The sequence below is a fragment of the Bacteroides fragilis genome (genome assembly GCF_019583405.1).
Classification (GTDB): Bacteria; Bacteroidota; Bacteroidia; order Bacteroidales; family Bacteroidaceae; genus Bacteroides; species Bacteroides fragilis_B.
Genome location: NZ_SZUU01000005.1, coordinates 230,685 through 346,027 on the forward strand (window position 1 = coordinate 230,685; position 115,343 = coordinate 346,027).

73 protein-coding genes, 1 tRNA gene and 3 pseudogenes (2 of these 77 cut by a window edge) are annotated in these 115,343 nt (G+C 44.0%); 40 read left to right on the forward strand and 37 right to left on the reverse strand.

Translation table 11 applies throughout. The features are described from left to right. Window positions 1–3,338: the 5' portion of a glycoside hydrolase family 38 N-terminal domain-containing protein gene (locus FDF36_RS13310; RefSeq protein WP_220391636.1), read on the reverse strand. The gene continues 280 nt to the left of window position 1, outside the view; only the first 3,338 of its 3,618 coding nucleotides appear in the window; it begins with the start codon at window positions 3,336–3,338; its stop codon lies beyond the left edge, outside the window. A gap of 344 nt (window positions 3,339–3,682) precedes the next feature. Between FDF36_RS13310 and FDF36_RS13315 the strand changes: the two genes are divergently transcribed. The 14 genes and pseudogenes from FDF36_RS13315 (at window position 3,683) to FDF36_RS13375 (ending at window position 26,540) form a co-directional block, all read left to right on the forward strand. Next, window positions 3,683–6,886, forward strand: coding sequence for a SusC/RagA family TonB-linked outer membrane protein (locus tag FDF36_RS13315; RefSeq protein WP_022012519.1), 3,204 nt, complete (start codon window positions 3,683–3,685; stop codon window positions 6,884–6,886). 6 nt (window positions 6,887–6,892) lie between these two features. Beyond that, window positions 6,893–8,746, forward strand: coding sequence for a RagB/SusD family nutrient uptake outer membrane protein (locus FDF36_RS13320; protein WP_220391637.1), 1,854 nt, complete (start codon window positions 6,893–6,895; stop codon window positions 8,744–8,746). Window positions 8,747–8,766: 20 nt separating this feature from the next. Further along, window positions 8,767–9,480 (forward strand): DUF3823 domain-containing protein, encoded by a 714-nt coding sequence (locus tag FDF36_RS13325; RefSeq protein ID WP_022012521.1) that lies wholly within the window; start codon window positions 8,767–8,769, stop codon window positions 9,478–9,480. Between the two features lie 97 nt (window positions 9,481–9,577). Then, window positions 9,578–10,006, forward strand: coding sequence for a hypothetical protein (locus FDF36_RS13330; RefSeq protein WP_220391638.1), 429 nt, complete (start codon window positions 9,578–9,580; stop codon window positions 10,004–10,006). A 91-nt stretch (window positions 10,007–10,097) separates the two neighbouring features. After that, window positions 10,098–11,075 carry a family 43 glycosylhydrolase gene (locus tag FDF36_RS13335; protein ID WP_220391639.1) on the forward strand — a complete coding sequence of 326 codons (978 nt, stop codon included), beginning with the start codon at window positions 10,098–10,100 and terminating at the stop codon, window positions 11,073–11,075. 681 nt (window positions 11,076–11,756) lie between these two features. Beyond that, window positions 11,757–12,875 carry a glycoside hydrolase family 76 protein gene (locus tag FDF36_RS13340; protein ID WP_220391640.1) on the forward strand — a complete coding sequence of 373 codons (1,119 nt, stop codon included), beginning with the start codon at window positions 11,757–11,759 and terminating at the stop codon, window positions 12,873–12,875. Window positions 12,876–12,903: 28 nt separating this feature from the next. Beyond that, window positions 12,904–15,066 (forward strand): hypothetical protein, encoded by a 2,163-nt coding sequence (locus FDF36_RS13345; RefSeq protein WP_220391641.1) that lies wholly within the window; start codon window positions 12,904–12,906, stop codon window positions 15,064–15,066. A 26-nt stretch (window positions 15,067–15,092) separates the two neighbouring features. Continuing rightward, window positions 15,093–17,573, forward strand: coding sequence for a glutaminase domain-containing protein (locus FDF36_RS13350; RefSeq protein WP_220391642.1), 2,481 nt, complete (start codon window positions 15,093–15,095; stop codon window positions 17,571–17,573). Window positions 17,574–17,682: 109 nt separating this feature from the next. Then, window positions 17,683–19,977 (forward strand): GH92 family glycosyl hydrolase, encoded by a 2,295-nt coding sequence (locus FDF36_RS13355; protein WP_259281446.1) that lies wholly within the window; start codon window positions 17,683–17,685, stop codon window positions 19,975–19,977. Between the two features lie 43 nt (window positions 19,978–20,020). Then, window positions 20,021–21,487 (forward strand): glycoside hydrolase family 125 protein, encoded by a 1,467-nt coding sequence (locus FDF36_RS13360; protein WP_122132410.1) that lies wholly within the window; start codon window positions 20,021–20,023, stop codon window positions 21,485–21,487. 204 nt (window positions 21,488–21,691) lie between these two features. Continuing rightward, window positions 21,692–22,828, forward strand: coding sequence for an aldose epimerase family protein (locus FDF36_RS13365; protein ID WP_220391644.1), 1,137 nt, complete (start codon window positions 21,692–21,694; stop codon window positions 22,826–22,828). Between the two features lie 192 nt (window positions 22,829–23,020). Continuing rightward, window positions 23,021–23,989 carry a glycoside hydrolase family 43 protein gene (locus tag FDF36_RS13370; RefSeq protein ID WP_220391645.1) on the forward strand — a complete coding sequence of 323 codons (969 nt, stop codon included), beginning with the start codon at window positions 23,021–23,023 and terminating at the stop codon, window positions 23,987–23,989. Between the two features lie 482 nt (window positions 23,990–24,471). Continuing rightward, window positions 24,472–24,740 (forward strand): annotated as a pseudogene (locus tag FDF36_RS21300) (family 43 glycosylhydrolase); the annotation flags it as partial. Window positions 24,741–25,508: 768 nt separating this feature from the next. Next, window positions 25,509–26,540 carry a hypothetical protein gene (locus FDF36_RS13375; RefSeq protein ID WP_220391646.1) on the forward strand — a complete coding sequence of 344 codons (1,032 nt, stop codon included), beginning with the start codon at window positions 25,509–25,511 and terminating at the stop codon, window positions 26,538–26,540. 232 nt (window positions 26,541–26,772) lie between these two features. On the opposite strand, the gene FDF36_RS13380 is transcribed toward FDF36_RS13375, so the two are convergent. Next, a complete protein-coding gene (locus FDF36_RS13380) occupies window positions 26,773–27,927 on the reverse strand; it encodes an acyltransferase family protein (protein WP_220391647.1) in 1,155 nt (384 codons plus the stop codon). Between the two features lie 96 nt (window positions 27,928–28,023). Beyond that, entirely contained in the window at window positions 28,024–28,587 is a 564-nt protein-coding gene (locus tag FDF36_RS13385; protein ID WP_220391648.1) for a Crp/Fnr family transcriptional regulator, read from the reverse strand. A gap of 302 nt (window positions 28,588–28,889) precedes the next feature. Between FDF36_RS13385 and FDF36_RS13390 the strand changes: the two genes are divergently transcribed. Continuing rightward, window positions 28,890–30,272 carry a PepSY-like domain-containing protein gene (locus FDF36_RS13390; RefSeq protein WP_220391649.1) on the forward strand — a complete coding sequence of 461 codons (1,383 nt, stop codon included), beginning with the start codon at window positions 28,890–28,892 and terminating at the stop codon, window positions 30,270–30,272. Window positions 30,273–30,614: 342 nt separating this feature from the next. On the opposite strand, the gene FDF36_RS13395 is transcribed toward FDF36_RS13390, so the two are convergent. Further along, window positions 30,615–31,691, reverse strand: a complete 1,077-nt coding sequence (locus tag FDF36_RS13395; RefSeq protein ID WP_220391650.1) for a M20 family metallo-hydrolase — start codon at window positions 31,689–31,691, stop codon at window positions 30,615–30,617. Between the two features lie 188 nt (window positions 31,692–31,879). Between FDF36_RS13395 and FDF36_RS13400 the strand changes: the two genes are divergently transcribed. The 7 genes from FDF36_RS13400 to FDF36_RS13425 all read left to right on the forward strand — a co-directional run bounded on the left by FDF36_RS13400 (window position 31,880) and on the right by FDF36_RS13425 (window position 41,157). Continuing rightward, window positions 31,880–33,685, forward strand: coding sequence for an AMP-dependent synthetase/ligase (locus FDF36_RS13400; RefSeq protein ID WP_005784128.1), 1,806 nt, complete (start codon window positions 31,880–31,882; stop codon window positions 33,683–33,685). Between the two features lie 60 nt (window positions 33,686–33,745). Continuing rightward, window positions 33,746–34,862, forward strand: a protein-coding gene (gene prfB / locus FDF36_RS13405) for a peptide chain release factor 2 (RefSeq protein ID WP_122130148.1) whose coding sequence is annotated in 2 segments (ribosomal slippage) — window positions 33,746–33,808 and window positions 33,810–34,862 — 1,116 coding nt in all. Because the reading frame shifts where the segments join, the coding sequence is not laid out codon by codon here. 152 nt (window positions 34,863–35,014) lie between these two features. After that, window positions 35,015–35,149 (forward strand): hypothetical protein, encoded by a 135-nt coding sequence (locus FDF36_RS21305; protein ID WP_005784133.1) that lies wholly within the window; start codon window positions 35,015–35,017, stop codon window positions 35,147–35,149. A gap of 116 nt (window positions 35,150–35,265) precedes the next feature. Beyond that, window positions 35,266–36,585, forward strand: a complete 1,320-nt coding sequence (locus FDF36_RS13410) for an OprO/OprP family phosphate-selective porin (RefSeq protein ID WP_220391651.1) — start codon at window positions 35,266–35,268, stop codon at window positions 36,583–36,585. Between the two features lie 2 nt (window positions 36,586–36,587). After that, window positions 36,588–37,058 (forward strand): CYTH domain-containing protein, encoded by a 471-nt coding sequence (locus tag FDF36_RS13415; protein WP_193683099.1) that lies wholly within the window; start codon window positions 36,588–36,590, stop codon window positions 37,056–37,058. A 56-nt stretch (window positions 37,059–37,114) separates the two neighbouring features. Next, a complete protein-coding gene (locus FDF36_RS13420) occupies window positions 37,115–38,410 on the forward strand; it encodes an MgtC/SapB family protein (protein ID WP_220391652.1) in 1,296 nt (431 codons plus the stop codon). A gap of 170 nt (window positions 38,411–38,580) precedes the next feature. Continuing rightward, on the forward strand, window positions 38,581–41,157 hold the full coding sequence (locus FDF36_RS13425; protein WP_220391653.1) for a TonB-dependent receptor: 2,577 nt from the start codon (window positions 38,581–38,583) through the stop codon (window positions 41,155–41,157). Window positions 41,158–41,386: 229 nt separating this feature from the next. Here FDF36_RS13425 and FDF36_RS13430 read toward each other — a convergent pair whose 3' ends face one another. The 8 genes from FDF36_RS13430 to FDF36_RS13465 all read right to left on the reverse strand — a co-directional run bounded on the left by FDF36_RS13430 (window position 41,387) and on the right by FDF36_RS13465 (window position 55,943). After that, window positions 41,387–42,610 (reverse strand): DUF2264 domain-containing protein, encoded by a 1,224-nt coding sequence (locus FDF36_RS13430; RefSeq protein ID WP_220391654.1) that lies wholly within the window; start codon window positions 42,608–42,610, stop codon window positions 41,387–41,389. Continuing rightward, window positions 42,607–44,697: a beta-glucuronidase LacZ4 gene (gene lacZ4 / locus FDF36_RS13435; RefSeq protein WP_220391655.1), complete on the reverse strand. Its 2,091-nt coding sequence runs from the start codon at window positions 44,695–44,697 to the stop codon at window positions 42,607–42,609. Before lacZ4 ends, FDF36_RS13430 begins: the two co-directional genes overlap by 4 nt. Before the next feature lie 56 nt (window positions 44,698–44,753). Further along, window positions 44,754–46,289, reverse strand: coding sequence for a beta-N-acetylhexosaminidase (locus FDF36_RS13440; RefSeq protein ID WP_220391656.1), 1,536 nt, complete (start codon window positions 46,287–46,289; stop codon window positions 44,754–44,756). Window positions 46,290–46,319: 30 nt separating this feature from the next. Beyond that, window positions 46,320–47,231, reverse strand: coding sequence for an alkaline phosphatase family protein (locus FDF36_RS13445; RefSeq protein WP_220391657.1), 912 nt, complete (start codon window positions 47,229–47,231; stop codon window positions 46,320–46,322). 20 nt (window positions 47,232–47,251) lie between these two features. Beyond that, window positions 47,252–48,463, reverse strand: coding sequence for a glycoside hydrolase family 88 protein (locus FDF36_RS13450; RefSeq protein WP_220391658.1), 1,212 nt, complete (start codon window positions 48,461–48,463; stop codon window positions 47,252–47,254). Window positions 48,464–48,466: 3 nt separating this feature from the next. After that, a complete protein-coding gene (locus FDF36_RS13455) occupies window positions 48,467–50,374 on the reverse strand; it encodes a heparinase II/III family protein (RefSeq protein ID WP_220391659.1) in 1,908 nt (635 codons plus the stop codon). Between the two features lie 350 nt (window positions 50,375–50,724). Next, entirely contained in the window at window positions 50,725–52,572 is a 1,848-nt protein-coding gene (locus FDF36_RS13460) for a RagB/SusD family nutrient uptake outer membrane protein (protein WP_005822846.1), read from the reverse strand. A 17-nt stretch (window positions 52,573–52,589) separates the two neighbouring features. Continuing rightward, window positions 52,590–55,943, reverse strand: coding sequence for a SusC/RagA family TonB-linked outer membrane protein (locus tag FDF36_RS13465; RefSeq protein ID WP_220391660.1), 3,354 nt, complete (start codon window positions 55,941–55,943; stop codon window positions 52,590–52,592). 364 nt (window positions 55,944–56,307) lie between these two features. Here FDF36_RS13465 and FDF36_RS13470 point away from each other — a divergent pair. Beyond that, window positions 56,308–57,979 (forward strand): annotated as a pseudogene (locus tag FDF36_RS13470) (hybrid sensor histidine kinase/response regulator transcription factor). Between the two features lie 150 nt (window positions 57,980–58,129). Here the strand turns inward: FDF36_RS13470 and FDF36_RS13475 are convergent. The 6 genes from FDF36_RS13475 to FDF36_RS13500 form a co-directional block, all read right to left on the reverse strand. Further along, entirely contained in the window at window positions 58,130–60,568 is a 2,439-nt protein-coding gene (locus tag FDF36_RS13475) for a ligand-binding sensor domain-containing protein (protein ID WP_220391662.1), read from the reverse strand. A 138-nt stretch (window positions 60,569–60,706) separates the two neighbouring features. Further along, the gene (locus FDF36_RS13480) at window positions 60,707–61,450 is read right to left on the reverse strand and encodes an SGNH/GDSL hydrolase family protein (protein ID WP_220391663.1); all 744 of its coding nucleotides are present in this window, start codon (window positions 61,448–61,450) and stop codon (window positions 60,707–60,709) included. After that, window positions 61,451–62,806 carry a glucoamylase family protein gene (locus FDF36_RS13485; RefSeq protein WP_220391664.1) on the reverse strand — a complete coding sequence of 452 codons (1,356 nt, stop codon included), beginning with the start codon at window positions 62,804–62,806 and terminating at the stop codon, window positions 61,451–61,453. A gap of 158 nt (window positions 62,807–62,964) precedes the next feature. Beyond that, window positions 62,965–65,265 (reverse strand): beta-glucosidase BglX, encoded by a 2,301-nt coding sequence (gene bglX / locus FDF36_RS13490; protein ID WP_220391665.1) that lies wholly within the window; start codon window positions 65,263–65,265, stop codon window positions 62,965–62,967. Window positions 65,266–65,365: 100 nt separating this feature from the next. Further along, window positions 65,366–66,886, reverse strand: coding sequence for a RagB/SusD family nutrient uptake outer membrane protein (locus tag FDF36_RS13495; protein WP_220391666.1), 1,521 nt, complete (start codon window positions 66,884–66,886; stop codon window positions 65,366–65,368). 11 nt (window positions 66,887–66,897) lie between these two features. After that, window positions 66,898–69,966, reverse strand: coding sequence for a SusC/RagA family TonB-linked outer membrane protein (locus FDF36_RS13500; RefSeq protein WP_220391667.1), 3,069 nt, complete (start codon window positions 69,964–69,966; stop codon window positions 66,898–66,900). A 429-nt stretch (window positions 69,967–70,395) separates the two neighbouring features. Here FDF36_RS13500 and FDF36_RS13505 point away from each other — a divergent pair, with 429 nt between their 5' ends. Beyond that, window positions 70,396–71,505, forward strand: a complete 1,110-nt coding sequence (locus FDF36_RS13505) for a hypothetical protein (protein ID WP_220391668.1) — start codon at window positions 70,396–70,398, stop codon at window positions 71,503–71,505. Between the two features lie 161 nt (window positions 71,506–71,666). Here FDF36_RS13505 and FDF36_RS13510 read toward each other — a convergent pair whose 3' ends face one another. After that, window positions 71,667–72,467, reverse strand: a complete 801-nt coding sequence (locus FDF36_RS13510; protein ID WP_259281444.1) for a Fic family protein — start codon at window positions 72,465–72,467, stop codon at window positions 71,667–71,669. Window positions 72,468–74,028: 1,561 nt separating this feature from the next. On the opposite strand from FDF36_RS13510, the gene FDF36_RS13515 reads away from it, so the two are divergent. Both FDF36_RS13515 and FDF36_RS13520 read left to right on the forward strand, forming a co-directional pair. Beyond that, on the forward strand, window positions 74,029–74,382 hold the full coding sequence (locus FDF36_RS13515) for a hypothetical protein (protein ID WP_022012553.1): 354 nt from the start codon (window positions 74,029–74,031) through the stop codon (window positions 74,380–74,382). 981 nt (window positions 74,383–75,363) lie between these two features. After that, window positions 75,364–75,582, forward strand: a pseudogene (locus tag FDF36_RS13520) (META domain-containing protein); the annotation flags it as partial. 139 nt (window positions 75,583–75,721) lie between these two features. On the opposite strand, the gene FDF36_RS13525 reads toward FDF36_RS13520, so the two are convergent. Beyond that, a complete protein-coding gene (locus FDF36_RS13525; protein ID WP_032540347.1) occupies window positions 75,722–76,978 on the reverse strand; it encodes a DUF3472 domain-containing protein in 1,257 nt (418 codons plus the stop codon). Window positions 76,979–77,204: 226 nt separating this feature from the next. On the opposite strand from FDF36_RS13525, the gene FDF36_RS21310 reads away from it, so the two are divergent. The 3 genes from FDF36_RS21310 (at window position 77,205) to FDF36_RS13540 (ending at window position 79,685) form a co-directional block, all read left to right on the forward strand. After that, the gene (locus FDF36_RS21310; RefSeq protein ID WP_259281445.1) at window positions 77,205–77,639 is read left to right on the forward strand and encodes a transposase; all 435 of its coding nucleotides are present in this window, start codon (window positions 77,205–77,207) and stop codon (window positions 77,637–77,639) included. 255 nt (window positions 77,640–77,894) lie between these two features. Beyond that, window positions 77,895–78,047: a hypothetical protein gene (locus FDF36_RS13535; protein WP_220391669.1), complete on the forward strand. Its 153-nt coding sequence runs from the start codon at window positions 77,895–77,897 to the stop codon at window positions 78,045–78,047. Between the two features lie 117 nt (window positions 78,048–78,164). Further along, window positions 78,165–79,685, forward strand: coding sequence for a Gfo/Idh/MocA family protein (locus FDF36_RS13540; protein ID WP_409013159.1), 1,521 nt, complete (start codon window positions 78,165–78,167; stop codon window positions 79,683–79,685). Between the two features lie 293 nt (window positions 79,686–79,978). Here the strand turns inward: FDF36_RS13540 and FDF36_RS13545 are convergent. After that, window positions 79,979–80,060 (reverse strand) — tRNA-Leu (locus FDF36_RS13545). 396 nt (window positions 80,061–80,456) lie between these two features. Between FDF36_RS13545 and FDF36_RS13550 the strand changes: the two genes are divergently transcribed. Together FDF36_RS13550 and FDF36_RS13555 are read left to right on the forward strand one after the other, a co-directional pair. Continuing rightward, complete coding sequence (locus FDF36_RS13550) at window positions 80,457–83,516, forward strand: SusC/RagA family TonB-linked outer membrane protein (RefSeq protein WP_220391671.1); 3,060 nt, start codon at window positions 80,457–80,459, stop codon at window positions 83,514–83,516. Between the two features lie 29 nt (window positions 83,517–83,545). Next, window positions 83,546–85,033: a RagB/SusD family nutrient uptake outer membrane protein gene (locus FDF36_RS13555; protein ID WP_220391672.1), complete on the forward strand. Its 1,488-nt coding sequence runs from the start codon at window positions 83,546–83,548 to the stop codon at window positions 85,031–85,033. A gap of 76 nt (window positions 85,034–85,109) precedes the next feature. On the opposite strand, the gene FDF36_RS13560 is transcribed toward FDF36_RS13555, so the two are convergent. From FDF36_RS13560 to FDF36_RS13570, 3 genes are read right to left on the reverse strand one after another with little or no spacing between them, the layout of a single operon-like run. Continuing rightward, window positions 85,110–86,141, reverse strand: a complete 1,032-nt coding sequence (locus FDF36_RS13560) for a S41 family peptidase (RefSeq protein ID WP_220391673.1) — start codon at window positions 86,139–86,141, stop codon at window positions 85,110–85,112. A 12-nt stretch (window positions 86,142–86,153) separates the two neighbouring features. Further along, window positions 86,154–87,023 carry a DUF3316 domain-containing protein gene (locus tag FDF36_RS13565; protein WP_220391674.1) on the reverse strand — a complete coding sequence of 290 codons (870 nt, stop codon included), beginning with the start codon at window positions 87,021–87,023 and terminating at the stop codon, window positions 86,154–86,156. Between the two features lie 24 nt (window positions 87,024–87,047). Continuing rightward, window positions 87,048–89,696: a DNA gyrase/topoisomerase IV subunit A gene (locus tag FDF36_RS13570; RefSeq protein WP_220391675.1), complete on the reverse strand. Its 2,649-nt coding sequence runs from the start codon at window positions 89,694–89,696 to the stop codon at window positions 87,048–87,050. 184 nt (window positions 89,697–89,880) lie between these two features. Between FDF36_RS13570 and FDF36_RS13575 the strand changes: the two genes are divergently transcribed. Further along, window positions 89,881–91,422 carry a glycine--tRNA ligase gene (locus FDF36_RS13575; RefSeq protein WP_220391676.1) on the forward strand — a complete coding sequence of 514 codons (1,542 nt, stop codon included), beginning with the start codon at window positions 89,881–89,883 and terminating at the stop codon, window positions 91,420–91,422. Window positions 91,423–91,433: 11 nt separating this feature from the next. After that, complete coding sequence (locus FDF36_RS13580) at window positions 91,434–92,015, forward strand: BamJ family beta-barrel-assembly machinery protein (protein WP_005811946.1); 582 nt, start codon at window positions 91,434–91,436, stop codon at window positions 92,013–92,015. A gap of 93 nt (window positions 92,016–92,108) precedes the next feature. Here the strand turns inward: FDF36_RS13580 and FDF36_RS13585 are convergent, their stop codons facing one another. The 3 genes from FDF36_RS13585 to FDF36_RS13595 all read right to left on the reverse strand — a co-directional run bounded on the left by FDF36_RS13585 (window position 92,109) and on the right by FDF36_RS13595 (window position 95,277). Then, window positions 92,109–92,990 (reverse strand): hypothetical protein, encoded by an 882-nt coding sequence (locus FDF36_RS13585; protein ID WP_005811945.1) that lies wholly within the window; start codon window positions 92,988–92,990, stop codon window positions 92,109–92,111. 60 nt (window positions 92,991–93,050) lie between these two features. Beyond that, window positions 93,051–93,431, reverse strand: a complete 381-nt coding sequence (locus FDF36_RS13590) for a DUF3244 domain-containing protein (protein WP_220391677.1) — start codon at window positions 93,429–93,431, stop codon at window positions 93,051–93,053. Between the two features lie 148 nt (window positions 93,432–93,579). Next, window positions 93,580–95,277 (reverse strand): tetratricopeptide repeat protein, encoded by a 1,698-nt coding sequence (locus tag FDF36_RS13595; protein ID WP_220391678.1) that lies wholly within the window; start codon window positions 95,275–95,277, stop codon window positions 93,580–93,582. 84 nt (window positions 95,278–95,361) lie between these two features. Between FDF36_RS13595 and FDF36_RS13600 the strand changes: the two genes are divergently transcribed. The 7 genes from FDF36_RS13600 to FDF36_RS13630 all read left to right on the forward strand — a co-directional run bounded on the left by FDF36_RS13600 (window position 95,362) and on the right by FDF36_RS13630 (window position 102,161). After that, complete coding sequence (locus tag FDF36_RS13600; RefSeq protein ID WP_193684045.1) at window positions 95,362–95,865, forward strand: pyridoxamine 5'-phosphate oxidase family protein; 504 nt, start codon at window positions 95,362–95,364, stop codon at window positions 95,863–95,865. A 138-nt stretch (window positions 95,866–96,003) separates the two neighbouring features. Continuing rightward, window positions 96,004–96,591, forward strand: a complete 588-nt coding sequence (nrfH, locus tag FDF36_RS13605) for a cytochrome c nitrite reductase small subunit (RefSeq protein ID WP_220391679.1) — start codon at window positions 96,004–96,006, stop codon at window positions 96,589–96,591. A gap of 24 nt (window positions 96,592–96,615) precedes the next feature. Next, a complete protein-coding gene (gene nrfA / locus FDF36_RS13610) occupies window positions 96,616–98,097 on the forward strand; it encodes an ammonia-forming cytochrome c nitrite reductase (RefSeq protein ID WP_005811939.1) in 1,482 nt (493 codons plus the stop codon). Between the two features lie 3 nt (window positions 98,098–98,100). Continuing rightward, entirely contained in the window at window positions 98,101–99,342 is a 1,242-nt protein-coding gene (locus FDF36_RS13615) for a cytochrome c biogenesis ResB family protein (protein WP_122330736.1), read from the forward strand. After that, window positions 99,339–100,130 carry a cytochrome c biogenesis protein CcsA gene (gene ccsA, locus FDF36_RS13620; RefSeq protein ID WP_220391680.1) on the forward strand — a complete coding sequence of 264 codons (792 nt, stop codon included), beginning with the start codon at window positions 99,339–99,341 and terminating at the stop codon, window positions 100,128–100,130. Before FDF36_RS13615 ends, ccsA begins: the two co-directional genes overlap by 4 nt. 32 nt (window positions 100,131–100,162) lie before the next feature. Continuing rightward, on the forward strand, window positions 100,163–101,428 hold the full coding sequence (locus tag FDF36_RS13625) for an alginate export family protein (RefSeq protein ID WP_220391681.1): 1,266 nt from the start codon (window positions 100,163–100,165) through the stop codon (window positions 101,426–101,428). 46 nt (window positions 101,429–101,474) lie between these two features. Further along, on the forward strand, window positions 101,475–102,161 hold the full coding sequence (locus FDF36_RS13630) for a Crp/Fnr family transcriptional regulator (RefSeq protein ID WP_220391682.1): 687 nt from the start codon (window positions 101,475–101,477) through the stop codon (window positions 102,159–102,161). 11 nt (window positions 102,162–102,172) lie between these two features. Here FDF36_RS13630 and FDF36_RS13635 read toward each other — a convergent pair whose 3' ends face one another. The 10 genes in view from FDF36_RS13635 to FDF36_RS13680 are tightly spaced (at most 42 nt apart) and all read right to left on the reverse strand, a layout consistent with a single transcriptional unit that may run on beyond the window. Beyond that, window positions 102,173–104,056 carry a serine hydrolase gene (locus FDF36_RS13635; RefSeq protein ID WP_220391683.1) on the reverse strand — a complete coding sequence of 628 codons (1,884 nt, stop codon included), beginning with the start codon at window positions 104,054–104,056 and terminating at the stop codon, window positions 102,173–102,175. Between the two features lie 32 nt (window positions 104,057–104,088). Then, window positions 104,089–104,934: an N-acetylmuramic acid 6-phosphate etherase gene (murQ, locus tag FDF36_RS13640; RefSeq protein ID WP_220391684.1), complete on the reverse strand. Its 846-nt coding sequence runs from the start codon at window positions 104,932–104,934 to the stop codon at window positions 104,089–104,091. A 23-nt stretch (window positions 104,935–104,957) separates the two neighbouring features. Next, complete coding sequence (locus FDF36_RS13645; protein WP_220391685.1) at window positions 104,958–105,794, reverse strand: BadF/BadG/BcrA/BcrD ATPase family protein; 837 nt, start codon at window positions 105,792–105,794, stop codon at window positions 104,958–104,960. Beyond that, window positions 105,791–106,954: an acyltransferase family protein gene (locus tag FDF36_RS13650; protein WP_220391686.1), complete on the reverse strand. Its 1,164-nt coding sequence runs from the start codon at window positions 106,952–106,954 to the stop codon at window positions 105,791–105,793. Before FDF36_RS13650 ends, FDF36_RS13645 begins: the two co-directional genes overlap by 4 nt. Window positions 106,955–106,963: 9 nt before the next feature. Then, entirely contained in the window at window positions 106,964–109,834 is a 2,871-nt protein-coding gene (locus FDF36_RS13655; protein WP_220391687.1) for an FAD-binding and (Fe-S)-binding domain-containing protein, read from the reverse strand. Window positions 109,835–109,869: 35 nt separating this feature from the next. Continuing rightward, window positions 109,870–111,144 carry an exo-beta-N-acetylmuramidase NamZ family protein gene (locus tag FDF36_RS13660; protein WP_220391688.1) on the reverse strand — a complete coding sequence of 425 codons (1,275 nt, stop codon included), beginning with the start codon at window positions 111,142–111,144 and terminating at the stop codon, window positions 109,870–109,872. A 42-nt stretch (window positions 111,145–111,186) separates the two neighbouring features. Then, entirely contained in the window at window positions 111,187–112,485 is a 1,299-nt protein-coding gene (locus tag FDF36_RS13665; protein ID WP_220391689.1) for an MFS transporter, read from the reverse strand. Between the two features lie 15 nt (window positions 112,486–112,500). Continuing rightward, window positions 112,501–113,856 (reverse strand): SpoIID/LytB domain-containing protein, encoded by a 1,356-nt coding sequence (locus FDF36_RS13670; protein WP_220391690.1) that lies wholly within the window; start codon window positions 113,854–113,856, stop codon window positions 112,501–112,503. Beyond that, window positions 113,853–114,785 carry a DUF4922 domain-containing protein gene (locus tag FDF36_RS13675; protein ID WP_220391691.1) on the reverse strand — a complete coding sequence of 311 codons (933 nt, stop codon included), beginning with the start codon at window positions 114,783–114,785 and terminating at the stop codon, window positions 113,853–113,855. The genes FDF36_RS13670 and FDF36_RS13675 overlap by 4 nt, the downstream gene beginning before the upstream one ends. Continuing rightward, window positions 114,782–115,343: the end of a glycosyltransferase family 2 protein gene (locus tag FDF36_RS13680; RefSeq protein ID WP_220391692.1), read on the reverse strand. 905 nt of this gene lie beyond the right edge of the window; the window shows 562 of its 1,467 coding nt (coding positions 906–1,467); its start codon lies off the right edge, out of view — the gene reads right to left on this strand; its stop codon occupies window positions 114,782–114,784. The genes FDF36_RS13675 and FDF36_RS13680 overlap by 4 nt, the downstream gene beginning before the upstream one ends.

The following is a 115,343-nucleotide window of genomic DNA, read 5'->3' on the forward strand; positions in this document are numbered from 1 at the left end:
AAGTCTACGTAGTTCGGAGTCTGCGAAACGTCACACCACTTTGTATCCGTTTTACCATCCAGCAGGAAGTCCGGTTTTTCTTCATCGTTGGTATATCCGGAGCAAGCAATGATTTTAGCTCCTTTCAGGATATTTTCGCGTACTGCTTCTTTATCATTTCCGGCAGTAGCTGCATTACCTACGTTATTGGTGCGGAAAAGAGTGCCGGCAACGGTTGTAGCCGGTTCATTTTCGGCAACCAGAGTAGCAGCAAACAAAACCACTTTCTCATTTCGGGGCAAGATTACGCTGGTAGCTCCCTTCGGAATATCCATACTAAACTTGAACATATAAGTGAATTCATAAGGCTGATCACCGTTGGATGCATGGCGGTGTGTACCTACATAGGCGATCTCGGCGTCTTTCAGATATCCTTCGGTGTGTCCTTTATGTCCCCATTGGCCGATGAAGCCGGTATAAGAAGGTACAACGAATGAAGCGGTCTGCTTGCCAATGCGGAAGTCGGCCTGATTGTCTCCTTCGGTAGAGGCGGCGAGGATATAGAGACGGTTGTATTTGTTTTCCGCAGGCAGTTGCAAGGTATCACCTTCACAAGTCATTCCGTTCGCAATCTCTTTTTCTCCCAAGCGGAAAGTGATCTGACCGGCTATCAGTGAATCCGGCAGAAGTTCGGCTGCAAAAGAATAACCCGATTCGAAGTCGCCTTCTCCACGGAATTCATTATAAGAAGCACATTTGCGGTCGTAGTCAAGCGGTAAAGCGGCATATTCGATCGGAGACGCCTCACGTCCCGATGGTTTGAGGCGTACTTTGTAAGTTCTTACAGAATAAGGAGTGATGTTTACCTGCAACTTGTTTCCTTCGAAAGTTGCATTGCCGATTGTCTTTTCTGTACCGTTGGCTTCGCTGGCACTGATGATTTCCCCTGCAAAGGTCAGTGTGGCGCTCTGTGCTTTCCGGCCTTCGGTTTCGTATACGCGCACTACATACTCATCGGTTTCTTCCGCTTTCTTCAGTGCCTTGATCAATACATTGCGGTTGTCCGAAGCGACAAACGAGAACGATTTTCCGGCATTTCCTTTGTGCTTTTCCGTACGGAAGGCTTTCAGTTGCTGGTTCAGCTTTTCGGCTTTCTCTACAGTGGCGGGTTTATCCAAGGCTCCCTGATGTGGTATCAGGCTGTAGGTGAAGGTATGATGGCCGAAATCCTGGTGATCCTGATATGCATAACCGTTGCGTGTTTCCGGTGTGTGAAGTAGTGTGAGGCGAAGTGTATGGTTATCCGGCTTGTCCCATCCATATTTGCTGTCGTTCATCACCGATACACCATAACTTCCGTCACGGTCGGTCAGGTCGGCCCAATATTGTGCGTATACTTCGTAAGCTGTTTCGGTATTGTTGCCACGTTGTATGCTGCCGATACCCAAGTCATACGTAGCCTTTTCGTTTTCAAGATTGAGCGGGAATTCGGCTTTTAACAATGCATTGGTCGATTGCCAGTCTATTTCGTTATAGAAGTCGATGCATTCTGCACGACTACCTTCATACAGACGTATGTATTGACGGAAGACAGATTCTCCGTGACGTTTCTCGACACAAAGCGATTTACGTAAAGTTCCGTCTTCAACCAAAGATATTTTCACGTCATCCGTAATCGAAACCGGAGTGCGGTCGGTTGTTTCTTTCAGCACTTCCCATGCCGGCCAATTGTATGACTTGTTCTGAGTGAAGAGTGCCAGGCGGATTGCTTTCCCGGCTTTCACCAGCTCTTTGCCGTTCTTTTTGTCAGTCAGAGAGACGATATCTCCATTTTTATCCAATGTAATCTTGTACAGAGAGTTTTCCAAGGTATTGACGTTCGTCGAGACGTTGCTTGCACCGGTTCCTGATGTGCGTACGTCATATACCACATATCCTGTAGCCGGAACTGTTGCTTCTACCAGGATGCGTGCCTTTCCGTCGGTATAAGAAATGAGCTGGGCCGATACTTTTTTGCCCTTTTCATCGTACACCGTTATCCCTTTGGGAGCTTTCGGAAGGTCAAGTTCTATTTCCGCAATATCTGTAACCGCAAATCCGAGTGCATTATAAAGGATTACCGGAATACCGCTGACCCGTGTATCCAATTCCCTGCCGATACCATGAATGGAAGAAGTCAGTACATTGGAGAACTGTTTCAGTGAGATCAGTTCGTCATTCCATGAAAATTCATAGGCACGCGGTATACTGGTTCCTGTCAGGTCATCGTGGAACTGATGATAAATGAAGCGTTTCCATGCTTCATTGATGGTGCTTCCCGGATATTTGGCCTGATTCAGCCATTCGGCAGTTACGGCAGATCTTTCGGCAGCATCTCCCAGCAATTCGTTCTGGCGGTTGTACAATTTCATGGCAGCCTGTGAGGTGTAGCATCCTGTACCGTGAACATCCATCAACAGTTCACCGTCGAATACCGGTAATTCCGGATGATTCTTATAAGGAAGGTAATCTTTGTAAAGCTGGTCGCTGGTTGCACTGACTATTTCTACCGGACCGTTCCCTTGAAGCCCTTTCTCCACAGATCGGACGGACCCCAGTGTCGGTGATCCGCCGATATCGCCTGTACCGTAATATCTGTATACTGTATTAAGAGGTGTACGGCCTGCCAGCTCTTTCAGTTGTTTGTTTTCTGAAAGGTCTTCGTCATTCCATCTTCTGCCATAATCATATCCATGTGCCAGCATGATAGACGATCCGTCTATTCCTTTCCATAAGCCGATGGTGAACGGATGCTTGCTCTTACCATAGAACGGATGCACACGCCAGTCCAGCTTTTGTGAAGAGAAACCAATCAGGCCGCAGTGCGAAGCGACAGTAGGCAGTGTCCAGCCAAATCCGAAACAGTCGGGCAGGAAGATGTCCGTGCTTTCTACTCCGAATTCTTGTCTGTAATACTGTTGTCCCAGCATAATGTTGCGGATGAACGATTCAGTCGAGGGTACCAGAGCGTCCGTTGCGTCCCAGCTACTTCCGGAAATGTGCCAGCGGCCTTCCCCGATGTACTTCTTCATTTCTTCGTATTGTGCAGGATAGTACTCTTTCATCCAGGCATATTTCACTCCGCCTTCAAAGTTGAACACATAGTTCGGATACTTTTTCAGCAGAAACAGGTTCTGGTTGATCGTGTTCCATACATACTCTTTAATGGTAGTCTGTACATCCCAGTTCCACTGAGTGTCCAAATGGGCATCTGCCACCATGTAGGCTTTCGCCTTTTTCTCCTGTTTGTTCCCTTGGGCGTACGAGGCTCCTCCGGACAACAGCAGGGTAGCTGCCAGCATAGCAATGTGTAATTTCATGTTTGCTTATTACATTATTAAATTAATAAATGAGGAATTATACAAAGGTGACCAAATTCGTAGAAAGGAGATGAAAAATACTGTTCAATAAATAGCAGAATCTGTTCAGATGTGCTTTTTGAGCTCTGTGAATAGGGTTGAAATATTGAAAAAGAACAGATTTTGTTGTTTATTGAACGAAAATTATCGTCTTATTAGCTAAATATAACTTTCCTTTGCAATGTTTCGAAACCGTAAGAGCTATACTATGAAATACATCCCGTCTTATAATCCGAGGATTATTTCCATAACGATGCTTTTATACATTAAAGATTTATAGAACCTGTTTTTTAAATTTATGTACTATGCGTAAAAAAGAACAAATGTTTTGGCTCGCAAGTCGTAGCAGAATGTGGCGCATACCACTTTGTATGGCTGCCTTTTCGCTTTTGCCAAGTGCCTACAGTTTCGCCAGCGCCGAAAACCCGGCAGCAGAAACTGTATGGGCTGTGAACTCCGTTCAACAACAACGGACCGTAAAGGGTATAGTTATCGACGCCAATGGCGAAGCGGTAATTGGTGCTAACGTAAAAGAGCCGGGGAGTACAACTGGTACCATCACCGATATGAACGGTGAATTCTCGCTGAGTGTCGGCCCTAAAGCTACACTTGAAATCTCATTTATTGGTTACACAACACAAAAAGTAAACGTAGGCGCATCAAACACAGTTAAAGTAATTCTACAGGAAGACACAAAAGTACTCGATGAAGTCGTTATTACCGGTTTCGGTATGTCACAGAAGAAAGCTACTTTGACAGGTGCCGTTTCTGCGATTAAATCAACGGATATTGAGCGTTCAGCTGCATCTACTGCTTCAGGAGCATTGGTTGGTAAGATCGCAGGTCTGAATACTCGTATGCAAGATGGTCGTCCTGGTGCTTCTACTGCATTGCAGATTCGTAATATGGGTACCCCGCTGTTTGTGATTGATGGTGTGCAGTCGGATGAAGGGCAATTTAATAATATGGACTTTAATGATATTGAAAACATTTCAATATTGAAAGATGCTTCTGCTGCTATTTATGGTATTCGTGCTGCTAATGGTGTAGTAGTGGTAACTACTAAGAAAGGACAACAGAAGAGTAAAAATACAGTTTCTGTCAATGCTTATTATGGCTGGCAGAAAAACTCAAGATGGATTCAACCCGCTGATGCTAAAACGTATGTAAATGCATATACAGCTGCTGAGACTTGGGCCGGCCGAACTGATGGAGAACGTAAATTCTCAAGAGAGGATTATGATAAGTGGATGGCTGGTACGGAGAAAGGTTATACAGGATTTGACTGGGGAGATTATATTTGGAAGACATCTCCACAATATTATGTAAATACTAACTTTTCCGGAGGTTCGGATAAAGCCAACTATTATGTATCTGTATCACACATCAATCAAGATGCCACAGTTCGTAATTATGGTGGATTCAAACGTACCAATGTTCAGATGAATATTGATATGAAAGTCAATGATCGTTTTAAGATTGGAGCAAGTATGAATGGTCGTATCGAATCACGTAAGAATCCTGGAGTTCCGGGAGGTGATGATTATGATCTTCCTTTGTATTCTAACTTGAAGAACTGGCCGACAATGGGTCCGTACGCGAATGATAATCCTCTTTATCCGCAAAAGGTCTCAACAGATATTAATACCAATTTTGCCCTTTTGAACTATGAGAACTCTGGTAAGATGACGGATGATTGGCGTGTGCTTCAAATGCAGGCTACAGCAGAATACGAACTACTGAAAGGATTGAAGGCCAAGGGAATGGTGGGATACTATTTCGCTTATAGAGAAATGGAAAATCATGAATATCCTTTTAAATTGTATCGATATAATCAGGCTAATGATACTTATGAAGTAGCTGAATCAATGAATACTCCTTATCGTGAACGTATTCGCCATAGAAATGAAGATTTATTCTCTAATTTCCAATTGAATTTTGATCGTAAGTTTGGGGATCATTATATTAATGCTATTGCCGGTTTTGAAGCTTCTCAGCGCAAGAGTCCGAATTTCAATATAATCTCAAGTCCGGTAGCTAATAATTTGAACTTGATTCAATTTAAAGAAATTAAAACGTTTAATGATAACGGAAATGATACCCAAGCTCGAATGGGATATTTAGGACGCATCAATTATAGTTATGCTGATAAATATTTAATTGAATTTATTGGTCGTTGGGATGGTTCTTGGAAGTTCCGTCCGGGAAATCGTTGGGGATTCTTCCCTTCAGCATCTTTAGGATGGAGAATTTCTCAGGAAAAATTCTGGCAAGAGAGTAAATTGGCAAATATTTTCTCTGACTTTAAGATTCGTGGTTCTTATGGTGTAGTAGGAGATGATAATGTAAGTGATTATTCTGCATTTGATTATTTGGCCGGTTATGACTACAATAAAGGAGGTTCGGTTATCGACGGACAGTATGTTGTAGGATCTGCTCCTCGTGGATTGCCCAATCAGACATTATCATGGATAAAAGCCAAAATATTGGATATTGGTGTGGATATGGGCTTCTTCAATAATCGGTTGACCGCTCAGTTTGACTTCTTCCGCCGATTACGTACAGGTATCCCGGAATCACGTTATGATGTATTGTTACCTTCTGAGGTTGGTTTTGGATTGCCGAAAGAGAATCTGAGATCAGATCTCCATATTGGTTATGATGCAATGGTGCGTTGGACAGATAATATCAATGATTTCAATTATAGCGCTGGCGCTAATGTGACTTATTCTCGTTTCTATGATTGGGAACAATATGATGATCGTCGCAGTAACTCTTGGGATAGATATCGCAATAGTATTTGGCATCGTGTAGGTTATATAAACTGGGGATATGAGGCTGTCGGACGCTTTGAAAATTGGGAGCAGATAGCGACTTATCCGGTAGATATTGACCGTAAAGGTAATCGTACAGTTGTGCCGGGTGATATCATCTACAAGGACGTAAATGGCGATGGTGTTATTAATTTTATGGATGAACGTCCTATTGGTTACAGACAGGATGGAACTCCTAACCTGAACTTTGGTATCAATTTATCTGCTAGTTGGAAGGGCTTTGATCTCTCGATGGACTGGACAGGTTCCGGAATGACTTCATGGATGCAAAAATGGGAAACAGCACGTCCATTCCAGAATGATGGAAATAGTCCCGATGAAGTATTGAAGGATGCTTGGCATTTAGCAGATGTTTGGGATGCTGATAGTGAGTTGATTCCTGGTAAATATCCTTTGATACGTATGAATAATGCTGAAGTATCTGCTTATGAAAAGAGTACATTCTGGCTGCATAATGTACGTTATATCAAATTGCGTAATTTGGAGTTCGGATATACTTTACCGAAAATTTTGTTAGCAAAATCGGGTATTAGTAATTTGCGTGTATATTTGTCTGGAACCAACCTGTTGACATTGACTAATGTACCTATTATTGATCCGGAAGGTTCTAAAGATAATGGCTTGATTTACCCAACGCCACGTATTATAAATCTTGGTATTAACCTCAAATTTTAGCAAACAATGAAAAAGAAAAATTTTATAGCTGTTGCTGCTTGTGCACTGGCATTAAGTAGTTGCAGTGGATTCCTGGACCAAAAGCCAGATCGCATTATGACGGAAGATCAAGTTTATGGAGATGTCAATCTGACAAAATCTGTATTGGCTAATTTCTATGAACGTATATCATTAGGCCAACATGTAGGAGATACGGATGGGTTCGCTCTGTTGGATGAGGCCATTACTTATGATACTAAAGATGATCAGGAAGTTGATCGTAACTGGTGGCGTACATATGATTATACATTGATTCGTAATATCAACCAATTTTTAAAAGGGTTGAGAGAATCGACTGCATTGTCTGAAGTTGAGAAAGCTCCTATGGAAGGAGAGGCTCGTTTTATACGTGCATGGGTTTATTTCTGTACTTGTCGTACTTTGGGAGGAATGCCGATTGTAGGTGATGAAGTGTACGATTATACTTCTGGTATGGATATTACCACCCTTCAAGTTCCTCGTGCAACAGAGTCTGAAATGTATGATTATATTATAGAAGAGTGTAAGGCCATTGCGGAAATGTTGCCGACCGAACCTTCAAAGAATGGGGCTCGCGCAACTAAATGGGCTGCAAAAATGCTTGAAGCGAGAGCAGCCGTTTATGCAGGTTCTATTGCCCGATACAATACAGTTGCCGATTATCCATTGTTGAACCCTGAAACAGGAGTAGTGGGTATTTCTTCAGAGAAAGCAACTGATTATTATAAGAAAGCGTTAGCTGCTGCAGAAGAGGTTATCAATAGTGGAAAATATTCTTTGATGAGAGTTGCTGATGATGCTACTCCGCAAGAGAAAGCAGACAACTTCTTTAAGGCTGTATGTGAAAAAAATGGCAATACAGAGGTCATTTGGTCACGTGATTATATTTATCCAGGGCAAACTCATGGCTATACCAAGTCAGTACAGCCCCATGATGGTGCCGAAGATGGAGGGAATAGCCGTTTATCTGCATTACTAAATCTGGTGGAAGCTTTTGAACCTATAGCTACAGATACTCCGGGAGAAGGGGCTAAGTTTGATGTTGGTACAAAGGATGATCCTAAATTTTATACTAATCCCGAAGATTTATTTGAAGGTCGCGATCCTCGTTTAGCCGGAACGATTCTTTATCCTGGTTCTTCTTTTAGAGATAAAACTGTCGTTTTGCAAACAGGACAATGGATTAAAAACGCTGATGGACAGTGGGAACAGAAATTGGGTCAGAGCCTTGGAGAAAAGGATGAACAAGGAAGGTATATTACAGCCTTGAATGGTCCAATGGTACGTAATGACCAACGTGAGTGTAATCGTACTGGTTTTTATATCCGTAAATATCTTGATAAAACGACTTCTGCCGGAACTGACCGTGGATCTGAGATGTGGAATGTTTATTTCCGTCTTTCTGAGGCTTATTTGATAGCTGCAGAAGCTGCTTATGAACTTAATGGTGGAAGTGATGCTACTGCTTTGAAATATATAAATGCAGTACGTTCCAGAGCAGGTGTTAAAGAATTGATTTCTGTTAACCATCAACAGATTATGCATGAGAATCAAGTAGAGTTTGCCTTTGAAGGCCATCGCTGGTGGGATTTGAAACGTTGGCGTCAAGCTGATAAGATCTGGACAGGCTCAGAAATGGATATCACGGCTACACGCCGTGGTTTGTGGCCTTTCTTAGTTGTCTCAGATGATGATAAGAATGGAAAATGGGTGTTCTTTGAAGAAAACATGAATCGCTATTATAGAAATCCATTGAAATGTCTACCTAAACATTATTATGCTGAGTTAGATAATGGTTGGCTGAATAACAATCCGAAACTGGTGAAGAACCCGTATCAATAATCTTAAATTAGAAAGAAATAATGAAAGCAATATCCAAAATTTTTTCAGCACTACTATTGGTAATGATAGTTATTACCAGTTGTACAAAGGATAATTATGATGCTCCGGAATCAATGCTGACTGGAAAGGTCGTTTATGAAGGAGAGGCTTTGCAACTACGTGGAAATGAGGCGGTCCGATTGTTCCTTTATCAGCGTGGTTATGAAAAGCATGATCCGATTGAAGTTTTTGTAAATCAAGACGGAGCTTATTCCGCATGCTTATTTGACGGTGAGTATCAATTGATCACCAAAAGTGGTAATGGCCCTTGGTCAGAAGAAGGCCGCGATACTATTAATGTTATTGTCTCAGGCAATACTGTACAAAATGTAGAGGTCGTTCCTTATTACATGGTCAGAAATGCTGAGATGAAACTAAATGGTAATGTTGTGACAGCTTCCTTCAATGTAGAAAAGATTGCAGGAAAAGAAATAGACCGTGTCTTCTTTATGTTAGGAACAACTCAATACATAAATGATGGTGAACATAATGTTGATCGTTTTGATGATGCAGATGGTGCCAAAATGGCTGAAATCAATGTAACTGGCGCACGTTATGAGTTTACTCCTAAAGACTATACAGACAATAAAATGTTTCAAACAGCTTTGAAAAGAGGTACTCTTTTCGGTCGTATTTGTATATGGCCAAAAGGTTCTGATCAAGGAATTTACTCTGAAGTAATCCGACTGAAATAATTCATATCAATGTTTAATAGGGAAAAGGGTATCGGGCTTTCCTGATACCTTTTTCTTTTTCAATAAACCTTTTATTAACTCTTAAATTAATTGTATTATGAACAAGAAATTCTTTATTGCAATGTTGGCATTTGCATTATCTGGTATGACAAATGTAATGGCTAATACATCAAAGGATGAAGTAGCAGAAGTAAGTAGTACGAATAAAGTGACAGCTACTGAGTATTATTTAGAAGCTGTGGGACAGAGTGGATCTGGCCTTTTTTATTCTATTGAACTTTTAGATTCCTCTCAAAGAAAACTAAAAATTATGACTAAAAGGGGAGGGCATGTTGAGATCAACTGTCATGGGCATGGTATTGTACCAGATGATCGTTTGTTTTATACAGCCGATAGTTGGACAGGAGAAATTATAACTGATGAGATTAATACTGAAGCTTTTACTATAAGTACAAGTTATAACGAGAGTGCAAGTAGCTCTACAATTAAATATGAAACTCGGTATTATTATATCAGAGAAAGATAATTTGATAACTGGTTAAAACTAAAGTCTCCTATATTTGGGTTTATTTCTGATAAACTGAATAAGGGGACTTTTCTTAATTTATATATTCAGCATGAAGAAACTTTTATTTTCCCTTTTTACTGTTTTTTCTTTCTGTGTTCCTTCCATTGCACAGCAGTATTCCAACCCCGTTATTAATTACAGCCTTCCCGACCCTACGGTTATCAAGGCAGATGATGGTTATTATTACCTGTACGCAACGGAAAATATCAGAAATCTTCCTATTCACCGATCGAAAGATATGGTAAACTGGAGCTTTGTGGGTACGGCTTTTACCAATGAAACCCGCCCTACATTTGAGCCGAAAGGAAATCTTTGGGCACCGGATATAAATAAAATCGGTGATCGGTATGTGATGTATTACTCCATGTCTGTTTGGGGTGGAGAGTGGACCTGCGGGATTGGTGTGGCTACGGCAGATAAACCTGAGGGACCTTTTACCGATCATGGAAAACTGTTCCGGAGCAATGAAATAGGGATTCAGAATTGTATCGATCCTTTCTATATAGAAGATGGTGGTAAGAAATACCTTTTTTGGGGAAGTTTTCATGGCATTTATGGAGCAGAACTAAGTGATGACGGGCTCTCCCTGAAAGAAGGAATGAAACTACAGCAGGTGGCAGGCACAGCCTATGAAGGAACTTATATTCACAAGCGGGGAGGTTACTACTATTTGTTTGCTTCCATCGGGCGCTGTTGTGAAGGGTTAAAGAGTACGTATACCACAGTGGTGGGGCGGTCGAAACACTTATTTGGCCCTTATGTAGATAAAAAAGGGGAATCGATGCTGGAAAATCATCATGAAGTGCTGATTGATAAAAATGAAGCATTCGTGGGTCCCGGGCACAACTCGGAGATCGTAACAGATGATAAAGGAGCGGATTGGATGTTTTATCACGCTGTCAGTGTGGCCAATCCTGAAGGAAGAGTGTTGATGCTCGACCGTGTAAACTGGAAAAAAGGATGGCCTGTTGTAGAGGGGAATACACCATCGTTGCAAGCAAAAGCGCCTGTTATCCGACACAAATAAGGGAGTAAACATCAGTATGCTACCATACTTCTAATGGTCTGTATACCGATATGTTACGTCTTATTCCGTTATCTCTATCTCGTCCCGCATACCCGGGCCCGTCAGCCCGGGTATGCGGGCTCATGGGCACAGGCACGCGGGCTCATGGGCCCGGGTATATGGGACGGGGTAAACATCGCACCATTTTCAGCTAAGTAATAGGGAAAAACAAAATGCTTTATACGGCATATTTGCTTAGAAAACTCGACTTTATTCTTTGTGAATCAGTTCTTTATTCTGAATTATTCTCCTAAAACAGTGGGTGGAAGATGGAAGATATAGGTGGAAGATAAACGGGCTGAAAACGCGATCTTCCACCAAGTCATCCTGCTGATTATTAGAATGATAATCGTTGAAAGGTGGAAGATGGAAGATTGAAATGCATTTTTTGTATGAGAGACGGTATAGCGAGAACTACAAATGAATTCTTTTCATATTGCTGAATGTGTTTCTTGGTCACGCAGAATATGGAATGGACAAATTCAGGTCAAAAGCCTGTTACATATGTTCCATTATTGATAGTAACCGGTTTATCCCTCGTTTTTGGTCAGTTTTTGCTATTTATTGAATAATAATTATCCTCCTTTCTCCAATATTTCCCCAATCTTTGTAACATGAAAATTTAAAATCTGAAGCAAAAACATGAAAAACAAAGTACTGATCATAGTAGCTATCTTATTACTTCTTCCCAATGCATTGGCATGGGCACATCAGCCCGCAGACGGAAACCTGAAGCATTTTACAAAGAAAGACGCGACGACGGCGATGAATGCTTTTCATTCTACTTTTTATAATCCGGATATGAAGTTGTATGCCATATCTTCGGATATGAAAGGAAGAGCTGCCATCTGGGTGCAGGCTATCTATTGGGATATGATTATGAACGCGTATAAACGTACGAAGGCTCCTAAATATCGCCAGTTGATAGAAGAGGTGTATCAGGGAGGATACGAACAATACGATAAATACAATTGGGACAATAAAATCGAATGGTTCATTTATGATGATATGATGTGGTGGATTATTTCGCTGGCACGTGCTTACGAAATCACGAATGACCCGAAATACCTGGCACATGCCTCTTCGGGATTCTACCATGTCTGGAAAGAGTCGTATGATAAAGAAGGGGGGGGCCTGTGGTGGAACTTCAAGCACGATGGAAAGATGGCTTGCATCAACTATCCGACTACGGTGGGTGCCATGACTCTTTATAATGTAACCAAAGATCCCGATTATCTGGAAAAGGCAAAAAGTGTATATGCATGGTCGAGGGATGTCTTTTTCGACAAGGAGAAAGGCCGCATAGCAGACAATATGCACTATCATTTCCAGAGACAGAACGGTATGGACATAGACTGGACAACCCAACTTTATAATCAGGCTACATTTATCGGTTCGGCCGTGATGCTGTACAAAGCAACCGGCGAGAAAGCTTATCTGGACGATGCCGTTCTGGCTGCCGACTACGTCCGCAACGAGATGTGTGATGCCGATGGATTGCTTCCATTCAAAAATGGAGTGGAACAGGGAATTTATGCTGCCATCTTTGCGCAGTACATCATTCGCCTGATAGAAGATGGCAATCAGCCCCAATATATGGACTGGCTTCGTCACAACATAGACGTGGCGTGGAACAACCGGGATGTAAACCGTAATGTGACATTCAAGGATGCAGCCAAACCCTGCCCGACAGGTGTGATGGAAAGCTATGATGCCAGCGGATGTCCCGCACTGATGCAAGTGATTTCTCCATTCAAATAACAACACAAACACGTGACAACACAAACACATGAGTAAGAGGGTATTAGTTTTGATTGGTTTGTTTTTGGCCTGTGGCGGCGTCTATTCTCAAACCGCCACAGGCACAAAAACGAATTTCCAGACAGCAGAGTCGTGGAAACCGGAAACAGATGTGCGTGCCGATGCCGTGATGGTATACGGAACGCTGGATAAGAAAGGCGTTACTTTTGAGCAACGCATTCAATCGTGGAGAGACAAAGGATACCGGGCTGAGTTTATGACAGGGGTAGCTTGGGGAGATTATCAGGATTATTTTCTTGGAAAATGGGATGGGGTGAAAGATCACCTCAAAGAGGGCCAGCGCGACCGCGAGGGGCGGGAGATTGCGCACGGGCACTTGATCCCCTATATTGTGCCTACTGAGAGTTTCATCCGTTACATGCAGGAGAAGCAGATCAAACGGGTGATCGATGCGGGCATTACTTCTATTTATTTGGAAGAACCGGAATTCTGGATGCGGGGCGGATACAGTGAAGCCTTCAAGTCCGAATGGCAAAAATATTATGGATTCCCGTGGAGAGCTCAACATGAATCTCCTGAGAATACATACTTATCGAATAAACTGAAATATTATCTGTACTACAACGCGCTTAATCAGATATTCACGTATGCCAAAACGTACGGCAAATCGAAAGGACTGGATGTGAAGTGCTTTGTGCCTACACATTCACTTGTCAACTATACATCGTGGCAGATCGTAAGTCCCGAAGCGAGCCTGGCTTCGCTGGATTGTGTGGATGGGTATATCGCGCAGGTCTGGACGGGAACCGCCCGCGAACCGAACTATTATGACGGAGTGAAGAAAGAACGGGTATTTGAGAATGCTTTTCTTGAATATGGATGTATGAAATCGATGACAGCCCCGTTGAACCGCAAGATGTACTTCCTGACCGACCCCATTGAAGATCGGGCGAAAGACTGGCTCGATTATAAAATAAATTACCAGGCTACTTTTGCCGCCCAGCTGATGTATCCGGCGGTAGACACATACGAAGTGATGCCTTGGCCGGACCGTATTTATCAGGGGCTGTACCAAGTAGCGGGAACAGACCGGAAAGAACGTATCCCGCGTGACTACTCCACACAGATGCAGATTATGGTGAATACGCTGAACGACATACGGACTTCGGAAACTCAGGTGAGCGGTACGCACGGCATCGGGGTACTGATGGCAAATTCGCTGATGTTTCAGCGTTTCCCCGATCATGATGGCTATGACGATCCGCAATTCAGCAGTTTCTATGGACAGACCCTGCCGTTATTGAAAAGAGGAATACCGGTGGAGTTGGTACACATGGAGAATACTCCGTTCGGTGACACATTCAAGGGGCTGAAGGTGCTTGTAATGTCTTATTCGAACATGAAACCGATGGAACCCCGATATCATGATTTTCTGGCAGACTGGGTGAGAAAAGGCGGAGTTCTGATCTATTGTGGCGAAGATATCGATCCTTATCAGTCGGTGCTTGAATGGTGGAATTCCAACGGAAATCAATATAAGGCTCCTTCGGAACATTTGTTCGAGAAACTGGGACTGGACAGAGTACCTGCTGCCGGAACTTACCCTTGTGGAAAAGGTATGGTGACCGTTATACGTGAAGATCCGAAACACTTTGTGCTGAAAAGCGGAAATGACCGGCAATATTTCGATGCGGTTTCGTCTGCTTACAGAAAGAGTGCCGGGAAAGAAGTAGAACTGAAAAACAGTTTCCTGCTCGAACGGGGCCCATATACCATTGCTGCCGTATTGGACGAAAGTGTATCGGATGCTCCGATGGAACTTTCGGGGGTGTATATCGACCTGTTTGATAAAGATCTTCCGGTATTGACACATAAGGTGATTCGTCCGGGCGAACAAGGCTACTTATATAATGTCAAACGGGTTTCGGGACGGGCAAAGGCGAAAGTGCTTTGCGGTGCCTCCAGGATATACGATGAAAAGGCAGGAAAACGAAGTTATTCGTTTGTAGCCAAGAGCCCGTTGCATACGACTAACGCTTCGAGGATATTGCTCCCTAAACAGCCGATACGGGTTTGTGTGAACGGGAAGGAAGAGCCTCAGCCGGAGAAATTGTGGGAAGAGCGTTCGCATACCCTGCTCTTGAAGTTCGAGAACGACCCCGCCGGCGTGCAAGTAGATATTGAATGGTAAAAACTATAAAAAAAGAATCTGAAGTTATGAAGCTTAAACTATCGACTCTGTTCTTGGGTGCAGCTGCCATGCTGAGCAGTTGTGGGGCACCGCAGGACGTCAAGAGTGAAAAAAGTGAGATGCGTGCACCGGCCTATCCGTTGGTGATGATTGACCCTTACACCAGTGCCTGGTCGTTTACGGATAATCTGTATGACGGACCGGTGAAACACTGGACCGGTAAGGACTTCCCGTTCTTGGGTGTTGCCAAGGTAGACGGACAGATTTACCGTTTCATGGGAACGGAAGAACTTGAGCTGCTTCCGCTGGTTAAGACCTCGGAACAAGGCAGATGGACAGCTAAGTATACAACAAAGAAACCGGCTGACGGCTGGCAGAATGCCGACTTTAATGATACGGCATGGAAAGAAGGAGAAGGTGCTTTCGGTACTATGGAAAATGAAAGTACAGCCAAAACTCAGTGGGGAGAAGAGTATATCTGGATACGCCGTAAAGCGGATATTAAAGACAACCTGCAAGGTAAAAATGTATATCTGGAATATTCTCACGACGATGATGCTATCATCTATGTGAATGGCGTGAAGGTGGTGGATACCGGTAACTCGGCTAAAAAACATATGCTTGCCAAACTGCCGGAAGAGGCTGTGGCCGCACTGAAACAGGGAGAGAACCTGATTGCAATTTACTGTAATAACCGTGTTGCCAACGGTCTGATCGATTGCGGTCTGTTGGTAGAGAAAGACAATACACAGAACTTTACTCAGACAGCAGTGCAGAAATCGGTAGACGTGCAGGCTATGCAGACCAACTACGAATTTACTTGCGGACCGGTGGACTTGAAACTTGCGTTCACTTCACCTCTCTTTATGGATAATCTCGATTTGATGACTCGTCCGGTGAGCTATCTTACCTATGAAGTGGCTTCGAGTGACGGAAATAAACATAACGTAGAACTTTATTTCGAAGCAGGACCGCAGTGGGCACTCGACCAGCCTCATCAGGAAGCTGTAGCCGAAAGCTTTACAGAAGGTAATTTGCTATATCTCAAGACGGGAAGCCGCAACCAGGAAATATTGGGTAAAAAGGGAGATGATGTCCGCATTGACTGGGGATACTTCTACATGGCTGCCGATAAGGAAAACAGTTCATGCGCTACCGGAGAGGGAAAGACTTTAAGAAAGAGCTTCATCGACGGAAAATTGACATCATCCAAAACCGATGGAAGTGACAAGCTGGCGCTGGTTCGCTCACTGGGTGAAACGAAGAAAGCGGAAGGACATTTGCTGCTGGGTTACGATGACTTGTACTCTATTCAGTATTTCGGCGAAAATCTTCGTCCGTACTGGAACCGCAATGGAAACGAAACCATTCAGTCGCAGTTTGCGAAAGCTGATAAGGAATATGATGCAGTGATGGATAAATGTGCTGCATTCGATGCTAACCTGATGAAAGAAGCTACTGAAGTAGGCGGACGTAAGTATGCCGAACTCTGTGCATTGGCTTATCGTCAGGCAATCGCTGCCCACAAATTGGTGGAAGCCCCCAATAAAGACCTGCTGTTCCTCTCAAAAGAGAACTTCAGCAACGGTTCGATCGGTACGGTGGATATCACTTATCCTTCTGCTCCTTTGTTCCTGGTATACAATCCGGAACTGGCAAAAGGTCTGATGAACCACATTTTCTATTATAGCGAAAGCGGAAAATGGAATAAGCCGTTCGCTGCACATGATGTAGGTACTTATCCGTTGGCTAACGGCCAGACATACGGTGGAGATATGCCGATCGAGGAATCGGGAAATATGCTGATATTGAGTGCAGCCATCGCCATTGTCGAAGGAAATGCCGACTATGCGCAGAAACACTGGGATGTATTGACAACCTGGACCGATTATCTGGCTCAATATGGACTCGATCCGGAAAATCAACTTTGTACAGACGACTTTGCCGGACACTTTGCACACAACGCCAACCTGTCTATCAAAGCCATCCTGGGTGTAGCGTCTTATGGCTACCTGGCCGATAAGCTGGGCAAGAAAGAAGTGGCTGAGAAATATACACAGAAAGCCAAAGAAATGGCTGCCGAATGGGTGAAGATGGCAGACGACGGCGATCACTACCGCCTGACTTTTGACAAGCCCGGAACATGGAGCCAGAAATACAATCTGGTATGGGATAAACTGATGAATCTGCAGATATTCCCTGAAACAGTTGCACAGAAAGAGATAGCTTACTATCTTGGCAAACAGAATCAATATGGATTGCCGCTGGATAACCGTGAAACTTATACCAAGACCGACTGGATTATGTGGACTGCTACACTGGCACCGGATAAAGCCACATTCGAGAAGTTTATCGACCCGGTTTACCTGTTCATGAACGAGACTACCGACCGTGTACCGATGTCTGACTGGGTATTTACCGATCGTCCCAACCAGAGAGGTTTCCAGGCTCGTTCGGTAGTAGGCGGATACTATATCAAGATGCTTGAGAAGAAGTTGAAAAAATAAGATTCTGTCACAGGTTACACGGATTTTCACAGGTTAATCATTTTTCCCATTGATATTGAAGATTAAAAAATCTGTGTTAGTCCGTGTGATCTGTGGTGAATTTAAAACTATTAATATCATGAAGAAATTAGCGCTATTACTTGTTGGCGTATTGGGTACTGCTCTTTGTACTTTTGCAAAGAACACAACAGAGCCGGTGGACTATGTGAGTCCGTTGGTTGGTACCCAGTCAAAACATGCTTTGTCTACCGGAAATACATATCCGGCTATTGCCATGCCTTGGGGAATGAACTTCTGGGTGGCACAAACCGGAAAGATGGGTGACGGATGGGCTTATACCTATGATGCCGATAAAATCAGGGGATTTAAGCAGACTCACCAGCCCAGCCCGTGGATTAATGACTACGGGCAGTTTGCCATTATGCCTGTTACGGGAAAGGTCGTGTTCGATCAGGATCAGCGTGCGAGCTGGTTCTCGCATAAAGCTGAGGTTGCCAAACCGTATTATTATAAAGTATATCTGGCCGATCATGATGTAACTACCGAAATTGCTCCGACCAGCCGTGCGGCGATGTTTCGTTTCACTTTTCCTGAGAGTAAAGACTCTTATGTAGTGGTAGATGCTTTCGACAACGGTTCGTATGTGAAGGTGATTCCGGAAGAGAACAAAATCATTGGATACACGACCAAGAACAGTGGAGGTGTACCCGAGAACTTTAAGAATTATTTTGTACTGGTGTTCGATAAGCCGTTCACTTTTACCGCGGCAGTTACCAACGGTAACATCCGTCCGGGTGAGTTGGAATCGAAAGATAAACATGCAGGTGGTATCATCGGGTTCTCTACACGTCGTGGAGAGACGGTCAACGTACGCGTGGCTTCTTCTTTTATCAGCCCCGAACAGGCAGAACAGAACCTGAAAGAGCTGGGTAAAGACAATCTGGAAGCTGTTGCAGTCAAAGGACGTCAGGAATGGAACAAAGTTTTGGGACGTATTGAGGTGGAAGACGATAATACCGATCATCTCCGTACATTCTACTCTTGCCTCTATCGTTCGGTACTTTTCCCGAGAAGCTTCTACGAACTGGATGCCAAAGGGAAACCGGTACATTACAGTCCCTACAACGGTAAAGTGCTGCCGGGATATATGTTTACCGATACCGGTTTCTGGGATACATTCCGCTGCCTGTTCCCGTTCCTCAACCTGATGTATCCTTCGATGAACGAAAAGATGCAGGAGGGACTGGCAAATACTTACAAGGAAAGCGGATTCCTTCCCGAATGGGCAAGTCCCGGTCACAGAGGCTGTATGGTAGGTAACAATTCCGCTTCGGTAGTGGCTGATGCCTATCTGAAAGGATTGAAAGGCTACGATATAGAAACTCTTTGGGAAGCTGTGAAACACGGTGCAAATGCTGTTCATCCACAGGTTTCTTCTACCGGACGTCTCGGTTATGAATATTACAATCAACTGGGCTACGTACCTTATAATGTAGGCATCAATGAAAATGCCGCCCGTACGCTGGAATATGCTTATGATGACTGGTGCATCTATCAGTTGGGTAAAGCCTTGAACAAGCCCGAAGAGGAGATAGCCGTTTATGCACAGCGTGCCATGAACTACAAGAACCTGTACGATAAAGAGCATAAGCTGATGCGTGGCAAGAATAAGGACGGACAATTTCAGTCACCGTTCAATCCGCTGAAGTGGGGAGATGCCTTCACCGAAGGAAACAGTTGGCACTATACCTGGTCTGTATTCCATGATCCTCAGGGACTGATCGACCTGATGGGCGGACAGCAAGGGTTCAATCAGATGATGGATTCTGTCTTTATCCTGCCTCCTGTGTTTGATGACAGCTATTACGGTGGTGTGATTCACGAAATCCGTGAAATGCAGATTATGAATATGGGACAGTATGCACACGGTAACCAACCCATCCAGCACATGCTATATCTGTACAATTACTCGGGGCAACCGTGGAAAGCACAGCATTGGATTCGTGAAGTGATGGATAAACTCTATACACCCAATCCCGACGGTTATTGCGGTGACGAAGACAACGGACAGACTTCGGCATGGTATGTATTTTCTGCTATGGGATTCTATCCCGTTTGTCCCGGAACGGATCAGTACGTGATGGGTACGCCGTACTTCAAACAGATGAAGCTGCATCTGGAGAATGGCAAGACCGTGCAGATCAGCGCACCGGGCAATAGCGATGAAAACCGTTACATTGCGTCAATGACCGTAAACGGTAAAATATTGACTCGCAACTACCTGACACATAAAGAACTGATGAACGGAGCGAAGATTACGATGAAGATGTCGTCTACTCCGAATAAACAGCGTGGAGTACGCGAATCGGATTTCCCGTATTCGTTCTCTAAAGAGGTACGTTGAGGCTGGACAGAAACAGATTACTTAATAAAAACCAATCAAGATTATGCCAGGAAAAAACTCAAAGAAAATGATCGGAGCATGTGTCGTTACTGCGGCACTGCTCTGTGCGCCTTCAGCACTGAGGGCCGAAGGTATGTTGTCGCATTATACTTGTGTGGCAGATGCTATTCAGAAAGACAATCGTCCGGAACCCGCTAAGCGTCTGTTCCGTTCGCAGGCTGTAGAAAACGAAATCATACGTGTACAGAAACTGTTGCGTAACTCAAAGCTGGCCTGGATGTTTACCAATTGTTTCCCCAATACACTGGATACCACCGTACACTTCCGCAAAGGCAAAGACGGCAAACCCGATACTTTTGTATATACAGGAGATATTCATGCCATGTGGCTCCGTGACTCGGGGGCTCAGGTATGGCCTTATGTACAACTGGCCAATTCCGATCCGGAACTGAAAACGATGCTTGCCGGAGTTATCAACCGCCAGTTTAAATGTATCAATATCGATCCGTATGCCAATGCATTCAATGATGGTCCTAAAGGGGGTGAATGGATGAGCGACCTGACGGATATGAAACCTGAGTTGCATGAACGCAAATGGGAGATCGACTCGCTTTGCTATCCGTTGCGCCTGGCTTATCAGTACTGGAAGACAACAGGGGATGCCAGCATCTTCGATGAAGAATGGATACAGGCAATCACCAACATATTGCGTACTTTTAAGGAGCAACAGCGCAAAGACGGTGTGGGTCCGTATAAGTTCCAGCGTAAGACAGAGCGTGCTCTCGATACAGTGACCAACGACGGACTGGGTAATCCGGTAAAACCTGTCGGACTGATTGTTTCTACTTTCCGTCCTTCGGACGATGCCACGACATTGCAGTATCTGGTTCCGTCCAACTTCTTTGCCGTATCTTCACTCCGCAAGGCAGCCGAGATACTGACAACCGTGAATAAGAAGACAGCTTTGGCCAATGAATGCAAGGCTTTGGCAAACGAGGTGGAAACAGCCCTGAAGAAATATGCCGTTTACAACCATCCCAAATATGGGAAGATTTATGCTTTCGAGGTGGACGGTTTTGGTAACCACATGCTGATGGACGATGCCAACGTTCCGAGCCTGCTGGCAATGCCTTATCTGGGTGATGTGTCGATTGATGATCCGATTTATCAGAATACCCGCCGTTTTGTATGGAGTCTCGACAATCCTTACTTCTTCAAAGGTAAGGCAGGCGAGGGCATTGGCGGACCACACATCGGATACGATATGGTATGGCCCATGAGTATCATGATGAAAGCTTTCACCAGCAAGGACGATGCGGAGATCAAGTCGTGCATCGAGATGCTGATGAACACGGATGCAGGTACAGGCTTCATGCACGAGTCTTTCCATAAAGACAATCCGGAGAAATTTACCCGTGCCTGGTTCGCATGGCAGAATACTTTGTTCGGTGAGTTGATCCTGAAACTGGTGAATGAAGGTAAAGTGGATATGCTGAATAGTATACAGTAAGAATATAACGAAACAGAAATGAATGAGATTCACCACAGAGTAGCACAGAGTCCCACAGAGATTGATTGGCTGCGCTCTATTTGTTTTCAGACAAAAGAACAGATGAACAAATAAAGAATAGTTTGTCCTTTTGTTCATCTGTCTAAAAAACTCAGTGGGACTCCGTGTCGCTCTGTGGTGAATAAAACTCAAAACAGTTTAATCATGAAAAAATTAGCTATATGGGCACTGAGTGCCCTCTTTGTAGCCGGTTGTGCAGAGACAGAAAAGGCTACTACGGATTCCGGTTTGGTAAAGAGCAATTTCCAGACTGAGGTGGGCGGAAAGAAAACCGATTTGTATGTACTCCGTAATCAGAACAACATGGAGGTTTGCGTCACTAATTTTGGAGGACGTATTGTTTCGGTAATGGTTCCCGATAAGGAAGGGGTGATGCGTGATGTAGTGTTGGGCTTCGACTCTATTCAGGATTACATCAGCAAGCCTTCGGACTTCGGTGCCAGCATCGGTCGTTATGCCAATCGCATTAATCAGGGAAAATTTACTTTAGATGGAGTTGAATACCAGTTGCCGCGCAATAACTACGGACATTGCCTGCACGGTGGTCCGAAAGGATTCCAATATCAGGTATACGATGCCAAGCAGGTGGGACCGCAGGAACTTGAGTTGACTTATCTTTCAAAAGACGGCGAGGAAGGTTTCCCCGGTAATATCACCTGTAAGGTTATTATGAAGCTGACAGATGATAATGCCATCGATATCAAGTATGAGGCAGAAACGGATAAACCGACCATTGTCAATATGACCAACCACTCTTATTTCAATCTGGACGGAGATGCAGGCAGCAATGCCGATCATCTGCTGACTATCGACGCCGATGCTTATATTCCGGTGGACAGTACCTTTATGACCAGTGGCGAGATTGTAACAGTGGAAGGTACTCCGATGGACTTCCGTACACCGACTCCGGTTGGAAAACGCATCAACGATTTCGATTTCGTGCAGTTGAAGAACGGCAATGGTTACGACCATAACTGGGTGTTGAATGCCAAGGGCGATATTACCCGTAAGGCCGCTACTCTTGAATCACCCAAAACCGGCATCGTCCTTGATGTATACACTGACGAACCCGGTATTCAGGTATATGCAGGAAACTTCCTTGACGGTTCGCTGACCGGAAAGAAAGGTATTACTTACAATCAACGTGCTTCTGTCTGTCTGGAGACTCAAAAGTATCCCGATACTCCGAACAAACCTGAATGGCCTTCGGCTGTATTGCGTCCGGGTGAAACCTACAATAGTCATTGTATTTTTAAATTCTCGGTAGATAACGGAAAATAACACAAGCGTTTTTTTTAGTTGTATTGGCATAAGGAATATAGGGTCCGTCAGACTTGCTTCTATATCCTTATGCCTCTTTTTATATGCTGTTTTTAATTCGGTCGATGCCTTGCGGGGGAGCGCACAGATTGGCGCCATGCTCCTGCATTGTATGGAGCGTTTTGACCTGACTTACATTAAAAAAATCATATTATGGGAAAGAAAAATATTAGTACCGGAGTATGGCTGCTGGGGCTTCTGATTGGGTTTTGTTCTTATACAGGAGTTGCCGGAGCAAGAAACAGATCAGAAATAAAAGCTGTGACAAAATCAGTTCCGTTGGGCGATCCTTTTATTCTATTGCACGATGGAACCTATTATGCTTACGGAACGCATGCGGCCGACGGCATTGAAGTGTATACGTCAAAAGATCTTAAGAAGTGGAAACTGCACGGGCTGGCACTTCATAAAGATGATGTTTGGGCGGATAGTCGCTTCTGGGCACCGGAGATTTACGAGGTCAACGGGAAGTTTTATATGTATTATACGGCAGACGAACACATCTGTGTGGCCATGGCCGATTCTCCGTTAGGTCCGTTCAGGCAGAACGAGAAGAAACCGATGGTTGCTGACGAGAAGATGATCGATAGCTCCCTGTTTATCGATGAAGATGGAAAACCTTATCTTTTCTTCGTTCGCTTCAATGATGGCAATAACGTATGGGTAGCGGAATTGGAGAACGATTATATGACGATTAAAACGGAGACGATGCGTCCTTGCATTCATGTTTCGCAGGCATGGGAAGAAGTGTGGCCGCGTGTGAACGAAGGATCTTATGTGCTTAAACATAACGGATTGTATTACATGACTTATTCCGGTAACAGCTTTGAGAGCCCATTCTATGGGATCGGATGTGCCACCGCTACGGATATCATGGGGGAATGGACCAAATATCGGGAAAATCCTATTTTGCAGAAACCGGGGAATTTGCAGGGAGTGGGACATAGTGCCATGTTCAGGGATAAAAAGGGCAGACTTCGCATTGTTTATCATGCGCATAAAGATAAAGAGCATATTCATCCACGGGGCATGTACATCGGTAAGGTCTATTTTGAAAAGATGGATGGTATAGACCGTATGCGGATCAGCAAGGAATATATCGTTGCGGAATTGGTCGAATAAACCGGGGTTGTAGAAATTGATATGGGCGTAAGACGGATGGATGAATCCGGAGAATCTGTTGTCCGATAAAAAGGGTGTAGCCTTAAGGGTGGAAGGGTGTAGCTATCTATACGGTGTGGCTACACCCTTTTGTTGTTGGGGTTACACCCGGATATATGTGATTCCTGAGTTAGACTGCTCTAAAAAGCAAAGTAAAATTAAAATGGCTATGTTGAAAGCTAATATTCCACTTAGAGATCTACATGTGAAATGTAAAGAGTTTGATAATCCTCGACTGTATCGGGTTGACTCACTCTCATTGGATTTTGATTATTCTTTGACTCCATATGTTTTTATGATTGATAAGAAAGGATATATTTCCGATTTTTTTATACCAAGAAAGGAATTTCCCGATCAGACAAAGAAATATTTGGAATGTATATTTAAGTAATACAGAAAATGTAAATTCAATCTTTACATACTGGTTGCTTTGAAAAATGCACCAAGCTTGGGAAGAAGTCCGGTCCCGGGGCAACGAGGGCTCTTATGTGTTTAAACACAAGGGGCTGTATTTATATGACTTCTTCCGGCAATAGCTTTGAAAGTCCGTTCTATGGGGTAGGCTGTGCTACGGCAACCGATATAATCGGCAAATGGATCAAATACGGTGGAAACCTTATCTTGCAGAACCCCGGCGCTTTTGCAGGGTGTAGGGCATAACACTATGTTCAAAGACAAAGAGGGAAAGTTTCGTATCGTTTATCATGTACATATAGCAAAGATTGTATTACTGCAGAGCTGGTAAAGTAAAGCAGAGAGAGCGATTTGATAGTATGATTCTATTTATCTGTATCAGCTTTCAAAAAGTTATTAAAATGCTTTTTTTGATAACTTCCTCTTTCTTCCTTTCTGTTCAACCGGAAGGATAGGAGGGCGATAGCCGGGATAAATGCAATGAAAAACCGGGCTTTTTGGACTCTGAAGCCGGCATTTCCCGAAAAAGAAGTAGGCATCCGGCACAAAAGAAGTAAGTATTTACTCTAAAAGAAGTAAGCAATTTCCGAAAATGCTTACTTCTTTTTTGAAAATCTCCTAATGTTTTGCACGATTACATATATTGTTCCGTAATAGAGAGATTATTTTGCTCCTTTTTTTTCTGGTTGACAAGCACAGGAGACTACTCTCTGACTTTCTAAAAGCGCTTTCTTTTTGCGAAAAACAAACACGAGTACTCTTACTTTCTCCTTTGTGTGTTCATTGTGTTGCGAAAACGTCTGGATTCCTGCAATATGATAAACGGAAAAATGAAATAGAGACGATTTTTAGTACGAACCTGACTCATGTACTGAAATAATCAAGCCTGAGAAGGGTTGTTTAGCAAATTGTCAAAAATATAAGTGATCTTTTCAGAAGTTATTTCTTTCTAATGCATCCTTTGTTGTATCGGATTTATTGTTATTTTCTTTTAAGGATATATTTGTAGTTATTATCTTTGTCAGACTAATGAACTAAAACTGATTATTATGAAAAAGATTTGATTATGGTTAAACTTTTATTGATATGTCTGGCAGCGATAGTAATGATCTCTTGCGGATCGGAGCAGGAAAAGTTAACCGTGTATATTCCTGATACGTGTACGGATACTCTTCAACACGAAATCTTCTTGTCGGAAGAAGAAGGACTGAATATTTTCTATGATTTGTGTGTAACTGATTCTTTTTGTGCTTTTTTGGACGCACGTAATGATACATTGTTAAAGATCTTCACAGCTACAGTTCCTCCTGCTTTTGTTGGATTGGGGATGAAAGGAGAGGGCCCGGATGATTTTCTTTTTCCTTTTTTTGAGAAGTCGATAGGTAGGGGAGGCAAGGGAAAGCTGTCGTTCATTGAATTGAATAGTTGGAATAAAAAGACTGTTGCGATTCATTCGGCAGCATCTCCCGGCCCTGTCGCTGTTTCTGTTGTTGAGGCACAACAATTGCCGGAGATACCTGCGGTCAGGGATTATAATGAAACAGACTCTTGTGTATATGGCATTGATGTAGATATGCAGCATGGTTTGTTTTTCATTTATGATAAGCATGCTGCCCAGGTTAAGACAGTGGATTATCATCGTGATATTAAGTCCGGATATCCGGAAGGACGTTTATCTTATCTATACGAGAACTGTTTAATGGTAAATCAAGATGCAAAGGCAGCTTGTACGGGATTACTGAATCTGAACTCTCTCTGTTTTTATGATTTAAAAGGAAATCTGATGAAAGAAATAGTGATAGGGAAAGAGCTGAAATCCCCGGAGTATGATCCTGAGTTTCTTGATTTTCCGAATGCACCTAAATATTTCATTTCTCTTTGTGGCACGCCCAATTATCTTTATGCCCTTTATAACGGTTTCCCGGGTACTTCGGGTAAATCAAAGATTATGGCCTTTACCTGGCAAGGTGCTCCGGTTGCCATTTATCACACAGATGTAAAATTGGAGAGAATTGCTGTTGATCCATCCGGCAGATATGTATTGGGACTGAATATAACGGAAGAAGGAGGGAGTGATGTGCTGAAGTTTGAGCTTTAGGTATTAGCTGAATCTTGCTGAAGAATATTCTGACTAATGTATTGTTCGGACTCTCGGAAGTTCCGGTTGAACAATTTATGCAATCATCAAGTGCCTTTTCCGAGATTGGATTCTTCCATAATGAGAGTTGCAGTGCATTCACTTAAGGCCTACCTTAAAGTGAATTCACTGCAACTCTTCTATCTCAGCTATGTGTTTATGTTTGTGGCGCTACTTATATAGCAAGTACATATTATTGTTTCTTATTCAGGAAGCGCTTAGCCAGATATTTGCGTACCGGTTCATCATATAGCTTCAAGCATAGATAAGCAAACAATATGTTCCATGCGTAAACGCATAAGGCAACTTGCCAGGTCTCTCCTAATGTGAAAAGTTGATTTTTGATCAACCATGCATAGAACAAATACATGAATGGATAATGTATCACATAGATCGGATAAGATATATCTCCCAGGAATTTACATATTTGGGTTGACTTCTTATCCGTGGTGGTTCCCGATGCTCCTATCCAAAGCAGGATGGGGAAAGCTATGATAATACAGAATGCTTCATAAATGCCGTTTGTGCAGATTGATTCCGTTCCTTCCAAATAAGGCACTGCGAACAAGGCGATCATTACAAGGGTACATATCCAGAATGCACCTCTCAACTTCATGGGCTTGAAGTTACGCGATAAAAGCATACCCATGGAGAAGGGGAAAAGCATTCTTAATAATCCGCCTATAAAGTTTACACCGTCCAGTGTCCAGCCGACTCCTATGTTTCCATAACCCGAGACATTGAAGATGGCAAATGAAGCCAATGCTACTCCCAGTAATACTACAACTATGGTCAACGCTTTATTTGACAGACGACGAATGAACAAAGCGTAAAGGATATTGCCTATGTACTCGAAGAATAATGACCAGCAGGGGCCGTTCAATGGGAACATTTCGCCATTGCCGCGAACCTCGTAACCTACACCCGGCATCGCAGGGATGAAAAAGATGGTACAAAGAAGAGACAACATCACCATCGATATGCCGATATGTGTTCCGTCCCATTGTACGGAACCCTGGATATAGAATGTGATAGCACCCACTACGGCACCCATGATTACCATCGGATGAAGACGTATCAAACGGCGTTTAATGAAATCTTTCATGGTGAAATTCTTATCCCAACGATCATCATAAGCATAACCGATAACGAAACCTGAAAGGATAAAGAAGAAATCTACTGCTAAATATCCGTGGTTGAAGGTATCGATAGTGGTACCACCGGCAAAAGCATAGCCTTCGAATACATGATACCATATAACCATAAGAGCGGCTACTCCCCGGAGCCCGTCCAGTAGATGATAATGCGGCTTGGTATCTGCAAAAACTGTTGAAGAAATATTCGACATCTGTGTTTTATTAGTTAGTTAATATTTTCAGATGGCAAAGATACGGCTTGCAAAATGAAGTTCTTTTGCTTAAAAGCAAAAAAGACTGGCCGGGAGCTATTTTTTAGCGCGTACCCGGCTGAGTGTATAAATGGAAATGCCCAGAAATGCAGCGACATACTTCAGCTTTACCCGATTGATCAGTCCGGGGTAGCGCCTGTTGAACTGTTCGTATCGTTCCTTGGGAGAAAGCTGGAGTCTTTCCACAAACATGTGGCTGAGTTCTTTGTTGACGTCCTGATGCAAGATCCTTCCCCAGTTGGCTATATCGATATATTTTTCGTAAAGGGCGTTCAGTTCGTCTATATGAAGAACGTAGATTTTGCAATCCGAAAGGGTTTCAATACTCTCTATGGACGGCTGTTTATAATATAACGAATCCATGCCGAAAGTAATGTCACCTTCTTGGCTGAACCAGGTGGTGGTATCTTGCCCGTTGTGATGAAATACAGAGCGGGTGACACCTTCTTCGATGAAATAAACCAGGCGGTCCGTTATTCCCGATTGCACTATATAAGTATCTTTGGGATAATATCTTATCTGCATGTTTGCCTGTAATGCCTGGAGCGCTTCATCCGAAACCGGGTATAACTGCCTGATCTTGTTTATGATGTTTTTCATTGGAGAGGAATTCATTATTCTATTTACAAACTTACATAATTTTATCAATTCCTGAAAATTATCGATCTTAAATCCATCCCTTTGATGTGGAAGAGAGGTAAATTTAATATATAGGTTTTTAGATATAAACAGAGGTTGTCAGCCCTGACAGGTTTCCTTTGTGTTTTATATTGGGGCTTTAGGGGAGCTGGAGTAAGCGTTGTGCTCGTTTTGACTTGTCCCTTAAAGAAGTTTAACGCCTCTATGTGCTTATATTCAGAGCTTTCCGTTAACTTTGTCTGAAACATAAAAACCACGCAACTATGAAATCTTTTTATCCTGTCCTTTACTTATGTTTCTTATTCGGATTGCTTCCGTTTCTGGGCAGTTGTTCGGAGGAGAATGAATCTTCCGGTACAATCGAAATGAATCAACTGCCGGGCACTGCGCAATCTTTTTTATCTAATTACTTTCCGGGACAAACTCCGGAGAAAATAGAAAAAACAAATACCGGTCAGGAAAATGTCCGGTTGCTTTATCGTGTTGTTTTTCCCGATGAAGTTAAAGTGGAATTTAGTGAAAATGGGGGATGGAAAAGATTGATGATTCCGGATCAAAAGTTACCCGAGTCCTTACATTCTCTTTGGGGAAGAATTATTGCATATGTACAGCAATTTTTTCCCGATGATCCGTTTATCGGTATAGAGAACGCCTGTTATGGAGATTGTGTGTTGTTAAGTAGCGGTAAGAAAATAGCGTTTCATTACGACGGGACATGCATCGGCTATGAAATGGATATAAAAGACGAATCCGGATTGCCGCAATTTGTGCGTGATTTTGTGGCAAAGCATTTCCCGGATGGAGTTTTCCAGGCAGTGGTGGAACATATTCCGAATGGGGATATTACTGCCGGCTATTCATTCTGGTTGGAGAATGGATTTACATGTGTGTTGAATGATCATGGTCAGTGGACAGAAGTGAATGGAGGAACTGAATTGGTTCCGGGCTCGATTCTGGAGACTTTGCCTTCAAAGGTAACCGAACAATTAAATCGGGATTATCCAACTGCGCAAGTTACGTACATTCGTTTAAAGGGTACCTGCTATACCATTCAGGTTAGTAAGACGGTATATGTGACTATTGATCCGGAGAGCAAACCGATAGTAGTACCTTTGATGCAGGCACAAGCTTTGGCAGAAGAGTATTTTGGCAAACAGCGTTCCATTTCCATCAGTCATCCGCTTCATGCAGATGTGCTGAATTTCAAGGTATGTCTGCCGAATGGATTTAATATGCTTGTCAACGAAGATGCCAGTGAATGGTTGAATATAGATGGAAACGGATTTACATTTCCTGAAAAGCTGGTGGCATCGCTCCCTGAAAAGATAACCGAATATATTTCAGCACATTCGAACTCCGAAATTACAAGGGTCGATCGTTCGGTTGCTGCTTCATTCTTAGTGGAGTTGACGAATGGTGACGGACTGATGTTTGATTCCCAGGGTGGTTTTCTTGGAAAAGAAAAAATAGAATTGAGCATTTCCGAGAAAATATACAGGTATATGCGACATCAGTTCCCGGATGACCTCAGTATGTATTTCTTTTCTTATACCATAGAGGGATGGGTGTATAAATTGGGAGACGGATCAGAAGTTAAGTTCGATCGGAATGGTAATTTTGTAGAAATGATCGCTGCAATGAAATGATTGGTGGTCGTTCGGAAAGTTTTCCGTTGAGGATGTGTCATAACTCTTTTCACCACGGAGTATCACAGAGTCTTTTTATTAATAATCAACAACTTAAAATCACCTCTGTGTTACTCTGTGTCCTCTGTGGTGGGTTTTGACACATCCCCAATATAAATGTTTGTAATCTTTTGTTTATCAATAGGACCCGGGTTTGTTTCCTGAGATCTCTGCTTGTATGGCTTCGAAAAGAATACTTGTCATTCTGTCAAGTAGAAATATGATTGATGAAAGGCTATAGAACCTTTTGTAGTCTGGAAATAGCTGAGGCATTGCACGAATTTTCTCCACTGACCGACAGTGTTACAGATGGGAGGGGCGGATTTCCAGTCCGTCCAGTATCTTCAAATATAATTCCAATGCCTCTTCTATTTCTTTAATCATGATATATTCATCGGCTGTATGCGAACGTGAAGAACGGCCGGGGCCTATCTTGACTGAGGGGAACGCCATTAAAGCTTGATCCGAGAGAGTAGGAGAGCCGAAAGGTGCACGCCCCAGTTTCTTTGCCTTCTGTACAAACGGGTGGCTTTCTTCGATACGTGAAGAGTTGAGGCGGAACGAACGGGCTTCAGCTTTGCAAGAGATATGCTTTTGTATTTCAGTAAACAACTCTTCGTTAGAGTACAGTTCGTTGCTACGCACATCTACTACAAAACTGCAACGGTCGGGAATGACATTGTGCTGCGTACCGGCATTGATCACCGTAACGCTCATTTTGACAGGTCCCAGTAATGGTGATTCTTTTGCAAAACGGTAGTCGCGGAACCAGGCAATATCGTCCAGTACTTTATATATCGCATTGTCACCTTCATTGCGGGCGGCGTGTCCTGCTTTTCCGGTAGCTGTGACATCGAGCACCATCAGCCCTTTTTCGGCAATGGCAGGTTGCATTTCGGTGGGCTCTCCTACTACGGCAAAACTGATGGGGGGAAGTCCCGGTAATACACTTTCGATACCACCTTTTCCGGATACCTCTTCTTCGCAAGAAGCCAAATAAATAAGGTTGTAACTTTGTTGCTTGCGGCATAGTTGCAGAAACACCTGTAGGAGTGTTACTACACTGGCACCGGCATCGTTGCTGCCCAATCCGTAAAGCTTCCCATTCTCTTCGCGTGGAGTGAACGGATCTTTCCGCCAACCGTTGACCGGCTTTACAGTGTCAATATGGGAGTTGAGCAGGATTGTCGGCTTTTTCAGGTCGAACATGGGACTCAGACACCAGATGTTGTTTCCTTTACGGCCTGTGGTCATGCCTTCGGCCTCGATATAATTTTGCAGATAGTCGGCTGCTTTTTCTTCTTCGCGGCTGAGCGAAGGGATGCTGATAAGAGATTTCAGCAGGCCGACAGCTTCGGATGTAATGGATTCGTCTATCATTTCTTTTTTGCTTTGAATGGATGCAAATGTACAAATAATACTTGAATCTTTCAGTTTGTCAGACAACTATTTATCAGGCGCTATATGGCTAAGTGCCTGACTCTGTTGAGCAAAATAATTCAGCATTCACACCTGATAATTCCAAATTAAACGATACCTTTGCAGACGAATAACTAACAACAAAGGATATGACTTATCATCATTTATCTGTCTTGGTTCATCGTCAGGCTGAAAAGTATGGCGACAAGACAGCCCTGAAATACCGTGACTATGAGAAGGCGCAGTGGATACCTATCTCTTGGAATGAATTTTCGCAAACTGTAAGGCAAGCTGCCAATGCCATGGTGGAATTGGGAGTACAGGAAGAAGAAAATATCGGTATTTTCTCTCAAAATAAGCCGGAATGTCTGTTTACGGATTTTGCCGCTTTTGCCAATCGTGCGGTGACGATTCCGCTTTATGCAACCAGTTCTCCGGCACAGGCTCAATATATCATCAATGATGCCCAGATACGTTTCTTATTTGTAGGCGAGCAGTTCCAGTATGATGCTGCTTTCAGTGTGTTCGGCTTCTGCCCCTCACTTGTACAGTTGATCATTTTTGATCCGGCGGTAGTGAAAGATCCGCGTGATATGAGTTCTATTTATTATGACGAGTTTTTGGCTAAAGGAAAAGATTTGCCGCACAATGAAGTAGTGGAAGAACGTACGGCACGTGCCAGTGCCGAAGATTTGGCAAATATCCTGTATACGTCCGGTACTACGGGCGAACCTAAAGGAGTCATGTTGCATCATTCTTGCTATTTGGAAGCATTCCGCATTCATGATATCCGTCTGGTAGATATGACCGATAAAGATGTTTCGATGAACTTCCTGCCGCTGACTCATGTGTTTGAGAAGGCATGGACTTATCTCTGTGTGCATAAGGGCGTACAGGTCTGCATCAATCTCCGTCCGGCCGATATCCAGACAACCATTAAAGAAATACGTCCGACATTGATGTGTAGTGTACCCCGCTTTTGGGAGAAGGTGTACGCCGGCGTTCAGGAAAAAATAGCCGAGACCACCGGAATAAAAAAAATGCTGATGCTGGATGCTATTAAAGTAGGCCGTATCCATAATCTGGATTATTTGCGGGTGGGTAAGACGCCTCCCCGAATGATTCAGTTGAAATATAAGTTTTATGAGAAGACTATCTATGCTCTGTTGAAAAAGACCATCGGAATAGAGAACGGTAACTTCTTCCCGACAGCCGGTGCTGCCGTTCCCGATGAAATTTGCGAGTTTGTACATTCGGTGGGTATCGATATGCTGGTCGGATATGGTTTGACAGAATCTACAGCGACTGTTTCGTGTACTTCGAAGACGGGCTATGATATTGGTTCGGTAGGTCAGGTAATGCCAGAGGTAGAAGTGAAGATCGGCGAAGATAACGAGATCCTGCTTCGTGGAAAGACCATCACGAAAGGGTATTATAAAAAGGCGGAAGCGACGGCTGCAGCCATCGATGAAGAAGGTTGGTTTCATACCGGTGATGCCGGCTATTTTAAAAATGGGCAGTTGTATCTGACAGAGCGTATCAAAGACTTGTTTAAGACATCGAACGGAAAATACATCGCTCCTCAGGCATTGGAAACCAAATTGGTTATCGACCGTTATATCGATCAGATAGCTATTATTGCCGATCAGCGTAAGTTTGTATCTGCACTGATTGTACCCGTATACGGCTTTGTGAAACAGTATGCCAAAGAGAAAGGCATCGAATACAAAGATATGGCCGAATTGTTGGAGCATCCTAAAATTACTGCTCTGTTCCGCGCACGTATCGATACGTTGCAGCAGCAGTTTGCCCATTACGAACAGATTAAACGATTTACGTTGCTTCCCGAACCGTTCAGCATGGAAAAAGGGGAACTGACTAATACCCTGAAGTTGAAACGCCCGGTAGTGGCACGCAATTATAAAGAGGTAATTGATAAAATGTATGAGGAGTAAGAACACAAAATTTTGTATATCTTTGCTCCCCATAATTAATGAAAACCATAAAAAAGAAGTATGATTACTATTGAACAACTTAAAGACGTGAAAGAGCGCACTGATGCGCTGAGGAGGTATCTTTGACATCGACGGGAAGAAAATTCAGGTCGAAGAAGAACAATTAAGAACGCAGGCTCCGGGCTTTTGGGATGACCAGAAGAAGGCCGAAGCACAAATGAAACTGGTAAAAGGACTGCAAAAGTGGATTGAGGGATACAATGAGGTCAAGACACTGACAGACGAACTGGAACTGGCTTTCGATTTTTATAAAGACGAATTGGTCACCGAAGAAGAAGTAGACGAGGCCTATGCAAAGGCATTGGAGCATGTCGAAAATCTGGAGTTGCAGAACATGCTTCGTGATGAGGCCGACCAAATGAGTTGCGTGCTGAAAATTAACTCCGGTGCCGGTGGCACGGAGAGTCAGGACTGGGCATCGATGCTGATGCGTATGTATCTTCGTTATGCCGAGACCAATGGTTATAAAGCAACCATGGCCAACTTGCAGGAAGGTGATGAAGCGGGTATTAAAACCTGTACCATCCAGATTGAAGGCGACTATGCTTATGGATATCTGAAAGGTGAAAACGGTGTGCACCGTTTGGTTCGTGTTTCTCCTTACAATGCGCAGGGTAAGCGTATGACTTCTTTTGCTTCCGTGTTTGTCACTCCGTTGGTGGACGATAGCATTGAAGTGAATATTTTGCCGGCCTGTATCTCTTGGGATACTTTCCGTTCGGGAGGTGCCGGTGGACAGAACGTAAATAAAGTGGAATCCGGCGTCCGTTTGCGTTATCAGTACAAGGACCCTTATACCGGAGAGGAAGAGGAAATCCTGATTGAGAATACCGAAACCCGTGACCAGCCTAAGAATCGGGAGAATGCGATGCGTCAGTTGCGGTCTATTCTTTACGATAAAGAATTGCAGCACCGCATGGCAGAACAGGCTAAAGTGGAAGCCGGTAAGAAAAAAATCGAATGGGGATCACAGATACGAAGCTATGTCTTTGACGACCGTCGTGTAAAAGACCATCGCACTAACTTCCAGACCTCTGATGTAAACGGAGTGATGGATGGAAAAATAGAAGGATTTATCAAAGCCTATCTGATGGAATTTTCTTCGGAAGAAGCTTAAAAATAACAGAATTGTAACATCCTCCGGATTTTTCTGCTCCGGGGGATGTTTTTTTATTTCCTTTCTTTGTCCGTCATTTTATTCTCTATATTTTTGGCAGGTTAAAAGATTTGTTCTTACTTTGTTAGCGTTGAACTTTAAAGCTAACGATTATGAGTAAGAATAAGAAAAAAGTAACACACAGCAAGAAAGAAGAAGAACAAGCCAAAAAGGTTGTTAAGATAGTTTTTGTCTCGTTGGTCATTCTGGCATTGGCTATGATTATCGGTTTTTCTCTTTTGGGCTGAGAGTGAGTGATTAGTGACTGACAATTAGTGATTAGTACCGTATAGATGAATTGTACTAATCACCGGTTATTAGCTGCTAATCACTGCCAATTAATCGCTAATCACTAAAAAGACGGATGAACAAGCAACTGATTACTATTTTTTCTATCTTCTCAATTACTTGTCTGGGGATGGTTTCTGCCCAGGAGTCTAAATCTTTTCTTCCTGAGGTGAAGAAAGAATCATTAACCTTCAGTTCGGAGGACAATAAGTTTAAACTGACTTTCAATGGCCGTATCCAGGCAGATGGAGCGGTGTTTTTGGGAGAGGACTACCAACCCATAGGCAATGGTGTCGGATTCAGGCGTGTACGTTTGGGAGCTACTGCTGCTTTTGGCAAAAGGCTGTCCGGTAAGATAGAGATGGATCTTACCGACGGTGGCTTTTCATTGAAGGACTGTTTCATCAAATATGCTTTTCCGAATGGGTTTTATTTTAGAGCAGGTAATTTTAAAGAGAGTTTTGGTATGGCTGCAATGACCTCCTCGGGCGATTTATGGTTTATGGAGAAAGCGAATGTGGTATCGGCATTTGCTCCTGAATATCATATTGGCGTACAGGGAACTTGGGAACATGACCAGTTCCTGGGGGTAGCGGGTGTACATTTCAAGCGAATTGAAGGTAATAAAGAAAAAGATTATTCTGAAAGTAACAACAAAGCTGGAGAAGATGAAGGAATATCGGTGACAGCCCGTGCTGTCTGGCAACCGATTTCGGCAGATAAGGTAAAAGGATTTCATTTGGGAATTGCCGCATCTTATCGCACTCCGAAGACAACAGTTGGTTCGCTGATGCCGAATACTGTGAGATATAGTACAAGATCACTGTCTTATATTAACAAAATCAAGTTTCTGGATACATCACCGATTGCTTCTGTTAGTCACGATTGGTTGGCCGGTGTCGAATTGGCCGGATTTTACAGAGGTTTTCGCTTCCAGGGAGAGTATATTATGAACAATACGGTGCGTATGGAAGGGTTGGCAACAGAGAAGTTCAACGGCTTCTATGTGCAGGCGGCTTATCTTTTGTTCGGTGGGCGGCAGCGATATAGTAAATCGCGTGGAGCCTTCTCCCAGCCCTCGTTTGGGCGTAGTTGGGGAGATATAGAATTGGCAGCCCGTTTTGACCGTATCGACCTGAACGGGACAGAAGTGATGGGCGGATCATCCAACGGATGGACATTCGGAGTGAATTATTATGCTACCCGGAATCTTAAATTTCAGCTCAATTATTCATATGTAGATAATGATAAATATGCCAATGCCTTCGGACAGGCAGCGGTAGGGTATAAATCGAACGGAGAGATTGCCTATAAACCTGAGGAAGTAGATGAGTCGTTGGGGAAAGGAGGGAATGCTTATGGTATTCTGGGACTCCGTATACAATTGAATTTTTAAATATGTCACAAGAGATAGAACGTAAGTTTCTCGTTAAAGGAGACTATAAATCACAGGCTTTTGCGCAGAGTCGCATTGTTCAGGGCTATATCAGCAGTGCTCGTGGAAGAACGGTCCGGGTACGTATCCGCGATGGAAAAGGTTACCTGACTATTAAAGGAGCCTCCGATGCCTCAGGGTTGAGCCGCTACGAGTGGGAGAAAGAACTGCCGCTTATTGAGGCAGAGGAACTGATGAAACTTTGTGAACCGGGAGTGATCGATAAGACCCGATACCTGGTTCGTAGTGGGAAACACGTATTCGAAATAGATGAATTCTACGGTGAGAATGAAGGACTTGTAGTAGCTGAGGTGGAATTGGGTTCGGAAGACGAAGTGTTTGTAAAACCCGACTTTATAGGAGAAGAGGTTACGGGGGACATTCGCTACTATAATTCCCAGTTAATGAAAAAACCGTATACTACCTGGTCGTAGCTAACAAATAATCCGTATATTTGTTTCTTTAGTTACGGGCTCAAGAATAAAGATATATGGAACAACTGTACAACTACTTGCCGGAAAAGCTGGTGACCTTTATTCTGGTCACCTTGTTTTCACTTTTAATAGGACTTTCGCAACGCAAGATCAGTCTGAAGCGTGAAGGAGAAACCACTCTTTTCGGTACGGACCGCACCTTTACGTTTATTGGAATATTAGGATACCTTTTGTATATCCTCGATCCGGAAGAGATGCACCTTTTCATGGGAGGTGGTTTAATACTCGGTATTCTCTTAGGACTCAATTATTATGTGAAACAGTCTCAGTTCCACGTATTCGGGGTGACGACTATAATCATTGCACTAATCACTTATTGTATTGCTCCGATTGTCTCTACACAACCTTCATGGTTTTACGTCATGGTAATTGTTACCGTTTTATTGCTCACCGAACTGAAGCATACTTTTACGGAGATTGCGCAACGAATGAAAAATGATGAAATGATTACGCTGGCCAAATTCTTGGCTATCAGTGGTATTATTCTTCCGATGTTGCCTAATGAAAATATTATTCCTGATATCAATCTGACACCTTATACCATCTGGCTCGCTACAGTCGTGGTTTCGGGCATTTCTTATCTTTCCTATTTGTTGAAGCGGTATGTCTTTCGTGAATCGGGTGTGTTGGTGTCCGGCATTATTGGCGGGTTGTATAGTAGTACGGCTACTATTTCGGTATTGGCACGTAAAAGCCGTAATGCACACTCGCAGGAAGCATCCGAATATGTTGCCGCCATGCTTTTGGCCGTCAGCATGATGTTTTTGCGTTTCATGATTTTAATTCTTATTTTCAGCTCCGCTATTTTTACCTCTATCTATCCTTATCTGCTGATTATGGCTGCCGTTGCAGCCGGTGTGGCTTGGTTCATCCACAGTCGTCGGAAGCAAACAGCCGATACTGACCTTGTAGAGGAAGAAGATGATAGCAGCAATCCGCTGGAGTTCAAGGTGGCTTTGATTTTTGCCGGGTTATTCGTTATCTTTACTGTGCTGACACATTATACATTGATTTATGCCGGTACCGGAGGGTTGAACTTATTATCATTTGTGTCCGGATTCAGTGATATCACTCCTTTCATCCTGAACTTATTGCAGGGAACCGGGAGTGTGGCGGCCACTGTTGTGATGGCTTGTACCATGCAGGCCATTATCAGCAATATTGTGGTGAATATGTGTTATGCACTTTTCTTTTCGGGTAAACAGAGTAAGTTGCGCTCATGGATATTAGGCGGTTTCGGCTGTGTGATTGCGGCAAATGTTGTCGTACTTTTTTTCTTTTATCTGATTTAGTGTGCGTTATCGAACAACTTCTGATAAAAAAGAATAAAAATCGCCCTATTTCACCTTTCTTAACTCCGAGGGTTTCGTAAACGAATATAAAGTCGATATTTTCGTTGCCAATCTGTAACAAATACTATGATTTTGCGTCTGATAGACTATAAACTAAAACATAACTTCACATGAGAAACAAACTACTACTATTATTGCTGTTGATGTTTATAACATCCGGCATGATGTATGCTCAACAGCAGAAACCTCAGCAAACCCAGCAACGTACAGCAGCTCCATCTTATACATTGAAAGGCGTGCTTCTTGACTCGCTGACCCAAGAGGGAGAACCTTATGCTACGATCAAAATCGTGAAAAAAAGTGCTCCCCAAAAAGCCTTGAAAATGGCCGTAACTGATTTGAATGGTAAATTCCAGGAAAAATTGACTGTTGCTCCCGGAAACTATGTCGCTACTTTTTCATCTGTAGGTAAAGTGACATTGGTGAAAGACTTCACTGTAAAGGCAGGAGATAAAGTAATTGACCTCGGACAATTGAATATGGCTGAGGCTACTAACGAACTGAAAGGCATAGAGATCGTTGCCCAAAAACCATTGGTAAAGGTGGATGTGGACAAGATTGAATATAACATTGAGGACGACCCGGACTCAAAGACCAACACAGTGATGGAAATGCTTCGTAAAGTCCCGTTGGTTACAGTGGACGGTGAAGACAACATTAAGGTGAATGGAAGCAGCAGTTTTAAAATCCATGTAAATGGTAAGCCGAATAACATGATGAGCAATAACCCGAAAGATGTGCTCAAAAGTATGCCTGCTAATACAATTAAGCATATCGAGGTAATCACTTCTCCGGGAGCTAAATATGATGCAGAAGGTGTAGGCGGTATCTTGAATATCGTTACTGTAGGCGGTGGCTTTGAAGGGTATACCGCTACTTTCCGTGCCAGTGGCAGTAACCGTGGTGCCGGTGCGGGCGGATATGCCACTATCAAGTCGGGTAAACTGACTCTGACCGGTAACTATAACTACAATTATAATACAACTCCGAAGAGCTACTCAAATAGTTTCCGTGAAAACTTCGACTCGGAAGATCAGAAATATCTGGAATCGAACAGTACTTCCGATTATGACGGTAGTTTCCAGTACGGTAATCTGGAAGCCAGTTACGAAATTGATACATTACGTCTGCTGACTGCTTCTTTTGGTATGTATGGAGGTAGTAATGATAATAACAGTGACGGACTGACTACGATGTGGAATGCAAACAGAGATGTGTTGGCTTATCAATATGGCTCTCTGAGTGATGGAAGCGGTTCGTGGTATTCGATGCGGGGTAATGTCGACTACCAGCGTACGTCTAAAAAGAATAAGGACCGTATGATTACTCTTTCCTACAAGATCAGTACTCAACCCCAGAATTCGGATTACTACACTAAGTATAGAGATATAAAGGATCCTTTTGAATTGGAAATCATTGAGAAGTTCTTATTAAACAACTCTCACTCGGATGGAAAAACGAATACTACTGAACATACCTTTCAGGTGGACTACACCACCCCTATCGGAAAGTTACATACGATAGAAGTAGGTGGTAAATATATTATCCGTAATAATTTAAGTGATAATAAGTTGTTCGAAGCTAAAGGGGTAACCGACGATTATGAATACAACAACGACCGTAGCAGTAAGTACAAGCATATGAACGACATTCTTGCTGCTTATTTAGGATACACTCTTCGTTATAAAGGCTTCTCTTTTAAACCCGGAGTACGTTATGAATATACCGCTCAGGATGTAAAATATTTGGCTGGAGCTATCGGTCCGGAAGCAGATTTCAGCACCAACTATAATGATTTTGTTCCATCTGTTACGATGGGTATTAAGATTGGTAAGACACAGAACTTACGTGGTGGTTACAACATGCGTATCTGGCGTCCGGGTATCTGGAACTTGAATCCTTATTTTGACGACCGCAACCCGATGTTTATCAGCCAGGGTAATTCGAATCTGGAAAGTGAAAAGAGCCACTCGTTCAATCTGAGCTATAGTATGTTCAGTATGAAGTTCAATGTGAATGTTTCTTTACGTCATTCATTTGGAAACAATGGTATTGAGCGGGTGAGCCGTCTGATCGGTAAAGGCGGTGAGGACTTCCCCGGAGGACATCATGCTCCCGAAGGTGCATTGTACAGCACGTACGAAAATATCGGTAAGAACCGTAATACGGGTCTGAGCCTTTATGCTAACTGGAATGCTTCTCCCAATACTCGTATCTATCTGAATGGTGATGGTAGCTACGCTGATATTAAGAGTCCGGCCCAAGGATTACATAATTATGGATGGAGCGCTTCTATGTATGGCGGCATTCAGCATACTTTCCCATTGAAAATACGCGCCAGTCTGAATGCCGGAGGAAGTACTCCTTACATTAGCTTGCAGGGTAAGGGATCGGGTTACTATTACTATAGCCTGAGTGTGAACCGTTCATTCATCAAAGATCGTTTTACGGTAAGTGCTTATGTTAGCAATATTTTCGAGAAATATCGTTCGTTCAACAACACTACTATCGGTGAAAACTTCTTGTCTAAGAGTAGCAGCCGTTATCCGAGCCGTAGCTTCGGTGTCAGCCTCAGCTATCGTATCGGTGAGCTGAAAGCCAGCGTGAAGAAAGCTGCCCGTAGTATCAATAATGATGATGTGAAAGGTGGCGGCGGCCAGGGTGGCCAAGGCGGTGGTGCTAACTAAGAGTTAGGACTTCTGGTAAAGATAAAAACAGAAAGGTGTAGCTACCACTGCGGATAGCTACACCTTTCTGTTTTTGAATGGGGATGTGTCATAATTCACCACAGAGTAACACAGAGTTTCATAGAGCGAACTTAATCTATTGATAACTACTGAAAATTTATCTGTGTAAATCAGTGTAATCTGTGGTGAATACGAGTTTCGGCACACCCCATTTCGTCCGATTGCCGGTTTATAATGAATGATCTGCCGGCACCTCTTTCCCCGACCAGGCTTTCAAGTTGGTCCATTCGGCGGGAGGAGCTGACCAAAAGGCATCATCAGCAGGTAATCCCAGTGGTAAGAACCCGGTCAGACACAGATAAGTACTTCCCGTATTGATGTAGCTTTCCGACATTTTTATCTGATTACCGGAGAAACCTATCCTTAACCAACCGTTTGCATCAAAATTGTCGGCTGACCGGAACTGATTTTCAATGACCTGGGTCATTGCGCAACGTACTTGGGCGGGAGTAATATGTTCGGGAAGCAGATGTAGTAGGGCAGCTTGCCCTAACGCATGAAATACTCCGGTACGATACACGATAGACCGTCCGATTACCGGATAAGTTCCTTCCGGTGAAATAAACCGTTCCAGCTGTTCGGCATAGCGTCCCAAGCGTTTCTGCTGTACTTTCAGAAACTCAGCTCCCGGCATCCGGTGCTTTTGCATGACGATTAATATGTCAGTTAGCATGGGGTGAATCACAAAGCTGTTGTAATAATCGAGATGGAAGTCAGCCCCGTCACCGTATTGGGCATCTCCCTTATACCAAAGATCCCTGAACTTTCGTACTCCGTAGTTGAGGCGTACCGTGTCGCACTCACCGGTGAATTCTTGCAATGCAGCCTCTATGATAGAGGCAAACAGCAACCAGTTGCTTTCGTTGGGTTTAATGGCACGGCTTCGCTTCAACTCCGTCACTACCCGTTTGCGGGCAGATGCAGAGAGATTACCCCATAACTGTTTGGGGGCGCGCAGCAATCCTTCTGCCAAGAATGCGGCATCTACCAAGGGCTGCGAAGGTTCTCCGAAAATCAGGTAATCGGGTGAGGAGGGGTTAACGGCATTGCTGATTCCTTTTACAGTCAGCTCGATGTATTTCTTGCGTAACTGTCCTTCCGGCGTATCGTCCGCTCCCAATTCCAGCCATGGAGCCATGCCGCAAACTGTACGTCCTACCGCTTCCAGATAAGAGAAACGTTGCCGGTCGGGCGCAAGCGATTGGTATGGCATTCTTTTCTTCAGTGTTTCGTTAGCCAGATTGCTGAGTACCGGATCGGCCAGACGGACAAGTGTCTTTACCCAGACATCCCGGTCGGCAGTTCCTGACCGGCACTGTGCCCAAAGACAGGGGACTGCCGGCCATCCTCCGGCCAGCAATCCCCATACAATAATTAAGATGATCCGTTTCATTGAAGCGATCCGTCTTCTTTATATTCCACTACCACTACGTCCGTAAGTGGCTTTTTCCCCGGAGTAGTTACACGGATGGTATTTTCTCCTGCCTTCAGTTTGACTCCTTTCCATACAACTGTTGAGTAAGTGTCTGCTTTTTGTTTGCCACAACTGACACCGTTTACAAACAGTTCGGCTTCCGGGGCAGTGGTGAATGCCATGAAAGTCTGCTCCGGTTGGTAGCGAAGTCTGCATCGCTTCTCTGCCAGGTAAATCATCGGCTCCTGTTTGTTCCAGTTTGCTTTATAGAAGTAGTAGGAGTCTTTCTTTACCTTTCGGTCGAAGGTGACGAGACCTTTGTCATTGATACCCGGGCGGTCACCTTCCGTACGGTGGGCAGCGCCGAAGTCGAACATGTTCCAAACGAATGTACCCCATACGAACGGACGTTCGGCTATGATTTTCCAATTCTCCATATGATAGTAGGTCTGCCAGTTTTCAGGGTGCCACCATCCCGAAGCGGACGGTTGCCTGAGCGAGTCCTGCTGGTGGTAGATACTGGCTCCTGCCCCGTATTCACTGATGCCGATACGTATTTCGGGATATTTCTCGTGTGTACGGTCCAGAAAGGTTGCCAATGTTTTCGGAGTACTTCCATACCAACCGTCGTAACGGTTCCAGGCAATGTTATCGGTTATGAAGTTCAAATCACCGTTCTGGTTGCTGGCGGAAGTTGTCGGACGGGTAGGGTCTTCCTGTTTCGCCAGTACATTCAGTTCTTTGATATACTCTACAGGATTGTCCCCGACTTCCTTCAGTTCATTGAACAGGCCCCAGAAGCAGATAGAGGGATGATTGTAGTGCTGGCGAATCAGTTCGATGAGTTGCTGTTTGCCATTCTCACGGAAGGAAAGCTGGTTGACAAAGCCTTTATCCGCATATCCTCCGGGACCGACAAACGGAATCTCAGCCCAAGTGACGATACCGTGCCGGTCCATCAAATCGTACATATAAGTTGCCTGCGGATAGTGTGCCAGGCGGATGGCGTTGACTCCCATCTCGCGCATCAGTGCCACATCTTCTTCATGATGCTGTGGACGGAGTGCGTTACCCACTTCGGCACGATCCTGATGGCGGCATACCCCATGAAGTGGCAGATGCTTGCCATTCAGGAAGAATCCTTGAGCCGGGTCGGTATGATAATAGCGTAGGCCTAATGGCTGTGTTACACTGTCGATCTGTTTACCGTTCTTGTGGAGGCTGACAGTGACCTGATACATAAACGGGTCTTCACAACCATTCCAAAGACGCGGTTTTTGAATCAGTAAAAGAAGCTGTTCCTGAATATCGGTCCCCTGTTTCAGCGATATGTTTCGGTTTTCTTTGCAAATCACTTTAGAGCCGTCCGTCACTTGGATCCGAAGTTCGGCCGCTCCATCGGTTGCCCGGTTGGACAGGTTCACTTTGGCACATACTTTTGCTTCTTGGGCGCTGACGGCTTCCTGCACCAGATAAACTCCCGGTGAAGCATAATCCAAAGGCGAGATGCAAGTCGCGTCCGTAATCAGCAGGTGTACATCCCTGTAGATTCCCCCGTAAAAATTGAAGTCGCCTACGAGTGGCATTATGTCCAGTTGCTCACCGTTATTGGCACGTACCAGAATGGAGTTCTTTTCTCCGTATTTCACTAAGTCTGTGATTTCGAATATAAAGGCCCCGTATCCGCCCCGGTGTTCGCCAATGTGTTTGCGGTTGATGAACACGTTGGCTACACTGTTCACACCTTCAAAGCGAAGAAACAGGCGCTTGCCTTTCCATTCGGGACGAACATATAGGGCTTTTTCATAGTTCCCGATACCCCGTTTGTAGTCTGTTTTGCCCGCAAGCGCATCTTGTGCATTCCAGGTGTGCGGCAGGTCTACCCTGCGGGTGTCTCCCTGTACCTGATGCGAGAAACGGAAATTCCAGTTATTGTTGAGTAGAATATCCTGACGCTGGGCATGAAGGGAGAGAGAGAAGACAAGTAGGAGAAGAAAGGGGCTTAAACCTTTTCCTCGACCCCTCCACCATAAGGAGGGAAAATAGTTACATTTCTGCTGTTTCATATGTTCTTGATTATGTATTGATTACTGATGTTATTATTGAGATCATCGGTATTTTTCTATCCGTTTTGTAATACGTCCGCTTTCTCCGGTCCGCCCGGTTCGGGAGTTTCTTGTGGGTGAATCACATCGAAATAATAGATGCCTTGTTCCTTCAGATAGTCCAGGAAGGACGGCAACCGCATGCAGAAACGGCTCCAGTCTTTTGCGCCGGGTGAAGTCCATGCCGATTCTGCCAAGGCTATCAAACGCGGGAAGGTCATGAAATCCAGTCGTTTGGCATCCGCGATCCGTTCGGTCCAGAGTGTGAACTGCATACCCAGTATCTGATCTTCGTATCCTTTAAAGAGATGGCTGATCGGTTCGGGAAAAGCGTAGACATCTTGCAACGGATTGAACCCATCCCAATAGCGTCCCACTTTATGTGAAGCATCCTGTACAAAATCGCCATACAGCGGACGGCGTGGAGTCAGCACTACCTGATAGCCCTGTTCAAGCGCTTTCAGCAACTGGTACTTGCGGTCGTGACGCCACCACATTACCAGTGCTTTCGAGGGGGAGATACCGGCGTCCACTATTTCGTCCCAACCGATCATCTTCTTGCCCTTGGCTGCTACCAGATCGGCGGCACGGCGGATGAAGTAATGCTCCAGTCCGGTTTCATTGACCAGCCCTTTTTCCTTTATGAAGTTCTGGATATCCGGATCTGTGAACCAGTTCTGGTTACCATAGTGCACTTCGTCACCTCCGATATGGATATAGGGAGCCGGAAAGAGAGCGGTTATTTCATCGAGCACATCACTGATAAAACGATAAGTTTCTTCTTTGCAAGGATGGAATGTGAAATGCTTCCAGCGTCCTTCACCTCCTCCCGATACCTCCGGATAGGCACGGCAGACTGCCGTGGCATGTCCCGGCATATCGAACTCCGGAATCACCATAATCTGGCGTTCGGCTGCATAGGTCACGATCTCCCGGATGTCGTCCTGTGTATAGAACTGCGGAGCTGCCTTGGCATCATGCCAATTACCGACGGCTCCTATCTCCGTCAGCTTAGGATATTTCTTGATTTCAATGCGCCATCCCGGTTCGTCTGTCAGATGCCAGTGGAATACATTGAGATGAAGCCTCGCCATCAGGTCGAGGTATTGTTTTACTTTTTCTTTGCCGAAGAAGTGGCGGCTTTCATCGAGCATAAATCCGCGCCATGCGTAGCGTGGCGAACTGTAAATCCGGCAACAGCGGATTTTGCCCCGTCCGTGCTGTGCCAGTTGTCTGATAGCCTGGCCGGCATAAAATGCGCCTTTCTCAGAAGTGGCATCAATGAAGATAGAATCCGGCGTAATTTCCAGTTGATATGCTTCATCTGAATATGCTGTACCGATGGCAGGCAGAGACTTAGAGATAGTAGTTCGTACACACTCAGCCGAAACTTCGTCATAAGAGAATGTACCCTTATGTGTCTCTATCGCAGAAGGAGCGGGGAATAGCTTTTGTGCTTGTAAGCTTTGAAAAGCAAATAGAGCAAGAAGAAGAAATTTTATTCTCCCTCTTGCTGTATTATGAATGAATAATGATCTGTTGGTTCGTTTCATCCTATGTCTTTAACTTGTTAGCATTCTTTTTTACTTAAATACTTCCATTATGGGCCTTCCGATCCATACTTGTGGCTGTTTCAGTTTGAAAATGGCAGCCACGGTAGCGGCTACGTCAAACTGCATCATGCTGGCCTGAATCTCATGCCCTTTCCTGATATTTTTCCCCGAGATGATGAACGGAGTCTGCATTTCCAGCATTGTTTTTCCTCCGTGTCCTTTATTGATTCCGCCATGGTCGGATGTTACTATAAAAATCGTTTCATCCAGCATTCCGGCTTCTTTCACCGCGTCAATCACTTTGCCGATGTATCCGTCTATTTCTTCAAGCTTCTGGTAATAAGCCGGTGTGTCATGTCCTTCCTTATGTCCTACATGATCCGGATTATCCCAGGCGATAAGTGTCAAAGTCGGCTTTTTCTCTTTAATATACTTCACGGCTTTTTCACATAGTTCCGTAGGATATTTTTCATAGTTAATCCCTTGGTTGTATTTGTTTACTGCCAGCGTATCCACCAGATATTTGATGCCGATCCATTCGTAGAGAGTGCCAATTTCAGCTTTCGGGTCAGCTTCGCGGAGCAATTGGAATACAGTTGGAAAAATGCCATCTTTACTTAATTCTTTCGAAGGAAGATCCGGAGTGCTTGAATTCCAAGTCGTGTATCCGTGTAGCTCCGGGCCTGCTCCCATGAACATAGATGCCCAGTTCACTGCACTGGACGAAGGGAGTACAGAGCGTTTGGTCAGTGTGTAAGAACCATTATTCATTAATTGTTTGATATGGGGGATATTAGCTTTCTCTACACTGTAGGCACCCCAGCCGTCCAGTCCAATCAAGACTACATGTTTGGCTTTCCACTTGCTGCCGGCATGGCAATTGGGAGCTATCGTTGATAAGCAGATAATTAAACAGGCAAATTTAAACAGTTGTGTTTTCATGATACTTCTTTATTATAAAATTATTTATCTAAATCTTTTCTACGCTTCAGGGCTTCCAGAAAGTAGTAGTCTGCATAGTTCAGAGGTACGTCGATTTCACTATTGTGCGGAATACTGCCTACGCTATGCATCAGGATAAAATTGCCGTTAGTGCCCAATGTGGCCCGATAGTCAGGTGAGGCGAGACTATGCATGATGCGGTCTGCATATTCTCTGTAAGAAGCGGCATCGGGGACGTCATATGTGCTGATTTCGTACAGGGCAGAAGCGATGCAGGATCCAGAAGAAGCGTCCCGGGGTTCATCGGGTATATTGGGTGCATCCATGTCCCAGTAAGGTATCAGATCTTCGGGCATGTGCGGATCGTTTTTCATCCTATTGAATGTTTTCAGTGCCTGATCCAGATATTTGCGGTCTTTCGTTTCACGATAGCAAATAGTGAAGCCATAGATGGCCCATGCCTGCCCGCGTGACCAAACCGATTCATCAGCATATCCTTGTGCTGTCTGTTTATGGCGTACGGAGCCGTCCGAAATATTGTAATCCACTACGTGATAGCAACTTCCATCAGGACGGAAATGCTCGGAAAGAGTACGGTCGGCATGTGCTACGGCTACTTTATAGAAAGTGGAATCACCGGACAGTTTGGTTGCTTCGAACAGAAGTTCCAGATTCATCATGTTGTCAATGATAACCGGACATTCCCAGCCCCTTTCACTTTGCCAGCTATTACCTTTTACATCCCAGCTTTGAATGACTCCGGCATTGGGGCGGAAACGCGTACAAAGTGATTTGGCTGCCTGTACCATTACGTTTTTATATGCAGCTGTATCGGGAGCGAGCCTCAGGCCGTTACCAAAACTGCAATTAATGATGAATCCTATATCGTGATGCCAAGTCAGGTGTTCGGCCGGGCGAATGGCTTCAGTATATTTTCTGGCCAGTGGGAGGTAGCTGGTGTCACCTGTCAGTTCGTACATATACCAGATGCTACCGGGAAAAAATCCACTGCGCCAATCGGCATATCCGCAGTAATATACAGATCCATCTCTATTGAGAGTTACAGGATTGAGACATTTTCCGCTTGCTTCGATGGTGTCGATGGCTAAACCGAGTTGTGCTTTGGCAAATTCTACATTTTCTGTTATAAAAGACGGTACTGTGGGTTTGTGGTTTGAGCAAGCCACACATATCATTGCGCAGGCTGCTCCCAATAAGGGTTTTAAGTTCATGTTTTATTGTTTTTTTATGGTAAAAGAATAATTTCCTGTTTTATGAATGTTTGTTGCTGTGAGTGTAATGCGACAAATCGATTTACCCCATACATTGGATAGCCGGGGATCTGTTAATGGGATTATTTCTGTTTTCACATCGAACAGTTGTTTATCATATTCTATGACGGCTTTCTTTCCTTTTACTTCCAATTGAATTTTTCCCGGTATTTCCGTACACACCTGCCCCCATGTCATGAAATTGATTTGATTAGGCTGTTTGGCTGTCTTCAGACGGAAAGAATCTGAAATCCGTAATTGTCCTTTCTGAAGTGAATAGGAACGTATCCATGATTCCACTTCTGCTTCGGCCGGATAGGCTGTCGCTATATTGGCTGTGAATGTGTTTTTCCTCTTGTCAGCCTGTACTTGTGTTGCTTTGTATGTTGCTCCGTATTTCTGGGGGACGCCATTAATCAGGGGGAGATTGTGATAATTGCTCTGCATGGTCCAAATGGTGTAGCGATCCTTGCTGAATGTCTGGCGTGTATAGGTCCCTACTCCGGCATCGATAAGAAAAGGAGTTTGGTCTATCCAGAAAGAGAAGGTACCTGCGTCATTATGATTATGGCTTTCGTCGTTATATCCTCCTTTAGCAGCCAGGAAGTTTCCTTTATTGTCAGTTATATAGCAGAATTCGGTTTCCGGATACCAGGAGAATGGGGGAGTGAGATGTGCCGCTTGAGTTTCTTTTAGTTCGTTCGCAATTTTTATAGTAGCAAGCGTACGGTATATATCGCGTCCGGAAGGAAGCTTATTGGTGTTAATCATAGCAGCGAATCCTTTCATTTCGTTACTGTTTACAGCCTTGCCATACCGGAATATCAAGGGAGCGTCTCCACTGCTTTTCGCCGAGGCATCAGCGAAATTAACCACCCATCCTTTGCCCACGTATGAACGTGATATATATTCGCCCATATTCTTTATCATGGGATTATCGAAGATGGAGACAGTTCCTCCGGTAACGGCTGACAGTAATTCCAGATAATCAAACATTTTCCCGGCGGCATGTCCCCAGTAGGAGGGACCTTCCTCACATGCACCGTCGGTATGGGTATAGTTGATGAATTTATCTACCGAAACCATACTGCGGTATACTGCCTTCGCTAACATTTCTTTATCATTTTCAAGCAGCATAAAACACATTAAGGCATTGCTGTTACACCAAGGATTCCAGTTGTTGACCATCATTCCCGGTTTATAGTTCACTGCCATCCACCAGAAGTGATCGTTATTCATATAAGGATCCAGTATACGCTGTTGAAGCGTATGCCGTAAACGTTCGGATATGGCAGGATTGAGTTTGTCAAATTCTTGATGCATGTAATAATAGGTCCATGCGAGTAAAGAGCCCAGGTCACCTGCTGTCAGGTCTATGATGTTTTCTTTAAAATCGGGCAGTGAGCGGTGAGACTGTTGTGCATTCAAATGGGCGGCCAATGCCCAGGAAGTCATCTCGCAGGAATGATATACACCGTTGATCAGCTGATCGATAAATCGCCCTTTCCCTTCTGCGAGTTCAGCGAGTAGCAGGTCGGCTATGGCATTGTTATTGTTGGCGAAAGGAGTTTCCATGACGCTACGGTTGCCGCTGCGTTCAAACTCCATATAATCAGTTGCTTTCACAACCTGCCATTGATAATTCAACTGCTTCTCTCCGCGAAGGATACATTCATTTTTGAAAGAGCCTAAAAAAGTGTCCCATCCGGTTCGGTCGGTATAAGCAGGATAGGTGACCCATTGTTGATTTAATATAAGCACTTCCTGCAAACTGCTTACGCTGGCTTGTTTTTGAAGATAGTTCCGTTCTGTATAGCTGAGGGCTCTTACAGTACAGCATAGCAAGAGAGTGAATATTAATAATTTCTTCATCGTAATAAAATTAAGATTTTAACGTAGGCAAAGTAACAAAATTTATTGCTATTTCATCTTACTAAATGGTTCTTAATGCTATATAAATTTTCTATTTTAGTTGGATATTTGAGGGAGTCAATCCTCAAAAGAGGAAAAGTCGATAAGAGAGTTTATTTAGAACTTTCTTTTCAGATGGAATAGAGGGCGTGTGTCGAAACTCATCACAGAAGACACTGAGTAACACAGAGTGAATTTTAAGTCATTGATTATCTATGTTGATAATCTGTGATAATCCGTGTAATCTGTGGCGAAAAGAGTTTTGACACAGCCCTTTGGTTTATAAGAATCAGTAGCTTAAACGTATTTGTTTAATTCCAGCCCGAGTTCTGAGTCAGTGATTTGTTCATATCAGTTTCATGTTTTGGGATTGGCCATACATAATATTGGTCTCCTCCCCATGTATAAGGATAGGTGACAGTACCCCATACATCTTTCATCCCGGCTGTACCATCAGCATTATTAAACTTACTTTCTTTCCATGTTTTCCAACGGAGTTCTTCGTAAAAGTCAACTCCTTCACCTGCTGTTTCCCAGCGGAATTCATTCTGGATGCGAATGCGCATATCTTCCTGTCCCTGGACCATGGTGGCAGTATTGCTGTTCAACAGTGCAACACCGGCACGTTGGCGTACTTTATTCAACCATTCGATGGCTTCGTCGGTTTTGCCCTGCTCATTCAATGCTTCAGCCAATCCTATGACGACAGTTGCATAGCGGATAATTGGCAGGTCAATCGGAGATTGTTCGCGATTGGTCATTTCACTTGAACCTTCGGCAACAAATTTGCGGAACAAATAGTATAAATGGCTCTGGGTGTCAGTGCGTAAGTCATAAGGATAATCGGTGTCGGCACCATAATAAGGCCAGCGTGAAGTGAAGGTGTGGTCTACGCTGTTTCCGGAACCATCATATGTAGCATATGGAGTGATGATAGTCTGGGCTAAACGAGGATCTCGGCTGTCATAAGCAGCTTTAATACGGGCCTCGTTTCCTGCCGGCAGATAGAATGCTTTTGCCTTGTCACTCAGCTTTTCCAGACGTCCGTCTACTTTTGCTTTTATTTTTTTTACCATATCGTCCAATGCCTCTTCCGTACCGTCAAAGCCGATTTCGCGATACTGTGCTTTTACTGTTGCCGGATCAGTATTACGCAAGAAGAATACTTCACGGTCTTTAATATCTAAGCTTGAGAAACCAGGAATGTATTCATCCCAGTTAAATTTACTGCCGTCTATATTTTCGTAGGTTTCTACAAAATCCACACTGGCCAACATGGTGTTCCAGCAAGAACCGAATGTAGTACGGCCACCATAACGGAAGCTCATGGAATTTCCGTAAGTGCTGCCATTGTTATCGATACACTGCAAAGAGAAGATAGCTTCATCACTCTGTTCATTAGCTTCTTTGAAGAGTTGCTTGTAACCATCCTGAAATAATGAATGTCCCAGTTCACCTACTTTACGGAAATCTGCTTCCGCTTTGCTCCATTCTTTGGTCCATAGATAGATTTTGCCACGTAATGCATAAGCCACTGATTTGGTGACATGACCCCATTCTGCTTTACCGGCAGCGATACGGTCGGGGAAATTCGGATCATTTATTGCGTCGGTTAAATCTTGTATGCAGAAATTCCATATATTCTCTTCGCTTTCACGTGGTTTGTCTGCTTGATCAAGTTCCATAGGCGTATTATAATAAGGAACACCCCTGAAGACTGCATTCAGTTTGTAATAATAAAACGCACGCAATACTTTTGCTTCGGATAATAATTTACCTTTTACGCTTTCACTTATCGGTGCATCGGGTAGATGTACAATGGCATCATTGGCACGATAGATACCTGCATAATGTTGTTTCCAATAGTCTGAGAATATTCCGGAACCGATAGAAGCTGTACCGGCCAGCAGTGGATAATCGTTGTCGCGGCAGGTTGCACCCACGCTGAATGCCTCCATTAGATAAGCTTCTTTTGCTACATATCCCTCGCGTAGGGTGGCGTAGATAGATGCTACTCCCATAGTACAAAAGTTTTCATTACTCCACATGCTGCCCGATGATGCTTTATCATATGGCTTTGTGTCCAGTAAATCTCCCTGGCAACTGCTTATAGCAATTGCTGTGGCTGTTAATATGAATAATTTATTTAATAGTTTCATAAGATTTCAAGATTTATTTAGAATGTTATATTGGCACCTATTGCAATTGTTCTAAACGGAGAATAGCCCATACCGGTAGCAGATTCCGGGTCTTGGCCTTCAAATCCGGTAATTGTCAGCAGATTTTCAGCTGAAACGTAAACACGTGCATTCTGCATAGCGATTTTTGAAACCCAGTTTTTCGGTAGAGTATAACCTAAAGACAGGTTCTTCAATTTGATGTAATCACCTTTGTATAGCCATAAAGTTGTATTTCCATGACGATTTTGTACATAACCGTCTATATAGGCCATACGCGGATATTTCGCGTTGATGTTGGTACGTGGATCGTCCGGGTTTTCGGGATTGTAGAAATAATGATTTTCAGCAACCCGTTGTGCGATAGTGCTACCCCATTCTGTAGATGCGGCGTTGTATCCTGTGGTTGCCCCCCAATATATGCTGAATCCGGCAGTTCCTGCCCATACCATAGAGAGGTCGAATCCTTTCCATGCGGCAGAGGCCTGAAAACCGAAATTGTATTTGGGCTTATTGGATGTTTTTTGGAAAGTATAGTCGTTATCGTCACCATATACTCCATTATTATTGGAGTCGGCATAGATGTAATCACCATACCAGATCTTGTTTTTGGCAACCGTCTTGCCCGGCTGAAATTCATATCCGGCTGCGATCATGTCTTTTACCCATGCCATATCTTTTTCTGTACGGATCATACCGGTCTTAGGTCCTCCTTGAGGGTTTACACTGCCATCTGCATTGTAGTAAGAGCCATTGCCATGATAAACGTTCCGTAAATAGTATTCGTTCATCATGCGGCCTTCAACAATAGGTGTTGTGCCACCACTGGACACTTTACCGATATTATCTTCCCATTTACCACCGGTCAGTTTGTTACTCGGATCTTCTACCCATGTTCTTTCATAAGAGCCGTTATAGGCATCTATATTGCTTTTGTTGTATGAGAAGTTGCCGTTAATAGAGTAGCTTACCCCTCCTATGTTATCACGCCATCCCAGTGATAACTCGACTCCCTTATTGCTCACTTTGGCGAGATTCTGACGGGGGGCAGTCATTGTTCCGAATACATAAGGAATAGTCGGGCGGTATAAGATACCGTCAGTTTTCTTTTGATACAGGTCGGCACTTATGCTCAGACGGTTCTTTAATAAATTAACATCAATACCAAAGTTGACAGAGGTGGTAGATTCCCATTTCAGTAAGCTATTGGCGATGGCACCCATATACAATGCAGAATTTAAGGCATTTCCAAATACTGCGTTGGTGGTACTGTATACCGACATGTATTCGTAGTTACCAATTTCAGAGTTACCTAATTTACCCCAGGATGCACGGACTTTCAGATTATCCAGCCAGGTACGGGTATTTTCCATGAAGCTTTCTTCTGAGATGCGCCATGCACCTGATAAGGAAGGGAAGAATCCCCAACGATGATCTTTGTGGAAACGTGAGGATCCGTCATAACGGAAATTTGCTTCAAATAAATACCGGGAATTATATGCATAGTTCACGCGTCCGAATACAGAACGTGTGGCATAATCCTGGGTTGCACCTTTGGTACTTGTCATTTCGGTTGCTTCATCAAACTGATTCAGTGATTCGTCGATCAAACCTTTCTTTGCGGCATCTACGGTATAGTAATTCTTGTAGAATTCCTGATAACCTAACAATGCGGATACATCGTGTTTCTGAGCAAATGTATGATGGTAGTTTAACAGGTTTTCCAATGTATAAGAGTAATTGGATTCATAACCGAAACTTGTGCTTAATTGAGAAGGAGGAGTGATACCATCGACAATTACCCCGTCACTGAAACGTGTCTGATAAGCGGGTACTCCCCATTGGCGGGTTTCGTAGATGTAACGGTTGTAATTGAAGTTGAAATCCCAACTAAGATCTTTAAAGAACTTGACCTTACTAAACAGGGTCGTGTTGAAACGGTTGTAGCGTTTGAAGCCATCATTCCGTGCCAGTTTATATAGCGGGTTATTGGCTGTTGCACGTTCGTCCGGACATTCCGGGTAGCCGAAACTTCCGTTCCATTCGGGATAAGTACCGGCTGTAGATTGTCGGAGGAAAGTATTGGCATTGCTAAAGTCACCCACTTCACGATCCATTTGTGAAGCATAAGTACGCGTACCTAAAGTTAACCATTGAGTTGGGTTGGCTTCAATATTGGCACGTACAGAGTAGGTTTTGTTGGCTGTATTGTCTACAATACCTTCATTATCCTGATAACGGGCTGACAATAAGAAACGAATTTTGTTAGATCCTCCTGAGACTGAAAGGTTATGTTCGTGTATCATACCTCCTGAGTATAGTTCTTTCAGCCAGTTGGTATTTGGGTATGCGATGTAATTAGGAACACCATTTTCGTTTACTCCATTGGGATCTTTTGATTTCTCTCTCCACAAATCGATATACTTTTGGTCAAAAAGAGTGCCGGAGCCAACATTTTCGCAAGATTCGTTCATTAATTCCATATAATCCGCATAGTTACTCATCGTTTCTATCATGCGTGTCGGGCTGTTGAAAGAGACGCGTCCACTATAGTTTACCTGTATCTTGTCGCGATCACCGCTTTTTGTTGTGACTAAGATGACTCCGTTGGCAGCACGGGCACCATAAATAGCACAAGAAGCTGCATCTTTTAGAATAGAGATATTTTCTATGTCCTGAGGGTTAATGGCATTCAATGAACCTTCCATACCATCGATGATAATCAAAGGTGAGGCATTATTCATTGTACCGTTACCGCGTACCCGTAAGGTCGTGTTATCTTCTCCCGGCATTGCCGAACCTGAACTGGCTTGAAGTCCCGGACTTAGACCGGCTAATGCCGAAGATACTGTCGTAATGGGGCGTGATTTAGTTTGTTCTTCAAAATCAACGGAAGATACGGCACCTGTTAAATTTGCTTTTTTCTGTGTGCCATATCCTACCACTACTACCTCATCGAGTGTTTTGCTGTCTTCTTCCAGTTGGATATTGAAAGACACCTGGTTGCCACTTACTTTGACTTCTTTATTAAGATAGCCGATGTAAGAGATTTGCAGTGTTGCGTTGGACGGTACTTCGAGACTAAATTCTCCGTTCAGGTTTGTGATGACGCCAATAGTTTTATTACCTTTCACAATGACGTTAGCTCCGATAATCGGTTCTCCATTTGCATCTTTTACAATACCTTTAACCGTTCTGCGCTGTTGGGGGACTGCTGTGATCGCATCTCCGTTTTCAACTGTCTCTTGTGAAGAAACAGCCCAGGCACTACCGCTTAAAAGCATTATTAACGATGTACTTACAAGTACCCTTTTAGAAGATAAGGGTAGCAAATGTAATTTGCTTTTTCTCATAATACTTTAGATTGAGTTAATAAAAGTGTTAAATACATCGCAAAACTACGGTAACTGATCTGATCCGATGTGATACTTTTATTCTCAATAGGGGCACTAATTATTCATAGCCAATTTGAAGTCTGCCTTAATCCGTATTTCCTATGTGGCTTTTATGTACAAAATTTTGCGATAGAGTGCTTAATCAGATAGAAATATTGGACATAATTTGTTCTTTTTCATTATCCATATACTATTAAACTTTACAAAATATGAATGATAAGGTTGAACTATGTCGTGAAGGAACCCCCTCTATGCTATTTTTGTTCGCAATATAGGCACTAATTGTTCTTAACTAAGTAGAAGTTCCAGAAGAACTTTGGCGATGTCGCTGGAGAAAGAACGTATTGAAAAGGAACATATTGAAGAGATGAATCAAGCTAAACTACGATTCTTCACCAATGTGAGCCATGAGTTTCGTACTCCTTTAACTCTCATTATAAGTCAGGTAGAACTTATGTTACAGAAGAATACGATACCTCCGTCTTTGCATAATAGTATTTTCAGGATAAGGAAGCATGCCCAACAAATGAAACTTCTAATTTCAGAATTGCTTGACTTTCGGAAATTCGATCAGAACTATATCCAATTAAAACTATCGGAACAAAGTCTGAATACATTTTTAGAGGAAGTCTATCTTTCTTTCTCAGCTTATGCCTCTCAGAAGTCCATTTCTTACCATCTGAAACTGTTGGAGCAGGATGTCTCTATTTGGATAGATGACTGGCAAATGCGAAAAGTTTTGTTTAATTTGCTTTCGAATGCTTTTAAACATGTTCCAGATAAAGGAGAAATAAGCATATTAACCTCTACCACGCCGGATCAGGTTGTTATTGCAGTTAAGGATTCCGGGAATGGCATTAGTAAAGAAGAACAGGAACGGATATTTGATCGTTTTTATCAGGCGAACAATCGGAATAAAGCGATTCATGTTGGCACTGGTATCGGACTCGCATTAACGAAAAGTATCATTCAGCTACATCATGGTACAATTGAGGTAGAAAGTGAGTTAAATGAAGGAAGCTGTTTTATTGTGAAGTTACCTAAAACCCGTGATTGTTTTGAAAAGGATACTGAAGTCGTTTTTCTGGAATCTCCGGAAAAGGAACCTATGGTACAAGAGAATACCATACCGGATGAGAATTTTATGAAAAAGGATGATTCTACATTCGAAACTCCCTTGATAGATGAACGGGAAGGGAAACGGAAAGTATTATTGGTAGAAGATAATGTGGAGCTTTTGCAGGTACTCAAAGAAATATTTTCATCACTTTATCAGGTGGTGACGGCTGCTAATGGCGAGGAGGGACTAAAACAGGCTTTTGCAGAAGTTCCCGATTTGATAGTGAGTGATGTTATGATGCCGGTAATGACAGGAACGGAGATGTGTCTGAAAATAAAGAATAACATAAACCTGTGTCACATTCCGGTTGTGTTGTTGACAGCACTTGACACTGTAGATCAAAATATAGAAGGGCTACGCCGTGGAGCAGACGATTATATCACCAAGCCTTTCAATGCAAAAATCTTAATAACCCGTTGCAATAATTTGATTCGTAACCGCTTGTTGATGCAAAGCCGTTTTGCCAAAGATCAGATTTTAGAAATCAATCTGTTGGCAGCTAATCCAATAGATAAAGGTTTCTTGGATAGAGTGATTAAGGTGGTAGATAAACATATTGATAATGAAGACTTTGATATTGGTGTATTATGTCAGGAACTTGGAATGGGGCGAACATTGTTACACACAAAATTTAAAGCATTGACAGGGATGACACCCAATGAATTTATTCTAAATCACCGATTGAAAAAAGCATCGCTGATGTTGAGGAACGAACCTTATTTACAGGTAGCAGAAATATCTGATAGATTAGGTTTCGGTTCTCCACGCTATTTCAGCCGTTGTTTTAAAAACCAATATAACGTTACTCCGATAGAATATCGCAAAGGAACTACACCGGGAAAATCTTAAATGTTCCGAGTTGGGTAACAGATAAAGAAAATACTAATAGATGGCATTGGCCATAACAATATATGTAATCTCAATTACTTATATTATTATGATATTCTTCATCTGAATATAAGTTTATTGTCGGTAAAGAGATTATTTAATAATGAAGGATAGTCAATATAGCCTCATGTTCAGTTTAGATAGCCGGATTAAAAAAAGTCTGAGAATAGATGTAAAAAGAGGGCTTTGGCTGTAATATCGCCAAAGTTCTTCTGGAACTTTTTTCGCGCCATATAAAGTAGGTCACTGAAATGCTGATGGTGATGTAACTGAGCCATGCCCACCAAGTAAGATACCAGGGAGTGCTGATATGTATCTGTAATAAGATTTCTTGTGCTTTGCGCATTTTCAGCGAGTTGCCTTTTTGGCGTACGTGTAGCACGTAGTCTCCAGGATCAAGGTTGGTGTATTTCAGGCTTGTTTGTGAGGTGAGTGACCATTGCTTGTCAAAACCTTCTAACTGATACTCATACCAAGTATTATTCAGTATATCCACATAGTTGGAAGAAGCAAACTCAATAGTCAGGTTATTTTGAGCGGCATTTAGATTTACTTCCCGGACAAAAGGGAGCCCTTCTGTCAGTATACGACTTTTGTCATCCGGACTTATCCGTGCGTTGTTGACGGATAGACTTGAAAAATAGAGTTTAGGTTTGGGATATTCTTTGTTCAGGTCTTTCTCCAGAAAAGAACTAAGCCCGCCTGTACCTCCGATAAATATAGTATGGTCACTACACATCCATACACCACATCCATTAATGATGGATGAGAGAGACAGTCCGTTATCCAGTTCAATGGAACGGAACGATTCGGTGGTTGGATTAAATAGTGTGATACCCCGATCACTTGTGATAAGTATGTTATCTGTCGAAGTCTGTAGAAGATTATAGCAATAATTGCTGAGTAGTTGGTTCTGTTCGGGAGTATAGTTGATGCAGGTCTGAGTTTGTTCGTTATAGCAAAAAAGTCCTGAACCTAAAGTGGCGATATAAAGATATTGATTGTTACCCTTCAAAATCTTGCTGATACCGAACTGTCCAATGGATGCAGGCAGGCTGAATGATTTAACTTCTTCGGGGTGTTTCAAGTTTATACTATATAAGTTAGTACCTGCCGACAACCAGAGAAAGCCTTTGGGGTCAATGGTGAAAGTTTGATAGTAATATCCGTCATAAAGCAAGCGGAATTCATTCGTATCCGGATTCATGGAGAAAACTCCGTTGCGTGCGGAAACGATTAGCTGGTCGTTATAGAAAGATACTTGGAAAATAACATCATTAGGCTCTTTTTTGCCTTTCGTGGAGTGATTAAGGTAGTTGTAAAAACGTCCTGTCTTGCGGTCGAACCGGGAGAGCCCTCCCATATGTGTACCGATATATAAGCAGTCTCTTTTAGGATCGTAACAAATACTTTTCAGATTATTGTGGGGCAGAGAGTTGGGGCCTCCGGCAGTGTAAGTCCTGAAATGCCCCGCTTGGCGGTCTAAACATGCCAATCCGCCACCATCGGTGCATATCCATAGGTGATGATCTTTGTCCTCGGTCATGGCCCCGGCGAACGGGTAGTTGAGACAGTCGCTACGATCGGGATTATAAGTGTAGTAATTGAATGTGTTGTTATCCGGGTTAAAGTAGTTGACTCCTCCATAATAACTACCTATCCAGATAGTGCCTTGTACATCTTGATAGAGTGAAAATATAGAAGAATGGCTGAGTCCTCCCGGGCGTTGTTCTTGCTTGATGAGGCTGTAGGTTTGGGTGCTTGGATCATATTTTTGTAAACCGTCGAAGGTTCCGAACCAGATATTTCCTTGTTGATCTTCTACAAATTCACGTATTTGTTCGCTGGAAATGCCGTTTGGTGATGAGGGGTCATAAGGAATACGGTTGATTCGTCCGTTCCGGTTGATACGGTATAGCCCTTGTGTACGGCAGCCTATCCAAAGTTCCTGACAGGAGCTTTGAAAAATACGATAAACATCTACTTTAGGGATCAGGCATTGAACCGCCCCTTTGTTTTTCGTGGTATATAGACCTTCTTTGGCACCGATATAAAGCCTGTTGCCATTTATCGTCAGATAGTTGATGGATGATATACCTGTCTTTTGTTGAAAGTCTAATTGATTGTTTTGAGGATTGTATCGGAAAATAGAGTCGTGTCCGGCACACCATATCTCACCGGCATGAGATGTTAGAGCATAGACAGATCCTTGACGCAGACGTTCGAAAGTCTCTTTACGAATATCGTATTTCAGTAAAGCATGGTCAACAATCAGAAACACATCTCCGTTTTGACTCCCTGTAATGGCACTAACCTCATTTCCTATCAGAATTTTCTGATCCGGTTGATTTCCGTTTTGTATCCATGCCTTATAAACAGTCATCTTATTACTATTGTAGATGTTGACTCCTTCACGTGTACCAAACCACATTCTACCCAGTTTATCTTGATAAATAGCCATAACGGACGATTGCGAAAGACCTTCTTCTCTACCTATGTGCTTAAAATATCCGGCGTATGATAATTGAACGATGAAAATACCGATCAAAGAAAAGGCTAATTTGTGTTTATTCATAGTTATTCCGTATTTATGAACGCAAATATATAAATAACAGATAGATTTAGTATATCAACTCTATGAAAAAAGTATATAAACAGAAATAAACCTTCCTACTATCAACAGATCGGGAGGCTTGTGGAGGAAATCGTAAGTTTATCGGATGCTTTCCAGTATTTTCGGTTTCAGGATGGCAGTCCACAGATCGTAACCGTTCTGATTCATGTGCAATCCGTCCTGTTTAAAGATGTCTTTTCTTAGCTTTCCATTGTTGTCGTACAAGCAAGAGGCTACGTCGACATAAGTGAGTCCGTCAGTCTTCGAAGCATATTCTTCGAGCAAAGTGTTAATGATTTCATGTTTCGGAATCATTTCCTTGCGTGCGAGCGAAGGCTTGTAAGAGAGAATAAACACCGGAATATCCGGGTAATCCCGTTGCAGGCGGTCGGTTAGCAGGCGGAAGAAGTCGAATGTCTCGCCGATAGTCAGATCTTCGGGAGTGCCTGCGAGATCATTTTCTACGTAAACCACAATGCTGCGGGGATGGTATCCCCGGGCGATTACATCGTAATTGTAGAGCATATCCCGAAGGGCGGCACCTCCGTACGAACGCCGGAGAATCTTTAGCGGGGCCATGTCCCGGTAGATATTATCCCACAAGTTAATGGAAGAACTACCCAAAAAGAGTACATCACAGGAGGTATCTTTCAGTGTCCGGTTCTCCGTTTGGTATCGGTCTATTTCGCCTTGATACCGGGTTATCCATTTTGTAGGGTCGGTGTGCCGGACGGTGAGATATCCGATGAAGCGTACCGAATCCTGTGAGGTTTGTGCCTCCGCCGGAATGTTATTCCAGCAGAGGAGAACTGTGCATAAAGCGATAAGTATCGATTTTATCATTTATTTCTTTACATTGAATCCCAGTTTCTTCAATCCGTTCTGTACGTCGGGGTGGCTCATGAAGAGTTTCCACAACAGTCCTGTCCGGTAGTTTTCTATCATTACGGCTATCGGCCCTTGGTCGATGGCCAGATATCGTTTCGGATACCAATCGGCGGTTTCGCTGAAAGCGTCATAGAATCCGTAAGGACCGAATACTTTGTCTCCCATCTCATACAGATGGCGCATCACTTGCAGTGACTGTTCCGGTGTATAGACGATGGAAGATAGAGCGGCAGTGGGAGAGATGACTCCCCGGTCGTCACGTTCCAACGGTCCATGGGCGGCGTATCCATCTACGGAGTAACTTGCGGTCAGTCCCCAACAGTCTGCTCCGTAGCCTTTATAGTGCTTCGGATTGCGAATGCAGTATTCACGGTTTACTAATGTGAGATTTCGCATTTCGTTAAAGTAACTCGGACAATACTCGTCTTTCAGTCCCACCGGATCGAGTCCGAGGAAAGAGTATTGTGCCCAGAACAACGGCCCTGCTTCTCCGCCCTGATAGCGCAGGTGTAGTTCGATGCCTTCTACCTTGTGGGGTGAAACGATTGCTCCGTTTTGTGCCCATCCTTCATGATAGACCGCAGCCGGCACTCCATGAGTCGGAGAAGCGGCGGCAAGGATATACATAATCAGACATTCATTGTAGCCGTGTACCGGAAAGTCCATTTCCCAGCCATATTCGGGACTCCAGTGCCAGTAAAGCACATTTTGCCCGTCACGGCGATACCAGTTCCAGTCTACCTCCCGCCATAGTTTATCAATACGTGCCGCAAGAGCTTTTTCTTCGGTTGAACCTCCTGCATAGTATTGATGTACGGCCAGCAGACCTTGCATCAGGAAAGCTGTTTCTACCAGGTCGCCTCCATTATCCTTCTGTCCGAAAGGTTGTACATGTCCCGTTTCTCCGTTCCACCAATGCGGATATGCACCTTTAAAGCGGTCGGCTTTCTCCAGAAAACCGACAATTTTCTCCATACGCCGTAAGCCTTCTTCCCTGCTGACGTATCCCCGATCAATACCGGCCAGGATAGCCATAATGCCGAAGCCGCTGCCTCCTGAGGTAACAATCTCCGGTCCCCCTGCCGGGTATTCGCCATCCATGTGATAGCGCTCGCGTGCCAGTCCGCTATTAGGTTCGGCAGCATCCCAGAAGTAGTTGAAGGTTCGTCGCTGGACGGTATCCATCAAAGCGTCATCTGTCAGTGATGTGGCAGACGAGGGCTTTTCTTTCGGCTTGCAAGCTACAAAAAGAAAAAGAGCGAAGAGGACGAAGAAGAGCTTGCTGTTGTGAGTGACAAGTTGGGTATTCATAATGATTTCTTGTTTGTAATGGTTTTTGTTTCACCACAGATTACACGGATTTTCACAGATTAATTATTTATCCCGTTGATATTTAAGATTAAAATTCTGTGTTAATCTGTGTAATCTGTGGTGAGATTAATTCATTTCTATTCCCTTGTGTAGCCGATTCAACGCAACGTGAACCGTGCCGTTTTCACGTTCTGGCTGTCAGGTCCTATCATTACATCGAAATCGCCCGGCTCAGCTACAAACTTCAAGTCGGCATTGTAAAACTTCAACATTTCCGGAGCTATTGTAAAGCGGACGGTTCTTGATTCATTCGGTTGCAGATAGATCTTTTCAAATCCTTTCAGTTCTTTGACCGGGCGGGTGACACTGCCCACCAAGTCGCGGATGTAGAGTTGCACCACTTCACTGCCGGCACGGTCCCCGGTATTCGTTACGGTGACGGAGGCTACCAGTTCATTGTCCATTCCGATAGACGACCGGTTCAGAGTGATGTCACTAAATTGGAAGGTCGTGTACGACAGTCCGTATCCGAACGGATAGAGAGCATCATTGTCCACGTCAAGATAGTTGCTGCGGAATTTCTCGAACCATTTGCCTTCTTTCAGCGGTCGTCCGGTATTCTTGTGTGCATAATAAAGTGGGATCTGCCCTACACTTTTCGGGAAAGTCATGGTCAGTTTTCCGCCCGGGTTGACTGCGCCGAACAATACGTCTCCGATAGCCGGACCGGCTTCGGAACCTCCGAACCATACGTTCAGGATCGCAGGAACATGTTCCTGTTCCCAATTGAGTACCAGCGGACGGCCTGTAAACAGGACGAGAACTACCGGCTTGCCTGTTTTCAGCAAAGCCTCCAACAGAGTGTGCTGTACATCCGGCAGATTGAGGTTGGTGCGGCTACTGCTTTCACCGCTCATCTCCGACGATTCGCCCAATGCGGCAACAATCACGTCCGCTTGTGAAGCTACTTTCAGCGCTTCGTCCAGCATTTGCTGATCCGTACGGTTATCGCGGTTCAGCGAACGGCCGAACATGGTTGCCCTCTCTTCATAACCAGCATCACCGATCAGGTTACTGCCTTTGGCATAAAGTATTTTTCCCTGATTGCCCACCCATTCGGTCAAACCTTCTACCAAAGAAGGGCTTTTGTCCAGTACGGCAGCTACGCTCCATGTGCCCGGCATATTCGAACGGGTATTGGCCAAAGGGCCGATCACTGCAATAGTACTGGTAGGAGAGAGGGGAAGTACAGGTGCGAGGGCAGGTGAAAGTCCCTCATTCTTCAGCAGTACGAAGCTTTCTCCTGCAATTCTCCGGGCTACGGCACGGTGCTCTTTGGTGAAGATGTCGCGTGCCGGACGTTTCAGGTCACAGTATTTATAGGGATTGTCAAACAGCCCCAGTTTGTATTTGGCTTCCAGGATACGCCGGCAAGCTGTGTTGACCGTTTCGACCGATACCTTGCCTTGTTCAACAGATTTTTTCAATGTGCCTACGAAACCATCGCTTACCATGTCCATATCTACTCCGGCATTGATGGCACGTGCCGATACGGTTTGCAAGTCTCCGATTCCGTGTTCTATCATTTCGGAGATTCCGGTGAAGTCTGTTACCACGAAACCATTAAATCCCCATGCACCGCGCAACACATCGGTCATCAGCCATTTATTGGCTGTTGCCGGCACACCTTCCACTTCGTTGAAAGAAGCCATTACACTACCTGCCCCGGCTTCTACACCGGCCTGATAGGGGAGCATATAATCGTTGAACATTCGTTGGCGGCTCATATCTACGGTGTTATAATCCCGCCCGGCCTCGGCTGCTCCATACAGAGCAAAATGCTTGATGCAGGCCATGATCTCATCATTACGGTTCATGTCTTTTCCCTGATATCCGCGCACCATGGCCCGGGCTATCAGTGCACCGAGGAAGGGATCTTCGCCCGAACCTTCGGATACCCGTCCCCAACGGGGATCACGGCTGATGTCCACCATCGGACTAAAGGTCCACGAAATGCCGTCGGCGCTGGCTTCGACGGCGGCGATACGTGCCGATTCTTCGATAGCCGGAATATCCCAGGTACACGAAAGCCCTAATGGGATAGGAAAGATGGTTTCGTAGCCGTGAATCACGTCCATCCCAAAGAGCAGAGGGATACCCAAGCGGGAGTTCTCTACGGCCAGGCGCTGTACGTCACGGATTTTATCCACCCCTTTCAGGTTGAATAATCCGCCTACTTCACCTCGCTTTATCTTGGCGGCGATGTCGCTGCTTTTAGCCTGTCCGGTGGTGATTTCACCTGTTACCGGCAAGTTAAGCTGCCCTATTTTTTCTTCCAGGGTCATCCGTTTCAGCAGATTGTCGAGGAAACGGTCCATGTCCTGAGGAGCTTTTTGCGCTTGCAGCCCTAACGGGAGTAAAAGTGCAAGCAGAATGAGTAAAGAATATTTTTTGTTCATAACTGTATATGTTTTTTACTTCACCACAGAGGCACAGAGTTTTAATCTCTACGGGATATATAAATCTCTGTGGGACTCTGTGTTACTCTGTGGTGTGCTCTTAATAATCCGGGTTCTGTACCAATACGCCTTTTGATTTATCTATCTCGTCCTGTGGAAGCGGCAGCAAGGCATTCTTGGGTTGATAACCCGTTTTGCCCGCAGCGTGGAGCACTTGCGAAGCGATACCCCAGCGTACCAGGTCGTAGAAACGTCCCGATTCCAATCCCAGTTCTACCCGTCGTTCGTGGCGGATGGCATCACGCAGTACGGTCTGATCCAATGAAGTCACTTTGGGCAGAATATCCAGGTTGTTGCCACGGGCGCGGGCACGTACCATTTCCAGATAACCCGATGCTTCGCCTGTTTTCCCTAACTCATTAGCCGATTCTGCTGCCATCAGCACTACGTCACCATAGCGGATGACACGGATGTTTACCCAAAAACCGTGTCGGGTAAACTCTTCGCGGAGTGCCGGGTTGGTATAAGCTTTCTTGTTAAAATAAGTACCGTCGGCTTGAGATACCGGAGACTCTCCATAAGGTTTGTTGGTATTTTCGGGAGTGATCGGATCAGTATCCGAACGACGGAAGTAAAGCAGCGTAGCATCTTTGCGCGGGTCGCCCGGTTCGAATGCTTCACCCATCAGCTCTGTTCCCATGTGCCATCCCCAGCCGAGGTCCCATTGGCCGGAACCCCGTACACCTTGTACTTCGCAGAACTGGCTGCCGATTTTATCGCTTGCCGGCAGAGCGGCAGTAGATGCACATTGCAACTCGAATACCGACTCACTGCTGTTCTCCCCTTCATCGGTGAAGATGATATCATAAGGAGTATCCAGATTGTATTGCCCTGAATTCATTACATCGGTCGCAGCGGTATACATGTTCTGCCAGTCATTGCGCATCATATATGTGCGGGCATGCAGTGCACGGGCACTTCCCCAGGTGAGTCGTCCCAGATAAGCGGACTGCCATTGACGGGGTAAGAGCCCTTCGGCCTGTGTCAGGTCAGAGTCGATTTGTTTGTAAATTTCTTCGGAGGTGCTCTTCGGTACGTTTGCTTCCGAGGCATCGTTCACTTTGAAAGTGACCAACGGTACTTCGCCGAATGCACGAACCAGGTTGAAGTAACAATAAGCACGGAAGAAAAGAGCTTCACCCTTATTCCGGAGGTCGTTCTCTTCCGTCAGGTTACCTTTCTCAATCGTCTCTATAACATCGTTACACTGATAGATGACGGCGTAGTTCTGACTCCAGTAGGCTTTGATCAGTCCGTTACTGGCGTTGTACTGAAAATCATCGTACATCGCAGCCTGATCGGCTCCGTCACTGGCAGTACTTCCTTTTTCCGAATCTTCCGAACGGAAATATTCGATGGCAAAGGCGGGGATACCGGCGGTGATGTTATAATTACGCATCATGGTGTAAATGTTGAAGACCTTTCCTTCGGCAAGTGCCCCGGGATTATCGTCTTCGGTAAACTGTCCCTGTGGGTGACGGTCCAGAAAATCGTTGCAACTGCTGAAGCTCAGAGCCGATACAGCTAATGCAATGGGTAAAATGTATTTATTTAGTTTCATACTCTGCTTCGTTAAAATGTTAAGTTAATACCAAATGTATAGACTGCCGGTACCGGATATGTCCCGTTGTCCACTCCGAAAGCAATGGCCGATCCACCGATTTCCGGTGTGTAACCTGTGTTGTGCTTCCATGTCTTCAGGTTCTGTATGTTGACGTAAACCTTCAGGGCCTGCATGCGTATCTTTGACAGCAAAGTCTTGTCGAAACTGTAGGCCAGTTGCAGGTTACGGATGCGGAAGAAGCTGCCGTCTTCGATGAAGTACTCGGAGTTCTCGCTGTTGATGGCATGCTTTGTATTCAGCAGGGGTTGTGTGTTCGAAGTGCCTTCTCCGTGCCAGCGGTCGAGACGTTGTTCCATATAGTTGAACTGTGCCCAATTATAGTTGTCCCAGGTACGATAGATCTGGTTGCCGCCTTGTCCCATCATTTCCATGCTGAGTTCCCAGTTCTTATATGAGAGTCCGAGGCTGATGCCGTATGTCACGTCCGGAGTCGGATCACCGATTTTTGTACGGTCGTCCGGTGTGATTTTTCCGTCTCCGTTTACATCGGCAAACTTCAGGTCGCCCGGAGTGACGGTTGCCAATGTGTTCACCGGGGAAGCATCGATTTCAGCCTGATTCTGGTAAACGCCGGCTACTTTATAGCCGTAGAAATAACCGATCGGGTAGCCTGCCATTGTATAGCTTTGGCTCTTATCGCCTGCGATGATGGAGTATCCATCCTGTACCAGACTTTTCACTTTGTTGCTGATAGTGGTCAGGTTCGCGCTGACAGAGTATCCCCAGTCACCGATCTGATCTCTCCAGGAAGCCATCAGTTCGACACCTTTGTTCTCAATCTCTCCGAGGTTTCCGATACCCGGCACGGTTCCCGACAAACCGGGTACAGTGGCAAGCAGGTCTTTGGTATTTTTCTTATAGTATACCCCTTCGAAATGGAAACGGTTACGGAACATATTGGTTTCAAAACCGGTTTCCCATGCTTCTACTTTTTCCCAGCGCAGGCGCGGGTTGGGCAGGTAAGCCAGTTGGTAACCCGGATAGATGATAGCCGGTTTGCCGAATACGGCGGCAAAAGCATTCTCCAACAACGGTTCTGCCGGATAAGCCCTATCCATATTCTGGTTACCTAATGTACCCCACGAACCTTTCAGTTTCAACATGTCCAGCCACGTGATATCTTTCATGAACTCCTCTTCGGTCATCAACCATCCGGCACCTATAGAGTAGAAGTTCTGCCACTGGTTGCCGGTATATGCGAAAGCTGAAGAACCGTCGCGGCGGAACGAACCGTTGAACAGGTATTTACCTTTATAGTTGTAGATGACGCGTGCCAGCATAGATACGGTGGTGCGCTCCCATTGTGTACTTCCGTTGGTGGCTGTAGCCAGGTCGCCGATGCTGACGAACCATTTATCGGGATTGTTCGGAATCACCAGCCCGATGCCCTGTCCGCGCGAAGCATCCAGTCCGCTGAGCGAATTATAATAGGTTGTGAAACCGGCGGTGGCAGTCAGGTTGTGTGTACCGTCGGCAAAACTGTTTTGGTAAGTCAACAGATAGTCACTCTGAACCTTGGTTTCGTTTTGCTTGTTCTGGCTCACTTCTGTTTTTCCGTTTCCGAGCGTAGCGACATTCCCGGCTACGGTTGCGTCATATACCTTGATAATCGGTTTGTAAGTCCGGCTGTCATTGGTGGCATAGTCCATAGAGAACATTGCCTTGAATGTGAAATGTTTCAGGAAATCCACTTCACCGTAAATGCTGCCCGATGCACGGTAATTGATGGCACGGGTGGTGTTGGCACGTAGATCTACGTCGACCAACGGATTGGTCATCTGTGCTTTCTGGAATTCCGGCAATGAAGTATATAGTCCGTATTCTTCGTTATATACCGGAGCTACCGGAGTGGTACGGATAGCGTTCAGAACCGTTTTGCTGTCGGCCGGGAGCATACGTGCCCCGTTGAACTGAAATCCCACTTTGATATCTTTGGTGATTTTATAATCATTACTTGCATTGATCGTCACTTTGCTATACTTCTCATGCTTGATGTTTCCCTGTTCGTGCGAGTAGCCCACACCGAGATAGAAACTATGTTTTTCCGAAGCACCTGTGATACTGATGTTATTGTTCGTGATGAATCCGGTCTGGAATATTTCGTCTTGCCAGTCCGTATTTGCGTTCCAGTTGCTGAAGTCGAATGGGGTGTTTCCCTGATTCGCCATCTGCTCGTTATAGAGTTCCTTGAACTGTGGCGCATTCACCATTTTGATTTTGTCTACTACGCTCTTCCAGCCGAAAGAGGTGTTGATGTTGACCAGCGTCTGTCCCTCTTTGGCGCGTTTGGTAGTTACGATGATCACACCGTTGGCACCACGCACACCGAATATGGCCAGTGAGGAAGGGTCTTTCAATACTTCCATCGACTCGATATCTTCCGGATTCAGGAAGTTGATATTGTCGTTGAACAGTCCGTCCACAACATACAGAGGCTTGTAACCATTGATAGAGTTCGTACCGCGGATACGTATTTCCGGGTCGGCACCGGCTTGTCCGGAATTGACGATCTGCACACCTGCTATCTTTCCTTGGAGGGACGATAATGGGTTGGTTGCCGGTTTGTTGGCTATCTCCGAACCCTTGATGTTGGTAATAGATCCGGTCAGGTCACGCTTCTTGGCACTACCGTAACCGATAATTACTGTTTCGGCAAGCATTTGTGAGTCGTCTTTAAGCGTGACATTTATCACAGTTTGCTGCCCCACTTTGATTTCCTGCTTTTCATATCCTACATACGAGAACACGAGTACATCGTTGGGCGTTACCGAGATGGAGTATTTGCCATCCATATCGGTCACAGCTCCGGTAGAAGTGCCTTTTACCTGGATAGATGCACCGATCAGGGGCTCGTTAAATGAATCTGTAACAGTACCTGTCACTGTTTTCGTTTGAGCCATGGCCACCGATGCGCTCAGCAGTAGGCAAGTCAGGACAAATACACTTTTTAGCCATAAGGCTCTCTTCTGCCGAAGAAGTCGTAAAGGTTTAGTCTTCATTGCATTAAATTTTACCATTGTATAACTATTTTGATTTAACACACCTTCTGCCAGCTCTCTTTCAGATACTCGATAGTTATATCGACGGCAAAAGTACCCAATGAAACAAATAAATGTCGAAAAAGATGTGAACGGATGGAGACTCCCTGCACTTTTAACATATGCCGGACTTGGAATCCGACTAATGTAGAAGAAGTTTCTATTATGATATATTTACCTTATGATGGTTGTTGGATTTTATATAATTGTATGGAATTATGTGCTTTAATTGAATCGCTTTTTGAGTTGCGTTTATTATCTAATTGTTAATTGTTTAGGCTGGATAAAATAAGCAATGATATTAGAAAACTTTTTTATGATAGATGGTGTTCAAATGGCGAAAATGGTATAACACTCGATGCTGTAACGAAAACCATCTACTATTTACCTTCTCAGAACCAGCTCCAGATGATAAGTATTTATTTCAATGCCCGTACTTATCCGACCGGACTATTCTGGAGTTCGACACAGTTGATTGGAGGAACAAGCAACTCAAACCAGGCTCGTGCTATATCATACGCCAACTATGGTGAAGCTCAGACGTATACCAGCATCAGCACACAAGGATATTCACGTTGTCTGATGGAGCCGGATCGTACTTACCCGTTCCCGGTAGCCAGTTTGTCTACCCCGACAAGTCCTGTTTATTATCCGTTGCAGATAGCTCCTAATATAAAGACTTATCCTTATTTTCAGACTGGGGCATTCCCCGTTATTGTAAATCAGGAAATGTGGAATTATGGAGGAGTAATAGGATTTCAACCACGTGGTGTAGTATCCATATCACTTCGTACGGGAGAACCTTATACGGCCCTCACAAGCAACTATCATACGGTGCGCAAACCTTATACCCTTATCAGAGTAGCGAAAAACGATTGTGATAAAAATGGGAATCCGGTAATAAACAATGCAGTTACACGCTACACGATGAACTGGTATGAAGCTTTGGGGTATGTAACTCCTTCAGGAACTGACCCTGCTACTCCAACAGTAAATACGACTCGTACCGGATGTAATGCCTATTCGGAGCGGAGCGATAAAAAGGACTTGGGTACCTGGCGCGTTCCGACTTCACTCGAATTGACACAACTTTGGGTTATGGGTGCAGGAGTTGGCGGTACTACTCCTGTAAATCCGAATTATACATATGCGGTAAGTGGAAGCGGATCGAATGTAACGATCTCGACACCGAGATATCCCCGCATGAGTGAACAATATCCCGGAGTGCTTCCATTGTGGGGAGATGTTAGCACTCTGACAAATAATATTGCGAATATAAACTATGTGTGGCCTGGGGGAACGGCTTCAACACCTTATAACTTAAATAAATTATACTGGTCGTCGAATACTTCTCCTAATACGACTCCAGCAAATGCTTTCGCTATGATGCTTGATTTTTATTCGGGGGATTCCTATACGGGAAGTGGTCCGCGGACTGCCGGATTTCCACGGAAAAAGGGGCAGGGGCTTTTGCGGTGTGTGAAAGATGTGACCGAATCCACACGCTACCAGCAATAAAGCGGAAGCTTGTGGCAGCTATCTATAAAGATGTCAATACTTTAATAGATTTTTGATAGAAGTTGTATGTTTTATATATATATCCTTGAATGAACCGGGCATAAACAATTCGCCCGAATGATATTTCCATCATCCGGGCGAAATCGTTTATACTGTGGAGCTTATCCGATTGTTTCTACCTGCTGGCTATTGGCTTCGTTTATATCAACATGAAAAGCATTTATCAACAAATCGAACAGATTCATATTCAAGTAAAAATTATCCCGTCCCAGTTTCATTTTAGTTAGAAAGCCCGCATCAACCAACTGATTGAGGTACGAAGTGGCAGTGGGACGTGATACGCCCAGTTCATCACATACAAAATCTATTTTTGTGTAAGGATGCTTAAACAGGTTGTTCAGCAAATCCTGCGAATAGATTTTGGGAAATTGCTCCCTGATTCCCTTTTTATATTCCATCATCAAAGACTTCATTTTCAAGATAAGTTCAACTGTCTCCTGAGACGTTTCTTCCAATCCTTTCAGGAGAAACAGAACCCATGCTTCCCACTCCTGATTGTCTCTGACGGCTTGGAGCAAATGATAATATTCTCCTTTGTTCTTGATGATATAGCGGCTCAGGTACAACACCGGTAAATCCAACAGGCCTTGAATAACCAAATACAGGATATTGATGATTCTCCCCGTTCTGCCGTTACCATCAGAAAACGGGTGAATACTCTCAAACTGATGATGAATGATGCACATCTTAACCAGCGGGTCCAGATCGCTAACCGAATCGTCATTAATGAACTTTTCCAGATTAGACATACAGGACACTATTTCATCATAACTCTGAGGCGGTTCATATACCGCTTCCCCCGTACGGTCATTGATAAGAGCCGTGCCCGGTGTTACCCGATAGCCTGCCTGATTGTGCTTGATTCTCCTATAAATTTCAATCATGTCGTTACAGGTCAGCAACCCATGTTACTTAACCAACTCAAAACCGTGTATCAATGCTTCCGAATAGCTTTGCACCTCCTTAGTGGCAGCGGTAATAGCCGTATGGAGTGGTAACGTGGGAATTTGATACATTTCTTTTTGTGCGTTTATAAAGATGATACGCACAAATATATAAAAAAAGATGCGTTTTCTTTATACGTTCATAGAGATATATAAAGAAAACACGTTTTTTTTTATATATGCACACGGTTATGCAAAAGAAACACGTTTTTCTTTCTACATATTTATGTATCTTTGCTCCGTGCTCTCTGTCGAGAGAGCACCTTGTTTTTATTACGTTTAGTCAAGACTCTGAGAAAAAGCGGCAATTTTTTCTAAGCAAAGCAACGACTAAACGGACTGGTTGCGTTGTATCCTTACAACTCAATAAGCGTGTCCGTTTAGGTTTATAATTGCTTTGCTGGGTTGATGCCGCTTCCCTCTCTGAGAATTATATTCACTAATACGGGCACGTCCCTCTTTAAATCTGTCTATATGGAAAATTACGGCAAACAAAACTTTCTCGGCCTACCACACAAAGCCGCTTACTGCTTGGTGATTAGTACATGGATCATCAGCATATATGCCATTGTAGGACAATAAGAAATCATCCGGCAATATCAAAACATAATAGATGAAGCCATACACAGCAATCAAACCCAGATTGTGCCCAGTTGCCGCACGCTACTCAAGCCCGAACCGCCGTTTGACTGCATGACGATCACCGAATACAACTATATCTTCAATCCGGAAGACGACGGAAGCCGGTAAACATGTCTTTTTCCTCTTTTCCCGCACGAAGATAGGGCGCAGCCGTCCATCCATCAATGATCGCTACGCTATTTCAGCACAAAATATCCTGCGCTCCTGCGTCGTGCGGTATTTTCTGCCGAAATTCATTGCCGGCTGCCCGTCCGTGTCCTGATGGATGTTTAAGAAAAAAGGAAAAAAATGTGTAGGGGCTGCGCTGGTGATACCGGAAATTATGTGCACCTTTGTACGTTTCCTGTAGCGTCGGCCTTGCTGGTTACTTGGCGGCTGCTGAGAAACAGCTATTTAAAAACTTTAGATAAACGGTTCTGCTCCCGTGCCTGATACTGTAATGGGTCGGCATATTTTTCTTTCTTTGTTTCTGCATCGAATGTCTGATAGTGCAGCGGGTCAGCAGAACCGTTCTGTTTTCATTAAATCTCCCCTATACAAAGGACGTTCAGCAAACAATCCTATCAATAAAAGTGTTTCATTGTACATTTTTTAGCCGTTTGCTATGGTAATTCAAAAATAATCACCATCTTTGTAATGCGTTATAATTAACTATTACTGGCAGAGATGAAGACTTGTATGTTCTTTGTCTTACTTTAGCTACGGGCATAATCTATTTATGTCCGCAGCTTCTGGATAAAACGGTTCTGCTCCCGGGACTAATACCGTAATGGGTTAGCATATATACATTTCTTTGCTCTGCAAATGATAGTGATTATAGCGCAAGCGGGTTAAGCAGGGCCGTTCATTTTTCCCTGCCCGATTATACGTTTGTGCTATGGGCGAACAATCTACTATCAAAATCTTGTATTTCCATCGACGCAAAACCAACGCAAGCGGCTGGTATAAGTTGGAATATATTTTTCAGCGAGGTAAAAAGATTCTGCATTATACACTCTCTACCCGGGATTATGAATATTTAGAAAGTTTCTGCTCCCCCTGCATGGTCGAACGTTCAGAAATGATTGTCTATGTGGCCGAACTTCTTTTGGAAATTCACAAAGTGAAATATTCTCGCTTGAAAGTCACCCCAAGTTATGCCTATGCTACTTCTAAATATAAACCCCGAATCAACCAAATGTGCAAAAAGAGCCGTTATCACAAAACATCTGTCATTATAGACGGACTATAGTGCTATATTAAATTCTCTTTTATAATTGACTTTGAATCTAAATCCATTTATTCAACCAGTTAGCTCGCCGAACCGCTGTCACTCTACCCCCCGGAGGACAGCGGTTCTCTTTTTGTTTTGCGAATAGCGGACTAAACGATACTATTGGGTTTGACCTTAAGGTCAACTATGGGTAAGAAGATTGAGTTTTCAGATCAATATAAAGTAATAATCAGGAAGAAACAATCCAGTTGGTACCTTAAAAAGTAAACTCTTTAATGGGTTGTATCTAAGTTCTTTATGGCGAATGTCACCTTCTTTATCTCAGCCCGCCTCCCCGAGCCCATGAGCCCGCGTACCCGGGCTGACGGGCTTCGATACCTGGGCTCATCAGCCCGGGTATGCGGGACGAGGTGAATATTATACCATTTTCGGTTAGATGCTTAAGAAAAACAAAATGCTCTAAACGGCCTATCTGCTTAGGTAATGTTTTTCTTTCTTTTGTCAATCAGGTAGTTAACTCTTGGTGTGCTATTAAATCGGCGGGTGGAAGATGGAAGATGAGGGTGGAAGATAGATGGGCTGAAAACGCTATCTTCCACCAATCTATAATGTTGTATATTAAATAGATAAACATTAAAAGGTGGAAGATGGAAGATCGAAATGTTTTTTTTGGGGGGGCTTCGTCAAATTTGGTGGTAAATTTTCTTTTACTCATGGAATCTGATTCCGTTTTCGGAAGTGTAAGTCCTCGTTTATAGTTGACAAAAAAGCAAGTATCCCGGCTTTTCCCCGAAGAGTCCATCCGTGAGGTGAAGAAGCGAATTTTAGACTAAACCATCTGAAAATCAACATCTTTAAAAAGTAAGATTTCCGTCCTCAAAAGCTTTGTTTTAACACAGAGTTAAAGCTTGTTCTTTGGATGTGAATAACAAGTTCTTTAAATGCAAAAGACTTGTTATTTGCGTACAAGAACCTGACAACCTGCAAAAGGCGTTAACACTGATTAATGGAGGTTTCGAAACCAACGCAGATAATGCAAAATCTATTTCTTTCCCGGGAGTAGCCGGCATGATGATGGCTTGCCCTGATATGGAAACGGAAGGTAAGATTAAGATACTGAAAGCCATCAATGAAGTGAGATCGTTTGGTGTATTGTCTGGTGGAGGTATCGGGTTGTATGATGCTAATAACGCATTGGCTGTTGTGCTAGAAAAGTAATTATCACAGAATAATAAGGCTTTCCTTTTTTACGTAAGCCTTGAGATTATGAAATCGCCCTCGTTACAGTAAGTTGTAGCGAGGACGATTTTTGTTTGGGGAGTACTCTTTCTCAATTTGTAAAGAGTAGAAGTAGATGTTATAGTTGCTCCAATGCTTCCCAGTCAATTTTCGGTTCTTTACCCGTTGGCTTACAATAGAACTTTGTTCCCATCGGAACAGATTCGTTGAAGAAGCCTCCCATTTTCAGATAAAACCGGTTATCTTTAGTATTTCCACCTTGATAGTCGAGGCGGACTTTGGCGCTTGCCGTTGCGTCGTGTGTGAAGACGGCGTCAGTGAGCCGGGTCCATTTACCTTCTTTACTGCGTGCCCATTGGTTACCGAAGAAAACTTCACGCGACAAGTATCCTTGTTCCGGACTGAAATTCTCAAGGAAACTATGAGGACGTTTGTACCATGTGTTGGTCATGGGGCGTAAGAAGCTGGCTATCAATTTCCACTCTTTTTCATCTGTGGCATAGAAGTAAGCGGTATAAGTGGTATTTCCGTTTCCATCCGGTTTGACATGCATCAGGAATTTGTATGTATTGCCAGCCTTCCAAGGATATCTTAAATAACTTTGTCCTCCTGAGCCTTCGTTGCCAAACTCACCGATATGTACATCTTTTCCTTGACGTAGCAATTTAATCTTTTGGTCATCCGGAATCGTTTTAGGGTCTTGTGTGTCAAAAGGACTCCAAACAGAGAAAAGAATGCGGCGTTCTGTAGGAGAGTTGTATTGCATCCCGAAATAACCTTCACCGAAGCCGGCTGCCATATAGTAGCTATGCATTGTTTCGCCTTCTTTGGGCACTGTGACTTCGTTGTAGAACCATTCGGTGTCACCTTCGGGCAATGCATACCCCATATGAACGGAAGGACCGCGACGTCCCCAATAGTCTGAGAAGTCTTTCACATAATTACTTTTACCTGTAACGTTGTCTGCTATCAATTGCTTGATTTCTCCGAAACTCTCGCCTTCTTTAGCCACACCTTGCAAGTCGATGCGCACATACCCTGCCTGGCGTATATCAATGCTCCCTACAGGTACATTGGTGAAATCATCCGATTGCAGATTAACTTTGAAACTCTTTTTCCCATAACTGACTTTGATTTCAGAGTGTCCTTTGGCATAAAGTGACAAATCGGCTGTTGTAGGTTGATGCAAATAGAAGTAAATGCTAACGATACTTTTAGGATTGGTCCAGTGCGAAACTCCTTCTTGAGTTATTCGGGCACCGTCTTGCTGACGGGTTACATAACCATTGCCGGAAACTCCTACGACAAGTTGTTGAGGCTGCGCAAATGCAGTGGTGCATAGTAATAATGCAAATAGACATAATAGATTTTTCATGTTGATGTCATTGATTGATTTTATGTGTATTTCTGATATTGATAAATAACTCGTTGTATAATGCAATGCTGCAAAGTTAAGAATTGATTTTCTTTATCGAACCAGAATCAATAACATTTGTTTTAGAAACTGTTTCGATTTCATTTAAAAGTTTATCAGTTGGTAGTTCTTAATCTATTTCTTATCTTTAAATATAACGACCAAATCATATTTAAAGAGTAATAAAATGGGATATTGTACCGACCTGACTGATAAACAGTGGCAAGTTATAGAAAATCTTTTAGATGACAAAGAACGTAAGCGTAAACATTCTCTTCGTTCTATCTTTAATGGCATTTTTTACTTAGTAAAGACCGCCTGCCAGTGGCGTATGCTTCCCAAAGGCTTCGCCCCTTGGAATACAATTTCGCTATCTTTGGGTATGTTTATCCGCAGGAAACCCAATAAAAGCGGCACCTTCAGCGTGCAGGTTGTCTCGAAACTCAATGGGAAGTATAAGTTGGAGAAGTCTTTTGGTGCTTCCTCTGACGAAGAAGTTCTTAAAGGTCTCGAGATGCAGGCTAGTAATGGATTTCCAGACACACCGGTCAGATGGAGATTGACTTTTCAGATCACGACCGAAAAGAGAACTTGCGTCTCTGATTGCAGAAGGAGTCCTTGACAACATTAATACAGTGTTACTCAATGGTCCATTTCTGATACTTGAGCGCATTTATGATTCAATTGGGTTCAATCGTATTGATGATGATATGCTTCGTGATCTCTCCATTGCAAGAGTATGCGAACCAATGAGCAAGTTGGCCACTGTGGGTTACTTGAAAACGCGTTGCAACAGGGATGTGGCCCTTCATGACGTCTACCGTTATATGAATAAGCTTTACAATACGTAACAACCACTCTCCAGAAGCAACAAGTGTTGGAAGGTAAGAAAGAGGATGCTCCCATCGACTTCTATTCAATGGAAAAAGCATGGGCAGAACGCTGCAGAACCGAAGATACTTTATCCGGCAAACAAGAATCTGCTATTGATGTAGCAAAATCTGTCTTTTTCTTATTTAATCATCCGTAAAATGATTATCTTTGTAGGTGTAATTAATAACCGATATTAAACTACTAACCAATGAAGAGTATTATCAACAAAATGATTCTCGGGGCTTGCGTAGCATTTGCCCTGTTTGCTTTCTCTATGCCTGCTAGTGCACAGTCGTTATCACCCTCCACAAAGTGGCACTGGGAAAAAGGAACTATCATCGTGGACACCCCCGAACGTCCTGCCGAACAACAACCCGTCATCGGATTGACCGCACCGAAGTTAAAGGTAGTCCGCGTGGGATTCGTAGGTTTGGGAATGCGCGGACCGGGTGCCGTGGAACGTTTCACTCATATCCCCGGTGTTCAAATCGTGGCATTGTGCGATTACGAAGAAAAACGTGCAGAAAGATGCCAAAAGTATTTGCGTGAAGCAAGTTTGCCGCCGGCAGCTATTTACTCGGGAGAAAAGGGATACGAAGATTTATGCAAGCGTGAAGATATCGACCTGGTATATATCGCTACCGATTGGGACCATCACTTTCCTGTTGCTAAATGTGCCATGGAAAACGGTAAGCACACCGCTATCGAGGTGCCTTCTGCTATGAACCTGGAACAATGCTGGGAACTAATCAACCTAAGCGAGCAGACTCGTAAGCACTGCATGATTCTGGAAAACTGCTGCTATGACTGGTTCGAAATGAATACCTTGAATATGGCTCAGCAAGGAGTATTCGGCGAAGTGCTGCGTGCACAGGGTGCATATATCCACAATCTGGATGATTTCTGGGATTATTACTGGAAAAACGGTAAAGAGGACAAGTTAGGCTGGCGTCTGCGCTACAACAAGGAAAACCGTGGCGACGTATATGCTACTCATGGCCTTGGCCCGGTAGCACAAGCACTGGATATTCATCGTGGCGACCGCATGACTACGCTGGTAGCTATGGATACCAAATCGGTGAGTGGACGCGAACATGTGAAGAAAGCTACCGGTGAGGAATGTGATTCTTTCCGCAACGGTGACCATACTACAACACTGATTCGTACTGCTAACGGTAAAGTGATTGAGATACAGCACGATGTGATGAATCCCCAACCTTATAACCGCCTGTATCAGTTGACGGGTACTAAAGGTTTTGCCAATAAATATCCGGTAGAAGGTTACGCAGTGGATGCTAAACAAATGAAGGCTTCGGGCGTGCAACCGAAAGTGGATAACTTGAGTACTCACTCATTCTTGCCTAAATCTGAAATGGATGCATTGGTTGCAAAATATCAGCACCCCATTTTGAAGAAATACGGTGAAATGGCTAAAGAAGTTGGCGGACATGGTGGTATGGACTTTATCATGGATAGCCGTCTGGTATACTGCCTGCAAAACGGACTTCCGTTGGATATGGACGTGTACGACTTGGCTGAATGGTGCTGTCTTGCCGAATTGGGCGCACTTTCAATGGATAACGGCTGCGCTGCTGTTGCTTTCCCCGATTTTACACGTGGACATTGGAATGATGTGAAAGGTTTCAAACACGCGTTTGCCAGCGAAGCTGATGAAGCTGAGGCTGAGAAAGTTGCGAAAGAAGCAACCGCTCAACTGAAAGAGCAAGGTGCTAAAGAATGGGCAAAGATTGCTAAGAAAGAAGCAAAGGCTGCTAAGAAAAAAGCTAAGAAGTAAGCGGGCGTTTGGTATCATTACTTGATACGAAGCGTCCCAAGCAATGATACACTTTGTTTCAAGCAATGAAACACAAAGTATGGCGTAAGGTTACTGCAAGTATACCCATACAAAAAAGATGGAGAAAGGGATATTACTCTCTTTCTCCATCTTTTATTTTATACCTGACGGGTAGCGGCGAATTAGTCACCGATTTTGTGTTTGTATTTTCGGATGACTTATCTGTTACAAATAAAAAACCCGCTAAAACTACAGTTTTAGCGGGTTTCTGTCTGTAAAATATTGAAAGTTTGTGCGGATGATAGGACTCGAACCTACACGTCGCGAGACACCAGATCCTAAGTCTGGCGCGGCTACCAATTACGCCACATCCGCTCACTAAATGCTCACTCGTTTGGAGTTTTGCGCTGCAAAGATAGATACTTTTTCCGATTTTACAAATTTATAAGCAATAAAGTTATTCACTGAGGAATCTGCGGGCGATCTCTATCGATGTAGCTTTTCCTCTCATTTCGTCTTCTTGCAGCATATCTGCCTTAATGCTTGGTTCCTGTTTTGTGACATCGATGTTTTGTAAAGCGGGTTGTAGAACTACTCCTCATAAATGTGGAACAATTCTACAATCCGTCTTTTCTTTTTGAACTTTTCTTGAAGACTTAATTCTTTTATATACTGATGTTTATGATTTGTTTACTTCACCAATGTTTTTTGAGGTATAATTATTGGAGTATAAATACAAATAGGTATTTGTAGATTTAAAAGGATTAGCCAATGAGAAATTTGAAAGCGATATTAATTGTATTGTTGTGTATGTGTGGTATACATGTGCAAGCACAACAGTTGGAAATAAAAGGTTTAGTGACGTCATCGGAGGATAAACAGCCGCTTATCGGAGCTACGGTTGCTGTAAAAGGGGTACCGGGAAGGGGAGTGGTAACGGACATGGACGGCCGTTACACTTTGAAAATAGAACCATCAGATAAAATCCTTGTCATATCCTATATAGGAATGAAATCGTCTGAGGTCAAAGTGCCGAAGAATGGAGTCTTGAATGTGGTGTTGCAGCCCGAATCACTTAATCTGGATGAAGTAGTGGTGACCGGATACGGAAATTTTTCAAAGTCATCCTTTACCGGATCAGCTAACACCTTACGGGCCGACATGCTGAAAAACGTACCGGTACTTTCTGTAGAACAGAAGTTGCAAGGTATGACCACGGGGGTAAATATAACTTCCGGTTCCGGCCAGCCGGGAGCTAACCAGAGTATCCGTATCCGTGGTATGGGTTCATTCAATGCATCCAATGAACCTCTTTTTGTGATTGACGGTATACCGGTCACTTCCGGCAGTATGGGAGCCGGTACGGGGGCCGATGCTGCCTATATGAACAATGCGAAAACAAATGTAATGAGTACCCTTAATCCTGCCGATATTGAGAATATTACAGTGATAAAGGATGCCGCCGCCGCTTCTCTTTACGGTTCGCGTGCCGCGAATGGAGTGATTCTGATCACTACCAAAAAAGGAGCGGTAGGGCGGACTAAAGTTACTTTGAGCGCGAGCGGAGGCTTTTCTAATGCAGCTGTCAACTTCCGTCCCACATTGAACGGTGAACAACGCCGTGAAATGATTTATGAAGGTCTTTACAACTCTGCAGTAGACAAGGGACTCCAATCTCCCGAAGCATATGCAAACGCCAATATTGATACATATGCAGGGATACCGGAACTGGGATATACGGACTGGAGGAAAGAACTGATCCGAACCGCTCATAATCAAAACTACGAGGTGACGGCTTCCGGAGGTAACGAGCGAACTACTTTTTATGCTTCTCTCGGCTTTAACCGTCAGGAAGGTTTGGTCGAGAATTCTAATCTGGACCGTTACTCTGCCCGCCTGAACATGACACATAAGATAGGTAGCCGTGTCGAGGTAGGAGGTAACATGATGTTCACCCAAATAAGTCAGGAGATGAACGAGGAGCGCGGTTCCAATATCAATCCCTTCCTTTGTGTTGCTGTGTCTGCCACACCTTCTATGCCTGTGCGTGACGCTTCGGGCAACTATGTGGGGTCTTACATAGGTACCAATGTGAATCCGCTTCGTGACATCCGTACCGACTATAACCGCAGTCGTATGACACGTATGTTTTCCACCGGTTATGCTTCGGTAGATATCATCAAAGGATTGAAACTGAAAGAGACCCTGAGCTATGACTATACTGTGCAGAAAGATTCCCGCTATTTGAATCCGCTTAGCGGGGCAGGCCCCAAGAGCGGAAGTGATGCTCAGACCTCAAAGGGGTTTACCGAATATGGTAAGTTATTGTCGTCTACTTCACTCAACTATACCCACACATTTGCCGCTAAACATCACCTTGATATTTTGGCTGCCTATGAATTGGAAAGCTATCAGAGTGATAAAGCTATGGGAGAGAAGGCTAAACTCCCCTCGGATGTGTTGCTTGAGCCGGATAATGCCGCTGTGCTGAAGAGCTTTGTTTCTTCTACACAGGCATACAGAATGATTTCTTACCTGTCCCGTTTGAACTATGATTACGATAATCGTTATTACATTGCAGGCAGTTATCGCCGCGATGGCAGTTCACGCCTTGCTCCGGAAAGCCGGTGGGGAGACTTCTGGTCTGTTTCCGGTATGTGGCATCTGAGTAGTGAACCTTTTATGGAGGCTGTGAAGCCGGTATTGAACGATGTGAAAATCCGTGCTTCTTATGGTGTCAATGGTAATCAGCCGGGAGCTTTTTACGGATATATGGGGTTATACAGTTATGGGCAGAACTATATGGGGGCAGCAGGTTCATACGAGTCTGCTCAAGCCAATCCCAAACTGAAATGGGAAAAGAACTATAATCTGAATATTGGGCTTAGCCTGACTTTTATTGACCGTATCTTTGTGAATCTCGAATACTACAACCGCGATACAAAGGACTTGCTTTATAATCGCCCTATCAGTTCCACTACCGGTTTTCTGAATTATCTTGCAAACATCGGTCAGCTTAACAACAAAGGGGTGGAGTTCGAACTGCGTACAATTAATTTTGCCGGTCCTGACTTCAACTGGACATCGGTGTTGAACTTGACACATAACCGTAATAAAATCGTGGCACTGGACGGAGATATAAAGCAATCTATCGAGGGCTCTTGGTTTATTCATAAAATAGGACTTCCTTACAATAGTTTCTATGTGAAAGAGTTTGCCGGAGTAGACCCGTCGACCGGGAAAGGGCTTTATTATCTCAATACGCAAGATGAAAAGGGGAATTATAATAGGGAGATGACTGATGATGCTTCTAAAGCACAAGCTATTCCGTATAAATCTGCTGATCCTAAGATATCGGGAGGGTTTACTAACATCCTTTCTTATAAGTGGTTTGATCTGGGACTTACCTTTACCTATTCGCTGGGAGGATATTCTTTTGACAAGACAGGTACTCTGATAGAAACTGACGGTAGTAAAGAAAAGTCATACAACCTGCCTGTATATGCTTTGGATCGTTGGCAGAAGCCGGGAGATAGAACTGATGTACCCCGTTTTGTATTGGAACAGGGAGCCGGTCCACAAAATTCATCCCGCTATATTCACAGTACCGATCACATCCGCCTCAAGAACCTGACACTTGGTTTCACACTTCCCGGCAGATGGGTACAAAAGGCACTGATAGAGAATGCACGTGTCTACTTCTCAGGAAGTAATCTGCTGACATGGGCCAAGTGGAAACAGTATGATCCTGAAGTACCGGTTAATGGTGAGGTGTTCTGTGAGGCTCCTCCCATGCGTACCTTCAATTTTGGGGTTGAGATAACTTTCTAATTCATTCATCATTATTAATACTCAGATATATGAAACGTACACTTATATACATGTTTGCTGCTATGTCGCTTTTGGGCTCTTCTTGTTCCGGCGACTGGCTGAATTTGAATCCATCTACCGCAGTGACTACTCCGCAAGCCATCCGTACGCTTGAGGAAGCACAAATAGCTTTGAACGGCATTTATCGCATTGCTGCTTCACATAGTTATTATGGTGATAATTATCTCTATTATGCCGATTGCCGTGGTGAAGATGTGCAAGCACGTGTCAGCAAGGGAGCCGGAAAACGTGTATCACCTTATTATGAGTTCAATGTCACGGCAGATGATGCCTTGAATATTACCCGTGTATGGAATCAGCCTTATAGTGTCATTCATCAGGCAAATAGTCTGCTGGAAAGAATAGAATCCGGTGCGGTGGTTACCGATGATGCTGTGGCTCTCAACTGTATCAAAGCTGAAGCGCTTGCTTTGCGCGGATTGGCTTTGTTCGATCTCACCCGTCTGTTTGCTATGCCTTATACCTTGAACAATGGTACTTCTTTGGGAGTACCTATTGAGATTAAAACAACTTTGCCTACTCACCAGCCTGCCCGCAATACGGTGGCCGAATGCTATCAGCAGGTGATAGACGATATGACAGGTGCACTGAAACTCTCGGCACTTTCCGCTGATAAGAAAAACGGTTATCTTAATGTGTGGAGTGTCAAAGCATTACTTTCACGGGTATATCTTTATATGAATGATAATGAAAAGGCTCTCGCCTTGGCCAAGGAAGTGATGAATAACGGTGGATTGTATCAGTTGTTCACACACGATGAATATCCTACAGTATGGGGAAAAGACTTCAGTTCTGAGTCACTGTTTGAGTTTTACTACACTCTTTCCGAGCCTGATGGCGGAACGGGAGGTGAAGGTGCTCCGATGGTTTATGCCGATAATGTGAAGGATTGGAACAACCTTGTACTGACCAAAGCATTCCTCGATCTGTTGGGAGAAGATCCGGATGATGTGCGTCATTCATTGAATCGTTTGCCGGAGAAACCGGAAGAGGACCTATTGCCCGAAGGTTCCAAGGGTCATCCTAAATATCTGAATAAATATCCGGGCAAGACGGGGGATAATCCGCAGGATAATGACATCTGTATTATCCGTCTCTCCGAAGTTTACCTGAATGCTGCCGAAGCTGCCTTTAAGTTAGGGGGAGCAGAAAACCTAAAGTTTTCTTTGGATTGCCTTAATGCCATCGTGAGCCGTGCTAATCCGGCGAAGTCTGTAAAAGAGTCGGAGTTGAGCCTAGAGCGTATCTTGAAAGAACGCCGTAAGGAATTGGTAGGAGAGGGACATGCTTTCTTTGATGCCATGCGAAATGGTTTGTCTGTAAATCGTACCGGTGGTTGGCATTTGCCTTCTGTAGCGGCTGCTGCGGTTATTGCTCCGTCTGATCCGCGGGTAGCATTACCTATTCCGCAGGCGGAGATAGATGCTAACCCGAATATGGTGCAGAATCCGCGTTAATGCTTTCTGGGAGGTGAGATATACCGGCTTTTCGGATGACAGGGCTCGAACCGGCATGTTGTGAGACACCAGACAGTTATTTACTGAGGAATCTGCGGGCGATCTCTATCAGTGTATCTTTTCCTCTCATTTCGTCTTCTTGCAGCATATCTACCTGAATGTCCGGTTCAATGCCGAACTCGATGTGCTTCATCTGTGCATCGAAGTGCGGGCTGGCGGAGAAACGTACGCTCCACCCGTTGGGCAATTCGGAAGTAAAGGGCATACCCGATCCTCCTCCGGTTTTATCTCCGATGATGGTGACATTGGGCAGGCAACGCATGTGGTTGACAAAATCGTTGGTTGCGCTGAAAGAACGGCGATTGGTCAACACGACTGCTTTCTTTTGCCAGCGTACCCCATTGGCCGGTTCCAGATAGATAGCGTAAGGTTTGGAGAAGTCGTTGTGTCCGGTTCCTGTTTTGTGGGAAATGTAGCCCGTCAGTATTTTTTCATTGGTGAAACGAGAAGCGATGCGGGCGGAGTTGGTTGCGTTTCCGCCACCATTGTCGCGCACGTCGATAATCAGCCCGTTGCATACCGACAGATAGGATAGCACTTCGTCCAAATTACCGTTACCGATCGGATCGGCGAAACTTTCGTACCGTATGTAGCCGATATTATCTTTCAGTATTTTGTATTTAAGGCCTGCTGCCGTGCGATAGTCCGTACTGGCACGCCCCAGATAGGAATCTTCCAGCAGGTCTGCACGAAAGTTGCGGGGATAGTCCTGATACCAGGCATCATAATAAGATACGTTGTGGGCGGAGGCCAAATTGACATGTCCGTCCTGTAGTTCGTAGAGCATTTCGCTCAGTACCTCGAACAGCCCTTCGCTGCCCATATTGGGGGTGATGCGCTTTTGATACCGGGTGTAAATCTCGTTCCAGTCTATCTGTTTATAGTCGAGAAAACAGTATTGCTCGTCTATGATTTTCCACAACTGCTCGAAGTTGCCTTGTGGATCATTGGCAAACTCCTCTTCTCGGATGCAGGAAGAGAGGAGGCCCAGGCAGAAGATCAGGCAGAAGCCCCGTTGCAGTATTTTATGGATGATCGGATTCTTCATGGCGCTTTTCTGTTAATAGGCTCTGACAGCCGGCGGCAGGGGAGTGCCGTTCTTGTTGCGGATGCGAAACAGGTCGTGTACAAATCCTACCATGAAAACTTGCGAATAAGTATGTGTCTTGATTCCGTTCAATTTTGATTGTTGGAGATCACACAAATAGCTGAGACGCATTTTGGTATATCTGATCGGGAAGTCGACCGATAGCATCTGCCGCAACGCCGGCTGATTGTGCAGGGAGGTGAAACGGACCACTCCGCTGGCATGGCCGAGTGTGAATATCTCATAATAGGACTGCCCGTAGTGGGGGGAGAACATGACCCCTATCACCGGCAGATTGACCTGATAGCGCAAAGCCAGCGGATAATTTTTTATTTTGGTATGCCAGATGGCCATTCCCGAAGCGTCGAGGTTGATGTAGGCACGTGCTGAGGCCGGGTTGTTTGTATTACGCAGGTTGTAGACAAAGCCGCCGTTGAAATCTCCCATTCCTCCGGCAAGCAGCTTAAAGTTGTCCGTAATGCGGAATTGATAATGCAATCCGTAGTTCCAGTTCACCAGTCCGGCAAAAGTATTGTTGTTGTCCACCCGGTTGTGAGTGTATGCCAGGTTCGCCTGAAAAAAGTTCTGAACCGAGACGTTGCCGTCACCCAGAGCTGTCATACGCATGGTCTCACGGCTGATGCGGAACTCGATTCCCTTGTATTCCTGCGGAGAAAGATAGGTGTCGAATACATTGGTGTATCCCACACCGTACATGGTGGCGCGTGTCACATAGCGAGTAGCCTGAAGTGAATCTGTGCCGTTGCTATTTCCGTTCCCCCCGAAAGAGGGGAGAGCGGTTGCTGTCATCAGTAACAGCAATATGCTTGTTTTTACTTTCATACGCAGTGTTATCTTGGACTTGTGCTAAAACAGTTTCATCTGTCCGGTCATTTCGTCGAGTATGTCGTTTTCTGTTTTACCATTGTCCGGATCCAGGTTTTCCGGCTCTTCGCCGGTGCTCTCTTCCTCGTTCTGCTGTGGCGGATCGGGGAAGCGGGTTGGCTCCAGTTCATTGATGGTTTCTATCGTATAAGTCGTGAGGCGTTTCCCTTTCGCTTTAAAACCTTTGACGGCAATGAACTCTTCGGCATCGACGATAACAGGTTCGCGGAAACTGTCATGCCCTCCGAAGATGATTTCCAATCTTGGATAATACTCGTCCGTCATCAGAATCAGGCGATTGTGTTTGTTCTCGCCCAGGTAATTCTGTTTGCGTGTAGTGGCTTCGAAACAAAAACGTTTCAGGTACGGATAATTCTGCTGGTCGGCATCGTAAAGAGCGACTGTCCATATCTTATTGGGGTCGAACTTCTCGACGATACTCACATTATCTTCGTAATGATTGCTGAGATCGAAGTTTGAGGTATAGAACTCTCCGGTATTCAGTACAACCAGGATGCTGTCGTCACTCTGGAATTCGCCCAGATATTCACCGCGCCCGTCGTAATTGAGGCGAAGCACGTCACGGTCGAACCATACTTTACGTCCGCCCAATGTGGAACCACCTCGTTGTTTCAAAACAATCTTGTGTACCGGCAGGCGTGTCAGGATAACGCCTTGGCTTTGCCGGCTCCGGATGGTCACTTCACTGAAATCACGTTCGAAGATGATGCGTCGTACACGCGGATTCGGTTTCAGGGTGACTTTGATAATCTCCGCTTCTCCATTGGGGTTGGCGCTGAAATAAGAAATGCGTGAATCGGGCTTGCCTTGAGTCACGTCGTATTCACGGTCACGCACGATGGAAGTGACTGCAAACCGTTTGATATAATGTGTTCCCTCTGCGCCGTCGCGGTAGGCTACGTTGTAGATGGTACGTTTGTCATTCTTCTTAAAGACATTGACGTAAATCACGTTTTTGCCCACAAACTTCTTGTCGGCTACCGGAGTCACCATGTAACGTCCGTCGCGATAGAATATAATCACATCGTCGATATCCGAACAGCATGCCACGAATTCGTCCTTCTTTAAGGACGTTCCGATGAAGCCTTCTTCGCGGTTGATATAGAGCTTTTCGTTGGCTTCCACTACCTTGGCGGCTTCGATGGTGTCGAAATTGCGCAACTCCGTGCGACGGGGGAAGTTTTTGCCATATTTCTCTTTCAGCATCCGGTACCATTGGATGGTATATTCCACGATATTGGCCAAGTGGTTGTTGATCTCGGCAATATCTTCGTTCATGCGGGCAATCGCCTCTTCGGCTTTGTCGGAGTTGAACTTCAGGATACGTCCCATCTTGATCTCCATCAGGCGGAGGATATCGTCCTTTGTCACTTCGCGTATGAATTGTGAATAGAAAGGAGTCAACCGTCGGTCGATATGTTCGCAGGCGGCATCCATGTCTTTGGATTGTTCGAACTCTTTATCTTTATAAATGCGTTCTTCGATGAATATCTTTTCAAGAGAGGCGAAATGCAGGCTTTCCTGTAGTTCGTCTTTCTTGATTTCCAGTTCCTGGCGGAGCAGGGACAATGTATTGTCGGCCGACTTTCTCAACACATGGCTGATGGTGAGGAAGTGTGGCTTCTGGTCGTCAATCACGCAGCAGTTGGGAGAAATGCTCACTTCGCAGTCCGTAAACGCATAAAGAGCGTCGATTGTCTTATCGGACGAGGTGCCTGGTGCCAGGTGGACCAGAATCTCTACGTTGGCTGCTGTGTTGTCGTCTACCTTGCGTATCTTTATTTTTCCTTTGTCGACGGCTTTCAGGATGGAGTCGATGACCGAAGTCGTGGTTCTGCCGTAAGGGATTTCGGTGATGGCCAGCGTCTTGTTGTCTACTTTATTGATCTTAGACCTTATCTTGACTGCTCCACCGCGTTCACCGTCGTTGTATTTCGACACGTCAATAGAACCTCCGGTCTGGAAGTCGGGATATAGTTTGAACTCTTCGTTTCGCAGGTAACTGATGGAAGCGTCGCAAAGTTCGTTGAAGTTATGTGGTAAGATCTTGGATGAAAGTCCTACGGCGATACCTTCCACTCCTTGTGCCAGCAAAAGTGGGAACTTCACCGGCAAGGTGATAGGTTCTTTGTTTCGTCCGTCATACGACAGTTTCCATTCGGTTGTTTTAGGGTTGAACACTACATCGAGTGCAAACTTTGACAGGCGTGCTTCGATATAACGGGGAGCGGCCGCACCGTCACCGGTGAGGATATTACCCCAGTTACCCTGGCAGTCGACCAATAAGTCTTTCTGTCCCAACTGTACCAATGCGTCACCAATAGATGCATCGCCATGGGGGTGAAACTGCATCGTATGTCCTACAATGTTAGCCACCTTGTTATACCGTCCATCATCCATGCGTTTCATGGAGTGCAGGATGCGGCGTTGCACCGGTTTCAGTCCGTCATTGATATGGGGCACGGCTCGCTCGAGGATAACGTATGAAGCATAGTCCAGAAACCAGTTCTGGTACATTCCTGTAAGTTGATGTTTAATGCTTTCGTTATGTGAGTCCGCCGGCTTATAGTCAGAATGTCCTTCCGTAATCTCGTTGTTCTCTTCGCTCATAAAATCAAATTTCCCTCTGGTTTTAACAACAAATTATCTTTTTTACATCATTATTGGGTGATGTGCAGGCAAAAATACGAATTTAATTGAAAAAAATCATTTACTTTGCAGATTATTTCTGAGTCTGGCTTACAGGCAGATGTATGAAATGTAAATTGTAAATGACTAAATTGAAAATAAGACGATGGCACAAGAAGATGTTTTTAAGAAGTTAGTATCACATTGCAAAGAATACGGTTTTGTGTTCCCCTCAAGCGATATCTACGACGGATTGGGCGCAGTGTATGACTACGGACAGATGGGTGTTGAACTGAAAAACAATATTAAAAAATACTGGTGGGACAGCATGGTGCTGCTGCACGAAAACATTGTCGGCATTGACTCTGCAATTTTTATGCACCCTACCATCTGGAAGGCTTCCGGACATGTGGATGCATTCAATGATCCGTTGATTGACAACAAAGACTCTAAAAAACGCTATCGTGCCGATGTACTGATCGAGGATCAACTGGCTAAGTACGACGATAAAATTAATAAGGAAGTAGCCAAGGCTGCCAAAAGATTTGGTGAAGCTTTCGACGAAGCTCAGTTCCGCAGCACCAATGGCCGTGTTCTTGAGCATCAGGCAAAACGTGATGCATTGCACGAACGTTTCGCAAAAGCACTGAATGATAACAATCTGGAAGAGCTTCGCCAGATAATTATCGACGAAGAAATAGCTTGCCCGATTTCCGGTACTAAGAATTGGACGGAAGTTCGTCAGTTCAATCTGATGTTTTCTACCGATATGGGGTCTACTGCCGATGGAGCCATGAAAATTTATCTTCGTCCGGAAACTGCGCAAGGTATTTTCGTAAACTACCTGAATGTACAGAAGACCGGTCGTATGAAAGTTCCTTTCGGTATCGCTCAGATCGGTAAAGCTTTCCGTAACGAGATTGTAGCCCGTCAGTTCATCTTTCGTATGCGTGAGTTCGAACAGATGGAGATGCAGTTCTTTGTTCGTCCGGGCAGCGAATTGGAATATTTCAAGAAATGGAAAGAAATTCGTTTGAAGTGGCACAAGGCACTGGGCTTTGGTGACGATCATTATCGTTTCCACGATCACGATAAATTGGCCCACTATGCGAATGCCGCCACTGACATTGAGTTCTTGATGCCATTTGGTTTCAAAGAAGTAGAAGGTATTCACTCCCGTACGAATTTCGATCTTTCCCAGCACGAGAAGTTCTCCGGAAAGAGCATTAAATATTTTGATCCCGAGTTGAATGAATCGTACACTCCGTACGTAATCGAAACTTCGATCGGTGTTGACCGTATGTTCCTCAGTATTATGTCGGCTGCTTATTGCGAAGAGCAACTGGAAAATGGTGAAAGCCGCGTTGTATTGAAATTGCCTGCTGCATTGGCACCGGTGAAACTGGCTGTAATGCCGTTGGTAAAGAAAGACGGACTGCCTGAAAAGGCCCGTGAGATCATTGACAATCTTAAGTTCCACTTCCATTGCCAGTATGATGAAAAAGACAGTATCGGTAAACGCTACCGTCGTCAGGACGCCATCGGTACTCCGTACTGTGTGACTGTTGACCATCAGACATTGGAAGACAATTGTGTGACACTGCGTAACCGCGACACTATGGAGCAGGAACGTGTGGCAATCTCTGAATTGAATAATATCATTGCCGACCGGGTAAGTATTACCTCGTTGTTGAAAACAATCCAATAACTCTTTAGCGAATGAACAAAAAAATCTATTTATTACCGTTGCTGTTACTGGCCCTTATCTTTGTTTCTTGTGAAGAGACGAAAGAAGCTACAAAGTTTGATAATTGGAGGGCACGTAATGAAGGATATATTGATTCTTTGAAGACGGTATTTGATGACAAGAAGGATCCCGAGCTGAAAGCTTTTGCACCGGAAATAAATCCTAAGTTGCGAATTTACTATAAAGATAAAACACCTGCTGATAGACAATTGGGCGATAAACCTCTTTATACGGATTCTGTCGAAGTATTCTATCGTGGTTATTATATTTTTGGGGAATCTTTTGATGGTAATTTTACTGGTAGTCAGCCGAATCTTGACTTTGATGTACCTTTGAAGTGTTATGTAGATCCATTTAAGAGTACTACACAAACTTCAAAGTATATATCTGTTATTAGTGGTTGGGGAGAGACTCTACAACGGATGCGTGTAGGACAACACTGGACTATATATTTGCCTTATGAAATGGGGTATGGTGAAAAAGGGGATAGAGATATTCCAGGATATTCGACTTTGATTTTCGATATACAATTACAAAAAATTGTAAATGAATAGGATATGATTAATCTCTCCTGATTATTAATGCAATAATCAGGAGAGGTTATTTTAGGGTTTGTTTTATGATATTCTTACTGTGTGGCAGACTTTTTATTGAGGTTGCCATTCTACTAATGGGTAACTCCATCCATTATACATTTTAGTGCTTGGTATTCCGACTACTTCATGAATAATATAACCTTCTATATTTATGGAGTGCGATTGGGAGGTTGTGTTTTGAACGTCTATGCGGATCTCTTGATTGAGTTTTACTTTTCCTAAGTTACGTTTACACACATTGAAGTTTATGGAGATGTTCCTTTCTTCTTTTTCTGCAACTTTCCATTTCTTCTTACCTTTCCATTCTAACTTTAAAACCAAGAAAAGATTACTCCATGTGGTATGGGGTGGGAGGTTTTCGCGAATAATGACCGATTTAAGTTCATGGACATATTTGTATCTGAATTTGGATCCTGGTATTTTAAATTCATGTTGATATGATGTCCCAATCTTTCCATATTGTGTTTTGTATATCGCTCTTGTTGTTATTTCTGATTCTTCTTGGTTAACTCCTACTTGCCCATATAAAAGTGGGACAGTCAATGTCTTTCCTTTAATTGATTTCACGTACATATTTCCTTTTTCAAATGCAATTATGGTATCATTTATTTGCATTTCCATTTTATGGTTGAATAGTGCTTGAAATGCTCTCGGCATTTCTGCCATGATTTCATCTTCGCAAAATTCAAGGTCTGTATATAGCGGATATTTAATACCCGAGGCACGAACCCATTCTGTTTGTTCTTCATAAGTCATGTAAGATAGTGTGTCAAGGGTGTTATAAAACTCTTTTGCACTATTGAATACAATTCTGGAATCTTCTTCTTTTTGCGGATTTACTTGATTAGTCACCGTTTGATCCAATTCTGTTTCATCACATGATGAAAGTAGAATAATTGAAAATAGCAAAAATAATTTAGATATGGTTTTCATATATAATAAAGATTTATACTCTTTGAGAGAAAGAGCTTGTTATTATTTAAAAATAAAATCTCAGATTTCATTTGTTGTAAATTCTCCGGTATATGCTCTGTTATCCAGTATTAATTCAATATTATAGTTTGATTCACTTTGATTGTTGCCTAAATCTATAGAGATACTACAATCGTTTGTTGAAACATTGTAATGAATGGCTTCTCCCGTATCTAAATTCATAATTGTGACAACTGCAGTTTTATTTATTTCTCTGAAAATAAGATCAACCGTATTTCCACAGATAAAAGCTTCTGCGGGACAAGGTGGGGGCAGAGAACGTTGATGGTGCTGAGTTTCTACTTTCATTTTAATTTTCTTTCTTGAGGCTATTGTTTCTGCATTTATATAGCCAACACTAATGAATAAGAATAGGGTAATTAGACAGGTTAACTTTTTCATGATAAATGAATTTATGTTTCTGCAAAGATAGTCCAATGCCCAAGTGATGATACTGATGTGAGATAACAATTGAAGGATTTATGATTACTGATAATCAGTGGTTTATGAATTTTGATATAACAAGGAGGAGGAACCGTATGATAAAAGGTCATAAAATTCCTTCTGAAGGAGAGTTTTCATTAAAAATTATAGAAAAAGTCTGGGGACTGATTTGTTTTTTTATGCGATACTTTCTTTGGGTGAGTGCCTGGTTACTTTCAACTCTCATACAAAATTTGATTGTAGAGGTAGATAGACGCAAATATTGTAGAATGCAATAGAAGAGGTCTTCTTGTGTTAGTTTTGGATATTGTTCTCGTAAATCCTGAATTGCTTCGATGAAAACTTCGTTTATCTCTTTCTGTATGGAATTAATTTCTTTCTGTTTTTCTTCTTTTTCTTTTTTAAATTTGGCTGTTTCTATTGCATGTAATTTTTTATATGATGTGGAAGTATGAAACAGTCGTGTACATATTTGAAGTGTTCTTCTCCATAATTCAACTTGTTGCTGCTTTAGTTCTTCTTTTTTCAATTCTTTATTCCTTTCCGCAATATATGTATTACTATCAATCAGCGTTTTGATTTTCTCTTTTAATTCATCTTTCTCTATTTGGTTATTTCTTAATTCACATTGTATTTTAATGTATACTTTTTTTCTTTTATTATCTTTATAAAGAAAGATAAATGTGATACACGCAATGAGTAATAATGTAGTTACAATAAGAAAAGCTGCATGCTTTTGCCGTTTTATAACTTCGGCCTGTTGTAATGTCTCTGTCGCATGTTGCTTTAGTATGTGACTTATTTCTGCACTATGGTTTAAATCTTGTATAGAATCATATAGAATGAGAGACGTGTCATTGTATAGAATTGCATCATTTAATTCTCCTTGTTCTTTTTTTATTTCATATAGAGCTTGGTATGCCGATGCCTGTGTATTTAAGTCTGAACTTTTTTTAGCTAAATTGATATAGTAAAAAGCAGAATCCAATTGATTCAGATTGTGTAATATTTCTCCTTTCCAAAAATACATGGCAGATAGATCGCTACTGCGTGGAGCATATTGAATAGAGCGTACTATATAACTATATGCCGCTTCATAGAGGTTTTCATTGTCATAAATCCGGGAAATATCACAAAATAAGATAGACTGCCATGTAGAGTCATTGGTACTTGATGCAATGGTGAGAGCTGTTTGGTAATATTTAAGAGCTTTCTCAAACTGTTCTTGAATAGCATATATGCTTGCCATTCCTCGAAGTGGATATAGGATATTCTTGCTATTGTATTGTTTATAAATGTAGTATGCGTCTTTATATACTTCTAAAGCTTTGTCATAAAAATCTTGGTTTTTATAGCATGTACCCAAATTATCGTATATCAAAGTTAATAATGTGTCATGGTCTGACGTTGCTTTTTCTGCAATGAGATATGAGTTAATGGCTTTTGCATAATCATTATTGTTTTGATAAAATCGTCCTAAATAAAAGTATGCTTTTGCTTTATTGTTATCTTTTGATAAGTGATCATAATGGTTTATAGCAATCAAAATTAATGAATCGTTGATTAATTGATGGCCGGTTTTATCCTGTGCTTGTGCTAATAATAATGCGTATTTTGCGTTTTCTGAAACAGATAAATCTGTTTGATTTATTGTTTTTAATAATTTAAACGCACTATCGGGTTGATATTCCATAATGGAATCTGCCAGAAAGATGGTTCTGTTTATTTGTTGATGCTGTGAACAAGAATAAATGATAGTGAATCCTAAAAATAACAGTATTATATTTAGTAAATATTGTCTCATCTTTATATTTTTGCTTATTCGGACGGTAAAGGTAACAAGTTTTGTAAAAATAATAATTGATATTACTTTTTAAATTTTGATAGAATGGAATATATCAACGATTTAATCCGACGGAAGGACCGCCTTTTATCGGAAGACGAAGCAATGAGTTTACTTGAAAATGGGGAATACGGGGTGTTATCTATTTCTTCAACTGAAGAAGGTGTTTATGGCATTCCCATTAATTATGTATGGGATAAACAACAGTCTATCTATTTTCATTGTGCTCCCGAAGGGCGTAAGCTTTGTATACTTCAAGACTGTAATCAAGCATCGTTTTGCGTGGTAGGACGCACCCGCGTTGTTTCCAATCAATTTAGTACCGAGTATGAAAGTATCGTGATTAACGGGACTATGATTTGTCAGTTAGAAGAAACTGAGAAGCGAAAAGCATTGGAACTTCTGCTTGATAAATATTCTCCGGAAGATAAAAAGGTGGGGCTGAAGTATATGGAAAAGTCTTTTCACCGTACCCATGTCTTGAAACTTGTTATTAAAACAATATCCGGTAAGTGTAAGAAAATAAATCAGTCCTGTCCGGATTATTAAGAAGCTTCTGCCTTATCTCTCCTTTGTTTATCTTTTGTTTTTTTAGCATGGGTTATTTTTCTTTCGCAAATGTAATCTGGATTACATTCTTTTTAAATGGAAATCCCTTTCTTTGCATAAATACATAGCATACATACTATGAAGGTAAAAGAATATATCCAATGGTTACTCCCTTCACGTAAGTGGAGAGTACTTGCGATCATTATAACAGGTGTGATTGTAGGTGGAGGGGCTCTGACCCTTTATATGCTTCGGGCACATACCTATCTGACCGATGATCCGGCTGCTTGTGTTAATTGCCATATCATGGGGCCGTATTATGCGACGTGGTTCCATAGTTCGCATAGCAGGAATGCTATGTGCAATGACTGTCATGTTCCCCACGAAAATCCTGTGAAGAAATGGGTGTTCAAGGGAATGGATGGCATGCGCCACGTTGCTGTATTTCTGACACGGGGCGAGAAGGATGTGCTTCGGGCCAACAAAGAGAGTGCGGAGGTGATTATGAACAATTGCATTCGTTGCCATACACAACTGAATACGGAATTTGTAAATACGGGACGAATAGATTATATGATGTCTCAGGTAGGTGAAGGGAAAGCTTGTTGGGACTGTCATCGGGACGTACCGCATGGCGGAAGCAACAGTGCTGCCTCCACTCCTGACGCATTAGTACCTTATCCGGATTCTCCCACACCGGAGTGGTTGAGAAAGATGATAGAATAAATAAAAAATCAAGATAACAAAATTATGGAAAAGAAACTGAAATCATGGCAAGGATGGTTGTTGTTCTGCGGAGCGATGGTAGTCGTTTTTGTGCTTGGGCTTGTTGTCTCGGCGCTGATGGAACGCCGGGCAGAGACGGTAAGCGTTTTCAATAACAAACGGGTGGAAATTACCGGAATAGAACCACGAAACGAAGTGTTTGGGGATAACTACCCACGTGAGTATGAAACATGGAAAGAAACGGCTAAGACCGATTTCAAGAGTGAATTTAACGGTAACGAAGCGGTAGATGTACTTGCACAACGTCCCGAGATGGTGGTGCTTTGGGCCGGCTATGCATTCTCAAAAGATTATTCGACTCCGAGGGGACATATGCATGCTATTGAGGACATTACACATTCACTCCGTACCGGTGCGCCGATGGATGATAAGAGCGGGCCGCAACCTTCTACCTGCTGGACTTGTAAGAGTCCGGACGTTCCTCGCATGATGGAAGCTATTGGAGTGGATTCGTTCTATAATAATAAGTGGGGAGCTTTCGGTAGTGAGATCGTCAATCCGATAGGTTGCGCCGATTGTCATGAACCGACGAATATGAAACTTCATATTAGCCGTCCGGCTTTGCGCGAGGCATTTGCCCGTCAGGGGAAAGATATCGATAAAGCGACTCCGCAGGAAATGCGTTCGTTGGTATGCGCACAATGCCACGTGGAATATTATTTCAAGGGAGATGGCAAATACCTGACTTTCCCTTGGGATAAAGGATTTTCGGTAGAAGATATGGAAGCCTACTATGACGAGGCCGACTTTGCCGATTATACACATGCACTGAGCAAAGCCCGTATACTGAAAGCACAACATCCGGACTACGAGATCTCTCAGATGGGAATTCATGCCCAACGCGGAGTGTCGTGCGCCGATTGTCATATGCCCTACAAAAGCGAGGGAGGCATGAAATTCAGCGATCACCACATTCAGAGTCCGTTAGCTATGATCGACCGGACTTGTCAGGTTTGTCATCGTGAGAGCGAAGAGACATTGCGGAATAATGTATATGACCGTCAGCGTAAAGCGAATGAAATTCGTGGCCGCCTGGAACAGGAGTTGGCTAAAGCGCATATTGAAGCTAAATTCGCCTGGGATAAAGGTGCGACGGATACTCAGATGGCAGAGGCGTTGAAGTTGATTCGCCAGGCCCAGTGGAGATGGGATTTCGGCGTGGCTTCACACGGTGGTGCGTTCCATGCTCCGCAAGAGATACAGCGCATTCTGGGACACGGACTTGATAAAGCTTTGCAGGCCCGTCTTGCCATCTCAAAAGTGTTGGCTCAGCATGGCTATACAGCCGATGTGCCGATGCCTGATATTTCGACTAAAGAGAAAGCGCAGCAGTATATCGGTCTCGATATGCAGAAAGAGCGTGAAGCGAAAGATAAATTCCTGAAAACAGTAGTACCCGAATGGTTGGAGAAAGCGAAGGCTAACGGTCGTCTGGCTAAACTGTAAACTATGTGGCAGAAACCTTGGGGATATAAAGAAGGGTTCGCCATCTGTGGCGGACTTTTTCTGACAGGCATTTTCCTGCAAATGACGTTGGGGAAGTGCACACTTTCCATTCTTTCTTACCCTGTGAATGTGTGTGTAGGGTTGCTATATGTCGTTATCTTGTTATCGGCCTACACCTTTTCACAAAAGAGTTATTTTATCCGGTGGATGGGGAGCTGTCAGGCTGCCGTTTCATCCATGGTGTCAGTGGCCGTGCTCACTGTAGTGATGGGACTGATCCGCCAGGTGAAGTCCGATATACCTTTGTCCGGTATTGAAAACTGGCTGGGATTTTCGCAAATGTTGTCCGCCTGTTCGTTTGTGCTGTTGTTCCTCTGGATGGTCACTTTGTTGGGGTTGACCACCATTCGGCGGATTCATCATTTCCATTGGCGGGACGTTCCTTTTGTGCTGAACCATCTGGGACTTTTCCTTGCACTGACCGGAGCTGTATTGGGAAATGCCGATATGGAGCGTCTGCATATGACTACAAAGATAGGACAAGCCGAATGGCGGGCTTCCGATGAAAATCAGAAAATGCGGGAGCTGCCTTTGGCTATCGAGCTTCAGAACTTTACGATTGATGAATATCCCCCGAAATTGATGTTGATTGACAATGAAACAGGTAAAGCACTGCCGGTCGGGAAGCCGGAAAACCTGCTGATTGAAGATGATTTTCGTGCCGGGCATTTGCTCGATTGGGAAATCCACATAGAGAAGAAACTCCCTTTGGCAGCCAGTGTAGCGACTCAGGATACTTTGAACTTTGTGGACTTTCCTTCAATGGGAGCTGCTTATGCTGTCTATCTGACGGCAGTGAATGATAAAACAGGCCGGAAACATGAAGGATGGGTGAGTTGTGGCAGTTTTATGTTTCCTTATAAGGCTATCCGTCTCGATGATCAGACCAGTTTGGTAATGCCCGAGCGTGAACCTCGCCGTTTTGCATCCGAGGTGAAAGTTTATACAGAGTCGGGACGCCGTGATTCGGCCACGATTGAGGTAAATAAACCTTTTGAGTTGGAGGGATGGAAAATATATCAGTTAAGTTATGACGAGTCGAAAGGTCGCTGGAGCGATATAAGCGTGTTTGAACTGGTTCGTGATCCGTGGTTACCGGTGGTTTATACCGGTATCTGGATGATGATAGCCGGAGCTGTCTGCCTGTTCGCCCTGTCACAGAAAAGAAAGGAGGACAACGTATGAGTTGGGATCATTTTGTGATATTTGCCATGGCAGCTCTTCTGTGTTGGGCTATCGGTGCCGTTGCCGCATGGAAAGAGAAAGGGCAGTTTGTTGTTTATGCAGCCACGTTGGCAGGACTGGCCGTCTTTTTTGCTTTTATCCTTGGGATGTGGATTTCATTGGAACGGCCTCCGATGCGTACAATGGGTGAAACCCGATTGTGGTATTCTTTCTTTTTACCTTTGGCGGGCATCATCACTTATAGCCGCTGGCGATATAAGTGGATTCTGAGTTTCAGCTTTGTTCTTTCGCTTGTGTTCATCTGTATCAACCTGTTTAAACCCGAGATACATAATAAAACCTTGATGCCTGCTTTGCAAAGTCCTTGGTTTGCACCGCATGTCATTGTATATATGTTTGCTTATGCTATGTTGGGCGCAGCGGCCGTTATGGCGGTATACCTGCTTTGGATCAAGAAAAAAGCTACCAAAGAACGTGAGATGGAACTGTGTGATAATTTGGTCAATGTAGGACTATCCTTCATGACATTGGGAATGTTGTTCGGAGCTTTGTGGGCTAAAGAGGCCTGGGGGCATTACTGGAGTTGGGATCCGAAGGAAACCTGGGCGGCAGCCACGTGGATAGGCTATCTCTGTTATATCCACTACCGGATGAACAGGCGGCAAAAAGTACGTATGGCACTTGTCGGACTCCTCATCTGTTTTGCATTGCTGCAAATGTGTTGGTATGGCATTAATTATCTGCCATCGGCACAGGGAACCAGCGTACATACGTATAATTTGAATTGATAAATCGCTAACTACTAATTACTAATTGAGTTATGAGAATCACGAATCTAATCTGGGCAGCAATGCTTTTTGCACCGCTGTCCGCCTTTGCACAGCAACAAAAGGAGAATCAGTTTACAATTGATGCACAAATACGTACTCGTGGTGAATACCGCAATGGAGTGTTGAACCCCCGTCCCGAAGGCGCAAGTCCGACTTTCTTTATCAACGAGCGGGCACGGCTATCCTTAGGTTATCAGCGCGATCGCCTGCAAATGAAACTTGCTGCACAGCATGTAGGGGTGTGGGGGCAGGATCCGCAGATCGATAAAAACGGACGGTTTATTTTGCACGAAGCTTGGGCACGGCTTGATTTTTCAAAAGGTCTGTTTGCGCAGTTGGGGCGTCAGCCACTCTCGTATGATGATGAACGTCTGCTTGGCGGACTGGACTGGAATGTGGCAGGCCGCTTCCACGATGCATTGAAATTGGGGTATGAAAGCAAGATGCACAAGTTGCATTTGATACTGGCTTTTAATCAGAATAATGAAGATCGCTCCTATGGTGGCACTTATTATGCTCCCGGTGGACAGCCTTATAAAACTATGCAAACGGTATGGTATAATGGCCGGTGGGCTAAAGATTTCACTGCTTCACTGCTTTTTATGAATACCGGATTTGAAACAGGGACGGAAGAAAAGGGTAAAACTGCTAATATGCAGACGATGGGTACTTATCTGGTGTATACACCCGGGGCATGGTTGCTGAACGGTAGCGTCTATTACCAGTCGGGTAAAAACAAAGCCGACAAGAAGGTATCCGCTTATATGTTCAGCTTGAAAGCCGGGTATAAGATTGATCCAAAGTGGAGTGTAAGCCTCGGCACGGACTACCTGAGCGGAGATCCCGACAGTAAGAAGGTAACTACTTTTGATCCGCTTTACGGGACACATCATAAATTCTATGGAGGAATGGATTATTTTTATGCATCGGCTTATAACAAAGGTTTGTGGGACAAAATACTCAGTGTTGATTTCAAGCCGACCCCAAAGATAGGGTTCTCACTGAATTATCACCATTTTTCTACGACTTATGACGTAACGGCCACAGACGGTAAAGAAGGACGCAGTCTGGGATCGGAGTTCGATTTGCAGGTAGATTATACTTTGATGGAAGATGTAAAACTGACAGCCGGTTATTCGACCATGCTTGGAACTAAATATATGGACATTGTAAAAGGTGGCAGCCATAAGAGCTGGCAGGACTGGGGATGGCTGACACTGAACATCAATCCGCGTATTTTATTTACCAAGTGGTAGGATTGGTACGGGAGAAAATGCTATCTTTGCTAAAAAGACAAGCATTGTGGTAAAAGTAGAGTTTACAGACGAATATCAAAAAATCTTGTGGCAGATATCTTTATTTAAGGATATGGATGTCAGTTTGCAACGTCGGCTGCCTTTGGAACTGGAACTTTCGGTGTACGAGGTTGCCAGGAAAGAGGTCGTATTGAAGCAGGACACCTATTGCAATCATTTGTATGTATTGCTGAAGGGAGAACTGGAGGTCAATATCGTTGATGTGGCAGGAAATCTGGTGAAGGTAGAAGATATTCGTGCTCCCCGTGCTTTTGCCACTCCCCATCTGTTTGGAGACAAGAATCTTTTGCCTGCTACGTTTACTGCCAGCGAAGATTCTGTTTTGCTGATGGCTACCCGTACTTCCGTTTTTAAGTTGATCAGTTCCGTGCCCGATTTACTGCACCGTTTCCTGTGTGTCACAGGCAATTGTAACAAGTGTACAGTCACCCGTCTGAGGATTCTTTCTTACAAGATGCTGCGTAGCCGTTTGGTTTATTACTTCATGGAGCATAAGATTTCTCCGAATACAGCCCTGTTGGAACACAATCAGGTTCAATTGGCAGAATATTTAGGAGTGACGCGTCCGGCACTCTCGAAGGAGATAAATAAGATGATGAAGGAGGGGCTGATTTCGATTAATAAGAAAGTAGTGACGTTGGAAGATATGGCGGCACTCAAAGAATATATCTGAAACGGTATCTGCTATAGATACCGTTTCAGTGCTTTACTCCAGATTTTATATCCCTCTTCTGTCAGGTGTAATCCGTCTGTAGTCAGTTCTTTTCGCATCACGTTGCTGCCTTTTTCCGTAAATAATGGAAAGAGGTGGATAAAAGGTATTTTCTTTTCTTTGGCAAGTGCTTCGAGTTTGCGGTTAATTTCGGGTATCAGGTCAGTTTTTCCGGTCATCGTTTTATATCGTCCGAACGATTCGTTGATAGGCAGAAGACTCTGTATGTAGAGTTTGGTACATGGCGATTCGGTCTGGATTTTCTCTATGACTTTGGTTATCAAACTTACTACACTATCGGTGCTCAGGTCGTGTGAAACATCGTTGATTCCGGTCATCAGGAAAAGTTTCTGAGGGGTCCCCGGTAATATCTGAAAAAGACGTTGACAGATTCCCAACGCTTCGTCACCAATGATCCCCCGATTCCTTATGTTCTTTTTATTTAAGCGTTTGCTCCAGTCTCCACCGTTTTCTGTGAGGCTGTTACCCACCATCACAACATCTTTCGGACCGATGGGCGCTTCTGCTTCAAATTGCAGGAAACGTTTGTAATAATGATCTGTATATACTTGTGCCGGAGGACAGATAGAAGCGGCTACTGCATTGGCTACCAGCGAACGGAGACGAACTACACTGTGACCGTCCTCCGGATGAACGGCGTTGACCAGCAGAATGACAGCCGTGTCGTTATCCGGATCGATGATGATTGAAGTTCCTGTATACCCTGTATGTCCAAAGGTATTCGGACCGAAAAGGTCGCCTTTATTTGAGGCATAGGGGGAAGAAACATCCCATCCCGGAGTACGCCCGAATCCGGCCAGTTCACGGGGAACTGTACACATGGTTTTTACTCCCGGTGGGCTGAGGATACGGCGTCCATTATATTCACCTCCGTTGAGAAGAGCGGCTGCGAGGATGCCCATGTCATTCGCATCGGAGAAGACACCTGCATTGCCGGAAATTCCCCCGTTCAGGATACGTGCCAACGGATCGTGTACTTGTCCGCAGAGTACGCTTCCGTCTTTTTGCCTTTCGGTAGGCGCAATCCGGTCCATCCAGGGATAGGCTACCGTATTTATCCACTTTCCGTCTTTCTGTTGTATAGTAGGCAGATAATCCGTGTGCCGCATTCCCAGTACATCAAAAATATTCTTTTTGGCAAAGTCTCGCAAGCTTTGCCCGGTAATGGTCTCGATAATATGTTGCAAAGTGATGTAATTAAGGCAACTATACTGAAAGTTTGTTTGAGGTTTGAAATCGCGTTTGCAAGTGGAAATATACTCCATCAGTCCTTTGGGATTAGGAGAACCATATTTCTCCTGTAACTCGGATACCGGTGCGTATGGGGGAAGACCTGAAGTATGTGTCATAAGGTCTATAATACGAATGTCCCTCTTCTCACCGTTTTCTCCGCGCCATTCCTGGAAATCGGGGAGGTAGAAACTGGCACGATCGAGCAAACGCAGTTGTCCGCGCTCGATCAGGATCATGGCCGAAACAGCTGTTGATATTGATTTACTGCAGGAAGCCATGTCGAAAACGGTATTTATTTCCATCGGCTCCACATTGGGATAGATCCGTTTATTGCCATAAGCTTTGAGGTAAGCCATTTTGCCATGACGGACGACAGCAAGTACGGCTCCCGGTATTTCTTTGTGATCGATTGCCCGTTGAATAGCTTTATCGGCATGTAACAGACGGTGAGAGTCCATGCCCACTTGTTCGGGGGCTACACGTGGCAGAGATTGTGCCAGAGCTTGCAAGCTGCAAAGCAAGATTGAAAAGGTAGTGAGTAAAAACCTCACACCTTTCCCCTCTCTTGTCGAGAGAGGAGAAAAGTTGATTTTGTTTTCCATACTCAATGGTATTGTGGGTTAGAGTGGTTCGGTTATCCGGCTTTATAAGCATCTATTGCTTTTTTCACGGAACCGTGCATCAGCAACAATGCTTTTGCTTTATCATATTCAAGTCCGAGTTCTTCAATAATCATACGAGTACCACGGTCTACGAGCTTCCGGTTGCTGAGCTGCATGTTGACCATCTTGTTACCTTTCACGCGTCCTAATTGAATCATAACCGAGGTTGTGATCATATTCAGGATCATCTTTTGTCCCGTTCCCGATTTCATGCGTGAACTGCCCGTCACATATTCGGGACCTACAATCATTTCGATGGCTATATCGGCCTCAGCTGCCATCGGAGAATTTGGGTTGCTGGTAATGCAACCGGTGAGGATGCCATGTTCGCGGGCAACATGCATAGCTCCGATTACGTAGGGAGTTGTACCTGAAGCTGCAATACCAATGACAGTATCTTTGTCATTGATGTTATGTTCCGTCAGTTCTTCCCAGCCCCGGGAGGTATTATCTTCGGCATTTTCTACCGGATTGCGCAAAGCTGTATCTCCGCCTGCTATCAGGCCGATAATCAATGTGGGGGGCATACCGAAGGTCGGTGGGATTTCTGAAGCATCAAGTACTCCGAGACGTCCGCTGGTACCGGCTCCCATATAAAAAATGCGTCCTCCCTGTTTCATTCGGGGAACTATCTGCATGACTAACTTCTCTATTTGAGGAATTGCTTTCTGTACGGCAAGAGCTACTTTCCGGTCTTCCGTATTGATGTCTTCCAGTATTTCGCGGACCGACTTCTTTTCAAGATCGTCATAAAGCGAGGGTTGCTCGGAGATTTTGATGAAAGAAGTTTTATTTGATTTTTCTATATTACTATTCATGTTTTTGTTCTTTATTCGTATTTCTATTCATGAAATTTGATCAATCCTTCCATCGGACTTTTGATAATGGTTCCTAAGTGTACTCCCATTATTTTACACGCTTTGGACAGTAACTCTTTGTAGTAGAATGCTACTGAACCGATAAAATGAACCGGGGCGTGCCGGTAATCGTACTGCATCACGTTACGCTTCAGGAATTTCTTGAAACTGTTAAGAACTAATTCCCGTATGGCCGGTTCGTCAAGATGCTGAACCAAAAATGGGGAAAAACTTGCAAGGAAACGGTTGGGGAATGGTTTCCGGTATACCCGGTCGATGATTTCGGCAGGGGTCAGATTGAACTGTTCCAGAAATTTTTCTTTAAGTCCCGGAGTCATCTGGTTTTTAAGGATATCGCCTACCAGTAGTTTGCCTAATACCGCGCCACTGCCTTCATCGCCCAATATAAATCCTAAAGGAGATACATTACTGACAATGTTTTTACCGTCGTAATAACATGAATTTGATCCTGTACCCATGATACAGGCAATTCCCGGTTGATGACCGCACAAACTTCTTGCGGCGGCGAGCATGTCCGTGCTGACCTCGATTTCTCCACTAACTTGCAGATGCGAGGCTATGGCTTTACGCATTGTCTCTATTTTGTCGGGAAATGCGCAACCGGCCCCGTAAAAGTGAACAGCCTCGAACCTGTTTGTCTTTAACTGAGGAATCAGTGCTGTTGCTATTTCATTACTGATTTCTTCTTCAGACTGAAAGAAAGGATTGGTACCTTTCGTAAAAATCTGCTGGACTAACTGTCCATGTTCTACCACGCACCAATCGGTTTTGGTAGAACCACTGTCTGCTATTAATATCATATCTTTATATATATTTTTTTCTTATACAGAATATATCCGATACACCAGTTCAGCCCTACGAACAAGATTGCGAATGCCAGAGAACCGGGATAGTCGCCAAGCAAGGGTTGAAGGATGATTTTGTATACGAATCCGTGAAGGCTGATGCTACCTTCATCGTAAGGTAGCATTATGCTGCCCAAAAGGATGGAGAGAACGGCTCCCATCACATAAATGAATAAGGGATTGACACCGAATGATTCGAAGAACCGGCTCCAGCGCGTATAACCTTTCACATCAATGATCCATACGAGCAATGCCAGGAAACTGGATGCCAGTCCACAGGTGACAATAGCGAAGGTCGGTGACCATATCTTCTTGTTGATAGGACAACCGTAGCTAAGCAGGAATCCGGCGAAAGTGAGAATAGTGCCAATAAGGAATAGACGCTCTATCTTTTCATGGATATCCTTTACTTCCATCAGGAGCTTACCTACACAGAAACCTATCAGTACGTGTGCTATTGAAGGGATAGTACTTAACAGGCCTTCCGGATCAATGCCATTGTCCTTGTACATATGTGCCTCACCCAATACGGCACGATCCACTATCGATAGGATGTTACTACTATTGTATTCGAATCCGTTTCCGTTGATCAGGATAATGAAGTAGCCGATCAACAGGATGGCAATCAGATAGGGGATGTATTTATGCTTCATGATTAAAGCGATGATGGCTGTTGCACCGTAACAAAGCGCCAGTCGCTGCATGACACCCAAGATGCGGATGTGTCCGAAGGTCCAGACCGACTCACCCAGACGGGAGAAGAATGAGATGTCCTCACCGGAGAATGAATTCCAGGTACGGCAAAACATGGAGAACCATGCAATTCCTAAACCTATGACAAAGATTACAATGGTTCTTTTAAGTATTTTCAAAGCGGCGGAGTGACTGAACTCGAAGTTATACTTTCTTAATGAGATGTAGGTAGAAATACCCATGATAAACATAAAGAAAGGAAATACCAGATCGGTCGGGGTCAAGCCGATCCATGCCGCATGTCCAAGGGGAGCATATACGTAGTTCCAGCTACCGGGGTTGTTAACCATAATCATACCTGCGATCGTGATGCCTCGTAATACATCAAGGGCGAGAAGGCGTTTGTTGACTGTTTGATTCATTGTGTATTCTTATTTAAGTGTTAAGTTCTTTTCTTGTTTTATAGGGCGGCTACACTGATCTACCAGATATGCAATCGATACATAGGGGATACCGGTATTAGTGGCCAGACCGATTTCACAGGTGCGACTATTCGAATAACCGATACCGATACCAGCTTTCGTTAATTGCGGACGCAGCTTGCGTAAAGCATAAGAGTTGAGTTCCGGTTGGGTGAATCCTTTGTCTCCGGCAAAGCCACAACAACCGACCTCTTCCGGAATAAATACTTGAGTTGAACAAAGTTTTGCAAGTGAGATTAGTGTATTTGCCAATCCCATTTTGCGCATGGAACATGTGATGTGTATAGCAATCGGACGATCGGTTGGGATAAACTCCAATTTGCTCCGCAAGAAAGTATAAATGAATTCTGCCGGTTCATATAACTTTATCTTTTGGATAGTGGCACGCATGCGGTGTAAGCAAGGACTTTGGTCACAAATAACCGGATAACGCCCCTGTTCGCTGGCTTCCCATAAAGCGGCTTCCAGTTCGGCCGATTTACGGTCGGCAATATCCAGCATGCCTTTGCTCTCCCAAATAGTTCCGCAACAGAGTTTTTCCATTTTTGGGGGGAAGATGACTTCGTATCCGGCTTTCTGAAGCAGTGAGAGCATTTGCTTTACCAGAGGTTGATCTACAGGAGATTTCTTGGCCAGTCCCATTGTTTGATTGATGCAACTGGGAAAGTAGACTACCTTATCATTCATTGTTGGCGTCTTAGCATTTTTCCGTATTTTATAGCTCTTGGGCATGGCTGGTGTCCATTGTGGAAGTCCCCATGTATTGTGCATTTTCTGAGTAATGAAAGTCATTGTTGGAGTTCCCAGTAAGCTGTGCGCCGCATTGGCAAGTGATAATACGGGACGTAAAGTGCTTTTTATTCCTGCAAAATGATTGGCGACAAACTTACCGACTTTGTAACCGGTACTCCCGGAAGGAAGTTCGACCTGGCGTAAAATATGGGTCAGGTCACCGGTATTGATACCCATCGGACAAGACATGGAACACAAACCGTCACCCGCGCAGGTTTGGTTGCCCGGATATCGGTATAACTCAGATAACGTTTTTAGTAACTGTGGATTCTCACCGCTTTTTTTCAGGCGTGAGATTTCTCTTTGTATAACGATACGTTGTCGTGAAGAGAGCGTAAATCCGCACGACAGGCAGTTTACCTCACAGAACCCGCATTCGATGCATCGGTCTATTTGTTTGGTTACTTTGGTATCTTTTCCTATCGTCAATGGAGAGAGGGGTTTGAAGTGCTTGATATGGCATTCGGGATCATCATTAAAGATAACTCCCGGGTTAAATAATCCTTTGGGGTCGAAGAGCTGTTTTACTGCTTTCATGATTGCGTAAGCCTCTTCTCCCCATTCGTATTTTACAAATGGAGCCATATTTCTTCCTGTGCCGTGTTCGGCTTTTAGCGAACCGTCATATTTGCCTACTACCAAATCTATTACATCATTCATCAGGGCTTCGTACCGTTTTACCTCAGCCTCACTGCTGAATGACTGGTTGATGATAAAATGGTAGTTGCCTTCCAGGGCATGACCGTAAATGCAGGCATCATCGTATCCGTGGCGGGCGATGAGCTGTTGCAGTTCGGCGGTTGCTTCGGGAAGATCCTCGATATGAAAAGCAACGTCCTCGATCAGGCAAGTCGTTCCCGAAGGGCGTGTTCCACCTACAGATGGGAAAATACCTGCCCGAATTGCCCAGTATTTTGAATATTCTTCGGGCTGATCCGTAAAATGGACCGGAATATATGTATCGAATGCTTTTAATGCCTCCTCGATGATGGCGATATTCTGATTGAGTTCTTCCTGTGTACATGCTTTGGTTTCGGTCAGGACAGCGGTCAACCCTTCTCCTGTCGGATCATTGACTGAAGCCAAGGATTTCCAGTCGAGTAATTCCGCACCTTTTACAATCCATTCTCCATTTGCGTTGACGAGTCTTTTCATAGCTACCACTGCACGGCATGCCTCTTTGATATCGCTGAAGTAGAGCATGGCACTGGCTTTATACGGATAGTCATACTCTGTTTTCATGGTTACACCGGCAAGGAAAGCCAGTGTACCTTCCGAACCTACCATCAGGTGAGCGATGATGTCGAAAGGATCGTCGTATACGAGGAACGGGAGAATATTCAGGCCTGTTACGTTCTTGATTGAATATTTGTAGCGGATGCGTGCGCTTAGTTTTTCGTTACTACGTATCTGGTCGCGGAGTTCGCAGATGCGCTGGAGGAATTCGGGATAGTCTTCTTTAAAATTCTCACGTGATTCCTGACTATCTGTATTGAGATAATATCCGTCAGGAAATATGATATGTACAGATAGCAACATTTTATCACTGTTGGCATGTGTTCCGCAGTTCATACCCGAAGCATTGTTCATCACGATTCCACCCACCATGGCACTTTTTATAGAAGCCGGGTCCGGGGCAAATTTACGTCCGTAAGGTGCTAAAATCTCGTTTACCCGCTGTCCGACAATGCCGGGCTCCAGATAGATTTTTTCGTGGTCGGGTGAGAGTTCGTAGTTTTCCCAACCTTTTCCGGCTATAATCAGAACAGAGTCACTAATGGCTTGGCCCGAAAGACTGGTTCCTGCTGCACGGAAAGTAACCGGTATATTGTGCCGGTCGGCCAGATAGATGATTTCTATTACTTCGTCATCATTGATTGAATGAATTACGATTTGAGGAATCAGTCGATAGAAACCGGCATCTGTCCCCCACGCCAAACGATGGAGTTCGTCAGTAAATAATCTGTCTCGCGGGATAAATCGTCCGATATCTTGCAAGAACGCACTGTAGTTTCTTTCCATTTTCATTGTTTCTCTGTTTGTTCGGCACTCAGCCCAGGTTTTTATTTATATAAATAGTACTTTTTCGATAGCCGTCGGAAGTCGTCGACATCTTTGTACCAGTAATCGCGGACATCTTCCCAACGGTTGCGTTGACTGAAACGCTCGCGTATCTCTTTAGAGCCACTGACGAGATCGAACATACGGAAGCGCTTTTTATCGGCATGGCCGAATACGGCACGATCCGGATAGAGGGTAGCTACCTCCTGCATCACGTAGAACTGTATTTCGCTCAGTGATACTTTGTTAAAGTCTACAAGATGCACTTGTACACCTTGCATATGCTCTCCTTTACCTACAGAGTAGAAAGGCTTAAGATGTATCGGGCGGAATATTACTCCTGGCAGATGCAAGCGGTTGAGGTTATCTGCCAGTTTCTCTGCCTCCACCCAAGGGGCAGCAAACATTTGGAACGGGATGGTGTATCCTACACCGATCGACATATAACCCAGTTCGCCGAGTATTCCGGATACCGGATAAAAGAAAGCGGAATGCGGGTGTGGGATATGGGGAGACGAAGGAATCCACTGTAGTCCTGTCTGCACATAGTCCATCTTGCGCTTCCAGCCTTTCATCTTCACGACGTGCAAGTTACATGGTTTACTTAACATTTGTTCGCCATTGAGCATCAGAGCCAACTCACCACAAGTAAGTCCGTAAAGATACGGAATTTTAAATTGGCTGACAAAAGATATACATCCATCTTCTACCACATTCCCTTCAATTTTTAATCCACCTATGGGATTGGGGCGATCGAGAACAATAAACTCTTTGCCATTTTCGGCAGCAGCCTCCATGGCTACGCCCATCGTACTTATATAAGTGAATGAACGACAACCGATATCCTGTATGTCATATACTAGTACATCGATGTCTTTTAGCATTTCGGGTGTCGGCTTGCGTGTCTTGCCATAAAGCGAATAGACGGGTAATCCGGTAGTGGGATCGTTTGTGTTATCTACTTTATCACCGGCGTGTACATCACCCCGTACACCATGCTCGGGTCCATAAAGGGCTACCAAGTTGACGTTGGGTGCTTCGTGCAGAATGTCAATGGTAGATCTTAACTGATTGTCAACACCGGTCGGGTTGGTAATCAGCCCTATGCGTTTTCCCTCAAGGCATTTGAAATTTTGTTCTTTCAGGACCTCAATCCCGGTTTTAATGCGGATTCCCGGAGGTATTACTCCTGGTTCGGCTCCCTGAGAGAAGGAAGCGGAGGTTATGAAGACGAAAAGAGTGAATAATATCTTTAATATACTTTTTTTATGTGTCATATTCTTAGTCCGTTTTTAAATGTTCTGTAAATAGAAGTGGGCTTATTTTATTTTTGAGAGAGTGTTCTCCTCTTTCTTACCATAGTTGGGATCTATCTTAATAAAGGCGCATACGGTTATTGTTGTGGCACAACAAGCCATTACCCAGATGAAGAAGTTTTCGTATCCAATCAGTTCTTGTAACCAACCGGCAGCCATACCCGGCAGCATCATACCCAATGCCATGAAAGCGGTGCAGATGGCATAGTGTGCTGTCTTATGTTCACCATCGGAGTAGTAAATCAGGTAAAGCATGTAGGCTGTGAACCCGAAGCCATAACCGAACTGTTCAATAAATATGCATAGATTGATTATCACAAAATTTTGTGGTTGGAAGTAGCCTAAATATACGAAGGTAAGGCAAGTCAATGAAAGGCTCCACGCCATTGGCCAAAGCCACTTTTGTAATCCTCCTTTGGCTGCGCAAATACCTCCGATAATCCCTCCCAAGGTTAGTCCGATAATACCGATAGTGCCGTAGACTAATCCGACTTCGGCTGTTGTCAATCCCAGTCCGCCTTTGTCAATAGGATCGAGCAGGAATGGATTTATAAGCTTCACTAATTGTGCTTCCGGAAAACGGTAGAATAACATGAAAAGGATGGCAACTCCTGCTTGTTTTTTGCGGAAGAAGGAAGCGAAGGTTTCTATGAACCCACTGAAAATGGCACTGGCACTATTTTCACCTACTACTGCTTTATCGCTGTCGGGCTTTGGCAATATACATTTATGATACAGACAGAAGGCGAGGAAGAGTCCCGCCAGAATAAAGAACGTGATACTCCATCCATATTTAATGCTGCCTGTCCATATTTCGAGTCCACCTGCGAGCATCACCAGCAAACCTTGTCCGGCAATTGTGGCTATGCGATAGAAAGTACTGCGGATACCGACATAAAGTGCCTGATCCTGCACGTTGAGCGCTAACATGTAGAATCCGTCGGCAGCAATGTCATGCGTAGCCGAGCTAAATGCCACCAACCAAAAGATGGCAAGGGTGGTTTGGAAGAAGTTTGACATCGGAATGGTGAAAGCAATTCCTGCCAGTCCTGCACCTACCAATAGCTGCATGCTAACTATCCACCATCGTTTAGTCTTTAATAAATCGACAAACGGGCTCCAGAAGGGTTTAATCACCCATGGTAAATAGAGCCAAGAGGTGTAAAGGGCGATGTCAGTGTTGGAGATACCTAAATTTTTGTACATAATTACCGAGATAGTCATAACAGCTACATAAGGCAATCCTTGTGCAAAATAAAGAGTTGGAATCCATGCCCATGGCGATATATTTTTGTTTTTCATGATAATGGTGTGTTTTTAATAAAGTTTATCTATCGTTGCACCGATGTAATAATGCAGCAAGATAGTGTCGTATGTATAACCTTGCTCACCCATGACGGCTGCTCCTATCTGACAGAGCCCCACTCCGTGTCCCCATCCGGCTCCGGTAAGGATAAAGCGTTCCGGTATACCGTTTATGGTGTCTGCTTTATCAATGATGAAGGCGGAGCTATATAGGTGTGAGGTAGAGAGAGTACGACGTATTTCCAGTTCTTTGCCAATGGTTACGGTTCGTTTGGTGCCTATAATTTTGAGTTTGACAAGTCGTCCGGAAGTTCCCCGTTCCACAGGAACCAGGTCGAGAATTTGTCCGTAGTCGATGCCCGAGCGTTTTAGAATAAGTTCGGAAAGTTCTTTCTGTCTGTATTCTACTTTCCAACGATAAAAGTCGGTGGTTTCTTGATCATAATTATTCAATACTTGAGACAATACTTTCTTGTCTTTCGTATTGCAGAAAGCTTCGGGTGAAGTACGTATCCATCTCTCGGCTTCGGCTTCTATTCGAAGGTCGGGTAAATGGGTTACTGCTTTGCTATCTCTTTGTTTGGATAGATACGGGTGTTTGATATCCTCCCAACAATATTGAAACTCTTCGAAGGCACCACCACAACATTTGGAAAAGCGTGCGTCACAAATGATCCCTTCCGACATAAGTACCTGTCCTCGGGTGGTAGAGATGGCTTGTTTCACTATTTCGGTTGAGGAACGAGTAATACCCTGGTAGCGTTGGCAGTGATCGTCGGCACAGACATCAAAGTGGATATGTGTGTCACGTTCATACCAGCGGATCATGATCTCATTCTCTGCCTTTTGCGTAGAGAGAGAGGCAGAAGATAAAGGGGCTGGTGCTTCCTCGGAAGTGGTACTGCTTTCTTCTCTATTTTTGGAATGGGGGAGGGAAAGTCCCGCTAATAGCCAGCTTCTTGAAATCACTGCATGTGCTTTCAGGAGTTCCAAGCTTGCCGTTGCACTCATTTCTGAAGAAATTACACTGGTCAGGTAGTTTTCCACGTGAATTACGTTAATTCCCGTTAACTTTTTATTTTCGACAATAATTTTCAGAGCTCCGATAAAGCGTTGGTTTTCTTTTCGTTCCCAATGGAAATTGATACCGATGGTGACATCCAACAGTTCGAAAGCATCACTTTCTTCGTGTAGAGGTTCAAACAGCAGTTCGTCATATGAATGCCCTTGCCAGAGGATATGCCCGTTATCATAGGTCACAACTTGCTTGCCACTGACCTCTTCCCCGTTGATATGATAAGGGTTCAGCAGTATGAATTCGATTTGAGGTTCGGACAAAATGCCGACCTGTACTTTAGGCTCTTTCATAATTGTTGTTTTATGTGTTCTATCAATATGCGGAAGGCCGCAGGTTTCAAACATACTTCACCGAGAATGTCGGCAATATCATTTGCTGTTATCTTTTCAAAGTCTTTCTCCAGTGGAGTGATGAATACTCCACCCATATCCACTGATGCAGGGCTGATCAGGATATTGGCATCCCCTTCGGCTGTGTAGCAGGAGGGACGGTGTTTGTCGCGTGGAAAGATGCAGGCAACCCAGTTTCTTTGTTCTTTCCATACCAATACATTCATCATAGGTTCATTTTCACCAGATTTTGAGGGCATGGCCTGATATACGGTATTGAACAGCATTATAGCTGTTTCTTTGCTTCCCGCCTCAATCAATAGAGTAGTACGGGGATAATCGTTTAGAGCCCAAAGAGTAGCATCTTTACAGGTGATTATCTTCTCCGTCCTTTTCTCTTTCCATTCTTGTTCGATGGTTAGAAAACCTTTGTTACCTGCTTGAAAATGCATATGGTCGGGGGCTGAAGCACCACATTTGGGACCGTTGTAGAAGATGACATAATCTTCGGCATAAGCAGCCAAGTCGATCATATCGCCAAAGCGATGCAAGATGTGTTGATCAATATGCTGTAGTTCGGGAACTGTCAAATGCTTGGGAAAGATAGGAAATGGATTGACCAATATCTGGTAGTGTTCTCCGAAGAGAATTCCTTTTTGCATAGGTGGAAGGTTGGCCGGACACAAGAAACATTTACGTTCTTGAATTGATTTACTATCTACCTTGGCAGCTGAGGAAACAATACGTGCCGGGTTGAACTGTATTTTATACAGGCAGCCGTTCACTTCCACATCTTTTACTCTTACTCGTTTCAGTGCATCGTAATTGTTCTGTGCCATCTCCCAAGAGGAGAGCTGTTCGCTCAGTAGAATATCTATCTCCTTGTTCATCTTTGTTTCTTATTTAATGTAATTCGTGCCTGCAGTTCCCAAGTGCGTATACGGTCTTTGTAAAGGTTGTGAGCATTCATTTTTACAATGTCGAGAGAGGCATCCGAGTTGTCATCCCAACGGCGGCATAGGTAAACGACCTCGTATACGCGTCCGATCTGATATCGGCGTGAAAAATTCAATCCTAACGCATAATCTTCACCATAGCTGGTATTGGGTACTTTTACTTCACGTAGTACTGGTGTGTAAAATGCGCGGGGAGCACCTAATCCATTGATACGTAGTGCATTGTTTCGCCCGTTTTCTGGTGTCCACTCTTTGTGGTCGATAATGCCCGGAGCGATCATGTTCATATCAAAATCTGTCATCATGTAGGTACCTACTACCATGGCACAATTCTGTTCGTAGAATGCATTGACCATGACTTGCAAAGTACCATCATGGGCATATACATCATCGCTGTCAAGTTGGATGGCAAACTTGCCGCAAAGAGGATGGTGAACACCCAGATTCCAGCAGCCTCCTATACCCAAGTCATTACGTTCAGGGATCAGGTGA

Excerpts from the sequence above, each read along its gene's own strand:
- FDF36_RS13315 (WP_022012519.1), top strand. The coding sequence starts at position 3,683 with ATGCGTAAAAAAGAACAAATGTTTTGGCTCGCAAGTCGTAGCAGAATG.
- FDF36_RS13320 (WP_220391637.1), top strand. The coding sequence starts at position 6,893 with ATGAAAAAGAAAAATTTTATAGCTGTTGCTGCTTGTGCACTGGCATTA.
- FDF36_RS13325 (WP_022012521.1), top strand. The coding sequence starts at position 8,767 with ATGAAAGCAATATCCAAAATTTTTTCAGCACTACTATTGGTAATGATA.
- FDF36_RS13330 (WP_220391638.1), top strand. The coding sequence starts at position 9,578 with ATGAACAAGAAATTCTTTATTGCAATGTTGGCATTTGCATTATCTGGT.
- FDF36_RS13335 (WP_220391639.1), top strand. The coding sequence starts at position 10,098 with ATGAAGAAACTTTTATTTTCCCTTTTTACTGTTTTTTCTTTCTGTGTT.
- FDF36_RS13340 (WP_220391640.1), top strand. The coding sequence starts at position 11,757 with ATGAAAAACAAAGTACTGATCATAGTAGCTATCTTATTACTTCTTCCC.
- FDF36_RS13345 (WP_220391641.1), top strand. The coding sequence starts at position 12,904 with ATGAGTAAGAGGGTATTAGTTTTGATTGGTTTGTTTTTGGCCTGTGGC.
- FDF36_RS13350 (WP_220391642.1), top strand. The coding sequence starts at position 15,093 with ATGAAGCTTAAACTATCGACTCTGTTCTTGGGTGCAGCTGCCATGCTG.
- FDF36_RS13360 (WP_122132410.1), top strand. The coding sequence starts at position 20,021 with ATGCCAGGAAAAAACTCAAAGAAAATGATCGGAGCATGTGTCGTTACT.
- FDF36_RS13365 (WP_220391644.1), top strand. The coding sequence starts at position 21,692 with ATGAAAAAATTAGCTATATGGGCACTGAGTGCCCTCTTTGTAGCCGGT.
- FDF36_RS13370 (WP_220391645.1), top strand. The coding sequence starts at position 23,021 with ATGGGAAAGAAAAATATTAGTACCGGAGTATGGCTGCTGGGGCTTCTG.
- FDF36_RS13375 (WP_220391646.1), top strand. The coding sequence starts at position 25,509 with ATGGTTAAACTTTTATTGATATGTCTGGCAGCGATAGTAATGATCTCT.
- FDF36_RS13380 (WP_220391647.1), bottom strand. The coding sequence starts at position 27,927 with ATGTCGAATATTTCTTCAACAGTTTTTGCAGATACCAAGCCGCATTAT.
- FDF36_RS13385 (WP_220391648.1), bottom strand. The coding sequence starts at position 28,587 with ATGAAAAACATCATAAACAAGATCAGGCAGTTATACCCGGTTTCGGAT.
- FDF36_RS13390 (WP_220391649.1), top strand. The coding sequence starts at position 28,890 with ATGAAATCTTTTTATCCTGTCCTTTACTTATGTTTCTTATTCGGATTG.
- FDF36_RS13395 (WP_220391650.1), bottom strand. The coding sequence starts at position 31,691 with ATGATAGACGAATCCATTACATCCGAAGCTGTCGGCCTGCTGAAATCT.
- FDF36_RS13400 (WP_005784128.1), top strand. The coding sequence starts at position 31,880 with ATGACTTATCATCATTTATCTGTCTTGGTTCATCGTCAGGCTGAAAAG.
- FDF36_RS21305 (WP_005784133.1), top strand. The coding sequence starts at position 35,015 with ATGAGTAAGAATAAGAAAAAAGTAACACACAGCAAGAAAGAAGAAGAA.
- FDF36_RS13410 (WP_220391651.1), top strand. The coding sequence starts at position 35,266 with ATGAACAAGCAACTGATTACTATTTTTTCTATCTTCTCAATTACTTGT.
- FDF36_RS13415 (WP_193683099.1), top strand. The coding sequence starts at position 36,588 with ATGTCACAAGAGATAGAACGTAAGTTTCTCGTTAAAGGAGACTATAAA.
- FDF36_RS13420 (WP_220391652.1), top strand. The coding sequence starts at position 37,115 with ATGGAACAACTGTACAACTACTTGCCGGAAAAGCTGGTGACCTTTATT.
- FDF36_RS13425 (WP_220391653.1), top strand. The coding sequence starts at position 38,581 with ATGAGAAACAAACTACTACTATTATTGCTGTTGATGTTTATAACATCC.
- FDF36_RS13430 (WP_220391654.1), bottom strand. The coding sequence starts at position 42,610 with ATGAAACGGATCATCTTAATTATTGTATGGGGATTGCTGGCCGGAGGA.
- lacZ4 (WP_220391655.1), bottom strand. The coding sequence starts at position 44,697 with ATGAAACAGCAGAAATGTAACTATTTTCCCTCCTTATGGTGGAGGGGT.
- FDF36_RS13440 (WP_220391656.1), bottom strand. The coding sequence starts at position 46,289 with ATGAAACGAACCAACAGATCATTATTCATTCATAATACAGCAAGAGGG.
- FDF36_RS13445 (WP_220391657.1), bottom strand. The coding sequence starts at position 47,231 with ATGAAAACACAACTGTTTAAATTTGCCTGTTTAATTATCTGCTTATCA.
- FDF36_RS13450 (WP_220391658.1), bottom strand. The coding sequence starts at position 48,463 with ATGAACTTAAAACCCTTATTGGGAGCAGCCTGCGCAATGATATGTGTG.
- FDF36_RS13455 (WP_220391659.1), bottom strand. The coding sequence starts at position 50,374 with ATGAAGAAATTATTAATATTCACTCTCTTGCTATGCTGTACTGTAAGA.
- FDF36_RS13460 (WP_005822846.1), bottom strand. The coding sequence starts at position 52,572 with ATGAAACTATTAAATAAATTATTCATATTAACAGCCACAGCAATTGCT.
- FDF36_RS13465 (WP_220391660.1), bottom strand. The coding sequence starts at position 55,943 with ATGAGAAAAAGCAAATTACATTTGCTACCCTTATCTTCTAAAAGGGTA.
- FDF36_RS13475 (WP_220391662.1), bottom strand. The coding sequence starts at position 60,568 with ATGAATAAACACAAATTAGCCTTTTCTTTGATCGGTATTTTCATCGTT.
- FDF36_RS13480 (WP_220391663.1), bottom strand. The coding sequence starts at position 61,450 with ATGATAAAATCGATACTTATCGCTTTATGCACAGTTCTCCTCTGCTGG.
- FDF36_RS13485 (WP_220391664.1), bottom strand. The coding sequence starts at position 62,806 with ATGAATACCCAACTTGTCACTCACAACAGCAAGCTCTTCTTCGTCCTC.
- bglX (WP_220391665.1), bottom strand. The coding sequence starts at position 65,265 with ATGAACAAAAAATATTCTTTACTCATTCTGCTTGCACTTTTACTCCCG.
- FDF36_RS13495 (WP_220391666.1), bottom strand. The coding sequence starts at position 66,886 with ATGAAACTAAATAAATACATTTTACCCATTGCATTAGCTGTATCGGCT.
- FDF36_RS13500 (WP_220391667.1), bottom strand. The coding sequence starts at position 69,966 with ATGGTAAAATTTAATGCAATGAAGACTAAACCTTTACGACTTCTTCGG.
- FDF36_RS13505 (WP_220391668.1), top strand. The coding sequence starts at position 70,396 with ATGATAAGTATTTATTTCAATGCCCGTACTTATCCGACCGGACTATTC.
- FDF36_RS13515 (WP_022012553.1), top strand. The coding sequence starts at position 74,029 with ATGGGCGAACAATCTACTATCAAAATCTTGTATTTCCATCGACGCAAA.
- FDF36_RS13525 (WP_032540347.1), bottom strand. The coding sequence starts at position 76,978 with ATGAAAAATCTATTATGTCTATTTGCATTATTACTATGCACCACTGCA.
- FDF36_RS21310 (WP_259281445.1), top strand. The coding sequence starts at position 77,205 with ATGGGATATTGTACCGACCTGACTGATAAACAGTGGCAAGTTATAGAA.
- FDF36_RS13540 (WP_409013159.1), top strand. The coding sequence starts at position 78,165 with ATGCCTGCTAGTGCACAGTCGTTATCACCCTCCACAAAGTGGCACTGG.
- FDF36_RS13550 (WP_220391671.1), top strand. The coding sequence starts at position 80,457 with ATGAGAAATTTGAAAGCGATATTAATTGTATTGTTGTGTATGTGTGGT.
- FDF36_RS13555 (WP_220391672.1), top strand. The coding sequence starts at position 83,546 with ATGAAACGTACACTTATATACATGTTTGCTGCTATGTCGCTTTTGGGC.
- FDF36_RS13560 (WP_220391673.1), bottom strand. The coding sequence starts at position 86,141 with ATGAAGAATCCGATCATCCATAAAATACTGCAACGGGGCTTCTGCCTG.
- FDF36_RS13565 (WP_220391674.1), bottom strand. The coding sequence starts at position 87,023 with ATGAAAGTAAAAACAAGCATATTGCTGTTACTGATGACAGCAACCGCT.
- FDF36_RS13570 (WP_220391675.1), bottom strand. The coding sequence starts at position 89,696 with ATGAGCGAAGAGAACAACGAGATTACGGAAGGACATTCTGACTATAAG.
- FDF36_RS13575 (WP_220391676.1), top strand. The coding sequence starts at position 89,881 with ATGGCACAAGAAGATGTTTTTAAGAAGTTAGTATCACATTGCAAAGAA.
- FDF36_RS13580 (WP_005811946.1), top strand. The coding sequence starts at position 91,434 with ATGAACAAAAAAATCTATTTATTACCGTTGCTGTTACTGGCCCTTATC.
- FDF36_RS13585 (WP_005811945.1), bottom strand. The coding sequence starts at position 92,990 with ATGAAAACCATATCTAAATTATTTTTGCTATTTTCAATTATTCTACTT.
- FDF36_RS13590 (WP_220391677.1), bottom strand. The coding sequence starts at position 93,431 with ATGAAAAAGTTAACCTGTCTAATTACCCTATTCTTATTCATTAGTGTT.
- FDF36_RS13595 (WP_220391678.1), bottom strand. The coding sequence starts at position 95,277 with ATGAGACAATATTTACTAAATATAATACTGTTATTTTTAGGATTCACT.
- FDF36_RS13600 (WP_193684045.1), top strand. The coding sequence starts at position 95,362 with ATGGAATATATCAACGATTTAATCCGACGGAAGGACCGCCTTTTATCG.
- nrfH (WP_220391679.1), top strand. The coding sequence starts at position 96,004 with ATGAAGGTAAAAGAATATATCCAATGGTTACTCCCTTCACGTAAGTGG.
- nrfA (WP_005811939.1), top strand. The coding sequence starts at position 96,616 with ATGGAAAAGAAACTGAAATCATGGCAAGGATGGTTGTTGTTCTGCGGA.
- FDF36_RS13615 (WP_122330736.1), top strand. The coding sequence starts at position 98,101 with ATGTGGCAGAAACCTTGGGGATATAAAGAAGGGTTCGCCATCTGTGGC.
- ccsA (WP_220391680.1), top strand. The coding sequence starts at position 99,339 with ATGAGTTGGGATCATTTTGTGATATTTGCCATGGCAGCTCTTCTGTGT.
- FDF36_RS13625 (WP_220391681.1), top strand. The coding sequence starts at position 100,163 with ATGAGAATCACGAATCTAATCTGGGCAGCAATGCTTTTTGCACCGCTG.
- FDF36_RS13635 (WP_220391683.1), bottom strand. The coding sequence starts at position 104,056 with ATGGAAAACAAAATCAACTTTTCTCCTCTCTCGACAAGAGAGGGGAAA.
- murQ (WP_220391684.1), bottom strand. The coding sequence starts at position 104,934 with ATGAATAGTAATATAGAAAAATCAAATAAAACTTCTTTCATCAAAATC.
- FDF36_RS13645 (WP_220391685.1), bottom strand. The coding sequence starts at position 105,794 with ATGATATTAATAGCAGACAGTGGTTCTACCAAAACCGATTGGTGCGTG.
- FDF36_RS13650 (WP_220391686.1), bottom strand. The coding sequence starts at position 106,954 with ATGAATCAAACAGTCAACAAACGCCTTCTCGCCCTTGATGTATTACGA.
- FDF36_RS13655 (WP_220391687.1), bottom strand. The coding sequence starts at position 109,834 with ATGAAAATGGAAAGAAACTACAGTGCGTTCTTGCAAGATATCGGACGA.
- FDF36_RS13660 (WP_220391688.1), bottom strand. The coding sequence starts at position 111,144 with ATGACACATAAAAAAAGTATATTAAAGATATTATTCACTCTTTTCGTC.
- FDF36_RS13665 (WP_220391689.1), bottom strand. The coding sequence starts at position 112,485 with ATGAAAAACAAAAATATATCGCCATGGGCATGGATTCCAACTCTTTAT.
- FDF36_RS13670 (WP_220391690.1), bottom strand. The coding sequence starts at position 113,856 with ATGAAAGAGCCTAAAGTACAGGTCGGCATTTTGTCCGAACCTCAAATC.
- FDF36_RS13675 (WP_220391691.1), bottom strand. The coding sequence starts at position 114,785 with ATGAACAAGGAGATAGATATTCTACTGAGCGAACAGCTCTCCTCTTGG.